Source organism: Paenibacillus sp. RU5M (assembly GCF_900221055.1).
Taxonomy (GTDB): Bacteria; Bacillota; Bacilli; order Paenibacillales; family Paenibacillaceae; genus Paenibacillus; species Paenibacillus marchantiae.
The window spans coordinates 57,672-173,014 of the sequence record NZ_OBQM01000012.1; the positions used below are offsets into that span (position 1 = coordinate 57,672).

Genomic DNA, 115,343 nt, shown 5'->3' on the forward strand with positions numbered 1-115,343 from the left:
CTGCCAACTCTTCACGAGTCATCTCCTCTTCTGGATTTAGCTTCGTTTCAGAATCAGCACCCGCTAACCAGCGCTGATCGATCAATGTCCGCACAGCTTGGTAATAAGGGCTCTCCGGGGTAATGTCAGCATATAGCTTCTCACTCCCGTTTCCACTGTAATACATATCCATATTCGGGTTAACCGCTCTTGCCAGATAGGTAAACCAATCACCCTTCGTGATGACCCGGTCTGGGAATACACGTCCCTGCTCATCTGAAAGAATTACGGCATGTTGAGTCATATTCCGAAGCGAAGCCTCCGCCACATGACCCGAAATATCACTAGGTTCAACATTCGCTGTGGCACTTCCAGTACCGTATAAAAACTTCCATTCCCCAGTGTTAGCATCAAGTACTTCATAACTGGCGGAAATCGAATTTCCATTTCGTGTAGGCTGGTAAACCAGGTTTACACCCGAGGGAACGACCTGACCTGTACTCATGGCATAACCACCGTAGCGGGAGTAAGCCAGTGTTAACTTGAATGCTTCCAGATAGGTTGCCTTTGCCTTTTCATAACTGATGGCTGGTTTGGTGTTTCCAGGCAACTGTTCAGGCGTTGCAGCAATCCTTGTATAAAATTCGTTGATGGCTCCATCCTTCAGGACTTGTACTTGTACTGTATCATCCATAACCGCAATTCCGTTCATGTAGCGCTGGAACATAAATGTACGTGCACCTTCAAATTCAAGCACGCTGGACAACCGGAATTGTTCTGCTGCACTTGGAACCAATGCAATCACCTTATTGATTGCAAGTTTCTCGGCTTGTGTCCGGGTTACAGACTTAGTCTCATTCTCATCCGCTGGTTTCTCCTGCGCAGCACCCGGCTCCACCCGTTGATACAAGCTGTAACTATAAATCTGTCCAGTAAGCGCATCTACCTGTGCTGAAATATCTCGCATGAACATGTAGGATACATTCGCATTTCGATTGCTCCAGCTCAGGCTCCATACTTGATTGTTAGGACTCGCATACTCACCTTTGCTTAACTGACTATGCTCCAACTTGTAACCTTTCGGAATATCAAAGTTCTTTTTAATGATGTTCTCAGCCTGTTGTGCATTTAATTTCTGGCCGTTCGCTGCGACAAAAGGAGCTACGCTTCCTTTTAAAGGTTTATTCTGCTGTAAAGAATCTTCATCACCAATCGCTTTTCCAGTCATCGCGTTAATCGGCTCCAGTGTATTAGCATCCAGCGGAACCATGCTGGAATTCTTCGGCATATAACCAAGATAATACTTTTGTCCTTTGAGCGAGGATAGACGATCATTCGAGATATAAGCGAGCTGTACATCAAATTGCTCCTCAAATCGTTGACTGGCCTTCTCTTCCGATGCTGCCGACTTCGATGAAGGATATTCAGCTCCGGTTGTACTTCTTGAATAGCCTGTCACCAGGCCACTTTCATCCACACTTATGTAGATCGTCTCTGCCTCAGACAGCAACCCTTCATGCTTGAGTTGGTAACCATATCGATATTCCGTTCTTCCAAACAAAGATTGCTGTGCAGTGAATTGATACACATCTCCAAGAGAAGCATAGTCATTTTCTTTCAATCCGGGAATAGCTTTGAATAGTAATGCCTCTGCATATTTCTCAGCCTCGTCTTTGGTCAATTTGACATCAGAAGCAGTAGACTGCTTATCCAGTAATTCAGAAGGCAAATGTACGCTTAGCACTTCCCCCGTGCCCGCATGTACCGTTGCGCTGAATCCCATCGTATGGTTTCCTTCGACAATTTGAAAGCCAATCTCCCACGCCTTGTAATCCGGTGGTGGGTAAGAGTTCGGTGAATCGAATCGTACGGATGAAATCGTCGCCTTTTTTAACAATGGAAATAATTTCAGTATATTCTCGCTGGCTTGCTTGGAGGAGATTTTCGCTCCTTCAGGCACCTCGTTGTCTGTTAATCCAAGTGGTTGTTCCGTTTCCCCCGCTGCGGATTCTGTTACCTGTTCCGCTGTCGCTGCCGACGCGCTGCCTGCAAACCCTGGTGTCTGTGATGCCAGAAGCAAAGTTGCCATGGCTGCTGTAGCCGCTTTGGCTGTAAACATTTTGAATCGTACATTAAAATTCCAATCAAAACTCAAATCTGGACCTCTCCCTTCAATTTCATACAAGGATGCATGCAAAATAACCTCGCATGAATATTGCCAGTCTATTCTATGATACCATAAGCTTCCTTTTTAATCGTCATTTTCCCAACAATTTTACAAATGTGAATTTCTGCATATTTTATAGAAACAGCAAAAAAACGCCAACCGGGTTGGCGTTTCGACGATCAGTCTGAGCATCAAGTGGGCTGAATTTTCTCTATATTGACGTTCGGTATAACAGATTCATTGGACTGAGCCTGCACCTTTACATGAGTTTTCAAAAATGGAATAACCGTATTCCAGAACGCGGGATCTTCTTCTGAACAGCTATGGCCTCCGCTATTGACCCATAGATGCTCCACGGGCGGATCCGCTTTGGACATAAAATATTCAAGTTCGCTTGGTGGAATAAAGTTATCACCTTTGGAATGCACCATAAGCATCGGCAGCTGCATGCCTTTGCGCCGTTCGTTCAGCAGCATAACGGGATCGCGCTGGCGATACGTTTTCAGAGATTCACCAAGCCGCCAGAACCAGATTCGCGGAATCAGCTGGGCCAGCGGAAACAGAGGCAGACGTCGCCGTCTCAGCTCGGAACTTACGATAACCTCGAATTGGGATGGCATGGAGTCCGTGATCACCGCTGATACAGGAATGCCCTCCGTCACAGCGAGGATCGTGCCTAGTCCGCCTAAGGAGTGCCCAAGCACACCGATTGCAGCAGGATCAATTTCCGGGCGTGACGACGTATATTGCAATGCTGACAGCAGATCGTCGCGGAACAGGTAAGCTGAAGCCGCTTTAACTGGATCACTGGCTCCATGGCTTCGAACATCGTACATAAAGAGCGCATAACCTGCTTCCCAAATGGGACGAGCATAACGGAGGACACGTGATCGGTTGGAGCCCCATCCATGTGCAATAATAACCAAAGGCCAAGGCTTCTGGATATGAGCTCCAGCCGGAATGAACCAGCCATGCACTCGCCCGCCTCCACTCTCAAAGGTTATATCCTCAAATGGCATGGGCGGTGTGAGCGTAATCGGAATCTTTTTGGGGGTCTGACTATTCACCGCTGCCTTCCATAAACCACCCGCAGTTACCGCGGCAACAGCAATCATCCCGCCAATCATCGTTTTAGCTTTCACTGGTGTCACTCCTCTCCGTTTTCTGGCCTAACTCCATCATACGACAGCAAGGTTAACAGGACGTTAATCCACATCACTTCTTATATTATCTAATGGTACAGAAGCTCTCCTTATATATACCCCGATGTGTCTGGTCCACTTCTGTTGGTTTCCTGGTTCAACCCTCGAGTTTCGCTATTTCCACAAATGCACGTGTGCAAGCGGCAATCTGCTCATCATTCCCTGCTGCAAGTGCTTCTCGTGGCAAAAGTGCACTTCCAAGTCCCACTGCCGCCGCACCCGCTGCATAATAATCTGCAATGTTATCCAGGGTGGCTCCTCCTGTTGCAAGCAGTGGAATATGATTCAGTGGAGCCTTAATTTCACATAAATACGGAATACCCAGACTTGCCATTGGGAACAGCTTCACCACTCTTGCCCCTGCTTCATAGGCAGCCACAATCTCCGTTGGCGTCATCGCACCGGGCCAGATCTCCACTCCATGTTCTACAGCATATTCAATAACAGACAGATCGACATTCGGAGACACGAGAAATTGAGCACCCGCTGCGACGGCTTCTTTGGCCATCTGCACATTGAGTACCGTGCCCGCCCCGATATAAGCCTTCCCCTCATGCCTTGCACGCCAGTCTGCAATAATATCGTGTGCCCCAGGTGTGTTCAGCGTCACTTCCATCAGTCGGATTCCACCATCAGTCATTCCCTGCCCTGCTGCCTGAGCAGATTCACGGCTAATACCACGAACAATAGCCACCAGTCTCGATTCCAATAATACTTCCGTCAGATTCATGCCAACTTCCCCTTGTTTCATAGATTCGGCAGCCGAAGACAAGTATTCGTTATCACCGCTTTTCCGTTAGTCACTATTGTAAAGCATATCGTCCCCTGGATGAAATCATTTGATCCAATTTCTTGTGAGAGTGAGTGCACCAATGTCTCCGGTATAAAGTTAAATAGGAACACAAAAACCTCTCCATGGAAAAAGGGATTATTCATCCACTTTATTCCATTAGAGAGGTTTGCTCTAAGCATTTTCCAGCACGTTATTATCCTTCTCCAAATCCTTAAAATACTTATCATTATACAACATGCTGGGATGTGTCGGATGGTACATCAAAGCAATGTCATTGTGCTCTTTGGCTTTTGCCCGATTGCCCATCCGGTCATAACACACACACAATTGTAGATGCGGCATCCATGTCCATGCAGCTTCATTCATTACTACCATTGGATCGGTCGGGCGTACGGCGCGGGTCGCCTGTTCATACCAGTATAAGGCTTTGCGGTAATCGGCACGGTCGGCAAAATATCCACCCAATCGGCAGCAGATCTCAGCCCTCGGCAAATCAAAGGCAAAGGATCTCAACAATGCCGAGACTTCCTTTTCCGAACGTTCAAGTGATACCTCGCAATCAGCTATTTTCTGGCATGCTGCGATCTGATCCTCCACCCATCCCAGCCCGGTGTCCAGAAATTTTCCATAGTACTGCACCGCATCTTCAAGATGCCCGTGGTCTTTCAATTCATTGCCAAAATAATATAAATCACGCGGAGAGAATGCCTCCCCTGCCTGTTCGCGTTTGCGATAAATCTTTAGATTGCGATCCGTGTATTCCTTATCTTTCTTATGCGTGACTGCCACGTCGCTATGCAGCAGATGGCCGGCCACTTCCAAATATTCATGCACGGCACCAATCCAGCGATAATTCCGATCCCTGCGCACCAGTCGGTTCCGCCTCAGACTATATGCCACCTTCCCCTCCGCCGTAAAGGACAGATGATAATCCATCGTCACACTATCCACAGCAGGGTCCAGGGAGCGCTTCAGATCAATGAGCTTCACCCGGTCATCCTGTTCAAACACATCATCTGCATCCAGCCATAATATATATTCACTTGTTGCCTGTTCAAAGGCAAAGTTCCTTGCTGCCGCAAAATCATCCACCCATTCAAAATCAATGATGCGTTCCGTATAACGAGCTGCGATCTGACGCGTCTGGTCCGTCGAACCCGTATCTACAATTACAATCTCGTCAGCGATCCCATTAACCGAGTCCAGACATCTGGCGAGGGAAGCCTCTTCATTTTTCACAATCATACACAGCGAAATACTGATCGATTCCTCTCCGCGTATGGCTCTGCGATTAAAAGCAGCTACTCCGGGCAATTCCGATAGTCGGTAGATGTGATAGGCCGGAAAATGTGTATCTACGTATAAACGGAACCCCAGTGCCTGAGCACGGATGCAAAAATGGCGATCTTCTCCCCAGAAAGATACATTCGGAATCTGGTCATAGGAAACTCCGGACTCCAATACGTTCCTGCGAATAAGGGTACATGCCCCCAGTCCACCCACTTCATAACAACCCGGGGTACGCAATTGCCTCAGGAATGCATCCGTTTGTGTACCTTCGTCCTCTGCTTCCTCCCCTGTATTGCGTTTGCCTCCCTTGCGAAACAGGGCGTACTCATCCTGCAACCAGACTTGTGGCATTTCCCTTGTGCCCGGCTGCCATCGAGTCCAGAAGATATTGGAGATGATCTCCTTCCTGTTCGATACGAGCTGTTCCAATGTCCGTGGATGCAGGACGAGATCGGAATCAATCAAGAACACGGCATCGTACTTCTGGTCACGGGCATATGCCAAAATACGATTTTTCAGTCCGGCTACCCGCCAGATCTGTTCGTCACGCCAATAGTGCCCACCCTCGTCCTTGTTGTAAATTCCTTTTCCCTGATTGGCATCTGTTTCATCTACATTCGCATCCAAAAGGTTGCCTTCATGCCGAAGTACAAACTCCTGGAGCATATTGGATGCCGCTTCTTCTTCGTTGTCGTCCACAAACAGATAGTCTGTCGTTACCGTCGTTCTCTCAAGCGATTCCAAGGACTGGAGAAATTCACGGAGTACCGCAGCCGTCTGCCGAACAGGGCTTGCGATAAGAATCTTTTCCTTTGGCTCTTCTTTACCTTTTTCTTTTTCCTTCTTCAACTCTATTGTCCTCCTTCCCTTATTCCGACCATTCCAGAAGTATTGGATCTGCATCCAAAATGGATTCGTACTGTTCCTTCCAGCCATATCTCGCATCCGGGTCCAGTGCTTGATAACGCTCGTATTTACGAATCCGGTCCTCTGCACGCGCCCAACCATAGTGCTTCACTCGAGGGGAGTGACATCCATAGGCAAAATGCTGAATCGTTAGCGGAAAACGGCCGCAGTGCTGCGGGGTTTCCTTCCACTCATAGCTCCATTCCGGTCGGTATCGGACCAGAAATGGCCGATAATACGCATGAGCCTGCCAGTATTGGTCTTCCCGGTAATGTGTATCGCTCCACATATCAAACAACCTGAAATAAATGGCGTCCTCCGTTCCACCCAACAGTTGATTCCGTACAATACCAAAATCCGTTGTCAGAATTTCATCCGCGTCCAGGTTCAAGATCCATTCCGGTCCTGTAGCCACTGTTGTCTCCCACTGCTGCTTGCGTAAACTCACCTCATCTGCAAATAGGGAGGCCGGATTCACAATCAACGTAAGCGGGATTCCCTCCAGCATTTCCTGGCATAAAGCGACGGTATGGTCTGTACTTCCGTCGTCAATGATCACCGCACGATCAATCCACGGCCGGTGAGTCTCCAACGCCTGTCTGAGATACCTGTGCTCCTCATTGCGAACAATCATGGACAAGGTGACATGCGGCCTCGTGGTTGCTTCACGATCTTCCAACTCCCCACCTCCAGGCTGAGTCTGTCACGCGTAATAATTGATGTGATATGAATGATTAATTGGCTGAACCTCTATTAACCTCAATATCTAATCTATGCACGTCTGGAACAGGGTTATGTCTGGCAGGGAAACCTTTCATGACGTTTAGGAATCTTGAAATATGATATACCCTTCTTTCATGAACAACGACAAAAAAGGCACCCGCTTTCGCAGGTACCTCCTTAATGGTATATTTCATTGGTTTAATAGTTAATGACCTATTGAGATCTCAATATAAAAGAGGTCTGAATAATCAACGATATGCTGCCAGACGATCATTCAAGCTGCGTGTTTGCCCGTACACATCCTGATACAGTGCAAAGAGTCCGTCATACACCTTAACCGTTTCCGGGTTAGGCACATAGGATTTGGCAGGACGAATGAATGCTGCTGCACATTCCTGCAAGGATGGGAACCAGCCACAGCCATAAGCCGCCAGCATTGCCGCGCCCATTGCTGGGCCCTGTTCACTTTCCAATTTCACAATGATTGCATTGAAGACATCGGCCTGCATTTGCAGCCAGGCTTCATTTTTGGCGCCGCCACCAATGGAAATAACTTCATTCACTGTTTTGCCAGCGTTACGCAGAATATCAATGGACTCACGCAGTGAGAACGTAATGCCCTCCATCACAGCACGTCCAAAATGCTCCAGCTTATGTCCGGCATCCATGCCGATAAAGCTGCCACGAATGTTTGCATCCGGGTGCGGTGTACGCTCGCCGACGATATAAGGTGTGAACAGCAACCCGTTGCTTCCCGCTGGAATCATATCAATGCCCTGCAAGAGCACATCAAATGATTTGTCTGCTGCAAACGTATCCTTGAACCAGGACAGGCTGTATCCTGCCGCAAGTGTTACTCCCATAATATAGAAGGCATCTTTCTCGCCATGGTTAAAAAAGTGCACTTTGCCTTCGAAATCGAGATCTTTACGCTCTTCATAGGAAAGCACTACCCCGGACGTTCCGATGCTGCACATCGTCTGTCCTTCACTCAGAATGCCTGCGCCAATGGCTCCGCATGCATTGTCCGCACCGCCTGCATAAACTTTCGTTGCGGCTGCAAGTCCGGTTTGATCCGCAATCTCAGGCAGCAATGTGCCTACTTCTTCAAATGACTCCACAAGGCGTGGACACAAGGAGAGCGACAGCTCAAAAGCTTCCGCGATTTCCTTGCTCCACTGCTTGCCTGCAAAGTCTAGCAGCAATGTGCCTGCTGCATCCGAATAGTCCATCGCATAATCACCTGTCAGGCGATACCGCACATAGTCCTTCGGCAACAGGAACAGCGCTGCCTGTTGCAGCAATTCCGGCTCGTTTTCCTGTACCCACAGGATTTTGGGCAGGGTAAAACCTTCGAGCACACGGTTGCGGGCAATACTTAACAATTTCCCGTCCAGCACCTTCTCAATGCGGCGGCATTGCGCCGTTGTCCGTGTATCGTTCCACAGAATTGCATTGCGCAGCGGTTTACCTTCAGCATCCACCAGCACCAATCCATGCATCTGTCCGGAGAAGCTCAGTCCTTCGATTTCCGAAGGATGTACGCCGGACACCTCCAGCAATTTGCGCAGCGATACAATCGTCTGCTCTACCCAATCTTCCGGGTTCTGCTCACTGTATCCAGCTTTGGGCTGGTACAGCGGATAAGCCTCGGAAGCTTCAAACGCCACTTTCCCTTCACGGTTAACCAGCACCGTTTTAACTGCGCTGGTTCCCAGATCGACACCAATTACGTAACTCATGAGTTAACTCCTCTCGTTTATCTCAGGTTATACCCACGAAGAATCCAAGTTTACATGAGAGTCACTCCGTGATCAGAAAACCCTTAGATCGCCGTTACCCCCGGATTTCCTTCATCCCTTTTACATGGGAGAAATCCGGGGATAAATGCGACCGCTTCGCTTCCTCCGGGTCCTTTCTGCTCACTCCGTTCTGCATGCTTAATCATGGACACACATGGATATGAAACGAGTAAAACGTACTCGTTTCTGTAGCTAAAATCGTGCCTACGACCTATATCTGTCATTAGTAGTGGACACGCAAACCATAATGCACAAGAAACTCATTCGGTTCAAGGATCAAAAAACCGCCCCCCCCTTCCCAGGGGAAAGTCGGGGACGGTCCGAATGTCATGCTTGTTCAGGCGTTCCGTGGTACAAGCTTAGGCTATGCTGGCGTGCACACTTTGTTATACTCCTCCCCAAGCGTTACTACAGGCAAAACGTATGGTTGGTTCACAATCTTCCATACCAAAAGCCCAACTGATATTAGTCAGCCAGGATGTATTGGTTGAGTTTTGCTCTCAGCAATTCCTGACGTCCGGATTGGTTTTTGCGTGGGCTTTCGTTGTTCAGCGCGTACTCTGCAAGGGAAGCCAGTGTTGCTTTACCTGCAACCACATCTGCGCCGATACCTTCGCTGAAGCTGCTGTAACGTTTTTCGATGAAGTCATCGAATACACGATCTTCAATCAATTTCGCTGCTACTTTCAGACCTTTAGCATACGTATCCATACCAGCGATGTGTGCGAGGAACAGATCGTCTGCTTCGAAGGAACCACGACGGACTTTGGCGTCAAAGTTCACACCACCATGGCCGATACCGTCGTTTTTCAATACTTCGTACATTGTCAATGTAGCATCGTACATATCAACCGGGAACTCATCCGTATCCCAACCGATCAGCATGTCGCCTTGGTTGGCATCGAGGGAACCGAGCATGCCGTTTGTACGGGCAACGCGGATCTCGTGATCGAATGTGTGACCAGCCAGTGTAGCATGGTTAGCTTCCAGGTTCAGTTTGAAGTGTTTGTCCAAACCGTATTTTTGCAGGAAGGCAATAGAAGTTGCTGCATCATAGTCGTATTGGTGTTTGGTTGGCTCTTTCGGTTTAGGCTCGATCAGGAATTGTGCATCGAAGCCAATTTCCTTCGCGTAGTCTACTGCCATGTGGAACATACGGGCAATGTTGTCTTGTTCCAGTTGCATGTCTGTGTTGAGCAATGTGTCATACCCTTCACGACCGCCCCAGAACACATAGTTTTCTGCGCCCAGACGTTTACCCACTTCCAGACCTTTCTTGATTTGCGCTGCAGCATGAGCGTACACATCTGCGTTGCAAGTGGAAGCTGCACCAAACATGAAGCGTGGGTTGGAGAACATGTTTGCTGTATTCCAAAGCAGTTTTTTGCCGCTGGATTTCATGTGACCTTCAATCAGGTCAACGATCGTATCGATGTTGCTGTAGAACTCACGCAGGCTGTTGCCTTCTGGTGCGATGTCCACATCGTGGAAACAGAAGAACGGGAGATTCATTTTTTCCAAAAATTCAAATGCTGCTTCCACGCGTACTTTCGCTAGGTCCAGACCGGAGTATTTATCCCAAGAACGAACAGCAGTCTCCGCACCAAACGGGTCACTACCACCTGCTGTTAATGTATGCCAATAAGCCATGCCGAAACGGAAGTGCTCTTCCATCGATTTGCCGGCTACAACTTCTTCCGGATTATAATGTTTAAAAGCAAATGGATTCGTGGAATCTTTACCTTCGAATGAAATTTTATTAACGGATTCAAAATAGGCCATGTAAAATGCCTCCTCAATAGTTTTGAAAGTAATCGTTTACAACGTTATCCTAACACATAGGTTATACTTTGTCTATTGGTTAAACAAAGTAAAAATAAAAATGTTTTTTGCACGTTTGTTTACGCTATAATAGTCGAATAGCTTGTTTACGGATTGTGGGTCTGAACCCTTTTATAGAAGAATAGGAGTGCATATGGATATGAAAATTACCGGAGACCAGATGCTGGTCAAAAAGATAAACAAGTCGATCGTCCTCGATACGATTCGGCGTCATGCCCCCCTCTCCCGTGCGCGGGTATCCGAGATTACAGGGCTGAACAAAGCAACGGTATCCAATTTGGTTGCCGATCTGATCAATGATGAACTCTTGCAGGAAATTGGTCCTGGGGAATCCAGCGGTGGACGTAAACCTCTGATGTTGCTATTTCGCGGTACATCGGGATATGCCGTAGGTTTGGAACTTAGCGTGACCCACTTAAAGGGTGTGCTTACCGATCTTGAAGGTCATATCATCACAGAGTACGCCGTGAAGCTGGAACAACATGATGTCTCCTCTGTATTTGAACAGCTGAAACTTGCGGCAGAACATCTGATTCAGGCAGCCCCTCCCTCCCCTCACGGGGTAATTGGCATTGGAATCGGGGTGCCGGGTATGGTGGACGAGGAAGGGACGGTGCTGTTTGCACCCAACTTGGGGTGGGAGAAGGTTCCCCTGCGTGCCATGCTGGAAGAAGTATTCGAGTTACCTGTCACGATCGACAATGAAGCGAATGCAGGTGCGCATGGAGAATTGAATTTTGGTGCGGGTATCGGTGTACGTCATCTGATCTATATTAGTGCAGGCATCGGGATTGGTTCAGGCATTATGGTGGATGGCGAGCTGTACAAAGGTGCCTGGGGATATGCCGGAGAAACAGGCCATATGTCCATTGAAGCAGAGGGCAGACCTTGCTCCTGTGGCAATCGTGGCTGCTGGGAGTTATATGCTTCGGAGAAAGCTTATGAGCACCCGGATCATCAATTGCTTTTGCCAGCACATACTACACGGGAATTGATTGATTATGCACAGCAAGGCCATGAAGATGTATTGAAATTATACCAGGAAATCGGCCGCAAATTGGGGGTTGGCATCACCAATATCGTCAACAGTTTTAATCCTGAGCGCATCATTATCGGCGGCCCTCTTTCTGAAGCAGGACCATGGATTGAAACGGCGCTAAAACAAGTGGTGGAGGAGCGTACGTTGCCCTATCACCGCCGCAGTTTGCAGATTGAATGGGCTGCTCTGGGCAGTCGGTCCACACGTGTGGGTGCCGCTTACTCAGCAATTTCCCAATTTCTAGGTAAAATAAGAGTGTCCGTCTAATAACCGCTGAAAATTGACATCATTTTGCCCCATTTCCTCCCTTTTTGTTAAAGAAATCCAGAGGTATAATAGGGTTATGTGATTTTTGTCATGGCGGCATGAATGTCGCCGTGTTAATTCCGATGACGAAACGGAGTGAAAATTCGTGACCTACGTGGATACTTCAGATATCTCGGCGCAAATGTTTGTCACCGTACTCCTGTTCCTGATCGTGCTTGCGCCGCTGTTCAGCCTTGGCATACTTCGATTGTTTCAGAGCAAAAAGAAGGCTGGTTTCATGTACATGCTGTCAGGCGTACTGGTGTATGTAGTATTTCAGACCTTTATGAGTATATTTTTTTAGATAAAATATGTTTGATTTTAACGTCAAATCCCTTTTTACATCCACAAAAGAGTTCATGAAACATGTGCTCTGTTGTAGCTGTGAAAGGGGATTTTTCATATTGCAAATAAAAGAAGCCTCAGTCCTGATTCGGACTAAGGCTTCTCCAATATATATTCAAACGGCTCGCGCGAACCGGAATAGCTGCATGCGACTTGAACTTACCCTATACAGGGTAAATTAAGCGTCCAGCGCTTTGGCGAATTGAGTTTTGTTCATACCCAGAATACGGTGTTCACCAATAACAGTCAGAGGTACGGCACGTACGCCCATATCCCATACTTGTTGTGCGAACTCGTCGCTTGTCTCAATGTTGCGCTCTTCATAAGAGATGCCTTTGTCAGCCAAGAAGCTTTTTACCGATTTGCAGTTTGGGCAGTTGGTTGATGTGTATACAATTACGTTTTCCATGTTTATTCACCTCATATTGTTATTTTATAGACTAATCTATTGATTAAAACAGCTCTTCCCTTACAGAACTACTGCGCTGTGCTCCAAGCTCTCAATATATTTCTCTGTATCCATCGCAGCCATACATCCACTACCTGCAGCTGTGATCGCTTGTTTGTAACGGGTATCCTGTACATCACCACAAGCGAATACGCCTGGGATATTGGTTTCGGATGTGCCCGGTGTAGTCAGAATATAACCGTGTTCGTCGGTTGTGATCTGTCCGCCCAGGAATCCAGTGTTTGGTGTGTGACCAATTGCAACGAATACACCGCTAGCAGGAATGATTTCTTCTGTACCTGTTTCGTTGTTCAGTACTTTCAATCCAGTTACGCCGTTGTCGCCAGCCAGCACTTCAAGAGGGGTACGGTTCAATGCCATTTCCACTTTCTCATTGCTGCGTGCACGATCCTGCATGATTTTGGAACCACGCAGTTCTTCACGACGGTGTACCAAGGTTACTTTGGAACCGAAACGGGACAGGAAGCTCGCTTCCTCCAGCGCGGAGTCGCCACCGCCAATAACGATGATTTCTTTGTTGCGGAAGAAAAATCCGTCACATGTCGCACAAGTGCTGACACCACGGCCTACATTCGTTTCTTCTCCAGGAATACCGAGGTATTTAGCAGATGCGCCTGTAGACAGGATCAAAGTTTCGGATACGAGTTCACCCATACCTTCAACCTGAATTTTGAATGGACGCTCGCTCATATCGATGTTGTTTACCCAGCCTGTACGGAATTCTGCACCGAAGCGTTCTGCTTGTTTGCGCATATTGTCCATCAGTTCAGGACCCATAATGCCGTCAGGGAAACCTGGGAAGTTCTCTACTTCTGTTGTTGTTGTCAATTGACCACCAGGTTGCGGTCCTTCAATAACGAGTGGGCTCAAGTTGGCACGTGCCAAATAGATTGCTGCTGTCAGCCCTGCAGGGCCTGTTCCAATAATAATTGATTTATACATGTATAGTTCCTCCCCCGGGTTCTGCAAAAAGGTCAGGCTCTCCGGCATCAAAAGCAAAGGCTTTTGCATACACTAGAACGAAAGCCTACATCATGTCCACATGACCTGCCCGTTATGACAATTAACCTATGCAGAAACGGAATTCTAATTTATAATCATTCTAATCTGTTGTTCATTATGATCTCTTTTATGTACGGTGTCAATGCTCGGCAGCGATTATGAAGAAGTCTTCATCAGGAGGGAAAATGGAAGCATGAACGATGCACTCATTGGCAGCTTTATCTCAGCCATGTCTACCGGCCTTGGGGCCATACCTATTCTATTTATGCGCAAAGTAACCCACCGTCTGCGTGATATTTTGCTTGCCTACGCAGCAGGCATCATGACCTCTGCCTCGGTGTACAATCTCATACCGGAAGCACTCGGGCAATCCAATCTGTTTGTACTTGCCCTTGGTATCATGCTGGGCAGTATGGTTCTGCTTGTGCTAGAGATGAAGATTCCCCATGTGGATCTGGAAAATCCCGAGAAGATGCCTTTCAAAATTGAAGCCAAAGCCTTCATGATCATTGCAGCCATCACCATGCATAACCTGCCCGAAGGGCTATCGGTAGGTGTCAGCTACGCGAGCAGTGACGCAGGACTTGGCAATCTGATTGCCTTTTCCATTGGATTGCAGAATGCGCCGGAAGGATTCCTGGTCGCCCTCTTCCTCGTCAATCAGAACATCGGTCGCTTCAAGGCGCTCGGTATCGCCACGCTGACGGGTGCAGTTGAAATTGTTACAGCCATGATTGGTTACACACTCAGTAGTCTGGTCTCCGGTCTGGTCCCTTACGGTCTTGCCTTTGCAGCGGGTGCGATGATGTTCATCGTGTACAAGGAATTGATTCCCGAAAGCCACGGCGACGGCAATGCACGGGCGGCAACGGTTTCCTTTTTGCTTGGACTGATCACGATGATTGGCCTGACTGAACTCTTTTAATAGAAAGAACATAGGAAAGTCCTCACATGAACACAAGAATGGACGGCAAAAAACCTGAAAGCACAGCGGCTCGCTGAACTTCCAGGTTCTTTTTTTGTTCACAAATGAAGATTCAATGAAATAGTTTGAACGATCTGTAAAGGTCGTTGGACGATCACAATCCGGATTTGATAAATCGAATCAATTCGGCATTGAATTTTTCCAATTCATCATAGAATGCCCCGTGACCACTCTCTTCAAAAGCAATCAATTGAGAACCGGCAATGCCTTTGTGCATCTCCTCGGCGAACTCAAACGGGCATATCTCATCCTTCTTCCCGTGCAAAATGGCTGTAGGTACCTGAATCGAACTCAGGTCACCTCGCAAATCCTCATCCCGCAGGGCAATCGCACTATTAATCGTACTGTAAGACGAGGCCTCCATACCGAGTGCATGAAACCAATCCATAAACGGCTGGCTGTGCTGCTTCGCGAAAAACATGCCGCCAAACGTCTCCAGCAACTTCGGACGATCAGCGAAGATCGGCTCAATAATCTGCTCGGTAAGCTGCGCTGCAGTCAGGCCATACGGATAACCCTCACGCTGCGTGAACACTGGTGCCGCCGCTGACAATAGCGCCAGCTTGGATACACCATGTCCCGCATGGCGGGCCATATAATGCACGGCAATCGCTCCACCCATGGAGAAACCTGCAAGTACCACGTCACTCAACTCTAGATCATCAATCACAGCACGAACATCGTCCGCCATCCGGTCGTAGTCATAGCCTGTGGATGGTGCGTCCGACTTGCCATAACCTCTGAAATCTATTGCAATGGCACGAATGCCATGATTGGGCAGTACATTCAATTGATATTCGAACATTTTATAATTAACTGGCCAGCCGTGCAAAAAGACAACCGGTGTTCCTTGACCAATATCTTCAACAAATATACTCACATTCGGTTCCACTTGTACGTAACGTCCCATATTTCACAGCTCCCTTTATTGTCATGTCGTTGCAGCGGCAGATTGCCGCACTGCATGGTAATGTTTCAATAACAACGTTCCCTTAGTCATATTCCATGTAGAACGTTCCTCTGGAATCGTCTCTTCGATTCATTACCCGATGACCCAAGGTTCAAACGCCGTTTTTTTCAATTGGATATCGTTATCGCAGGAGTCTTAGTCCATTCAGAATAACCAGGATCGTGCTGCCTTCATGGCCTACCACACCCAATGGTAATGCAACATCTTGTAAGAAGTTACCCGCGATTAGAGCCAGAATTACCGTGATGGCAAAAAACATATTCTGCTTCACCGTCCGCTGCGCCCGACGTGCCTGCCTGATTACCCAGGCGATTTCTTCAATATTATCATTCATCAGTACAACATCCGCTACTTCCAGTGCAGTGCCACTGCCTGATACACCCATGCCCATGCCAACCGTTGCCGCTGCAAGTGCAGGCGCATCATTCACACCATCCCCAACCATCAACACTTGCCCGTACTGTTCGCGAAGCAGATGCACCTGCTTCACTTTATCTTCGGGTAACAAACCTGCGTATACCAGGCTTACACCAGTCTCACGGGCGATCACTGCTGCCGATTCGGGACGATCACCTGTCAGCATAGCCACTTTCACACCCATCGCTTCCAGCATTTTCACCGCTGCAACCGCTTGTGGGCGCACGGTGTCCCTCATCGCGATCAATCCGGCCATTTGCCCGTTCGCTGTTATGGCAGACACGGTTTTGCCTTCTCCCTCAAGTTGGGCACGTATGCCATACCACACAGCAAGATCGTCCATATTAGAAGCAATAAATTGCTTCTCTGTATCATTTGCGTTATTTACCTCAGTGATATGATGCGTATCCAACTCATCCGTTTTCCCAATTTTCCAGAGAACGCCGTCTACTTTCCCTTCAATCCCCCAGCCCGTCAGAGCTTGAACCTGTTCAGCAATCGGGAGGTTGATGTCCTCCTTGCTTGCCTGCTCCACAATAGCCCGAGCCAGTGGGTGCATCGAAAGGTTCTCAATGGCAGCTACCGCTCCCAACAACTGTGTACGGTCATATCCGTCTGCCGTTATAATATCGGTCACCTGTGGTGTACCCATCGTCAATGTTCCTGTTTTATCAAAAGCAACCACCCGGGTCTGGGCCATGTTCTCCACATGAGCGCCACCTTTGAAAAGAATACCGCGACGTGCACTGCTGGACATCGCTGATAACATGACCGGCATAATGGAAGAAACCAGGGCACAAGGTGAAGCTACAACCAGAAAGACCATTGCTTTGTAAAACGCCTCATTCCACGTCCAACCAAGCAATAGAGGTGTTCCCGCAATAACCAGTACCGTTACGGCGACAACAATACGGGCGTATATTCCCTCGAATCGCTCAATAAAGCGTTGGGAGTCCGGCACTTCCGTCTGCGCTTCTTCCACCAGTTTAATGATTTTGCCAAACAACGATCCTTCAGCGGATTTGGTCACCTCCACATATAATGCACCTTCACCGTTCACAGTACCTGCAAATACTTCGTCACCAGCAATTTTGTCTACGGGTAAGGATTCCCCTGTAATCGAGGCCTGATTGATAAAAGAGCTGCCTCGGTACACAACACCATCCGCCGGAACCAGTTCGCCCGGCTTCACCAGCAACAGATCCCCCGGCTGCAAATCATCGATGGATACACGATTCATTTTACCGTCCTCAATACGCAGCGCCGTTTCCGGTTTGAGCGCCAGCAGTGATGAAATATCCTTGTGACTGCGCTCCGTTGCATAGCTTTCCAGTGCACCACTTAACGCAAAAATAAAGATCAGCATGGCTCCTTCATTCCAGTAGCCAATGGCTGCCGCTCCCAACGATGCTGCAATCATGAGCAGATTCACATCAAGATCACGATCCTTGACCAGTGTCTCTATGCCTTCTTTGGCTTTAGTCCATCCACCTATGGCATAAGCAACAATATATAGTAGTACGGATAACGGGTTAGACCATGATGCCGTCGCCCAGGCAATAAGCATCAAAAGTCCACTGCCCAGAGCAGCTTGCATTTCCTTGTTGTGCAGCATAGCCCGAAAGTCTGGTTTGCGCCCTCGGCCTGGGCCAGGTGTATTGGCTGAACGCTGTTCAGCTTTTGCATGGGTTTGAATGGGTTGGTGTATCGCTTGCATATGAATCACAATCCTTTCTGAATGTCGGGTTGTGGAGTGCATTTTGCTGCATCCATGTCCCGTGTATTGAAGTCGTATTGAGAATGAGAGCCATTGTTAATACCCTAAAAATGACACATGCTGCTGCGGGAATCCCGCAGCAGCATGGTTATTGAATGGTTGTCGAATGATTTTCAAATCATTTTGAATGAGAATGATAATCATTTTTGTACTTATGCAATTATTTTTACCCAATACAACTTTTGATTCATTATATGCCTGTGCTTTGCATTTGTAAATGGGTTTTTCACCTTAGCCGGTGTAAAATTAAAAAAGCCGCTCGTCCATAAGGACAAGCGGCTCGTATGAATTTAATTTATTCACGTTATGAATTAAACACTAACGCTTGATTGCTGGCTAGCCTTAATGGCTTGCTCCAGATCGTAGAGGATATCCTGAATATTCTCTGTACCCACAGATAGACGAATCAGCTCAGGATTAACTCCGGCTGCAGTCTGCTCATCTTCTGTCAGCTGTTGATGCGTCGTACTTGCCGGATGAATGATCAGTGACTTGGAGTCACCTACGTTGGCAAGGTGAGAGAACAGCTTCACATTTTCAATTAGTTTGCGTCCTGCATCCACTCCGCCTTTGATACCAAAGGTCAGAATGGCTCCCTGGCCTTTCGGCAAATACTTCTGTGCCAGTTCATAGGAAGGGTGACTCGGCAAACCTGCGTAGCTTACCCATTCCACATCCTCATGTTTCTCCAGATATTGCGCCACAGCCAGTGCGTTGCTGCTATGACGTTCTACACGCAGATGCAGTGTCTCCAGCCCTTGAATGAGCAACCATGAATTGAAAGGTGAGATCGTAGCACCAAAGTCACGCAGCAATTGTACACGAGCTTTGATAATATAAGCAATCGGTCCAACCGCTTCTGTATATACGACACCATGATAGCTGGAATCCGGTTCTGTCAGTCCCGGGAACTTGCCACTCGCTTTCCAGTCGAATTTGCCGCTGTCCACAATAACTCCACCAATGGAAGTACCGTGACCGCCAATAAATTTGGTAGCCGAATGAACGACAATATCAGCTCCATGCTCGATTGGACGAAGCAGATACGGACTTGGGAATGTATTGTCTACAATCAAAGGAATGCCATGTTCATGGGCGATAGCTGCCACAGCTTCAATGTCCAGTACGTTGCCTTGCGGATTACCAATCGTTTCAGCGTACAATGCTTTGGTTTTGTCCGTAATCGCCGCCCGGAAATTTTCAGGATCACTGGAATCTACAAACTTTACATCTAAGCCAAGTTTCGGTAGTGTGGTTGAGAACAGATTGTACGTTCCTCCATACAGACTCGCTGCGGAAACAATCTCATCTCCCGCACCTGCGATGTTTAAGAGGGAGAACGTAATCGCTGCCTGACCGGAAGCGGTAGCCAGTGCACCCGCGCCTCCTTCAAGTGCAGCAATACGTTGTTCGAACACATCCGTGGTCGGATTCATCAGACGTGTATAGATATTGCCAAACTCTTTCAATCCAAACAGATTGGCTGCATGCTCCGTATCACGGAATCCGTAGGATGTTGTTTGGTACAACGGTACTGCACGTGCATGGGTGGTCGGATCAATCTCCTGGCCGGCATGAATTGCCAATGTTTCAAATGAAAGCTCACGTTCGTTTGACATAAATCTGTTTCCTCCCTTAACTTATACGTTTGGCAAATCCCTAGATGTCATGACATGGTGGCGTATGTTTTCCATATTCTCTCACAAGATGTCGCTTTTGAAAAGAAATATTTCCGATTTTTCCGATGAGAAATATTAAATATGTATCAGTAAGACTGCTACACCAAAAAAACCTTTGCTCCCGCAAAGGTTTTCCGGATTTTTTTCAACCATCACCTGCTGAACTTCTGCGTGATTTTATACCGTTTATACCCGAACGCCACTCCATATTTCACGTAAATGCTTGGCCGCCGGGACAGCTTCTTCCGCGGTTACCCCTTCTAGTGAAATATCGATGTGTGGTTTATAGGTCTTCAATAGTTCAAAAAATAACGGATAATCCAGAATGCCCTCACCCGGCACCGGATTGAACTTTTCACCCTGCGCATTGAAAGCCACATCTTTGGCATGAATGACAATGATACGCTGATATAGCGTTTCCATCACTTCACGCAGGAATGCAGACTGGTCAGCCACATGAGGTTGTTTGATCAGATTACAAGGATCGAACAGCATGCCCAGATTGGATGAAGGAATTTCTTCAAACAGACGGATCATATGTTCACATGTATGAAGCGTATGGGTAGATACTGGCTCAATCGCCGCATGAACGCCCCACTTTTCCGCCTCTTCCGCCAGTTCCTCTACCGTCTCCCGCAGCACCGTCCATGCCTTTTCTTCATATGCATCCGGATGAGTGTCGCGATACGTATCCAGGCCCCCTGTCTCCGTTGCAACCATGCTGCAACCGAAATCCCGGGCATAACGCAGATGCTCCTTGAATCGTTCAATGTCTGCACGACGAGCCACAGGATCAGGATCAATCGGGTTAATGTAGCAACCTAGTATTGCAATCTTGACTCCGCGCTGTGCAAATTGATCTCCGATCTCATTCGCCAGCCCAGGGCTCAGCTTGCCATTGGCCGAATCCACATCCGACAAAGCTTTGGCCAGTGCCAGCTGTACCGAATTGAATCCATTATCCGCGATGGTCTGTGCAAGCTGTGCTGTAGGTTGTTTGCCAAACGTATGCGCAAGAATACCAAGTTTCATGTCACTGTCTCCTTTGCAATCTGATCGCTGACAGGGTTAACGAGCCATCCAGCCGCCATCCACATTCAGTACGTGACCATTCAAATAATCCGAAGCCGCCGATGCCAGGAAAACAACCGGACCTTTCAGATCCTCAGGTGTTCCCCAGCGTCCAGCCGGAATCCGTGCCGTGATGTCACGGTACCGATTTTCATCGGCACGAATCTGAGTTGTATTGTCTGTTTCCATATAACCTGGTGCAATCCCGTTGATTTGAACACCTTTGCCTGCCCATTCATTCGCGAGTGCTTTCGTTAAACCGGCTACCCCATGTTTACTGGCCGTGTATCCCGGTACGTTAATTCCGCCCTGATAGGACAGCATGGATGCAATGTTAATGATCTTGCCACTTCCTCGCTCAATCATATGTCTGCCAGCCAACTGGCTCAGGAAAAATACCGTATTCAGGTTTAGACCTATGACATCATGCCAGTCTTGCTGACCGTGATCGGCTGCAGGTGTGCGACGAATAATTCCTGCATTGTTGACCAGAATATCAATTCTCCCTTGAAAGGCTAATGCCTTTTCAAACACCCCGGTCAATTCGTCCTCACGGCTCAAATCAGCTTCAATCACATACGCTTTACGTCCGAGAGCCTCAATGGCACGCGCTGTTTTCGATGGATTGGAGTAGGAAACCAGCACAACATCCGCGCCGGCTTCAGCAAGGCCAAACGCCATTCCTTGCCCTAGTCCTCCTGACGTACCAGTGACAATTGCAACTTGTCCGCTTAAATCAAATGGATTCATGAATGATTCCTCCGCATGGTTATTGGGTTGCAAACCGTGTCTTCAGTCTCGGCAGTCACGTATCCACCGTGGAACTGAAGGTCAGCTCTGATAATCCACTTCGATGCCATTTTGTCTGTATAGGGCTGCTGTCTCCTCATCCAAGCGACTATCGCTGATGATACAGTCCAGCTCCGAACAGTGTGCAAAGGTCCGAAGGGCAAATTGTCCGAATTTATAATGATCCACGACGCCATAGACCTGCTGAGAAGCAGAGATCATTGCTTTTTTTAGCGGCACCAGATCTCCTGTATATATGGAAAGTCCAAATTCCGGATGAAGTGCCGTCGTTGAGATAAACGCTTTATGAATGTTGAGACCGGAAATGAAGGCCGCCGTATCGTCTCCCACCAGCATATTGCGGACTCTTGCCCCACCGGGCACAACCAGTCGCACCTGCTCCTTTTTGGTCAGCTCAGCAATAATGAACAGATCATTGGTAACCACCGTAATGGGCTGATTGTCCAATCTCTTCGCCATCTCCAACGTAGTGCTCCCGCCATCCAGCGCAACAATATCTCCTGGTCGGATATACGCAAGGGCTCGCTCGGCAATCTCCGTTTTCTCCGAATGATGCTTTTCCGTAGCCCCACGACTCGTGAGGATGCCGTACTGGTCGTTCTGAGCCAGCATCGCACCCCCATGGACACGTACGAGCAATCCCATGCCTTCCAGCTTATCGAGATCCTCCCGTACGGTCTTGCCCGTCACCTGCAGCAGTTCACTCAGATCACTAACGGTGACTTCCTGCCGCTCCAGCAGAGCCTCCATAATTTTTTCATGTCTTTTCAATGGATTCATCACAGATCAACTTCCTGTTTCTTTGGAATTTACGCGCCTATTTCAGGTCTTTCATCGCCACGCCGTCCATATCCTCGAACGTCTGGTTTTCCCCAGCCATTGCCCAGCAGAAGGTATAGCTGCTCGTACCGACACCACTGTGGACAGACCAGCTAGGAGAGATGATGGCCTGACGGTCACGTACAACCAGATGCCGTGTTTCATTTGGCTCGCCCATCATATGGAATACGACGCCATCTTCCGGCAGGTTGAAATACAAGTATACTTCGGAACGGCGGTTGTGGGTATGTGCAGGCATCGTATTCCACATGTTGCCCTTGTCGAGTTCCGTAATGCCCATCACCAGCTGACAGCTCTGAATCCCGCCTTCTCCCTGATGGATATAGCGATAGATCGTCCGTTCATTCGAGCTTTCGATGCTGCCGAGGTGGTTCGGCTGAGCTTGTTCTTGCGTTGCTTTTACTGTTGGATATGTGTGGTGAGCCGGTGTGGATACAAAATAAAACTGAGCCGGCTGATCCTTGCCGCTGCTCTTGAACACGACTTCTTTTACACCTCTGCCGATGTACAGGCATTCTTTCGCACCAATCTCGTAGCCTTGACCGTCAGCTGTCACGGTTCCATGGCCTCCAACATTAATGATACCGATTTCACGACGCTCTAGGAAAAAGTTCGTTCCGATATCCTTCAGATTTACTTCAAGTGCGATATCCTTGCTTTGAGGTACAGCCGTTCCTACAATATAACGATCTACATGAGAGTAAACGGTTACCAACTCATCTGTGGCAAACAATTGCTCCATCAGAAATTCCTCGCGCAGACGGGAGGTATCATAGTTTTTCACTTCATTTGGGTGTGCAGCATAACGGTTTTGCATCATTAATCCATTCCTTTCGTTAGTCAGATAATGTTCATATAAGTTCATTTTAGTTCATTATGTATCTTTTGTGTACCTTTTTTTATAAAAAAAGAACCCGACGGGAAAATCCCCGCCAGGCTCTGGTGATCTTGCGATGTATTACAAGGAGTAAATGAGCGCCTCATAAGGACGCAAACGAAGATGGCCTTCTCTAACCTCATCGGAGGTTGACCGATCCAGATTGCCAATGATCAAGCGGGCATTCGTCGCTCGATCAGCGAATGAAGCAGGCAGACGATAGGACTGCTCCCGGTCCGAGTGATTGAGAATGACAAGCCATGTCTCTCCATCCAGACTGCGGCTATATGCATATACATGCTCTTCCCCTGCCGATTGGTCACTATAATCTCCATAGACCATAACCGCGTGTGTTTTACGCAGGGCAATCAGCTGCTGGTAATATGCAAATATGGAGTCCTGCGCAGCCAAATCCCGCTCCACATTAATCTCTTCATAGTTGGGATTCACCTTCATCCACGGCTGCCCTTCGGTAAACCCGGCGTGCTTGCTGCTGTCCCACTGCATTGGCGTGCGGGAATTATCCCGGCTCAGCGGCTGAAGACTGTGGAGCACTTCATCTGGCGCACGGCCTTTACCGATTTCTTCTTTATATTTGTTCTTCATTGCAATATCGTGATATTCATCAATGGAAGAGAACCGGACACCCGTCATGCCGATCTCCTCTCCCTGGAATACATACGGTGTTCCCGGAAGGGTATGAATCATGGTCGCCAGTTGTTTGGCGGATTGCACACGGTATTGTCCATCATTGCCGTACCTCGAAACCTGCCGGGTGTGATCGTGATTGTTCAGGAACTGGGAGTTCCAACCTTCATGTCGGAACGCTTCATACCAGCTCTCCTGAATTTCCTTGTACCGTGTCAGATCCCATGTAGGCATGTCATCCGCCACCTGGAAATGAAATAACGTATGCAGCTCTTTCCGGTTATCCCCCACATACAGAAGGCCATCTACTGGTGTGACAAACGGAATTTCTCCTACAGTCATGATGTCATAATGCTGGAGAACCTCCCGGTTCATTTCCTGCAAATATTCATGAATACCCGGATTATTGCCCAGATAATCAATGTTCTCCGGGTGCTCCGCATCCGGGAAACCTTCCAGCTTGGCGAGCAGATTAATAACATCCATGCGGAAGCCATCAATGCCCTGATCCAGCCAGAAACGCATCATCCGGTAAATTTCCTGACGCAGCTCGGGATTTTCCCAATTCAGATCAGGCTGCTCCTTGGCAAAGGAGTGGAAATAATACTCTCCCGTCCGCTCGTCATATGTCCAGGTCGACGGTTCAAAATAGGAGCGCCAGTTGTTCGGTGGGCCATCCGGTTTCCCCGGCTTCCATATATACCAGTCGCGTTTCGGATTATCGACAGATGAACGTGATTCTTCAAACCATGCATGCTGCTCTGATGTATGATTGACCACCAGATCCATAATGAGCTTCATGCCCAGTTCATGGACCTTGTCCAGCAATTGCTTGAACTGCTCCATCGTTCCGGCTTTCGCCATGATACGGTAATAATCCGCTATGTCATATCCGTTATCTTTATCCGGCGATTCATAGATGGGATTAAGCCAGATGACATCAATACCCAGACTTTTGATATAGTCCAGCTTGAGCATCAAGCCCTCCAAATCCCCGATGCCGTCTCCATTCGCATCCAGGAAGCTCCGCCAGTAGACCTGATATACCACGGCTTCTTTCCACCATGCCCGGTTCATGCTGCATCTCCCCTTTTCCGCTTAATGGCTATGCTCCTGCAACGTACGCTCCAGGAATGACAGTGTAAGCTGTTTCGTATCTTTCAGCACCACGTCCGCTCCGGAACCTTTAAGTACAGCTTCTTCACCAATACCCACGGCGATCATGCCTGCGGATTTGATGGCCTCAATACCCGCCTGCGCATCCTCGATGCCGATGCAGGCCTTAATGTGAGCACCCACTTCTTCTGCTCCACGCAGGAACAGATCAGGTGCTGGCTTACCGTTTGGTACGGAATCCGGATGTACCACATAGCGGAACAGCGAGTCCAACTCCAGCGCCTTCAGAATTTGAGGAGCATTTTTGCTGGCCGAGGCGATCACCGCAGGAATGCCGGATGCTTGCAGCTCAAGCAGCAATTCCCGAATTCCAGGATAAGTATGCTCCGGTGTCAACGAGTCCAGCAACGAGACGTAATGTTCGTTTTTACGCTGTGCGAATTCTTCCTTTTCCTCAGCCGAAAATGCCTCTTCCTTGCCACCCAGACGTAAAATGCGCGCCAGAGACTCCCCGCGGCTAATGCCCTTTAACTGCTCGTTGAACTCCCGATCAAACGGAATATCCAGCGATTCCCCCAGCTTCTTCCACGCTACATAATGGTACTCCGCCGTGTCAGTAATGACACCATCCAAATCAAAAATAACGGCTTGAAGAGCTCCGCTCCCTTTCATTTCCCCGTTCCTCCCCATGTTATTGCTCTAGTTGCCATTCAATTCGTTTCTCGTTGCTTTCCCGTTTCTCGCCCTTCCAGTCCAGAACAACCGTCCAGCCCGATGCGTTGGAAATGCTCGCATAACGTTTGCCCTCACGGGATTCAAAATGAATATCGAACTCCGCATCGCCTACCATCAGATGCTCCAGACTGCATGTTTTGTTTTCCCATGCCTGCGGCATATTAGGTGATAAGGTTACACGGCGATGCTGTGCTTCCGGTTGAACGCCGAAGAAATGTCGTACGACTGGTACAGCCAGTGCATAGATGGTCCACGCCTGCACTACACAGCCGTAGTCCGGGGACATCTCCGAGAAAGAACCTGGCACTACACGTGAGAAGCTTTTCCCCATCCGACGCAGTAAATCCAGTGCGTGATCCGGATGTCCGTACGCCGCTTCTGCAACCGCATGTGCTCCGGTAGAGATTGTCATCGTGCCTTGTTGATACATGGCCGCAAGATAAGTACCGTATTCACCAATGAAGTCACGGTTTCGCATCGCTTCCAGAGCACGCTGTGCTTTGTCCTGATCGGCAATTCCTGCTTCCATCGGGGTGACAATGACCCAGTTTTTGTTCAGCAGCCAACCGCGATCTTTCTGATCCTCACCTGCATCGGCAAGCAATCCTTCCACGTACTCCCGGTAGTCTGTGATCCCTTGCTTTTCAGCGAGAGAAACCATGTAATCCACCTTGGGCACAATATCAGAAACAGGTGCAACGGCATCCGCATAGAGGCTGTCTTTTTCAGACCAATACACATCATTCACTGCGCGTACCGCTCTTTCAGCCAGTTTTTGATATGTCTGATGCCGCTTCGTTTCACCCAAATAGAGACTCATGTGCTCCAGCGCCTGAAGAGCCTTGGCTGTATATACGGCACTATCAATCAGTTCCATATTCAATCCGGCAATCTCGATGATGCCGTAACCAGAAGGGAACAGGTCTCCGTCCGGGTCCATCTCACCCAGCAGCCAGTCGATTCCCTGAACACAATAGTCATAATGCTCGCGCAGAAGTGCATCATCTCCGGTCCACAGGAACATTTCCCATACAAAGGCGATATAGTGTGCTGTCTCCTGCGTGTTGCCGCGATTAGACACGGCTCCTATCGTGGTCACTTCATGCACAAAACGTCCATTACCGTTTGCTTCCTTGGATTTCTCCAGCAACAAATTCAGCGTATCCCGCACCAGTTGATGGTCTCCCGTAGCAAGCACACCCTGAAGCGCATACGTACTGTCACAGCCGAACCACCACGGATACGTGGGTCCACCTGCCGTCAATCCACGACCAATGCCGTCTACTTGTTGCACCAGCCACTGATTATTGCGCTTCACCCAGGCAAATTGCTCGTTCAGCTCATCCTCGCCTTCAATGGTCAGCACTGCGCGCTGATCCAACTTGTCGTAGAGTTGCTGCTTCTGCTCTTTCAAGCTGACGTAGTCACGTTCGATGACTGCATAAGTCTGCTCACAGGCTTCACGGGACGACTCCGAACCGGCAACAAATAACCGGAAGCGGAACACATCCTTCTCCTCCAGCGTGCATTCGGTTACAAAAGAAATGCCTGTGCCCTTGCCTGCCGTCAGTTCTGGTCCGTAAATCTCAGGACCAACCGTCATTACCGTTCCAGGCAGATCACTTCCAATCATGGCATACCAGTCTTGGGCATCATCTTTGACGATGACTTTGCGCGAAGAAATAGCTTCTGCCGTTTCACCCGCTCCTGGGATAATTCCGATCTCATCGGAATACCACACTGGACGGAGATCGGTACGTGACAGCAGCTCCAGCTTGAGCCGGGTTGTTCCTTTGCCGTAAGCGCTGATCTCATATTCTGCGACCATGCCTTTTTCATAATCGGGGGCAAACTGGTTGCGTTCAATGGATACCGGAATGTGGCTCAATCCGTGATCATAATCGAACCGGCTTCCGCCCCAGGATTCACTTGTGAATCCGTCTGCCCTTGCCCATACCGCAATGTTGCGATCCAGATCGGTTACCTTCAGCCAGAAGCCGTCCAGCAGCTTGATCGGATGCAGCCATACACCGCCCATTTCGTTAGCCATATGATGCCCAAAGTCGGGAAAGTATCCGTCCTGGGTACCGCAAATCTTTACATATTCACCTGCGTTATAATACAAATTAAAAGGATGTCTGCTTGTTAATGTGGCCATGATAGTCCTCCTCTGCGGTTTGGCTCACCGCTCATCCCTTCTATTCATACGGACGATTAGCCCTTGATTGCAGAAGAGATGGAAATGCCTTCAATAAAGTATTTTTGTGCAACAAAGAATACAAGGAGTGGCGGAAGCATAATCAGCATCGTTGCAGCCATTAGCATGTTCCATTCCACGTTATACAACCCTTTGAACATGGACAATCCGAGAGCCAGCGTATACTTCTCACTGGAGTTCAGATAAATGAGTGGTCCCTGGAAGTCATTCCATACGCCCATAAAGGTAAAGATCGATACGGCAATCAGTGGCGGCATGGAAAGCGGCAGCATGATTTTAGTGAAAATCTGCATTTTATTGGCTCCGTCTACAAAAGCAGACTCATCGAGATCACGCGGAATACCGCGCATGAACTGGCGAATCAGGAAGATGTTAAACGCTCCGCCCCCGAAGAATGCAGGGATAATGAGTGGTAAAAATGTATCAACCCAGCCGATTTCCTTGAACATGATGAACATCGGGATCATCGTTACCTGCGAAGGCAGCATCATCGTCGCCAATAGCACCAGGAACAGCGTGCGTTTGCCGCGGAAGTTAAACCGGGCGAAACCATACGCACATAGGGCAGACGAGAATACGGTACCGACTAATACCGGAATCAGAATAATCAGCGTATTTTTCAAAAATGTAAAAAACGGGATGGCCAAGACGGCATTTTTATAGTTAGACCACATCCATACAGCCGGGAAAAAATCATCTTTGAACACCTCGGCAGGTGTTTTAAGAGACGTTGCAAACGTCCATAACAGTGGGATCAGCACGACGGCTGCACCAGCGATAAGCATGAGCATAGAGAATAGTTTCGAGTAGACCGGTTTCCGTGTCGTTGCTTGATTCATCATTTGTCCTCCTCTCAATCCTTTTCGTTATCGCCCTGGTAATAGACCCACATCGAAGAGCTGCGGATGACCAGCAACGTAAACGCCAGAATGATGATGAACAATACCCAGGACAATGCCGAAGCATAACCCATTTCAAAATCGGTAAAAGCTTTATTGTACAGATACAAGTTATAGAACAAGGTCGAGTTAAGCGGTCCCCCGTTGGTCATAACAAATGCTTGTGTGAAATACTGGAATCCACCGATGATACCCATAATTACGTTGAAGAACACCGTTGGGGAAATCATAGGTAATGTAATGTTGAAAAACCGTTGAAACGGTCCCGCGCCATCCAGATTGGCAGCTTCATACAGCTCTTCAGGAACGCCCTGCAAGCCGGACAAATAAATGATGATCGTATTGCCGACGCCCCACAAACCCATGACAATCAGTGCGCCCAGCGCATAGCTCGGATCTTGAAGCCAAGCTGGCCCCTGTACGCCGAAAAAGGCAAGCGCCCGGTTCAGAATGCCGTATTCCGGATTGAAAATCATAATCCACATCATTGATGCCGCTACAGCTGGAATGACGGATGGCATGAAATAGATCAATCGGAAAAATTTCATGCCTCTGTTCCGCATATTCAGCAGCAAGGCGATAAGCAGTGATGCCACTTGATATAGTGGTACGGATACCAGAGCGAAGATAAAGGTAACTTTCAACGATTGATAGAAAAGCTCATCATGAAACATCGTTTTGAAGTTATCCAGACCGACCCATTCGATCGATTGTACGCCGGTGATAATATCCCATTTACTAAATGCCAGCAGCAGGGAGAATAACATTGGACCAATGGTAAAGAGCAACAAGCCTATAAGCCAGGGCAATATGAACCAATACCCGGCACGCTCGGATTTAGAATTACGCATAGCAGCCTCCTTGATGAAGAGGGTGAATCAGCATGGCCGCCGACTCACCCGCATGGTTTTTACTTGATTTTGCTGTCAACGTTCTTCGCAGCTTCATCCAGAGCGCCTTTGACATCCTGTTTGCCAAGCAGCACTTTTTCCAGCGCCTTGGTGAATTCTTCAACAAACACAGGTCCGTTTGTAGAACGCATGGTGACCGGTTTTTTAGCATAATCCATCATTTCGATGACCGGTTTGTCTGCTACTTCTTTGGCTTTGACTTCGTCCAGTTCTTTCACAGTCGCTGGCAGTACTTTACCGTTCGCAGAACGAAGCTTCTGTGCATCTGTACCCGAGAGCCATTTTACCAGTTCATAAGCCGCTTCTTTATTTTTACCGGCTGCGTTGATCGCCCAACCTGCACTTGCGATAATGCTTGAACGAGTACCGTCCGTATTTTGTGGAATCAGTGCAGAACCATATTGAACATCGGATTTGTCGAGATCACCTTTGATCCAACGACCTGTAATCATCATGGCGAGCTTGTCTGTCATGAACATCGATGAATCTCCGCCAAGTGTCTCGGAATCCAGTGGCGTCGGGGATACACGGCTATCTCCTTGAGACCAGGATACATATTTATCCATTGCCGCTATCGTTTTTTCACTGTTCATGTAGCCTTCCGCAGCTGTTCCATCCTCATTCGCGATGTCTGTACCGTTATCCCACAGGTACGTATAAATCGGATATTCCCATTTGCCTGCGTTGAATCCGAATTGAGTATATTTTTTTCCATCTTTTTTAGTCAGTTTCTGTGCAGTTGCAATCATGTCATCCCAAGTCCATTCATCTGTTGGATAAGGGATTCCCGCTTCATCAAACATACGTTTGTTGTACCACAGAGCAAGTGGGTTGAAATCTTTAGGCAAGTAGTATTGTTTGCCTTCGATTTTCATATTTTCAATGAGATCCTTTTGAAAAATATCCAGATTAAACGCAGTGTCTTTGCTCAAATAATCGTCGAGTGGCTCAATTACACCTTTATCAACGTATTTGTAGTAGTCGCCTTCACCAACCAGGAATACGTCTGGTGCCTGACCTGCTGCCAGAGATGTAGTGAGTTTTGTTCCATAACCTTCACTTGGAATAGGCTCAAACTTCACTTCGATATCCGGGTGTGCAGCATTGAACTCTTCCGCAAGCTTCACTTCATCCGCACCGGAGTTGACATCTCCCCATACGGAGAAGGTGAGTTTTACTTTTTCTCCTTTTCCGCCTTCCGCGCTGTTGCTTCCACCTGAAGAACACGCGGATAACACTAATACCAAAATCAGCATCATGACCAAACTTGCGGACCCTTTTTTCATTTGAATGACCTCCACATGGATTTATATTAAACCAAGGTTTGAAACCGTTTGCTGAAAGTAACTTGCTGACCGGACAGAAGGAGAGAAATTTCTTCCTCTGCATCACTCTCGATTAGAATACCCTCGGACGTGATTGTGATATGCAACAGCTGGTTTTGCCAGTAAAGCGGGAATTTCAGACTGCTCCAGGACTCTGGCAGCTTCGGATCGAGATGAAGCTGGCCATCCAACATGCGAACTCCGGCAAATCCCATCACGACACATTCCCATATTCCGCCCAGAGAAGCTGAGTGGATGCCTGCATCCGAAGAGTGCATATGCGGTCCCAGATCAATCTCGGACGCCCGGCGGAACAGATCATAAGCGAGCGGACGATTACCGAAGTCACTGGCAAGGATACTGTGCGTTGACAGCGACAATGAGGAATCATGCAATGTTTTTTCCTCATAGTAGTCATAGTTCGCACGTTTGATAGCGGGTTCAAATTTATTCTCAAGCAGGAAGAACAGCATCATGATGTCAGCCTGCTTCGAAATTTGCATTTCACCAACCTGATCCAGGTTGTAATCATTGAAGATGCTGGCGACTTTCGTCTGATTTTTATAAGGGGTAAGATCAATGACTTTCTTCTGCAAGTAGGTATCATCTTGTGGAATAAGTCCTTGTTCATTTGGCCCTGGCAGATACATTTGATCCAGCTTGTTCCATGTTTTCCTAGCTGATGTCAGGTCAAGCTTCGCAGACAATGCCTTGAGTAATTCAGGTTTTTCCTGCTCAAGCTTTTCATAATATTGAATGGCCAGTTCCATATTGAAGTGAGCCATATGATTGGTGAATGCATTGTTGTCCACATGTTCCTTATATTCATCCGGTCCAACAACCTCATTGATGTGATAGCGGCCCTTGGCCTCATCCCACTCCAGACGGCTGGCCCAGAACGTTGCTGTATCAAAAATGATCTCGTAGCCATATTGCTCCATGAACGCCTCATCGCCTGTAGACTGGACGTAATGCCAAACGGCATAAGCGATGTCAGAGGTAATATGCTGTTCAATGAAGCCGGACCAGATCTTCGTCTGTTCTCCGGTTACGATATCTACATCTCCCCATACCGGTGTAACTTCGCCATCTTCGATCCAGGCTGCTTCCCATGGATACATGGCTCCTTCGAATCCGTTCTCCTTGGCCTTGCTTCTAGCTCCATCCAACCCCTGATATCGATATTCCAGCAAGGATCTTGCGATCTTGGGATTGCTGTAGATGAAGAAAGGCAGGATGAAGATTTCCGTATCCCAAAAGGAATGTCCCTTGTACCCTTCACCACTTAATCCTTTCGCCCCGATTCCCATGCGATTATCATGAGCAGGTGTCATAATGACGAGATGATAGATGGCGAAACGGATAGCAAGCTGGTCATATCCGCTTGTGCTGTCCACTTCAATGTTGTACGTGGACCAGGTATCCGCCCAGGAGTTAGCGCTTTCACGAAACAGCTGATCATACCCTTTTTGCGACTCTTGCTTCAGTTCTGTCAGTGAAGATTCACGCATTTGATCCAGTGAATATCCACCGTTGCTGTACACCAGATCGCGGCTGGTATGAACATTCGAGATTTTTTCCAGTGTTACCGATTGTCCGGCTTCCACGGTCACTGTGCCTTCGATGCCAACCTTGCGGCGTCCCATCGTTTGACGCAATTCCGGCTCAACTTTTTCACCATTCAGCTGCCAGTGATGCACCGTATTGGTTACAAAATCAACCGCCGATTGTGTCGTCGTTGACGTCATTTGAATATAAGTCTTTTCAAATATCCGTTTTTCGCCTTCCGTGAAATGCTGTGCACCCGAGTTCGTCCATTGTCCGTTAATACCAGACGCAATGTGAACACGTGCCTGACCATCCAGTGGCTTGATACTTACGGATGAACCAACCAAATGACGGTTGCTCAAGGAAACAAAGCGACGGAATTGAAGTTCAAAGCTTTCTCCAGTTGGGCTCTGCCATACCACGTTACGGGTCAGCTCACCGTTCTTGAGATTCAGTTGACGACTGTAGCTGATCGTTCTTCCTTTTTCCAAGCTGAAGGTTTCCCCATTCATGGTGATTGAAAGTTCCGTTACATCCGCTGCATTAGGGAGTTCTGTTACTTCATGCTCATCAAACTTATTGAAGGTTCCTGCTACGAACCAGTTCCGCACTTGTCCAACATAATTCTCGTCCGTTGCGGAGCGAAGTCCCATGTAGCCGTTTCCAAGTGAGAGCACAGCTTCGCCTTTCCCTTGATGAGCCGGATCAAACCCGGTTTCAGTTACCAGCCAGTTACTCCATTCTCCTTGTCCTGCATCGTATTTCAGCAATTTGTATTCCCCCTATGTCTATCTTATGTTGTATCCGAAACGTTTTGGATTTGAGTGAAAATAATACCGAAACGTTTCGGATTTAATAAAACATTTCGGTGCTCTCTTCATCTCGTTCATTTTGCAACCCTCGCGAACCGTTTCTCAGCTAAACTCAGCGACCTGGTTTGGCTGTTGAGGATCTCAAAACCAATTCATTTTGCAAAATATTAAATTTGGGGCTGTCTTCCGATCTCAGCATGCCCATCAACAGGTTTGCAGCTTCATGTCCCAACTGATACATGTTCTGGCCGATGGTGGTGAGTGGTGGTTGAAAATAAGCGGCTGTTGGAATGTCGTCAAATCCTACTACAGATAATTCATCCGGTATAGAGATGCCTATTTCATTCGCAGCCTTCATTACACCCAAAGCCATCATGTCGCTTGCGCAAAAAACTGCGGTAATTTCCGGATATGTCTTCAACAATTCAGAAGCTTGTTGCTGTGCTTCCTCTTCCGTGAAATTCCCGTTTACGATCCATTCAGGCTTCAAGCTCAACCCTGCATTTCGCATTGCATCGGAATATCCTTCATAACGCTCCTTGGATACAAAAGCCTCGGGGTACCCGTTCACCATGGCAATCTGCCGATGACCCAAACCAATAAGGTGCTCTACAGCAGTCTGTGCACTTTGTTTGTGATTCGTTGATACAAAACCAACATACTCACTGTGAATGGGTATATCAATCAATACACAAGGAATGTCACTATCCAATACTTCCTGCAAATACGGATCATCCGTCTTCACACCCTGAAGAATGACACCATCCACCTTTCGTTCCCTGCACAGCTGTGTGTACGTTTTCATCTTTTGCTTCGCTGTATTTGTGCTGAACAAAATCAGATCATAATCCGAATTGGCAGCGCTATCATTAATACCGCAAAGCACTTCGAAAACAAAGTTGTTATCGATGTTTTTGTACGTCATGCCTGATACGAGCAACCCCAGCGTTTTGGTTTCCTTCATGACCAGGCCTCTCGCTAGACCATTTGGACTATAGTTCAGGGTTTCGGCGGCTTCTTTAATCAGTTTGCGCGTACTATCGCTGACGTCCGAGTACCCATTCAGAGCTCTGGATACGGTCGTAATCGAAAATCCCGTCATTTGTGATATGTCTTTGATTGTAGCCAATTGCTTTCCTCCAAAACGTTTCGGATTACTTATATTTCTGAGTATACGGATTCAAGAAAAAAAATCAAGAACTTTTTTCGACAATATTTTCGACTTTTTGTATCTCATGCGTCCCTTCCCTTATTCTGCCCGCATTCAGGATGGAAAAAGGATAAAAAAAAGATCTCCCGACTTTTAAATAAAGTCGGGAGATCCCTGAACCTATAAAACTTAATGTGCAACTGTATTGTTCAACATGATCCAGATGGAACCAATAACGATGGTCATCATGATCAACAGACCAAAGATCAAAGCCATTACATTCCAACGCGGCTTCTCCGATTCACGGATATGCATGAAGAAGAAGAGTTGAACCACAAACTGAAGTGCTGCTGTTACCAGAACGACACTCAGTGTTGCTGTTCTGCCCATCATGTCATTCAGAACCACTACCAAAGGAACAATGGTCAGGACAACGGACAGAATGAAGCCGATGACATAGGACTTGAGTGAACCATGCTGTTCGTGGCCATGGGATTCATGTGAGTTATGCTCTGCCATCTACATCACCCCCATCAGATAGACGATCGACAGGAGGAAAATCCAGACGACGTCCAAGAAGTGCCAGTACAAGCTGATTACGTTGATTTTACCGCGAGTAACATCGGTAATTCCACGTTTTTTCAGTTGAAGCATCAATCCGATCATCCAGATCAGACCGAGCGATACGTGAAGTCCGTGAGTTCCCACAAGGGTGAAGAATGCACCAGAAGCTGCACTCGTTGTATAACTGAACCCTTCATGAATCAACTCAATAAATTCCGTTACTTCCAGGGCGATAAAGCTCGCACCCAGAACAGCTGTAACTGCCAGCCAGCTGATCAATTGCTTCACCTTGCCCTGATTCATGGCAAGAACCGCAAGTCCACTTGTGAATGAACTTGTGAGCAAGATAAATGTCTCGGCAATAACGCCAGGCATTTTGATCAGTTCAGACAATACAGGTCCGCCCGCCGAATTGTCACGCAACACAATAAAGGTTGCGAACAACACGGAGAACAGGATAACGTCGGAAATCAGGAAGAACCAGAATCCGAGTATTTTCAATTCTTGCGGGTCATGGTGACCATGGTCATGATCATGTGCATGGTCATGACCGTGCTTCGCGGCTGCTTGAGCCATTTATACCGACCCCCTTAACGACGCTTCGGTACGCTTAATTTCGTCAACCGGAATATAATAATCCGTATCGTATGAGAATGAACGAGCGATCATGCAAATCCCTACGCCAGCGAGTCCAAGAATCGCCATCCACAGCCATCCGAATACAAAGCCGAAACCGGCAACGAACCAGCATATAGACATGATGAACGGAATCGCGGAATTTTTAGGCATATGAATCGGCTCAAGCGGCTGTTCAGGTGGATAGATGCCTTTGGCACGACGTTCTTTCTCTTCCCACCACTCATCAATATCATCTCCGCGCGGTGTAATGGCGAAGTTATATTCAGGAGCAGGTGAAGGAATCGACCACTCGAGCGTACGACCACCCCAAGGGTCGCCAGATGCTTTGAGTGTTTTGTATTTCCGAATGCCGTCTGCGATTTGTGCTACCTGGAACAAGAATCCGACACCCATCAGGAAAGCCCCGATTGTGGATACAAAGTTCAGTTCCCACCAGCCGGTATCCCAGCCATAGGTGCTCAGACGACGTGTCATACCCATCAAACCGACAGCGTACTGCGGCATGAAGCAGACATAGAAACCGATATTCCAAGTCCAGAAAGCCCATTTACCCAGTTTTTCTGGCAGTTGGAATCCAAACATTTTAGGCCACCAGTAGTACAGACCTGCAAAGTATCCGAATACTACACCACCGATCAATACTTGGTGGAAGTGGGCAATCAGGAAGTAACTGTTGTGGAACTGGAAGTCAGCAGGTGCAACGGATAACATAACCCCCGTCATACCTCCGACGATAAAGCATGGAATAAATGCAAGTGTCCATAGCATCGGGGTATCCATGCGTATCCTTCCCCGGAACATGGTAAACAGCCAGTTGAAGATCTTAACCCCTGTTGGTATGGCTATCAACATCGTGGTTACGGCGAAGAATGCATTAACGTCTGCTCCCGAACCCATCGTGAAGAAGTGATGCGCCCATGTAAAGAAGGACAGGAAGCTAATGATCAGCATCGCAAATACCATTGATTTGTAACCAAACAATTTTTTCTTCGAGAATGTACTTACAATCTCGGAGAACACACCGAATGCCGGCAAGACAACGATATATACCTCAGGGTGACCCCACATCCAGATCAAGTTGATATACATCATCGGATTACCGCCCAGATCAAGTGTGAAGAAATGCGCCCCCGCAAACCTGTCGAGGAAGAGCAATGCAAGTGTCACTGTCAAGATTGGGAATGCAAACAGAATGATAATACAAGTGGAGAATACCGACCATGTAAACATCGGCATTTTCATCCATTTCATGCCTGGCGCACGCATTTTAATGATGGTAACCAGGAAGTTGATACCGGTAGCCAGGGAACCGATACCCGAAATCTGAATACCCCATATATAGAAGTTTTGTCCCACCCCCGGGCTATGCGATAGCTCCGATAAAGGCGGATAACTGAGCCAACCTGCGTCCGGTGAACCACCGATAACGAAGGACAGGTTGAACAGCATTGCTCCCAGGAAGAATAACCAGAAGCTTAGTGCATTAAGGAATGGGAACGCAACGTCCCTTGCCCCTATTTGAAGCGGTACAATAACATTAAATAAACCGAACATAAACGGCATCGCCATGAACAAGATCATGATCGTACCATGAGTCGTAAAGACCTGATTATAATGCTCAGGATGTAAGAAATCCATGTTAGGCATAGCTAGCTGAAGACGCATCATCAGTGCATCCACACCACCACGGAAAAGCATGATAATGGAAGCAATAATATACATAATACCGATCTTTTTGTGATCGACGGTAGTTAACCAGTTACGCCAGAGCCAGCCCCATTTTTTGAAATAAGTCAACACCGCTACGATGGTAATCATCGTAATTCCGATCGCCACGTCCGCACCATAAATCAGCGGATCACCGGTAACGAAAAACTCCGATGCAAACTCCTTAAGTCTCTCTAACATTGGGGGCCTCCTTTCGAATCTTTAGTTAGCACTCTTGTCCACGTCTTGCGTAGTAATCTCTTTGGCACCTGAAGCTTCACCGTGCTTGCTGTGAGCGCTTTGACCGTCAATAACATACTTGGTCACGATGTCTTGGAACAGTCCTTCAGGGAAGGAAGAATAATAAGCTACATTGCTTGTTCCCGGTTCCGCCAGTGTTTTATACGTTTCTTGCGTCAGCGGTTGGGATTGTTGTTTCACTTCAGTTACCCATTTGTCGAAGTCTTCCTCCGATGTAGCATTGACGTCAAAACGCATTTGGGCGAAGTGTTCCCCGGTAAAGTTGGCACCTGAACCCCAATATTGACCTTCATGATCAGCTTGCAAGTACAAGGTCATCGCCATACCCGACATTGTATAAATCTGTCCACCAAGCTGCGGAATCCAGAACGAGTTCATCGGTGAATCCGCGGTGAGCTCAAATTTTACGGGCCGGTCTGCCGGGATATTCAACGTGTTGACCGTTGCAATACCTTGCTCCGGATACATAAACAACCATTTCCAGTCCAGTGAAGATACTTGAATGGTCACCGGTGCTTTCTCGGAAGCCAATGGCTTCGAAGGTTCCAGATCATAGGTGTAGCGGATTGTTACAACCGCCAGCAACCCAATAATAATAATCGGAACGGTCCACCAGATAGCCTCCGCTTTAGTGCTATGAGACCAGTTAGGCTCATAAGCAGATTTATTGTCCGGTTTGTCGCGGTAACGCCATACAATTACAGCAGACAAAATCAATACAGGCACAATAACGACTGCACACAGAATTGTCGAAATGACAATCAAATCTCTCTGCGAAGCGCCAACAGGCCCTTTCGGATCCAGAACAACGTACTGCCCGCCTGCCAGCATTGGCCAGACAATCAATGCAATTGTAACCAACGTCAGGACAACCGGAATGATTATCCGAATTAGCGACCTAGGTTTCTTGTTCATCTTGATCCCCTCTCCTTAAATTCGCTCATACTGAAAAAACAGTATACTACTCTCTTCCTTCTAAAGATATCAGAAATGAGCAACTTTTTTGTTCATGTTAACAAATTTGTCGATTTTACACCTTAAATGTGTGAATTTTTTCTCACAAATCACTTGCATACTTGATATTTCCTCATTGTAATCTTTACACTTCAAGTCACAAAATAAAACCCTTTGCAGTCCCGTTGAACAGTATCAACGAATCCGCAAAGGGCTTTATTGACTGGGATTCCGGGTGCTCATCCAGTCTTATTATGAACGAATTAACGCAAGATTATTTAATCGGCGCCTTCGTCTTCCCGGCGTGTATGAACAAGTCCAATCGATTTGGCAATAACGTAAATAAATACACTGCCAACCAAGAAACCGATACCCACCATTAATCCGAGGTTACGATCATTAAAATCATTCAGGTTGATCAGGCACATGACTACTCCCGTAATGAGGGCAATCCAAGCCAGAACTGTCATCGTTAGCACTGCACGCCGCATATTTTTATCTTTGCGTTCCAATTGGCTTACCATTGCTGTCTTCGATGCCATAGTAAACACTTCCTTTTCCCTTTTTGTAAGTGCTTTCCTTATACCAATATACCACATCAGTATGATTTTTAGTCAACAAATGTTCAAATTTATTTCGCAATTTGGACACTTTATTTGTATTTTAACTGTTGACAAGGACCAGATCACTTCTTCTTACTTCTTATAACCCAAAAACGCTCTCCTCATAACATGAAACAGCTTAGACCTTATGAAACCTTCATGAACATGTGAGTCCTGGCTGAAAATAAAACAATAAAAAAGACGTTGATTCGGATAATCGAATCAACGTCTTTTTTCTGATTAAACACGTATGTCCCTGCATTTAACAATTGAAATAACGTAATTACTTAGTTATGTCAGGTTCTGAGCACTTCTTCGTGGAATATTGAAATTAAAGCTTAAATTCGTGTCTCCAACCAATTATTTTTGATCACATTTTGATACCAGTAATAGCTTTCTTTAGGTGTTCTGACCAATGAACGGTAATCCACATGCACAAGACCAAAGCGCATACGGTATCCTTCCGCCCACTCAAAGTTATCCATCAAAGACCAAGCCATGTAGCCTTTCAGGTTGATTCCGTCGTTGATAATCCGATGAATTTGGGCCAAATGCTGCTCATAGTATGCAATCCGGCGATCATCATTGATTTTGCCATTTTCCAAATCATCATTGATGCATGCACCATTTTCTGTGATGTAGACATCCACATTTCCGTATTTTTGCAAGTAATGCATGAACTCATACAGTCCGCGTGATTCCACAGGCCAGCCAATATCTGTCTTAGTAAGTCCCATATCGACCTCTTCGGATTGCAATGCACCCGCCTCTGGATTGAAACGATTGATTCCCATGGTGTAATAGTTAATGCCCAACAGATCAATGGGTTGCGAGATGATTTCCATATCACCTTCCTGAATTGGTACGGTAGCTCCAGCTTCAGCGAACCAGTCCACCATAAATTGTGGATACGATCCTTTGTAGATCGGGTCTAGGAACCAATCGGTATTCAGTGCAATGGAACGGTCGCAGGCTGCCTGATCTTCTGGAGATTTGCTGTAAGGCTCAGCCCAGCATACATTGGGTGCAATACCAATCTGTCCTGTTGTACCCAAGCGACGGAACGACTGAACGGCTTTACCGTGAGCAACCAGCAGTCCGTGAGCAACATTAATGGATGTTTGCAGGTCCTTATTTCCTGGTGCATGAATGCCGAGCAAGTTGGACAGAAAAGCAATACACCATGGTTCATTGAAAGTCAGCCAGAAATTAATTTTACCGGAAAACTCCTTAAAGATGACTTCAGCATATTTTACAAATGCATCCACCGTCCTACGATTGCCCCAACCTCCGATATCCTCCAGCGTCTGAGGCAGGTCCCAATGATACAGCGTACAGAAAGGTTCGATTCCCGCTTCAAGCAACTTATCTACGAATCGATGATAGAAGTCCAATCCTTCCCGATTGATCTCGCCATCTCCATCAGGAATAATACGCGGCCAGGCGATCGAGAATCGGTAGGTGTTAATCCCAAGCTTTTTCATCAGCTCGATGTCTTCCTCATAGCGGTGGTAACTGTCACATGCGACATCACCATTATCTCCATTGAATACTTTGCCGGGTGTACGGGCAAACGTATCCCAGATGGATACCCCGCGTCCGCCTTCCTGCGCTGCACCTTCTATTTGATAGGAAGCTGTTGCTGTTCCCCAGCGGAAATCTTGTGGAAATTTAAAAATCGTCATCGTCTACTCCTCCGTCTCATGATGACACGCGGATCGTCTGTCCTGCGGTCATGGTTAAAATCACTACATAATCACCCTGAGGTGTTAACTGCGCCTTAGGCTGATCGTTTCCTTCCACACGCAGTGGGTATGCACTCCGAATGGTTATCGAACCAGCGTGATCAGCCTTAATTTCGGCGCTTGAGAGTCTGCCATCTGCCCACGCGATTGCCACCGTGTATGCACCTCGTGCCCGAAGCCCTTTCACACTGCCACTGGCCCAGTACTCAGGCAGCGCTGGCAGCAGATGTAATTCGCCTAAATGGCTTTGCAACAGCATCTCCGCAATACCGGCAGTGCCACCAAAGTTGCCATCGATCTGGAACGGCGGATGATCATCGAACAGATTAGGATGCGTGGATCGAGCCAGCAGCGTACGGACAAACTGATGTGCCAGCTTGCTATCCAGCAGCCTCGCATACAGATTGATCAACCAGGCACAGCTCCAACCTGTATGCCCGCCACCTTGTGAGATGCGACGTTCAAGTGACACTCGTGCTGCTTCCACCAGTTCCGGCGTATCCAGTCGGTTGATCTGCTCCCCTGGGTACAAACCATACAGATGGGAGACGTGACGATGCCCTGGTTCGGATTCGGCAAAATCCTTAAACCATTCCTGCAGCTGCCCCTCGCTTCCGATCTTGAATGGATAGAGCTTGCTGCGTGCTTCGCTCCACTCCTTCGCCAGCTGCTGATCCACATCCAGCTGCTCCGTTGCTTCAATGCACCGATCGAACAACTCACGAATCAATGTCATATCCATCGTCGAAGCCATGGAGATGCTGCGAGCCTCTCCTTCCTCAGTCAGGAACTTGTTCTCCGGAGAGGTCGATGGAGCCGTAACCAGATATCCGTCTGGTCCCTCCACCAACCAGTCCAGACAGAAGAGTGCCGCTTCCTTCATGATTGGATACGCGCGTTCCGCGAGAAATTGTTGATCACGGGTAAACAGATAATGCTCCCATAGATGTGAAGTCAGCCACACGCCGCCCATTGGCCAGAACGCCCAACTTGCGTCTCCGCCTGTAGGCGTGGATGTCCTCCAAATATCTACATTATGATGGGCTGTCCAGCCACGTGCTCCGTACAAAATACGTGCCGTTCTTCTCCCGGTATCGCTTAGATCCTCCAACAAGCCAAACAGCGGCTCATGGCATTCACTCAGGTTGCATACTTCTGCCGGCCAGTAATTCATCTCGGTATTGATATTAATCGTGTAATCACTGTGCCAGGGCGGCTCCACCTGATGATTCCAGATTCCCTGCAGATTGGCTGGCTGGCTACCTTCACGTGAACTACCCATTAACAAATATCTACCATATTGAAAATAGAGTGCCTCCAGGCCAGGATCATTGGCTCCAGCCTGGTAAGCTTGCAGTCGCTCATCTGTAGGCAATTCTTCATTGGCTGAAGCGCCGAGATCAATAGATACTCTTGAAAATAAAGTCCCATGATCCAGGACATGTCGCTCCCGAAGAGCCTTCATGCCATGAGCCATCGCTTTTGTGATTACTTCCCTGCACTCCTGATCCAGAAGCACACCATCTTTAACAGGCATCACATTATAGCCTTCAAAGGCGGTCGCCGCTGTCAGATAAAAAATAACCTGGTCAGCTCCCTGAATATGAAGTCTTCCGTCCATAACCGTTACTTCGGCATTCTTGCCCGTCGCAGTCGCGGCCAGTCGCATAGCATAAGCCGTTCCACGATCTTCTTCGTAGATGACAGACTCCGGATGATCCCTGAAATAATTCGATTCAACATGACTCGGACAGCGACTGAACAGTGTAAGTGCATTGTCCGAAGTCTCAACGTTATAAGGATGTGGACTGTCCAACGTAACGCTTACGTTTACAGATCCCATACGATCAGCAGTGATGGTACAGATCATGAGATCATCTGTTGCACTGGCGTATACTTCACGTACATAACGAATGCCTTGATATGAATACTTCGTCGTTGCAATGCCGCTATGGAGATCAAGCTCCCGCTCAAATTCATCGTACGGGATCCCATCCAGTTCATCGTGCTGCAACTTAAAGTGGCCCATCGGCTGATAAGCTTCCACATCACGTCCCAGCATTTCGCGGTTCAGCAATTGTTCAGCTTCGCTATATTGCCCGGACATAATCAGTTCACGGGTCTGTTTCAGATACCGCTGACTGCTGTACTGAATGGTGTCGCGTGGAAATCCGGACCACAATGTATCTTCATTTAGCTGGATTTGTTCACCCGATGCTCCGCCGTATACCATACCGCCAAGGCGACCATTACCGATAGGCAACGCCTCTTCCCAGCGAGTAGCAGGCTGACGATACCACAGACGATTTTCTTTTGTTCTCTCATTAAATGGGGTCATAGATAACTCCTGTTCCTAATCAGCTATTTTTCATTCAGTACTAAAACGTTTTCGGTATAGCTAAATAACCAATATAAATACTGTTTTACTTGATCGTAATCCGCTTACCTACAAGGCTAAATTGTCGTTTATCTGAAAGTGCTTACAGTAAGAAAATTATATTTGATTTCGAAATTTGCGTCAATGTTAAACATCACATGGACAGCAAAAAAAGCCCCTTGCTCAGGGCCTTTTTTGTATATCTGCCTATTCAATTAAAACATAAGTTATTTAACGTCTTTACCTGTCCACAGGGAAACACGATCCTTAACCCAAATAGTGTACTGTTTCTCCATTTCAACTGCGCCGGCTTTGTCCAACTCGGCGAGGAAATCATCGTATACTTTATCAAAGTTCGCAGCTGTAGTCAGAACAGCTTCAGGAATACGTTTGCGCACGATATCCTGTGTTTTTCGGAACGTTACCTCATAATCTGTACCTGATGGTACAGGCATGTTGTATGCTGCGCCCCAGTCTTTCAGTTGCAAATCATCTTCAGAAGGATAGAATTCTTTCCATGTTGTAATGCCATATGCTTTCAAAGTTTCTTTCTCTGCGGCAGTATAACCAGCCTGGATCTGCTCTGGGAAGTTCGTTGTGTAAAAGTTATCCGTGGAATCTTTCACGCCATCACCGTATCTCGCACTAAACACGCTATACATACCGATTCCTGTTTCTTTGGTGAAGTTAGAGTTGTCATTGGTTTTACGATCCTGAATATCTTGAGGAATCACCCGTTGACCATCCTCTACATTGTAGTGTTGGCCTTCAATGCCCCAGTTTCTCAAAACTTGACCTTCGTCCGAAGCGAGCCAGTCCATGAATTTGATAATACGAACCGGATCTTTGGCAGAAGTTGTAATCCCGATGCCATATCCGTCAAATCCGGTTGGCTGGAATGTATGGTCCACAATGTCCTTGTTCAGGGATACAGAGAAGTGAGCATATGTGCTGTCATCTTTGCCCGCTGATTTGAGTGCATTTTCTGCTTCTTGATAATTCCACTCCTGGTCAATCAGACCGAGTACGCGACCACTTGCGATTTTGGATTTATATTGGTCATCCTTTTGGACAAATGTATCTTTGTCCAGCAGTCCTTCATTGTACATTTTGTTCAACCAGCGGAAGTATTCTTTCTCCTCTGGACGTTTGTAGTGCAACATCGCTTCATATGTTTCAGGGTTGATATAATATTCTCCATCATCGGGTGCTCCAGTTGCTTGGAAGGCCGGGTTCGTTACTGTAATCATAATCTTCCAATCATCTGCATTCAGCGTCAATGGAATGGTCGGCTGACCGTCAATCGTTGGGTGTTTTTTCACATATTCTTTCAATACATTCTCGTAATCCTCAAGTGTTTTCACTTCAGGGTATCCGAGCTCTTTAAGTACTTTTTGCTGAATTTCAAATCCGCCTGTTGCGTCAAACGCAACATTATCAACACCCATATTCGTTGGGATTGTATAAATGGCCTGATCTTCCGAACTGTATTTCAGCCGGTTCATCTGGTCCCCATATATTTTTTTCAGGTTTGGAGCATGCTCCTCAATCAGATCCGTCAGGTCAAGCATTGCCCCTGCATCTACTAGTTTAGACAAGTTACCTTTTGGAAAAACAATATCAGGGTACTCACCGCTAGCCGCCATAAGTGCAATTTTCTGGTCTCCACCATTGTTTACATCATACTCAGCTTCAATCGTAACGCCTGTTTGCTTGGTAATCTCTTTACCGACTGCATCCTGCATCTTGTTCCAGGTTGGACTCGCATCCGCACCAAAGAATGTGAAAGTAACCGGTTCGGTTCCACTGGACTCTGAGGCTTCTTTATTTCCCGAATTTCCGCAGCCAGCTGTAACCAGCATTGCACTTGCGAGCATCAACATTGCAAACGTCTTGGGTGTATTGCCTTTCATTTTGCCTCTCATTGTCTAGTCCCCCTATTATTTATGAAGGTTTTATCTGTATAACAGGCTTTAAGCCTGAGGATACCGTTGTAAGACGCATTTCTGTATGCGCTTACTAAAAAATTAAATTCGCACTCTTTTTTAACAAAACCTAAACCCATGAAAACTCTTTTAGCAACATACATAAAACGTTTTCGGAAAATAATTTAAAATGCTTGCTGAAAGTGCTTACATTAAGGATTATATGCTATCCTACCCCTTTCGTCAACAACAAAAAAGGCCCCTTTTAGGGGACCCATTTTGCTTTGAAAATGATCGTTTATCATGCCTTATTTTCAGTATTATTTCACGTCTTTACCTGTCCAGAGAGATACACGTTCCTTGATCCAAACGGTATATTGTTTCTCCATGTCTACCGCCCCTGCTTTATCAAGTTCAGCCAGGAGATCATCATACACTTGGTCGAATTTCTCAGGTTTGGCAAGGATGGCTTCAGGAATACGTTTACGGATGATGTCCTGCGTTTTCTGGAACGTTACATTATAATCCGTATCCGAAGGTACAGGCATGTTATATGCTGCGCCCCAATCTTTCAGCTTCAAGTCGTCTTCAGAAGGATAGAAATCTTTCCACGTTGTAATGCCATAGGCTTTCAATGTTTCCTTCTCTGCCGCAGTATAACCTGCTTGGATCTGCTCAGGGAAGTTCGTTGTGTAGTAGTTACCTGTGGAATCTTTGACACCATCGCCATATCTTGCGCTGAAGATGTTATACATACCGACTCCTGTTTCTTTGGTAAACGCCGAGTTGTCATTGGTCTTGCGGTCCTGTACATCCTCAGGAATGATACGTTGGCCATTTTCCACTTTGTATTGTTCGCCTTCAATCCCCCAGTTTCTCAGCACCTGGCCTTCATCCGAAGCGAGCCAATCCATGAATTTGATAATACGTACAGGGTCTTTTGCAGTTTTGGAAATTCCGATGCCATATCCATCGAATCCGGTAGGTTGGAACGTATGATCCACAATATCCTTGTTGAGGGATACAGAGAAGTGAGCGTAAGTATTCTCGCCATTTTTAACTGATTTCAAAGCATTCTCAGCTTCACCATAGTTCCATTCCTGGTCAATCAGCCCCAGTACCCGACCGCTTGCGATTTTGGATTTGTATTGATCGTCCTTCTGCACAAATGTATCTTTGTCGAGAATGCCTTCATTGTACATTTTGTTCAACCAGCGGAAGTATTCTTTCTCCTCTGGACGTTTATAGTGCAACACCGCTTCATACGTTTCAGGGTTAATATAATATTCACCGTCATCCGGTCCACCTGTTGCCTGGAAGGCTGGATTCGTTACCGTAATCATAATCTTCCAGTCATCTGCATTCAGCGTCAGCGGAATGGTTGGCTGTCCGTCAAGTGTTGGATGTTTTGCATAATATTCTTTCAGAACTTTCTCGTAATCCTCAAGCGTTTTCACTTCTGGGTAGCCGAGTTCTTTCAATACCTTTTGCTGAATCTCGAATCCGCCTGTAGCATCAAACGCAACATTATCTACACCCATGTTCGTTGGGATCGTGTAAATGGACTGATCTTCCAAACTGTATTTCAGACGGTTCATCTGGTCCCCATAGATTTTCTTCAGGTTAGGTGCGTATTTGTCAATCAGATCTGTCAGGTCAAGCATCGCGTCTGCATCCACAAGTTTAGACAAGTTACCTTTAGGATAGATAATATCAGGGTATTCACCGCTGGCAGCCATCAAAGGTATCTTTTGGTCGCCACCATTATTCACATCATACTCAGCTTCAATTGTAACACCTGTTTGTTTCGTAATTTCTTGGCCGACTGCGTCCTTCATGTTGTTCCAGTTTGGACTTGCGTCAGCACCAAAGAACGTGAAGGTGATTGGACTGGTCGTATCCCCTGTGTCCGTTGGTGTTTCTGAAGCCGTAGTTCCTCCTCCGCTACCACTGCACCCTGCTGTAATGGCAAGAGCGCTGGCTAACAGAAGCATTGCGAATGTTTTTGGTGTTTTGCCCTTCATGTGTAATCCCCCTTATGGATAAAATGAAGCTATCTATTGTAGAACAGGCTGACCTGCACATACCGTAATTGGGTGATTCTCATTGTAAAACGTTTGATTTTATAACATAAAAAGCGTTTTCTAAAATGAAGTGAAAAACACTCACTCTATCCAGTAATTTGAGGAACCAATCCTTACTCCTTTTGACTGAAGAGATTCGTGTACATGCCTTGATAAATCACTAATGAAAGTGCTTTCATATTTGAATAATAATCCCTCTAAAAGTCCTTGTCAATAGTGAATTTACAAAATTGAAAACGTTTTTCGGAAAACGTTTTAGGTATAAAAAGAACCCAGTTTCCTGGGCCCTTTTTTCGAAAAACTATTCTGCTGAAAAGCATTACTTGCTCTCTTCACCGCTCCACAATTGAACACGGCTTTGTACCAGCTCAGTGTATTGTTTTTCCATGTCCTCTGCTCCGGCTTTATTCAGCTCGGCAATCATCCCATCATAAATGGCATCGAATTGTTCAGGGGAACTGAGGATCGCTTCAGGAATCCGTTTACGGATAATATCCTGTGTTTTTTGGAAAATAACGTTGTAATCCGAGTCACCTGGAGTTGGCATATTGTACGCTGCTCCCCATGGTTTAACCGGGAACTCATCTTCACTTGGGAATAGATCTTTCCACGTTGTTGCGCCGTATGCTTTGAGTGTCTCTTTCTCTGCATCGGAATACGCCGCTACAATCTGTTCAGGGAAATTCGTTGTGTAATAGTTATCCGTTGAATCCTTGACACCATCTCCATAGTGACCAGACATATTGGTATAGAGGCCAATACCTGTTTCTTTCTGGAATACGGCAGCATTATTCGTTTTTTGGTCCTGAATATCGGCCGGAATCACACGTTTGCCATCTTTCACTTCGTACTGCTCACCTTCAATGCCCCAGTTCATCAACACTTGGCCTTCCTCAGAAGCTAGGTAATCAAAGAATTTAATTGTACGAACTGGGTCCGGATTCGATGTTGTAATCCCTACACCCCATCCAGATACAAAACCAGGGTCCTGGAAGGAATGATCCTTGATATCTTTAGACAGAGTTACCGGGAAGTGTGAATAGGTCGCTTCATCTTTGCCCGCTGCTTTCAATGCGTTTTCCGCATCGGAATAACCCCAATCCTGGTCTATGACGCCCAGAACACGTCCACTTGCAATTTTGGATTTGTATTGATCCGTTTTCTGTACAAAGCTGTCCTGATCAAGCAGTCCTTCTGCGTACATATGGTTCAACCAACGGAAATACTCTTTCTCTTCAGGACGTTTGTAATGCAGACTTGCCTCATATGTCTCAGGATCAATATAGTACTCGCCGTCATCCGGAGCACCTGTTGCCTGGAAGGCCGGATTCGTTACCGTAATCATGATTCTCCAGTCATCTGCGTCCAGGGATAACGGAATCGTTGGTTGACCGTCAATCGTTGGATGTTTCTCCTTATATGCCTTCAATACATTTTCATAATCCTGCAGTGTACGCACTTCAGGGTATCCCAGCTCTTTCAATACACGCTGCTGAATCCCAAATCCGCCGCCTGCATCAAAATACTTCTGGTCTACCGCATAATACGTAGGTAGTACATAAATTCCTTGATCTTCGTTGCTATATTTCAGCCGGTCCATGTAATTACCATACAGCTTCTTCAGATTGGGAGCATATTGCTCGATCAGATCGGTCAGATCGACCATTGCCCCAGCATCCACGAGCTTGCTTAGCTCTCCTTTGGGTGACACGATATCCGGATAGTCTCCGCTTGCTGCCATTAAGGATACTTTATCCTGACCACCACTGACGGCAAACTCACCGTTAAGGGTTACTCCTGTTTTCTCTGTAAGGACCTTCCCCACTTCATCCTTCATACCGTTCCAGTTCGGACTGGGATCGACGCTAAAAAAGTCAAAAGTAATCGGAGACGTATCACCGCTAGTGTCCTTAAACGACGTTTCGCCGCTGTTTCCTCCACCGCAACCTGCGAGCAAAGACATCGCAAGCACTGGAGCCAGTGCAATCTTCATTTTGTTTCTTGCCATAATGGTAATCCTCCCGTTTCATATGTCTGTCTATCCGGGACTTTTTTGTCCCTGTCTATAGCTTCATGAATGCCACTCCGCAGCCCTATACGGTGAAGCGCAGGCCAAATGGCTGCGCTTCGGGCATTCTGATGCTTCTTTTATTATACGGCCACTCTATCTATGTGGCGGCCTGTACAAACTTACTTAAGCTTTTACTGCACCCAATGTCATACCACCTACAAAATACTTTTGCAGGAATGGATACACAATCAGGATTGGAACCGTAACAACGATCGTGATCGCCATTTTGATGGATTCCGGTGAAATCTGTGTCATCTGCTGTGCCATGTCATTGGCGTTACGTCCGGCTCCCGAGCCTTGCTGTGTACTTTGCAGTACTTTCATCAGCTCGTACTGGAGCGTGGTCAGATGCGCCTTCGAACCATTATACAGGTACGTATCGAACCAAGCATTCCACTGGCCTACAGCCAGGAACAACGCGATAGTTGCAAGTACCGGTTTACAGAGTGGCAAAATGATTTTGTAATAGATCTTAAAGTCATTCGCACCATCCAGCTTGGCTGATTCCTGCAATGCATACGGCAGGCCATCAATGAAGGAACGGATAATGAACACGTTAAACGCACTGATCATACCTGGCAATACATACACCCAGAATGTACCGATCAGGTTCAGGTCACGCATCAGGATGTACACCGGAATCAGACCACCGGAGAAATACATCGTGAGTGCAAGTGCAGTAGAAACAAACTTTCTCAACTTAAAGTCAGGACGACTCAGTGTAAATGCGATCATTGAGGAACTGATCAAACCGAGCACGGTACCTACAATTGTACGTAGAATGGATACCTGCAAACCTTGCAGCAATCCATCGTATTGGAAAATCGTTTTGTAGTTTTGCAATGTGAAATCACGAGGCCACAAGTAAATTCCACCACGTACGGTATCTGTCGAGTTATTGAGTGAGATAGCCAGTACGTTCAGGAATGGATACAGTGTTACAATCAGCACCAGGGTCATCGCGAGGATGTTGAATATATCGAACAGCTTATCGCCCCGAGTAGCATTGAATGCTTTGTTCGCCATAATGTCGTCCCCTCCCTACATGATGCTTTCTTTGGTGAATTTTTTGAACAATCCGTTCGCTGTAAACAGAAGGATGATACTGACAACGGAATTGAATATGCCTATGGCTGTACCATACGAGAATCGTCCCATATTCAAACCATAGTTGAGCGCGTATAGATCAAGCACTTCCGAGTAGTCTAGCACCAGACTGTTTTGCAGCAAAAATTGCTTCTCGAAACCGATACTGATCAGATGCCCGATGGACATGATGAACAGTACAGAGATCGTAGTCCGAATGCCTGGCAACGTGATATGCCACATTTGTCTCCAGCGGTTCGCTCCGTCTACACGGGAAGCTTCGTAAAGTTCTTGGTCAATACCGGTAATGGCCGCCAGATAGATGATCGCATTCCAGCCGGTTTCCTTCCACATATCTGAAGCGGTTACAATGTACCAGAACAGGTTCCCCTTAGCCATGAATTGGATCGGCTGATCGATAATGTTTAGGTTTACCAAAAGGTCATTGATAATCCCGCCATCGGTGGAGAGCATCTTGGTAATAATCCCTGCCACTACGACCCAGGATACAAAGTGAGGCAGATATGATACCGTTTGCACGGCGCGCTTGAAGAACATGCCTTTCATCTCATTCAAGAGAATCGCAAAGAAAATCGGCACGATAAAACCGATAACCAGTCCCATCAAGCTCATTGCAAGCGTATTTCGAAGTACCAGATAGAAGCGATCATCGCTGAATAGCTCTGCAAAGTGTTTAAAACCAACCCACTGTTGATCACCGAACGATCTGGCCGGTTTATAGTTTTGGAAAGCCATCGTCCATCCCCATAGTGGCAGATAGTTAAATACAAAAACCCAAGCTACGAATGGCAATGACATGAGATAGAGATACTTTTGCTGTTTCATACTGTCCCAAACTCTGTTCCGCCGTTTTTGTGTTGGCGGATTGGGGTCACTGCTTTTTTTCGCGGAAGCGGATTTTTCTGTTAGCGTTTCCATCTCCGTTCCCCCTCCTCTGATTTATAAAATAATCATACCTGATAGAGCGTTTTCAAAATACCATCTGGATTTTAGAGAAAATCATATGAAAATTAGATATCCCCTTATAAAATCCGATATTATATCTATAAAATTAGTGATAATGACGCTATCTATTAATAATTATTGAAATTACAAGGGAATTTAATTTGAAATTGGTAATGATCGAAAACGTTTTATAGAAATCGTTTACTTCATGTAAAACTAAAAAGAAAAAGGACCTCCAGGGTCCTTCAAATAGACTATTAGTTCGAAAACGTTTTTTACCTAATCAGGAGAAATACCAAACTCCAGAAGTACCATCCTCTGAAACATGGGCTACTCCCGTTCTGGCTCTCCTGAAGAATCTTTGGGCTGTGATCTAGCAAGCTCTCTAGCATGTTTGTATGCGGAAGGCGATTCCCCTACATACTTCTTGAATTTGCCGTGGAAGTAATCCACGTTGGCATACCCCACCCTCGCGGCAACCTGGTGCACCTTTAAGCCTTCATCGAGAAGTTCCTTCGCCTTCTCCATTCGGACCTTATCGAGAAATGCATTGAAATATTCCCCGGTATGGTTTTTGAACAGCTTGCCCAAATAACTGCTATTGTAGTTAAATACCTCAGCGAGTACCTCCAGCTTGAGATTTTCGCCGGGATTACGACGGATAAATTCAATCATTTGTTTCAGTACCGTATCCTTGCTTCCTCCACCCATGCGCTGAATAAGCCGGTTCAGGTGTTGAGCAGCCATTACTTTGAGATCCAGTAACGTTAATTGATGGTAGACCTCCGTAATTAGAACGGAATGCTCCTGCATAATAGATTGCATATGCTGATTCGTTGCCGCAAGTTTGTTAATAGCCAATGAAAACACTTGGGAGAACGCCGTCTTAATCGCCTGTTCTGTCTGATGATGGGGGATCAGACGTTCCTCGATTTCGGTCAGCACACGCATCACGGACTCGCTACTCCGAATGTCGAGCGCATAATACAGCTTGTCCGCCAATTCTGCTTCATCCGGTTCACCACTAACTTCATCCAGCGCAATAACCGGCCCAGAAGCACTTTTGCTCTTCTCGCCTTCGTTCCATAACATAATACGTTGTTCCGCGAACAGGAAACGTCCGCCCAATACGCCGTTGGCCTGATTATAGGAATGTGCGATGTCTGCTGTGGAGTTTACAGGTTGACCTGCTGCCGCGTACATGTGAATATTCCACTCTCCCAGCAGCCCTTCCAACTCATCATATAAACTCTGGGCAGATTGGACAGTCAAAATAGGCTCTTTACATAACAGTCCCAGTCCGGAATGGAACGAAAACACAATGCCCCGATCTTTCTGGTCAAAAGCTTCCGCCAGTCTGCGTTTCACTACACTACCACGCTGTAAATCAGGTTCGGCATGCATCTCCAGCAGCACAACCTGATACTGCGACCAATTCAATCCTAGAGCATTTGCTTCCATCGTTTCTGTACCTTCCAGGCTATCAAAAAGCAATGCTTCAATCTGGTGCTCCCGGTAGGCTGTATCCTCACCAGCATGGCGGGCCAGTGTCAGACGCTCCCTTGTTAGCATCACAGAGATCCGCTCCAGCTCACTAATAATCTCCTCTTCATCCACCGGCTTGAGCAGATACCCATCTACGCCAAAACTGATGGCTTTCTTGGCATAATCAAAATCCGCGTACCCACTCAGGATCAGAAAGTGCGACCCCGGATGGTGCTGCCGCACTTCTTCAATCACATCCAGTCCGGTCATGCCGGGCATGCGAATATCGATGATTGTCAGGTCCGGTTCCAGCTCTTCGAAGCGGGTGATGGCCTCACGCCCGCTGGCAGCTGTACCAATCACCTGAAAGCCGTATTTTTCCCAATCAATGATCGTTGTCAGTCCTTCACGTATGCTCGGTTCATCATCTACCAATAACACTTTATACATGCTGGTCTCCTCCTACTGGCAAGGTGAAAGAAACCTCTGTTCCTTCCCCGTACACACTCTTAATCTGTAATCCGTATGGCTCACCGTAGGTCAACGTTAAACGTTGATGTACGTTACGCATGCCAATCCGGCTCTTCTCCTGTTCTTCCGGTCCACAGATGAACTGCATCACTTCAGCCAGACGCTCCGGCGTAATGCCTGCCCCATCATCATCGACACGCACCTGAACGACATCCTCCACCAAACGAATATTTATATTCACACGGACCGTGCCCTCTTTATTTTCCAAACCATGCACAATCGCATTCTCAACCAGAGGCTGAATGATCAAAGGAGGAATGTACATCTTCTCCACCTCCGGATCGATATGGATCTGGAAAGCAAGCCGGTCGCCGTAACGGAATTTCTGAATTTCCAGATAAGAACGTACCATCTCCAGTTCGGCTCTGAACGTCGTTTTGCCGCTGCCAATCTCAAGACTCTTGCGCATCAGTTTGCCTAGCAGCCTGACAATATTGGCAATCTCCGCCTCGCCTTTGATATGGGCTTTCATGCGGATCGACTCCAGTGCATTAAACAAAAAATGAGGATTGATCTGGCTGGCCATCATTTTCAGTTTAATCTCTTTCTGTGCGATTTCCAATTGATTGTTCTGTTCCGTTGCCTCCACTACCTGAGTCATCAGTTCATTAATGCTCTTCACCATGTAATTGAACTGCCTCGACAGTTGCCCAATCTCATCATTCCCATCAATGCGGGAGGTGACGTTCAGATCACCCAGTGCGAGCTTATTCAAATGTTTGCTAAGGCGTAACAATCGGTTTGACGTGAGAAACGAAATGATATAAACAAGCAACAATGCAATGACCAGCACAAGCGTAATGAAGAGCATACCGATCATGCTAATGGTATTCGCGTCTTTGACAATATTTTTGGTGGCAAAAACGGAAATGATCTTCAGGCTGTTCATGCTCGATCCAGGGCGCAGCTCATCAATTACAATATTGGATGGCTCCCCCCGAAAATCTGCTTCAATTGTGCCTTTGGTCTGATTTTGTAGATCTACACCAAAATCAAGCTCGTCCAGCGTCTTGCCCACTAGTTCGGTATTTTTGGCCGCAACCACATAACCCTGTTCGTCCGTAATCAACGTCTCGAACGGTTCCTGACGTAATAATCCATTCAGCTCATCCTGATTGATTACAATCATCAGCACACCCTCGGTCCGATATTCGGCAAAAGGCACTTTGCGCACCAGACTTAGCTTGTGCACCGGATTATCTCCCTTGTCAGGAATATAAAACCAGCCGATGCTCGTCGTTTTCAGTGCCTTCTGGTACCAGTAGCTCTCCTCGGTCTGCTTGTCCACAGGAATGAACTCCAGATTGTTGATCAGCGTCGGATTGGTGGAGTAAAACCGGATGCCCGCAACCTCGCGGTACAGACGCTTGTATTCCTGAAAATCTTTGTATGCGAGGTAAGCCGAGGTCAGCTCCACAACACTTTGGTATTGTTTGTTCACAATTTCTTTCAAATCATTATTGAACATCAGAATGTTGGAAATATCCGTAGGCACACGCAGCAATGTGGTGGTCTGACTTTTGACTTTGTCCACGTTGTTAATCGTCTGTCCAATGGCATTGTCCAGCGCCTGCTTGCGAAAGTATCCGGTTACAGCAAGTCCAATAATTAGTACCGGAATCATGACGACAAGTACATAGGATATGAGCAATTTATGCTTTAATTTAAGATTGTTGGATGTTCTTATGAGCCTTTTAAACATATCTGCACCTTCCGTCGCTTATAAGCGCTTACATATAAAGGTCAGTACATATTACGCCTGCCCTTCCAATTCATCATACCACATAACAGCAAAAGCCCTGCAAGAGGGCTTCAAAAAAAGGCTGTATGCTGAGTGAAAAACAAACATGAAGTTTGTATAACTATTTCTAATATAGGAAGTAAAACAGATGGCTTAGCGGCTGCGTGCTGAGCGGAAACCGTGTCCTTTGGCACGCAGCGCAACAATTAAAGCTATAAGTGATAGGAACAGGATGGCCCAGGTAAAGGACGAGGCTCCCCATTGATTCAGAAGCACACCTCCCGCCAATCCACCAATAGCAATAGCGAGATTCCAAACGGTCGTATTAATCGGCATAACGATATCCACACCCTGCTCCCCGGCAGCTTGGGCAAGGGCGGTCTGCAACAGTGTAGCCGCACCGCCAAATGTTAGACCCCAGAGCGCAACTGAACTAAATACAACGGCAATGTGCTCGCTCCAAAGACCCAATACCAGAGAGATCAGGGCAAAGCCCGCAAGGCTGATGAGAACCAGCATACGCAACCAACGATCAATAAGAATACCTGTAATCCAGATGCCCACCAATGCCATCAGGCCAAATACAAGTAACATAAGTCCAACCTTTGATTCCAGACCGACATCGGCGAGGAAAGGAGCAATATAGGTGTACAAAATATTATGAGCAAGCATCCAGGCCAGAACGACAGCCAGAATGGGGATTACGCCAGGAGTCAGCAGTACCTTTATTGAAGAAATGCGCTGATCAGCAGACTGCCCCGGATAATCGGGTACTTTCCAGAGCACCCAGAAGATCAATACAAACGCCAGCAGCGACATCAGCCAGAATACCGAGCGCCAGCCCATAAAGGAACCCAGCAATGTACCTGCAGGAACACCGAATGATAAGGCAATCGGTGTACCGATCATCGCAACAGCCATGCCCCTGCCTTTGAGATGATCAGGCACCATCCGTAGTGCATAACTGCCAATCAGGCCCCAGGAGACACCGGCTGCAACACCGGCAAAAAACCGAGCGACAAGGGTCAATACATAGTTTGAAGAGAGGGCTGTAATCGTGTTGAAAATCAGAAAACCGATAATCGCTAGAAGTAAAAGCGGACGGCGTCGCCAGCCCCTTGTCAGCACGGCCACAGGTATGGCGGCAATCAGAGAACCTACTGCATAAAATGTGACAAGCTGCCCTGCCCCTGCCTCAGAGACCTGCAGCCCTTCCTTGATTTGCGGCAGCAACCCCGCGGGAAGAGTTTCAGTCATAATAGCTATAAAACCAGCCATCGCTAAGGCCAGCAGCCCAAACCATGGGAAACGTTGAGAAGATTTATCGGACATCTATGCAGCTCCTTTTTAGATAATATAGGACATAGAATCGAATTATGGATCGATCATTCTTTATATTATCCACCCTCTCCTACCTTGTCAACGACTTTTGGATCGATTAGTATATAATTAAGAAAAACGAGGGGGAATCTCTAATGGCAAGAACCGGACGTCCGCGCATTTTTGATCGGGATGAAGCCCTGTTGCAGGCAATGATGCTCTTTTGGGAACAAGGATTCGAAGCCACCTCATTGCTTCAACTTCGAGCGGTCATGGGGGATATTTCAGCAGCCAGCTTCTATGCAGCCTTTGAATCCAAAGAAGCTCTTTATAAAGAAGCGGTAGAACGATATATGGGTTCATTTGGACGCGTTACGGAAAGCTTCTCAGATCTTACGCTATCTCCAAGAGAAGCGATTGAAACAACTTTAAGAAGTACCGCCAAAATGCAAACAGACAGCGCACATCCATCTGGCTGTTTAATTGTGCTGTCAGCCAGCACATGTTCTTCCAAAAACAATCATATCCGTGACATAACCGCCGAGAAAAGAAAGCTGACTCGCAACCGCCTGCAGGCTTGCATCCAGCGCGCTGTGGAAATCGGCCAACTGCCTGCCTCCACGAATGTGGCAATGCTGACCACCGTATTTGATACCTTTATGCAAGGCATTTCTACACAAGCCCGGGACGGTATCCCTTTTGCAACGCTTGATCAGGCTATCACCGAAATTATGGGCATCTGGGACCTTGCTCAACATCCAGCGTGACCTTACTTCCTAATGGTCGAAATGTTAGAACAATCAAAAAGGCACTCCCATGATTGGAAGTGCCTCTTCATTGTATACTTTAACCATGTCCGTCCCGTTATGGACGGGGTGTGTCTACCCCATTAAGAATCAGCTTGGGATGAATATCAGCGCTAAGCGAAGCGGAAACTGCACAATACTTCTCTTCAGCCATTTGGATGGCTTTCCAGATCCGATAATCCGGGATATCGCCGTCCACCTTGAAGATCAGGTCAATGGAAGTAAATCCTTTCGGCATACCTTCACTACGTGTACCCTGTGCTTCAATCTCAATGCCAGTAATTTTGTCCAGGAAAGCGTCCAGAATCATCGTGATATCGATCCCCATACAACCTCCGAGACCTGCCAGTAACAATTCCATGGGTGTAGCACCCTTGCTGTCACCACCATAGGCTGCTGTGGCATCCATGCCAACCGCGTAGCCAGAGGGTCCTTCGGAAGTAAATGCGCGTTTGCCTTTCCATACCGTTGTTACATTCATGATGTTTATCCTTCTTTCTTAGAATTCAGTAATTTGCTGCAAAAATCTTCGTGTCCGCTCCTGGGTCGGGTGTTCAAAAAAGGCCTGTGGACTCGCTTCTTCCACAATTGATCCATCCGCCATAAAGACGATTTTGTTAGCCACATTCCGGGCGAACTTCAACTCATGCGTAACGACCAGCATCGTCATGCCTTCCTGTGCCAACTCCTTCATAACGGAGAGCACTTCTCCCACCAGTTCGGGATCAAGGGCTGAGGTAGGCTCGTCAAACAGCATCACCTCAGGCTCCATGGCAAGTGCGCGGGCAATCGCTACGCGCTGCTGCTGTCCACCGGACAAACGGGATGGATATGCATCCTGCTTGTCCGACAGACCGACCCGATCCAGCAGAATCCGGCCGCGTTCGGCCGCTTCGTCCCGCTTGATTTTTTTCACAGTCACGAGACCTTCCATCACATTGCCAAGCACCGTCTTGTGCGGATACAGATTGAACTGCTGGAATACCATGCCTGTCTGCCGACGGATTTCAAGTACCCGTGCCCGCTGGATTCGCTGCGAGTCTGAACTGTCTACCACTACACCATTCACTTCAATCTTGCCGCCAGAGAGCTCTTCCAGACCGTTCAGACAGCGCAGAAGCGTACTTTTGCCCGATCCACTGGGTCCCAGCAGAACAACAATATCTTTCGCATCGACATGCAGATCTATATTTGTGAGAACTTCATTTTTTCCAAAACGTTTGGTCAATCCTGTTGTTGTAATCACCGGTTCTCCCCTCCTATCAGTAAGCCCGGGCAAGCCGGCGCTCCACTTGTTCCAGAATGGCCGAGAAGCCGATACTCATAATCCAATAGATCACGCCAATCGCCAGATAAAACGGCATATTCACCGCATATTGTGATACAAGCAATTGTGCTGACCGCAATAACTCGGTAACACCGATCGCCGCCACAAGTGATGTTTCCTTCAGCATGCCAATAAAGGTGTTACCCATCGGCGGGATGGCAATGCGCACAGCCTGCGGGAAGATAATCCGTCTCATCGCTTGAGCCGGGGTCATCCCCGTTGCGTATGCAGCTTCCGTCTGCCCTTTCGGTACCGCCTGAATGGCTCCGCGAAACGTCTCCGACAGAAATGCACCCGCATTCAGACTAAGCCCGAGACAGGCTGCGGTGAGCGAGCCCAAGGTTACGCCATAATCGACCAGCCCATAATAAATAACGAATAATTGCACCAACAGCGGGGTTCCCCGCATGATGGATACGTAGAAACGGGCGATCATTCTAAGCCACATCGGTCCTTTCAGACGCGCGATAGCGACGAGCAACCCGATGATAAAAGCAAAAAACATTGAAATCACAGTTACATACAGCGTGTAATATGCCCCCTTCAGAAAGAAGGGGATATTCTCAAATACCAATTCCATGGATCAAACTTCCCTTCGCCCTGCCGGTTCATTATTGCGCAGGCTCTTCACCGAACCATTTTTTGAAGATGGTATTGTACGTACCGTCATCCTTCATGCCTTTCAGTGCATCATTCAGTGCTGCTACGAGTTCCGGATTGTCTTTGCGCACAGCAATACCTGCCTGGTCACTCTTAATCGGTTCACCTACGGCTTTGATTTTCAGTCCGTTGGCATCCACAATGGGTTTCAGCGCATACATGTTGTTGATTGTGGCATCAATCCGTCCAGCATTCAGGTCTTTGAGTGAAGAGATAACATCGTCATAGGTTTTAATCGTGAAGTCGCCCACTTTCGGCAGCACTTCATTACGCAGATACGTTTCATCATTCGTACCCAGACCTACCCCAATCGTTTTTCCTTTGAAATCTTCCAGCTTGGTAATATCGTTATTGTCTTCTTTGACAATGATTTTGACTTGGTTCGTAATATACGGATCACTGTAATCCAGTACTTTCTTCCGATCATCGGTAATCGTCATCTGGCTGATGATGGCATCCAGCTTTTTGGCTTGCAGACTTGGTGTCAGGCCGGAGAACTCCTGAGATACAAATTCCACCTTAACCCCAAGACGCTTCGCAACCTCACGTGCGATATCTGCATCGTAGCCGTCCATTTCTTTCTTATCGTTCAGGAAGTTGTATGGAGCGTACGTGCCCATCATTCCCACTTTGATGACGCCAGCAGACTTGATCTGCTCCAGTTCATTGTTCGCCTGTGCTCCATTGCTGCTTCCATTGTCCGTAGTTTTACTGCCACAAGCGCTGAGTACCAGCACGGTCATTAGCAGCAGGGCTGTTAAAGTCCAGCCTTTGCGAGATTTCATTCCATATGTTTTATTCATGTCATTAACTTCCTCTCATCCATGTAGTCATGTCTTGTTGAAACTTCTGTTTCCTGTCTTCCTAAACTGCAGTTGTACCTATTATTCCCTGCTGCTGGCTTAATCATGTGAATATTTAATCCAGTTGTTGAAAATAAAGCTCCAGGGCCAGCACACTTTTATGTGCCGAGCAGTCCATAAAATTCAAAGCTTGCCGCCTCAGCTGCGAGCTTTGTTGCTGTCATTGATGAAAACTTGCTGTGCAACTCCTCCGAGCCAAACAGCCAGCGCGTAATCATGCCTTCAATCATGCTAACCAGCAGCGCAGCGCGAAGCGGTACATCCATGGATTCCGGCAGCATGCAAAGCTCAATGGCCCGTTGCATGTTGTGGCGAAATGCTTGTTCCACTGCATTACGTGTCTCCTCGACCAGACGGCGTACCGAATCCTCCGACACGATGCCTTTAAGCAACAACTCCATAAAATAACGATTGTCCGCTGCAAAGGAGAATAAGTCGGTAAACAGCCGTTCCGAAGCTCTCACCATATCCTCAACCGATCCGGCATCCTTGCGGTAGCCTTGTCCGATCGCTTCAAGCAGCTTCTCCCTGCCGGTCAGTACAATTTCCGACGCAATGGCCTCCTTACTTTTAAAGTGCCAGTAAAAAGTGCCTTGCGCGACGCCGGCTTCCCGGACAATATCGGAAATTTTCGTCTGATGGTAGCCCTGGGTCGCAAAACGCTCCATCGCTATGCGTATAATTTGGTCCCGGCGTTCTTCTCCGGGTTCCAAATGATTGTTTTTAGACATTTGCCTATCCTCCCGATTGATCAGTCAGTCAGTTAATGTATATCCTATTGGATAACTAGGTTTTTGTCAATATGGTTTTAAACAATTCATTACGAGCATAAGTTGAAGTTGGGCGCATTTGTGATCATAATAGATGATAGCCTTGTTCTAATGAGCAGGCATTGTCACGCAGGACAGCCTATAAGCTGTCATCTGCATTTCAAGGAGGAAGAGAATTGGACTTTATATCATCGATTATTATGGGCATCATCGAAGGTTTGACTGAGTTTTTGCCCGTGTCCTCAACCGGACACATGATTCTGACTGCCCACTTGCTGGGATTATCGGAGGACAACGAGTCAGTCAAAACGTTTGAGGTGGTTGTGCAACTCGGAGCTGTACTAGCTGTCGTTGTGCTGTACTGGAACAAATTCATTGATATGTTCCGCTTCACCGGAGGCAAAAGGAGCTACACCTCCCGCCTGAACCTCATACATATCTTTTTGGCGATGGTTCCTGCCGTAGTCATTGGACTTGTATTCCGAGACTGGATCAAGGCGCATCTGTTTGGAGCACAAACGGTGCTGTACAGTCTTGTTATTGGTGGTATTCTGATGATTATCGCTGAACGTTGGAGCCACCGCAGCGAGCGCATTACAACCCATGATGTAGACGATATTACGTATAAACAGGCATTTGTAGTGGGTCTTTTTCAGATTCTCGCATTATGGCCAGGCTTCTCCCGTTCCGGTTCGACGATCTCCGGTGGACTGTTCGCAGGGGTAAGCCGAGTTGCCGCAGCAGAATTTACATTCCTGGTCTCTGTGCCGATTATGATTGGAGCCACAGGATATGATCTATACAAAAGTATCGATCATCTGAATACCAGCGATTTCCCGATCTTCGCGATTGGATTCATTGCCGCATTTATCGTAGCCATGCTTGCCATTAAGACGTTTTTGTCTATTTTGAAAAAACTGAGTCTGACCGTCTTTGCAGTGTATCGCTTCGTGCTGGCAGCCGTATTCTTTATCATTTTAATGATGTAACCCTATCTTCAAGTCATGTAACAAAAAAGCCAATGGGGACCTGTTCCTTTCGGAACCAGGTTGCCATTTTTAATTTGCACAACCTCATCAACAAGCCGATTTTCTCTTCTACCTTTACACCCCTCCCCACAGCAAAAACACCCCCTATCAGCGATAGGAGGCGTTTCATATAACTACTGCGAACTAAACGAACTGATTATGGTTATACCTTGGACTCCAAAGTTTGCAGGTACTCCGAGATTTGAGCAGGCGTTTTTGCCCATTTGCTGTGCAGATGTGCAATTTTCTTGCCGTTCTGGAATACGAGCAGGCTTGGAATGCCGCGTACACCGTTCTCTTCAGCAAACGGCAGGAACTCTTCTGCATCGAGGGCATAGAAGGTTTTATCCGCATGCTGGTCGATAACGTCCCCGATAAAGCGATCCAGGTTTTTGCAATCCGGACACCAGGTTGTATCAAATTTAATGACGGTCATTCCGTCAGAATTAATTGTATCGCGATATTGTTGTTCACTTTGAATTCTTTCCATATGTCTTCTCTCCCTTATTTGATTCTTTATGGTTGACCTTCATTGTACCTCGTATAGTTACAATTGAAAATAGGCTACCAACGTTTAACGGTGCTGCTTGTAGAGATTGGCGGGACTTAGCTCCCGTATTTCGTTAATCTCCGCAGCCGTAAGTGGTGCAGATTCCGAAGCAGCGATATTATGCAACAACTGCTCTCTCGAACTGGCACCTGGCACGACAGCGGCAACAGCCGGATGCGCCAAAGCATAACGAATGGCCGTTTGAGCCATGCTGCGATTGTCTGTAACCAAACGGCTCAGGCCTTCTCGTATGATGTGCAACTCCTCAGGAGTATAATCCAAATAACCCTTATCTGCCTTGGCAGCACCAGAATCAGCGAGAACCCCACTTGCCACAGGTCCACGAGCGATAACGCTAATGCCCTTTTGCTCCAATAAAGGCAATACTTCCTCTTCGGCCCGGCGATCCGCAACGCTGTATTGATTCATCACGCTGACAATGGAAGCTCTCTGCACATATTCACGAATCACATTAGGCCGGATGGAGGATATGCCGTAATACCGGATAAGACCTTCCTGCTTCAGTTCCTCAAAGGCTTCGATCGTCTCTTCAATTGGATCATCCAGAGTGCCACCATGCAGTTGATACAGATCGATATAATCTGTCTGCAACCGTTTCAGGCTGTCTCGTACAGCCTGTTTGATATAGGCTTTAGACGGGTCCCATGACCAGCCTTCTTTTCCCGGTATGCGACGATTACCAACCTTGGTTGCCACAATGACCTGCTCCCGGCGTCCCTGGATAGCCTGGCCCACGATTTCTTCGTTTAATCCTGCATCATACAGGTCAGCGGTATCCAGAAGATTAACGCCACGATCCAATGCTTCATGAATCAAGGCTACGGCAGGTTTCACTTCGGTTCCAAGCGACATACAGCCTAACCCAATTTCACCAACCATGAGTTCGGATGAACCCAGACGATTTTTCTTCATATGTTGTACATCCCCTTCCATACATTCTGCAAGTTTCCATTGTATCATTCTTGCTGGCAAAAATCGCATATGACATATGAGCGCACACAAAAACCCGGGACCATACCAGCTCCGGGCTTCTCATGCTAATTGACTCTATGCCAAAATCTATTTTAAATCACACGTGAACCTTTTTTGCTTCCATAAGACGGTTTTGAAGATGGACTAGAGTTTTTTATCAGTCCTGATACCGTACTGAACAGCTTATCCCTTGCTTCTTTATTCCTCATCAAATAAGTCACGCCTGCTCCAATGGCTGTTACAATAATTCCACTTTTTTTAGACATATGTTGTTCCTCCTTCAGGATTAATGTACATCGTCTCTTGCTTGAGATTACCCTGTGGGAGAAAAACGAAACGTCAGATGCGATCGCTAAAATTAGAGAATGGCCTATTACAGCGTAAAAAAGATGGCCCCTGAAAATGAAAATTCAGGAGCCATCTTCTAACATGATGTATAAGTCGAGATCATTGTTACTACTGTATAACCTGCTTAGTCATAACAATCGTCCTGTCAATCGGACGGTGGTGCGACATGAGTCATTTCCTCATGTTTGTAGGTGGAGCCATCCGCAGTCAGGTAGAAATGCCCGATCGGATGTAGATCTTCATCCAGTTCATAGACCAGCGGAATGCCTGTCGGGATATTAAGCGCCATTACGTCTGCTTCGGACATTTGGTCCAGATGCATGACGAGTGAACGGAGCGTATTCCCGTGCGCGGAGATAAGTACCCTTTTGCCCGCTGACACTACCGGTTTGATCTCTGCATTCCAATACTCCAGCACCCGCTTTGATGTATCCATCAAATTCTCGGTACGAGGGATGGTGCAGCCCAGCCGTTGATACTTGTCCTGTTCCTGAACATACCGCTCATCAGTTTCGTCCAGTGCTGGGGGAGATACGCTAACGGAGCGTCTCCACTCCTTCACCTGATCCTCACCGTACTTCAGCGCAGTCTGCTGTTTATTCAGTCCTTGCAGTGCACCATAGTGACGTTCGTTCAGTTTCCACGTCTTCGTGATCGGAATCCACATCCGGTCCATCTCATCAAGTGCAATATCCAGTGTTCGAATGGAGCGTTTGAGGACTGAAGCATAAGCGTAGTCAAAATCAAAACCCTGTTCTTTCAGGATCTTTCCCGCTTTACGCGCTTCTCCGTATCCATCGGTCGTCAGATCCACATCCGTCCAACCGGTAAAACGGTTCTCCACGTTCCACATACTCTGTCCATGGCGAATCAATACGACTCTGTACATAAGCGTGAATCCTCCTTCCATGAAACCATTACCCGCAAGGCGAGCCGGATATGCCCATGATATGTGAAATTATTAATAGTACGGTGCCATCATCAGATATACAACTACACCCGTGGAACTAACATACAGCCAGATTGGCATCGTCCAGCGAGCAATTTTACGGTGTTTCTTCAACTGATTTGTCCAACCCCATACCAGAGTGAACAGAGCCAGCGGCACAATAATGGCTGCCAGAATGCTGTGTGTGATCAGAATGAAGAAATAGATGGAACGAATGATGCCTTCCCCGCCGTATTTGGACGTTTCCGGAGACAAATAGTGGAACGACAGATACGTAACGAGAAATAAAAGGGTCGTTGAAAATGCAGCAAGGATGAAACGTTTGTGCAATTTCACATTCCGCTTGATAATGGCAATCAGGGCCGCAAGCAGGAAGATAAAGGTGAAGCTGTTGAACACGGCGTTAAACCGCGGCAACACTGTAATGTCAAAGGCTACATCGCCTTTGTATCCGATCGACGGTGCAAAGAACAACAATAAAATAATGACATTGGCGATAATGGAAATGGTAATAATGAGACCTGCAAAATTTTTATTACTGGTCGGGGCAATCTGATTGGATTGAATGTTCGGGTCCCCTTTGTCCTGTTTGCCCAATGAAAAATCCTCCTCATATCCTAACTTCTATGTTCTATCTCATTATATCTTGCCATTTCTCGACTGTTAAGTGACAACACTCTGAACAAAAAGCCTTCTCAGATACCTTTAAAGTGCCCCCTTAAGGCCATTTTCATTAAAAGCCCACCATCACTGGTTTACCCCACCCTGTATTCATGGTATAATTAATGTAATTAATCACATACGCGTTGAACTGGAGGAGCCTGTCACCAAGGGCCCTCCTTGTCTTTTTTTAAGGCATAAAGCGGCACACTAACATACGCCGTTTTATGCCTTTTTCTGTTTTAAGGCTGGAATGATCTTCCCTTGGGCTGGTTACCCTATAAACGCTATTACTGGAAGGGAGAACAACTATGGAATTTATTTTGGTACTCGCACTCATTCTTATTTTCACCAAGTTGGCTGGAGATTTATCGGTAAGACTCGGTCAACCATCGGTATTGGGCAAATTGATCGTCGGTGTTATTCTTGGACCTGCCCTGCTCGGCTGGGTACAACCGGATGATTTCATCCACTATATGTCCGAAATTGGGGTATTACTGCTCATGTTCATTGCTGGTCTCGAAACGGATCTGGAGCAATTGAAGAAAAATTGGAAGGCAGCCTTTGCGGTTGCCGTGGGTGGTATCATTTTACCATTCATCGGAGGTTATGGAGCTGCCGCTGCGTTCGGCATGTCGCAGACACACGCTTTGTTCTTTGGACTTCTGTTCTGTGCCACTTCGGTCAGCATTTCGGTTCAAACGTTAAAAGACATGAATCAGCTCAGCTCTCGTGAGGGTACAACGATTCTTGGAGCCGCTGTCGTCGATGATGTACTGGTTGTTGTCATCCTCGCTGTCATGATGAGTTTGCTCGGAACAGGGGCAACCGATACTTCAATCCCTCTGCTCATTGGCAAAAAGCTGTTATTCTTTGTTGTCATTATCGCTGCCAGCTGGTTCCTTGTTCCACGGATCATGAAGTGGATGGCACCGCTGAAGGTCACGGAGACCGTTATTACAGCCGGACTAATCATCTGTTTTGGCTTTTCGTACTTTGCGGAATGGATGGGTGTTGCAGGCATTATCGGGGCTTTTGCGGCAGGTATCGCCATCTCTCAAACGAACTTCAAACATGAGGTCGAAACGAAACTTGAACCGATCGCGTACGGGATTTTTGTTCCGGTATTCTTTGTAAGCATCGGTTTGAACGTGACTTTTGACGGCGTGGGTTCACAGATCTGGTTCATTATCGTCATCAGTCTCATCGCCATTGTAACCAAGCTGCTGGGCGGAGGAGCAGGTGCGCGTCTGACCGGATTTGATCGCTCGTCCTCCCTCGCCATCGGTGCAGGCATGATTTCCCGAGGGGAAGTTGCTCTCATTATTGCTTCCACTGGACTTGCTTCCGGATTACTCGACCCTGAGTACTTCACCAGTGTAGTCATCATGGTTATCGTTACAACCCTGGTTACGCCACCTTTACTCAAAATCACCTTTGCACGCAAAAAAGGGGAGCCACAGGTTGAAAAAGGCATTGAGGAATCCCATTTGAATGGGTGAAGCCAAATTTATTATCAGCTCACCGTGCATATTGCGGTGGGCTTTTCATTTTTCAAGGGATTTTATTAAATACAAACAAAAAAAGACCACTCCATTAACAAGAGGTCTTTATCCTCGCCAGTTCATAACAGGCTGTCCCATTTTAAGTTAACACACCTACATAAAAGCCGATCGATATAAACACAACACACCATATAAATGCCCCAATGCTGGAGAAAAGGACGTATCGTCCTATAGCCATACGGCTGATCCCGGAGAAGCAGCACATCAGATGACGAATGCCTGGAATGAAGTAGCCCAGTATGATGGACCAGTACCCGTATTTCAAAAACCAGGACTCCACCCTGCCCAGCCGTTTGGCGTTGACTCCGACCCATTTACCATACTTCTCAACCAGTGGCCGCCCGGCCTTCTTACCAATCGTGTAACTCAGAAGTCCTCCAGTAAACGCTCCACCAAAACTGACAACGATGGACACCGAATAATTCAGCACCGAGATGGAGGCGAGATAACCGACAAAGGTCATCATCACCTCATCCGGAATAGGCATGCCAATCACGCCAAGAGCCAGCAGTCCGTAAATTGCGAAATAACCATATTGACCAATAAATTCTCTTGCAAATTCCATACTGACTCGCTCCTTATTTCGGTTCCACAATATCCTTCTCATGGGGGGCTAGCACTTGTTTTAGAGACGGGAATCGGATTTGGCTAACCATTAGACCGGATAATACGATAATGACAAGATAGGCTACACCATGAGTAAAATAAGGACTCCAGAGCGCGAAAAAGGACATAAGACCGCCTGCAAACGTAATCGGCATGCCCACAAAACCATGGCTTGCTGTCTTCTGGCAATTGTAACGGGCAAGACGCAATGCACCACAAACCGGGAATAATGCTGTCAGCGCCATACCCAGTGTACTTACCTCATTCATGGAGTTCAAATATAGGATCAACACAGGTGCGGTCCCGAACGAAACAACATCAGCCAATGAATCCAGCGCTTTGCCGAATTCCCCCTCGCAATGCAGCTTGCGGGCTGCAAACCCATCGAACAGATCAAAGAACATGGCTACCCAGATCATCGTCACGGCCAGCGCAAACTCACCATGAATAGCCATAATGACAGCTAGCATGCCTGAAGTTAAGTTGCCCAACGTTAGAATGGACGGTAAAGATTTCATAGACTTGACTCCCCTTCGTACTAAGCATTAGGAAAAATAATATAAAAACGGACTCCGTCCGGCGTGTTCTCCACGCCATAACTGCATCCATGCAAATCGAGAATCTGCTTCGCGATGGCCAGGCCGAGCCCGGTCCCCCCCATTTTGCGATTACGCGAGCGTTCCACGCGGTAGAATCTTTCCCAGATGTACTGCCGCTCCGCTTCCGAAATCTGCTCACCCTGATTCTCGATGGAGATTCGAACCTGCCCTTCCGGCCTGCTGATCTCAATCATAATATCGGTCTTAGGAACGGCATGACGTATAGCATTCATCATCATATTGTAGAAGACTTGCTCCAACTTGCTGCGGTCTCCCTCAACGGTCTGCTCTGTGGTGGAGACCAGTACAACCTCCAGTTCCTTTTCCTTCAGTTGTGGACCCAGACGTCCGGCAATATCTTCAATCATATCTCCAAGAGCCACTGCATCAGTGTTCAGCTTAATCGCTTGGGATTCCAACCGTACCAGATCCAGCATCTCTTCGACCATCGTTTCCATTTTGACCGCTTCATCGGCAATGATCTCGATGTAACGCTCACGTTTGCTCTCACTGACTCCATCTTTCAACCCTTCGGAGTACCCTTTGATAATGCTGATAGGCGTTTTGAGCTCATGGGATGCATCGGCAAAAAACTCCCGTTGACGCTGTTCAATCCGCTGCTTCATCTCCATATCGGTACGCATCTGACTGTTCGCCTGCCTTAGTTCTTCCAAAGTCTGACCCAATGTCGTCGACAGCGCGTTGAGACTGTTGGACAGACTGCCAATCTCGTCATTGCGGCGGATGGGCGATTTCACTGTGAAATCAAGGGTGGACATCTTTTTGGCAACATGGTTCAGGGCAAGCAATGGCTTGGTGACAATTCGGGACAGAAGCAGTGAAAGGAAAACAATCAGCACAAATGCAGCAATACCAAAATACGCATAAAATAGTTGTGTAGCTTCACTCGCCTCCCTCATCTCCTGCAGGGACGTCAGGGAAAAAATGAGCTGTTGCTGGGGTCCCGAGCTGTGCACCGGAGCAATCGTAAGCACATTTCGTACACCACTCCAGCTATCGGTCCATTCCTCATTAATCATTTTTCCGTTGGCGAGACTGAGCTGATCTTCCGTAGATAGTGGGAAGCGGCTATCCAGCGCCTGCACGAGCAGACCCTGTCTCTGGCTCCAAGTCCCCAGGTTGGGAAGAACAACGTCCTTCAATGTTCCTGACCATTCTTCTACCGGCTCTGTTAACTCCTGAAAATCTTCCGTTCCACTGACCACGGAGCTCTGATCCTTTATCCTGAGTGGATAAACCATAGGATCATTCATTCCACTTGCTGAGCCTGTAACGGTCAATTGCTGACCATACTTCAAGTGTGAAGCAAGCCATCCTGCGTTCTCGCTGTTGATAAACAACGACAGCGATATATTTACCTGCTTGCCATCCTCTTGCAGAAGCACGATGTGAAATGGGTCATTGACCAGCTTACCTGTATTCGTCAGGATGACTAGATGCGACTGATTCTGCCGCATGAACTTCCCGGTTTCCTTGGCCAGCTGCACATCGTTCCAATGTCCCGTGGAATATTGTTGTTCAAATTTCGTCAATTTTTTCTTAATGCTGCTGATCTTCTGATGCTGGTAAAAGTCCGGGAACCAGACGAGTTGGGCAATCACCGTTGTTCCATATAGAAGAAGCAGAAACCCGGCCATGACCAGAAACAGTTTCATCGTTACACCGTTACGTCTCATGCCTCGGCCTCGAATCGATAACCCGTACCGATAACGGTTCGGATACACTTGGCTTCATCCCCAAGTTTGCTGCGAAGCTTTTTGATATGGGTATCCACCACACGCGAATCGCCCTCAAAATCATATCCCCATACCCGATTAAGTATGGCATCACGGGACAGTACAATTCCCTGATTGCGAGTTAAATACAGCAGCAGGTCATATTCTTTGGGAGCAAGCTCCACTTCGATTCCATCCTTCTCAAGCCGCCGCGCCCAGGGATCAATTGTGGCACATCCAAACCGGATCACACTCTGCTCCTTGCTAACGGCACCCTCTACTCGCTTCATTAATGTCTCTGCACGTGCCACCAGTACACGAGGACTGAATGGCTTCGTAACATAATCATCCACGCCGAGCTGGAAGCCATGAATCTTGTCATCATCTTCGGATCGGGCAGTCAGCATTATAATAGGTACGGTCGACTGGGAACGAATATGCCCACAGAGGGTCCATCCATCCATTTCCGGCATCAGCACATCTAGAATGACTAGATCGACTTCATGCAGTGCCAGCAATTCCAGCGCCTCTACCCCATGTTCTGCTTCAATAACGTTCCATTGTTCTTTTATGAAATAATCGGCCACAATCTCACGAATGCGGCTTTCGTCTTCCACCAGAAGCACTGTTCTGACCATGGCCGACTCTCCTTTTAGCATTCTGTTGTTAACATAACGATTCCGTGTGTCGTCCGTGTGTCCAGCCATGTTCTGGAATGAACTCCATCTTATATACGATTAATATATACCAAAAGTTACTAAATCCCATACGTTTTTGCACAAAAAAGAAGCCGTCAACGAGCAAACCCCTGCTCATTGACAGCTACTTCCGGCTGAGACCACGTTTTTTCTCCGCGATTACACACTACATGTGAGCACCGCTTAGCGTTGATTCTCCAGTCGGTGTGCTACATGTAACGTTGGGCCAACAAAGCGGTTTAGCGGGAATCCGCCAGCAATCGCTTTGGTCACGAAGGCTTTACCTTCACGAACAGCCTCTTTCACAGTAAGACCGCGCGCCAAACCTGCGGTAATTGCCGCAGATGTGGTGCAGCCTGCACCATGTGTATATCCGGAGCCAACAACATCGGCTTCAAACCATTCGTAGTTCGTTCCGTCATAGAGAAGATCCATTGCTTTACCCGGGTTAATAACGCCTCTGTCCTTGATCAGGACATGTTTCGCCCCATGATCGTGAATGACAGCTGCTGCAGCTTCCATCTGCTCCTTGGAGCGGATCAGTCCACTTTTCGCGAGCTGCGATGCTTCAAACAGATTCGGGGTAACCAGATCAGCACCCGGCAACAGGAATTCGATCATTGCTTCTGTATTCTCAGGTTGCAGCACTTCGTCCGTACCTTTGCAGACCATTACCGGATCGATAACGATCTGTGGCAGTCCGCTCCGGCGGATGTGCTTCGCAACCAATTCAATGATGTCTACAGAACCCAGCATGCCCGTCTTCATTGCATCAAAGCCGATGCCATCCAGAACGGTGCGCAGTTGAGCTTCGACTACATTTAATTCCACAGGAAAGACCTGGTGATCCCACGTATCAGGCTCCATAGCCACAACAGTAGTCAGCACAGTCATGCCATACACACCAAGCTCCTGAAAAGTTTTCAAATCTGCTTGAATCCCAGCACCGCCGCTCGTATCCGAACCAGCGATTGTTAATGTTTTTGGAATCGTCATGGTAGTTGCATTCTCCTTCGTCCTTCAGTTGACATTATCCTATCCCTTGTACGAGCAGATGTCAATGGCATGTGAAGCCATACGGAGTATGGTTTCCAAAGGAATCAGTTCACATCTTTTGTCTCCAGACGAATCATGGACAGCGAAGCAATCCACAGTCCGATCGCCCCCAGTGTTAATGGAATGAAGACGATAGAGTTAATTGACACAGAAGGTCCATTAAATCCGGAACACACCACAAGTACAAGCAGAATGGATGATACCAGTGTGGTCGTGACCGAATGTTTGCGCATTCCGAAGAATAGAGGGATCAGAGCCATGGCCGCAGCGGACAAGGAACTAATCGTGTACTTCAGCAGCAGTACCAGTGCATCACTCATCGTCAACGTGTCGGGAATGAAGGAGTAGAATTGGTTTGTGATAACCAGCAAGGCTCCCATCAGCAGATCGGTAAACAAAATCATCATAAAGGTAAAAATAAAGATGATAATCAACTTGGCAGCAATGATTTTCTGGCGCTTGATCGGATAGGTAAACATGACGTTCATCGTTTTATTTCGATACTCACTAATAATCAGTTTCGCTATCAGCGCACCGCCCAAGATGATAAATACGGCTCTGGCGAACGTATCTATTAACATGAAGGAGACATGGTAATCAGCAAAAGTATAATCTTCTGCCCCTTGGTCGGTGAATCCTATCATGATGAGAAACAGGATAAGGACGAGATTGGCGATTCCTGCCGTTCTGAAATTTCGAGCAAACCGATGTTTGCGCAGTTCCAGCTGGATCAGTTTAAGCAACGTCCCCATCCCCTTTCATTAAGCTCATGAAGTGTTCTTCCAATGAATGAGCACGTTTGAAAATGGATTCAATCTCAACGCCATGCCCGATCAGCTTGCCTGTCAATTCCGATGGAGCAATGCCCGGATCATAGATACGTACGGTATGGTCATCGATCATTTTATAATTTTTCAACCCTAGCTGATGTTCCATCACATAGGTCGCTTTACGTGGGTCCAACGTTTGCAGCTCAATGTACTCGCTGTGGCTCCCACGAATGCTGTCCATCGATACTTCTTCAACCAGACGCCCATTTCGAATGACTCCAACGGTGTCTGCAACCTGCTCGATTTCCCCAAGGATATGGCTGGAGATCAACAAGGTAATGCGATACTGGGAGCTGAGACGTTTGAACAAATCGCGCATCTCCTTGATGCCTACGGGATCAAGCCCGTTGATCGGTTCATCCAGAATGAGCAGTTCCGGTGTTGTGATCAGCGCACGAGCGATGCCCAGACGCTGTTTCATTCCTAGAGAGAAGTCACGAACAGGCTTCTTGCCTGTGTCCTTGAGACCTACACTTTCCATCATGTCGTTAATGACCTTCTTGTTATGAAACCCCATGTATTCACAATGGAGATCCAGATTTTCCTTGGCGGACAAATTATCGTAGAAAAAAGGATATTCAATGATGCTGCCCATTCGTTTCAGCAATTCATAGGAAGTAGGCGTGAGCTTTTCTCCGAACAATTCAATCTCACCTACAGTCGGCTTCACCAGGTTGGTCAGCATCTTCATCATCGTCGTTTTCCCCGCTCCATTCGGACCAAGAAACCCGTAAATCTCCCCTTGCTTGATACTCATATTGACGTTCGATACAACCTCTGCCCCTGCATACGTCTTAGTCACACCTATGGTCCGCGCAATATAGGTCATGTTCTTTATTCTCCTTTACGTTCGTCCCTGACGAGTTCTTATATCTGTATTGTAAAGAGAAAAGTCTTCTTTTTTATTAATCAAATCTTACAAAAACCTTAAGCTTATCGTGAAAGGTATAAATTGCGCCTAACAAGGTTTCAAAGAAACCGAAAATACAGTTCGTACAAAAGGTACGCTATGCAGCTCAATACTTCCACCCATCCGCTCCACCAGCCGCTTCGTAATGGTCAGACCCAGACCACTTCCCTGATAGAGACGATTACGGGAATCCTCCAGCGTATACATACGTTCAAATACACGGCTGTGCTCCTGTTCAGGAATGCCCTTGCCTCGATCCCAGATGCTAAGTGTTACTTGTTCGCCTATTGAATACTCCAGTGAAAGGCCAAATACCTTGCCATCTGCTCCATATTTCATGGCATTGGTGATCAGATTATCCAGCACACGGTCCAGTGCTTCCTCATTACCTTTCACGAAGACATCGCTTTCCGGAATGGACAGCTCCACTTGCAGACCCAGATTCGTTAACATGTCATAAAAAGAGATCATCTTCAAGCGACACAATTCGCTTATATTGACCCTGGTCAGAGTAAGCTCGTTATCCCCCGACTCCAGCTTCGCCAGGTCAAAAAAGGAATGAATCAGACGCAGCACCTCCTGCGCTTTATCCTGGATTTTTCCAGTCATGATTACGCGTTCCTGATCGGTTAGGGAAGTGCTATGCAGCAGCGTTTCACTATAACCAAGCACAACCGTAAGCGGCGTCTTCAGATCATGTGAGATATTGGAGAGCATGTTGCGCATCTCCTTCTCCTGATTGGCATAACCCGCCTCAGCCCGATGTGCATGATCCAGTAACTGATTCATGTCCTTAAGGAGCTGGCTTATCTGGGGGTCACTGTTAAAGACGAGCAGGCGTTCAAATGTATTCTTATCTATAATAGAGGTCAATTTCTCATGTATGTAAGTTAGATGGGTACTACGTTTATGCAGCCTTACGCTTAATAGAATGACGATAAGAGCCAATATCCCGGTAGAAAAGGCAAAGATCAACGTCACGCCGGGTCCACCTCCAGCTTATAGCCGATACCCCACAATGTTTTAATATACCGGGGGTTGGAGGGGTCAACTTCCAGCTTCTCGCGCAGACGACGCATATGAACATTAATGATATTTTCGTCGCCATAATAATGATCATTCCAGACAGAAGCGTAGATTTGAGCCTTGGTAAATACTTTGCCAGGGTGGGTGATAAACATTTTGAGAATACCAAATTCCTTGGATGTAAGCTTTACAGGTATGCCATCACGCTCTACCTCATACGTTTCCGTATCGACCACAAGTCCGCCAATGTGAATGCGCTGTACCTTCGGAGCGACCACAGTTGCAGGCTGTGCGGTATAGTTGGCACGACGAATAGCCGCCTTGATCCGAGCTGTCAGCTCGATCAGCGAGAATGGTTTGCTCAAGTAATCATCAGCTCCGAATCCCAGGCCGAGGGCTTTGTCCACCTCTCCGTCCTTTGCAGACAGGATGAGCACAGGCACCAGACTGGTGGCACGGATGGTCTGAAGCACTTCCATACCATTTTTATGTGGCAGCATCAGATCGAGAATGACCAAGTCATAGCCTGACGGTGATTGGCTGAATTGACGTTCCGCCTCCAGTCCGTCATATGCATAAGAGACGTCATAGCCCTCTTTTTCCAAATAAGGACCGACCATTTCACTAATTGAGCGATCATCTTCAACAAGCAGCAAGCGATAACTTGACACGAGATTCCCTCCAACTTGAACGTTTTCCTTTATTACCTCACAGTTTGCATCAATTGGCAATGAAATACGAAAAACCCGGCAGGTTCGCCACTTCATGTTTCAAAGTGAACCTCCTGCCAGGTCTCATTTACAACCTTATACCTTCTCGCTTCGTATCCAGCACAGTCCAATCGTGCCCGCACCTGCATGAATTCCGACCACAGGGATAAAAGGCATAATTTCCGTCTTCAAGCGGGGAAGCAAATCTGCAATCTGCTGTTTGATTGTAACGGCTTCTTCCTGATTGTTCGCATGCATGATACATACATGCTTCACTTTCCCCATATCCACCTTGAGCACATTCAGCATACGCTGTTTGGCCCGTTTGAACGTACGAATTTTCTCATTCACAACCACTTTGCCCTCTTCGAATCGAAGCAGCAGATGAATTTTCAACAATTGGCTAAGAATAAGCTGGGTCCCCGACACACGCCCACTGCGGTGTAGATGCTGAAGACTGGCCGGAATGAGGTAAAAGGACATGTTATTAATCATCTGTTCGATGTGAAGTTTGATTTCGGATGCTGTCTGGCCTTGCTTCTGCCATTCCAATCCTTGCAAAATCATCTCCCGCAGCGGATAAGCCCCTGCTCTGGAATCAATGGCGGTAACCGTCACACCTGCGATTTCGGCAGCCTGCATCGATGTGTGCAGCGTACCGCTAAGCGCAGTGGAGCAATGAATGGTAATGATCTCATCGTACTTACCTTTCAACGACTCATACAGTTCAATAAATTCACCAATCGGCGGCTGTGAGCTGCTTGCGCGTGAAGCCCCATCAAGTTTCTCATAGAATAATTCCGACGAGATGTCTTCTGTCTCCCGATAACATTCCTCTCCAAAAACGATCCGAAGAGGTACGATGTACACATGATTCTGCTCAGCAAATAGCGGATCGAGTGTGCTCGTACTGTCCGTGACCCATGCAATTTTACTCATTCCAACCTTCTCTCTTGCCGGATTGTTGAAGCTGTATCCTCAATCGTCAGGCACATGCCCGGCGGATTATTTAAAATTTGAATAGTTCATATTGTAAACGTTTGCGTCGTTGCCCCCCAATTATAAAGGAACGGACAAACCACTGTCTTGTGGCGCATTGTTGAACAGCCTCATTTCTTCCGGTATATGCCAAAAAAATGTCTTGCCTGTGAAGGAATATATTGGTATGCTGTTGTCCTTCTCTCTTTTTCGCCTTGACTGAAGTGAACGGAACCGCCGTTCAACCAACTTATCGGAGGTGTCACATGCTTTATTTCACTCTGGCTTCCAAAGCCTACTCCCGGAACCTGCAATACCGCGGGGCCCACATGGTACATAACCTGGCAAGCGCCATGTTCGGTTACATGTATGCCTGTCTCTGGATTGGCATCGGGGCCGATCATTCTCTCGGAGAATACGGGACACAGGGGATGATCAGTTACATTGCGTTTACGCAATCCTCTCTCTGGATCTCGGGTTTTCTCACCAATGGACTTGGTATTCCACTCACGGTCAGGACAGGGCAGATCGCGCTTGATCTCATGAGGCCGGTTCATCTGTTCACCCACCTGATGGCACGTGAATGGGGGCAGATTGCCTACCAGTTCGTGTACAAAAGCATTCCAATTTACCTACTCTTCTCCATCGTATTTTCTCTGCAATGGCCCTCAGAAGCTTCAACCCTGTTATTTGCCGCAATTGGTCTTGCCGGCGCATCCTATTTATCCATCTGTATGAATTACATTATTGGCGCCACCGCGATGTGGACTACGGAGTCCTCCTGGCTGCATTGGGGCAATCACGCCATGATGAATCTGCTTGCTGGTTTCTTCATTCCGCTGGAATGGCTGCCAGACTGGCTTGAACGAATTGCCTGGTTATCTCCCTATCCTTTCCTGCTCTATGTCCCGACCCGAATCTATCTGGGTTATGAAAATGGCTCCTTGTTATGGGGAACCTTGATTTGGTGCGTCCTCATGACATTCGTCTGTCTGGCGATCACCCAGGTATTGCGCCGTAAAGTGGAGGTGCAGGGCGGATGAAAACAACTTCCTGGCTCACTTTATATAAAATGCTCATTCGAACAAGCATCCGCAGTCGGATGCAATACAAGTTCAATTTTGTCATGGCCTCCGTTCTGGCCGCATTGATTCAAATCTCCGAGTTTCTGATGGTTGCTCTGGTGCTGCACAAATTCGGAGCCATTAAAGGCTGGTCCCTTCATGAAATTGGTTACCTCTTCGCGATCATGACCCTATCCAAGACACTGTATCGAACGTTTGGCAACGAAGTGCATCATCTGGAAAAGTATCTGGTCGGCGGCGAACTCGATCAACTGTTAACCCGTCCGATGCCAGTGTTGCTGGCCTTACTGCCACAAAATTTCCGGATCATGGCTGGTGAAGTGTTACAAGGCGGTTTTATTCTCTGTTGGTCTCTGGCAGGCATGATGCATAGCGGACAGATCAGCTGGACTGTCATCCCCTTCTCACTGCTCGTCATCTTGACCGGTGCCATCATTCTTTTTTCGATTGGGCTTGCCACGGCAACGCTTGGATTCTGGACCACACGCATTGAGGAATTGCAGACGATCACCGAGGATGCGGCGCGTACGGCTGCCCAATATCCGCTGACGTTGTATCCCAAATGGATGTCTGGCATTCTGCTGACCGTAATCCCGGTGGGTTTCGTTAACTATGTTCCGTCACTTTATTTGCTTCGCGGCGAACTAGGTGCGTGGGTTCTTGGTGCCATTATTGTTGTAGCCTTCCTGAGTCTGGCCGCAAGTCTGCGTTTCTGGAAATTCGGTTTAACCAAATATCAAAGTACAGGTAGCTAAGGAGGAGAATATCGTCATGACTATGATTACAGCGCGGCATCTGCAAAAGGAATTCAAAACCCCTGTGGTTCGCGAGGGCCGGTTCTCCGGGCTTCGCACCTTGTTTTCACGTGAGTATCTGTCCAAGGAAGCGGTTCGAGACATTAGCTTTGATATTGGCAAAGGAGAATTTGTTGGATATATCGGCCCCAATGGGGCTGGAAAATCCACCACGATCAAAATGCTGACGGGTATCCTTCATCCGACCTCGGGTGAGGTGTTGCTCGGTGGTATGAATCCACACCAGGAAAGACGTCGCACGGTTGGACGCCTCGGTGTTGTGTTCGGACAGCGCAGCCAGCTCTGGTGGGATCTGCCCGTGAAGGATTCGTATGATATTTTGGCCGAAATGTACGGAGTCCATGCCGAGGACAAAACGAAACGATTAGCCCAGTTCGCCGAGCTGCTGGATCTGGAATCGTTCTGGGCTACGCCTGTCCGCAAGCTCTCGCTTGGACAGCGGATGCGTGCCGATCTGGCAGCTTCCATGCTGCATGACCCGGAACTGCTTTTTCTCGATGAACCGACGATTGGACTGGATGTGAACGCAAAGCGGAACATTCGTCAATTTCTTCGTACATTAAATGAGGAGTTTGGCAAAACGATTTTGCTGACCACCCATGATATGGACGACATTGAACAGCTATGCAGTCGGGTGATGGTGATCAATCACGGTCAACTTACGTATGACGGCTCGATTCCCTCTCTGCGCGACACCATCGGTCTGCCAACGATTATTCGAGTGACGTATCGCGGTTCGTATCATATCCCGGATGCTATATCAACCGCCATTCAGATCACAGGGGCAGAGGGCAAGATCGTCACTGTCGAGGTAAATCGAAAAGAGTGGAGCACGATGGACATTCTGAAGCAGCTCGAACAATGGGGCGAGATTGAGGATGTCGAGATGAAAGAACCGGATTTCGAGGATATTATTCATCGAGTGTACTGACTGGCCTATTTTATTCAGAACTGGATGAGGGCCTGTTCAAATGCCGTTACATGCGGGAAGGACATGACGTACTGTAATAGCGGAGGTGAAGTGTCATGCTTGTTACCAAACACACACTTGCTGCATCCAGTGCACACGCCACTCCCTATTACCTCGTTCGAGGCACGAAGCCCGGACCCGTCATCATGATTACATCGGGCATTCACGGAAATGAAACCGCGAGCATGGCCGCTGCGCAGAAGCTGGCTAATGATTGCATGGCAGGGCGGCGACACGTGGCTCGTGGACTCCTCATTATTATTCCACGAGTGAATCAAAAGGCTTATCGAAACAACAGCCGAGGAAAACCTGATTTAAATCGCACCTTCCCACGGCATATTTCTGGCAAAGCCAAACATCCGCTTGCTTCCGCTGTTTTTCGGCTTGCCCGTCAATATGGACCTGCCTGGTGGCTGGACCTACATGAAGCCAATGGATTATCCCAACGCAGCTCACGGGTACTGGGACAAACCTTGATTACCAATCCGGGCAGCAAGGCTGTTCCGGTATGCAAACGAATTATAGGGCGAATGAATCGTTCGATCCCCATTCGTGACAGGTACTTCAATTTGAAGCAGCACGAGTTGCCCGGTTCAGCACGAACAGCCGCAGCTCGCCTGCTTCAAGCTCGCTCGGTTACCGTAGAGACTTGCTGGAGTCTGAACCGATCAGACCGGATCAAATACCAGACAGAAATTGTGCACCATTTCCTGCGCGAAGCAGGCCTGTTTTGAATTGCTTGAATCGTTATGCAGAGCCGGAAACATAAAAGACACCTTCAAAGATATCTCTCACGCCAAACGCGTCAGGGATGATCTATGAAGGTGTTTATTGATTAAAGGGTTATCTTATGAATTGCCATCTTCCTTGTTGATCCGGAAAGATTCAATGTAATTGTGAATATCATGCTCTGGCGTCAGGAGCAACCCGGCAAGAAGTGTCTGCATCTGCTGCAGGTTATCGATATGCGACTGAATCTCTTCAATTCGGTCACGTACAAGTGTTTTAAGTGCTTCACTCTCCATGTCCTCTTGACTAAGCAGCTGTAACGTATCCTGTATTTCTTTTAAAGAATAACCCAGCGATTGAGCATCCTTAATGAATTTGACCTTAACCAGATAATCCTCGGTATACACACGATATCCGTTGGACGAACGACGGGGAGCAGGCAGAATTCCACTGTCCTCGTAGTACCGGAGCGTTGCCATGCTCACACCCGTACGTTTGGCTAACTCTCCTCTTGTCATGGTTTTCATGCTACTCCTCCATCCATCTCCGAGTTATTCCGCCTGATTGCTCCGCAGCTTGGTATACTTGTTATCATAAGTGGCCTCGGGAAAACGGTCTGACGACCCTTCCAGCAAAGGCTGCTGCTCTTCTCCCTTCAAGTAACGGTCAAAGAAGGCCAATGTATATGATCTTGTAATGTCCACATTATGCTCTGGTGTTATGCCTTTGGCAAACAGTTTAGGTGAAATTAACGGAATATCCGTGAAACTCTGATGGAAGAAATGATCCACGGTCAAGTAATACGTATCATTGAGACTGCTTGTCATCACCCGATCCAAATCCGTTTCAAACTCGGGATAAAACACTTTATCCTTGGCAGTGGCGTTCGGGTCAAAACTTTTGGCTGTTCCACCTGACATGATATACATAAACGGCTGTTTCAAGGCTGTAGTGGATACGCTCCCCCAGAATCCGCCTTCCAAACTGAGTCCTGCTTTGAAACGGCTATCCTGCGCTAGTGCTTCCGCTGTTGTCGCACCACCATAAGAGTGACCAAAGATACCGACATGATCCAGATCAAGCTTGCCTTCGAGCAGTTGATTCGGATCATGTTTATTCCACTGGGTGAGCGTATCCAGTACAAAGCTTGCGTCAGCTGCACGAATGCCAACACCTTCTATATTATGTTGATACACTTCCTCTGACGTTAGATCTTCAGGATCCGGCTCATAAGAAGCAACATGTCCATCCGGGAATGTCACTTGAGCTGAGGTATACGGATGGTCGATCCCAACAACAATGTAGCCGTGGCTTACCAGTTCCTCAATCGCGGTCATACTTTGAAAGCGTGCAGAGCGTATTCCAGGTGAAAACAGCAATACTGGATACTTGCTCTGTGCGGCAGACACCTCAGCGCCTTTGACCACATGCGTGGGAATCGTATCAAGATAACTGAACACCACCGGTGGAATGCCAAATACGAGACTGATCGCCTCTCCCAACTCGGCAGGATAATGCTCTAGCGGTAATCCTTTGGCTGTTTCCTGATCTACAGGATACCAGACATTAATCATAAGTTCTCGCTTATCACCCGCTTCAGCCGTCTTGGTCTCTTCCCGAGATTCATCCGTTAACTGCTGCGAATAGGTGCCTATGGCGAATGAACCTGTCGGTTCAGGCATCGTGAATGCAGGGAAAAGCGACGTTAGCACCATTGAACCTGCACTGAGAGCCAGCACCAGAATAGATGCCAAGATGGTTTTGAACCACGAACGACGTTTCGGTTTTTGTATGTTCTGCATATTGCGTCCGGACTTCCACAGTTGAATCGCCAATACAATCAGTAAAACAAGGGCTACGATATAGGTGGGCAACAGCTGCACACGAAAACGATCGATTACCCCATGCAATAGAATAACCAGTGCCAATGCCGACAACGTACCCACTTTCACTGCCCGACGTTTGGGAGCCATCAACATGACGACTGCGCTAATAACCGTCACAATGACCAAAATCCATTCCAAAATTCTCATCGTTCTTACCTCCAACATGTTGTAATACATCAAGGATAAACCTTGAAGTATACTTCAAGGTCAAGGTATATTTTGATCTGAATTTCGATAAGTTAAACATTTTCGTTCAAATCAAAAAGAACTGTTTGGGATCAAATACGTCCACGTTAACAGTTCTTTTTAACACAATTTAAGCAAGCATCTCTACAGAGGTCGAAAAATGCTATACCTTCAGATCCCACTTGCGAACTTCAGTCAAGGTACACTCTCCTGAGGAAAACGCTGTGATCCCTGTGGATTCCGGCCCTGGATAAATACGAGCTGTCATGACCTTCTCTCCACCTTGAATAAATACTTCAACCGACGAGACGTCCACAAAAATTCGCAGCTCCAGTCTACCGTTATGCAGCTGCACTTCAGCAGCACGTTCACCTCCGGGCCCGGCTCCTGCATGATCCCGATTAAGACGGAGTCTACACTGCTGCACATCATAGGCAATGACCGTCTCCTCTCCCTCGCCGGTACGCAGCTTCAATCCAAATTGCTCTGCCCGATCTGCTTCAAAGACGGCAAACAGTTCGTATTGATCTCCTTCCATCCCCAAGTCCCGTGTGCCGTCCAAGCGGATGTCATGTTGTTCAACCTCATTCGAACGATATTGCTCCAGCTCCGGGACTGGCAGGAAGAACAATCGCTCCCCCTTTAGAACGATCTGGCGAGGCAACGTCATCGCCCCTGCCCATTGGTGACCGTTCTGAGTTGGAATATCCATCTCCCACGTCTCCATCCATGCCACCATGATGCGACGTCCTTGCTCATCATCCGTTGTCTGCGGCGCATAAAAATCAAACCCGTAATCCAGCGGATGATATTGCTCATATTCCAGTACGCCCCGCGATTCATCCAGTGCGCCAATCATGTAAACGGTGGAGTGCAAATTGCGATAGTTGTCCATCTGGGCTGGCATTCGCTGCGGAGACATGATCAGAATATCCCGGCCGCCGAGAGAAAAGAAATCGGGACATTCCCAGTTATCCCCGAGTGTGCCGTCACTTTGAGCGAGTACATTGACATAGCTCCACTGCAGCAGATTGGTTGAACGATACAGAAGGATTAAGCCACCGCCTTCCGTATCATTGGAACCCAATACACAATAGAATGTCCCATTTCGTTCAAACACCTTTGGATCACGGAAGTCCTTCGGACTCGTGTGTTCCGGAATCTGATCCAGACGGATAACCGGGTTCAGGCCGCTTTTGACAAAATCCACCCCATTGCCCGATACAGCAATATTCTGCGTCTGTCGGTAATCGTTATCCTTATCCGGTCCCGTCACGACATGTCCCGTGTACATGAGCAGCAGCTTGCCATCCTGAACGATCGCGCTGCCAGAGAAACATCCCCCGCTGTCGTAGCTCTGATCCGGTGCGAGCGCGACCGGAAGATAAGACCACGTGATCAGATCATGACTGACGGCATGACCCCAGTGCATGGGTCCCCATACCGGGGCATAGGGATAATGCTGATAGAACATGTGGTACATTCCGCTGTAGTATACAAAACCGTTCGGATCGTTCATCCAGCCTACTTCAGGCATCAAATGATACGCCAGGCGATAGGTTGGATTCACATGTTGCCGATTTTCCCTGATGTAAGCATCAGCCCGGTCAAGTGTATAGCTTTCCTGCGTCTGATGCTGTGTATCCGGCAGTGGGTTATCTGACTTGTGTTTGAGGTCTGTTTCTGGTTCCTGTTTTACGTCCAGTTCCTGATTCATATGTCTATCACTCCTGTCTCTCTACTGCAATTTTCCTCAAGCCGATTATTTGATGGACCCTTGCATCACACCCTGAATGATATACTTTTGCGCGAACAGATACACCACCAGCACAGGCAGCAGCGTCAGCACGAGACCAGCCATCAATGGGCCGTAATCGACCGTATAGGTCCCATAGAAATAAAAGGTGGATAACGGGAGCGTACGCTGCTCGGAAGAAGTCAGTACCAGAGAAGGAAGCAAGAAATCGTTCCATATCCACAGGACGTTCAACACGGCAATCGTAACACTTGTGGGCAGCAGCACCGGCAATACGATGCGAAAGAAGGTCTGCACTCTGCCGCAGCCGTCCATTAATGCTGCTTCTTCCAACTCCAGTGGGATGCTCTTGATAAAGCCATGATAGATGAATACAGCCAGTGGACTACCAAAGCCGATGTACATATAAATGAGCGACCATTTGTTATCCAGCAGACCGAGTGAACCGTATATTTTCACCAATGGAATCATAATGGCTTGAAAAGGAATAATCATGGCCGCTACCATCAGGAAAAAAAGATATTGGTTCAGCTTGCTGTTATGCCGTACAAAATAATGAGCCGTCATCGCTGCGAGCAGGGCGATCAGCAGTACACCTGCCACTGTAATCAGCAACGAATTCCCGAATGCTGACATATATCCCATTTTATCAAAGGCGCTAACGTAGTTATCCCATTGAAAGGACGCTGGAAGACCCAGTGGGTCCGATGTAATGGCTTGATTGGCCTTGAATGAATTCGTGATTAGCAGCAGAAACGGAAAAATGAACAACACCAGCGCTACCATTAATGAAAGCAGCTTAGCCCAGCCAAAAATACGAGATTGTCCAGCCATTATGCCTCCACCTCCAGTTTTTTGCTGAAATAAACCTGGAGCAGTGTAATGGTGGCAACCAGGATAAACAGGACAAACGCCTCTGCTTGGCCAAGCCCGTAATCACGAGCCAGAAAGGCCTGTTCATACACATGCATGGACACCATTTCCGTGCTTTTGAACGGTCCGCCGCTGGTTAGGGAGACGTTGAGATCATAGACCATAAAGCCCCGCTGGAGTGACAGGAACACGCACACGATAAATGACGGCACCATCAGCGGCAATACAATCCGTGCGAGCATCTTGCGGTTGCTTGCCCCGTCAATACTGGCTGCCTCCATCACATCCTTGGGCACATTCATCAGCCCAGCAATATAGATGACCATCATATACCCGGCATATTGCCATACGGTAACGACGATCAGGGCCCAGAAGGCTTTGTCGGGGTCTGACAGCCAAGAGGCTGCGAACAACGGGATGTTCATTTTCTGTCCGGCAAATACCAGCACCTGATTAAAAATAAACTGCCATATAAAGCCGAGCACAATTCCACCGACGAGATTAGGCAGAAAGAAGCCCGCCCGGAACCATCCCTGCGCCTTTATGCCCCGTGTTACCGCGTAGGCAAGCAGGAATGCAACCGCATTCGTTAGTACTACCGTAATAAATACGTATTCCAGCGTCATCCCGAATGATGTCCAGAACACGGTGTCCTTGAACACGCCGATATAGTTGTCCCAACCCACAAGACTTTGCTCCACAGCAATGCCATCCCAGTTTGTAAACGTCAAATAGATGCCGTATAAAAACGGAATAATCATGACGGTAGCGAACGCAAAAAGCGTCGGTCCGGTAAAAATCAGTCGGGTACGCAGACGGGTCCATAATCCTTTTTCGGTCAGCATTGTCATCCTCCACTCTGTCCAACTGTATTGACTGCCGGTTGGCCGGAGAGGGGAATGGTAGTTCGAAAACCCTCGTCGCTCCACCTCTTGTCCCCAGCAACCGTCCATTCTCTGTATGCAACACCAGAAGACCGGAGGGCAGCAGGTAAGGATGTTCCTCGCCTGTGCCCTGTGCTACTCTGGTTTATTTTGACGTAGGATTTATTTTACCTTGGTCCAATAGTCTTGAATTTCCTTGGCAAGTCCTTTGCGGTCAATTACATCAGCCAAATATTTCTGCATGGAAGCACCCAGTTTGGACCAATGATCGGCTGGAAGCGTGCTCATTGATTCCTCGATTTTACCTGCCTTAATGTAATCCCCAATCGACTTGCCGAGCGGATCAGCCGGTTCAAGAGTGATATTGCTGAATGCCGGAATGATGGTCGCCTGATTCACCAGGAAATCCTGTCCTTTAGCCTCATAGACAATCCAGTCTAGGAATTTCTTCGCTGCTTCCTGCTGCGCTGGTGTGCTCTTTTCCTTGTCGATCAGAATACGTTTGGATACGGCAGCGGAAATTTGGGTGTTGCCAAAATCGTCCGGATTGTCGCTCACAGGAACCGGCAGGAAGCCGTATTTTCCATCCGCTGTATCAAAGCTGTGAATTTGCGGCCAAGCCCAGTTCCCCTGGAACCAGATGCCCACCTCTCCTTTTCCCAGCACTTCGGGTCCACGCTCATACGTCCCGGACAAAGGGGACGCTTTGTCGATGTTATAGGTCTTCATCAGATCAAACGTATCCATCAGACCATTGAAGACGGTGTTGGAAGCCAAATCAACCTTCCCTGCCTTGAGATCACTAATAAATTGATCGACCTTCGTACGATCCGGAGACTGTCCACCATATGCAAGCCCAAGGTAGTGGGCGCCGAGCGACCAGTCCATCGGAGAGACAATCAAAGGCGATTTTCCTGTGGCTGCAATCTTCTGGAATAGTTCTTCAAGCTGAGCAGTAGTCTGTACGGATTCAGGATCAAATGTGCCACCTACAGCCTGATCCAGCACCTGCTGATTGTAGATGAAACCGTATCCCTCAATGGAGAAAGGAAATGCATAATTTTTGCCATCAAATGTGGTAGCCGATGTGCTATTCTCGACGGCATCCTTCATCCACTTCTCTGAAGTGAGGTCCAGAACGCGATCCTTGAATTTCTCAACATCCCCTGTATCCAGCATCATCATCGTTGTCGGGTTACCGGACGCATACAGCGCAGACGCTTTCTCAAATGGAGATTGACCGTTGCCTACAGGCACAATCTCCAGCGTAATACCGGGATTCTCGGCCTGAAAATCCTTGGCTGCCTGTTCCAGCTGAGTGTTAATCTCCGCTTTGGAATTCAGAAGCGTGATTTTGACGTCACCGTCCGATGAGGATGATCCCGAGCCTGTTTCTGTCTTCGCACCGCCACATGCGGATAACATAACAACCATAATTAAAGATAATACCGATAATTTCATCCATTTCTGCTCTCTTTTCATCTGTCATGGCCCCCGTTCATTAATATAAAAGGAAACGCTTACAAATCAGATTATAATGTCAAAGGTTTGACATGTCAATCGTTTGACATAAAAAATAAACTAGTTTTTCTTCCCCTATTTATACCATCTTATATTACGTATTTTGGAAGAAGCACAATGATCATTACAGTGTATAGAAAAATAGAAGCATGCAAAAAACGACCTTGTTCAGGTCGTCTCTCTCTCCACCAGTGTGACTGGTAAAATATGCTCCATCCCGATTTCCTCCTCAGCGATCTGGCTTCGGATCAATTCGACGGCAAGCTCAGCCATGGCCTCCATTGGCTGTCTTATGGTTGTAATGCCTGGCATCGCATACCCCGCCGCCTGGATGTCGTCATAACCGACAATTGCGATATCCTCGGGCACTTTGCGGCCATGAAGCACGATCTGTTTCAAGGCATGAATGGCCATCAAATCACTGGTTACGAACAGTCCATCCACTTCGGGATGCTGAGCAAGCAGTTTTCCGACCAACTCGGTGTACTGATGCTGACTGAACACATTCAGATCGGTTTCATGGATTATGACCGGCTTGATTCCATGTGCCTCCAATGTATCCGTAAAGCCTGTCGTTCTGCGATTAGACAGCATCTGCAGTTCCAGATTGCCGCAGATATGCGCCACGTGCCGTCTGCCCTTCGCGAGCAGCAATTCGGCCGCCATAACTCCGCCCTGATAATTATCGGATGAAATAAATGGGATATCGGCACCAATCTGCCGGTCCAATGTAACGATGGGAGAATGCAGATTCATATACTCATCCACTTCGAGCGTATGACTCCCCATAATAATTCCGTCGACCCGGTTACCCTTGAGCATTTCCACATACTCTCGCTCTTTGGAAGGGTCCATGTGTGAGTTGCACAGCATCATTTTTAACCCGTTCCGGTATGCATGATACTCGATATAATTTGCCAGTTCACCAAAAAACGGATGTGACACATCAGGAATAATCAAGCCGATGACGTTGGACTGCTTGCGCAGCAGAGAACGGGCAATTTCATTGGGACGATAATTCAGTTCGTTCATGGTCTGATACACTTTATCCCGGGTCTTCTGACTGATGTAACCCCGATTGTTCAATACACGCGAGACGGTAGTTACGGAAACGCCTGCTTTGAGTGCAACATCATGAATTGTTGCCATAACAACCTCTTTTCCTACAACATTCTTCATATCTTAATGATTATATACGTATTTCCAGTTCGGAACCAATCCCCCCGACCGCCTACTCTTTACTCCGCCTGGATCTTCGCTCTGGGCATACTGTGCATGGCCCCATGTGTCACATGGACCTGAACCACATACGTACCTGCCTGCTCAAATGTATACTGCACCTCATACAGACCATCCTCAACCTCGCTTGCCTTCAAGGCGCCTTGTTTCTCCAGCTTATCCTCTGTCATCATTCCTAGTTCAGGCGAGACTGCTGGGGCATCCTCAAGCTCATTCCAGATCTGGAATTGAATTTGATCTGCATTGCTTACCGGTACATCACCCTGAGTGAGCTTCACCTGCAAGGTAACGGGCTTATGGAGAGGAGCATCGTCAGGGACCACAAGCTGTACTTTGATCATCTCCGGCATCTCACCAGACTGGGACTGCTCCTCATAGGAGCATCCCGCAGTCAGGAGGATCAGAATGATGAAGGGCATGAACCAACGGACTTGTCCGCTCATCAATCATCTGTCCTTTCTTATGAAGAAGATTTTGATGTTTTGCCAATTCCCCACAGCATAACAATAATGATGATAAATGCGATCAGTGCAAGTAACGGAATTGTGATAAAACCAAACCAGTTCAAGTAATCGGTATAACACGGAATTTGTCCGCATGCCACTGAACTGCCCGTAGCCGAGTAAATACGCTGAATCGTTACATGGTATAACGAGATTCCGCCTCCAATGAAACTAAGGGGAAGAACATACTTGGTAATTCCCGCGTCATCCTTGAAGTAGGCAATGCCAAGTAAAATCGTTAACGGATACATGAAGATCCGTTGGAACCAGCACAGATCACAGGGGATGTATCCCTTAATCTCACTAAAATAAAGGCTGCCTCCAGTCGCAATGACTGATACGGCCCAGGCAATAAACAGACGGGTATCAATATGTTTTGCCCGTCGCTCAGGCTTTGAAGCTGAGTCCATCCGCTTCAACCCCCTTTTCTTGTTTGATCATACCGAATAATAATACAACATACATGACTCCAACGGGCTAGTGAATCCGATTATGTACAGTCCACCACCGTACCGTGATCAATTATACGTTAAGGCGAGGTTGCTGACTCCCTCGATTATACCAAATTTTTGAATATTTTGATGTGGCCTTTTTGCGTCCATGTGATGCAGATTGGATTGCAGGTTCACCAAGTAAGATGAAGGTAAAGGCGCTGAAATGAAAACGAAAAAAGCTGCCGTATGGGGCAGCTTTTTTCGTTCTTCTTTTTATAAATAGTGATTACATGGATTTAGTCAGTGTGATGGAGCCATCTTTTTGCGCCCATTTTACATCCCAGCCAAGAAGCTCAGCGATGAAACGCAGTGGCACTTGTGTACGTCCATCTTTGTTAACAAAGACTGTTGCGCCCACATTTTTCTTCATGCCGTTCACTTCCATAACATTGTTGTTCACCCAGAACTTCAGTGTATCATTGCCAGCCATTACAGTTACTTGTTGTGCTTTTTTATCCCATTTCACGGTTGCACCAATTCCTTCGCTCAAGAAGCGCAATGGAATGTAGGTTGTGTTTTTCCAGAGCATTGGCGTGGTGTCCATGTTGGTTGTTTTGTCATTGATTTTCAGCGTTTTGCTGTTCACCTGCATCCATACAGTTGTTGTCTCTGTTTCAGGCATTGTCGGTGTAGTGGGTTGCTCTTGGAATTTATCATTGAATTGCGTGACAATTGCATTACCCAAGGCTTGACCTACACCAAACATAACTTTGAATCCTTCACGGTTGGTCGTGTACGAACCTCCGTAGTTAGCCGCAGCGTACTGATCCAATACTTGTTGTACTTGCTTCTCATGTGTAGTCAATGCTTGCTGTCCGGCAGCTTTTGGCAAGTTACCCGTTGTTGCGGAATCCAGGAATGTCGCGAACTCCGTTGTGAATCCGTCAATACGTTTCTCGACAGCTGCACGAGCCGCTGCATCATTATTTTTAACAGCTGTTACATAGTCGCTTTGTGCATTCACGTGGTTGGTTACCCAAATTTTCTCGAACGCATTGGCACCGTCATTACCGTAAATGGAAGCGATCGCTGCTTTGAAATCCGCTGTGTTTCCAGCTTCAGCTGTAACCAGTGCATTGGATGCTGCTGTGCGGCCATCGTATTGCTCTTGCATCTGCAGAGCCGACAGAGCGAAGTGCTCGGAAGCCAAGTGGTTCAGTGCAGATCTCAGATCAGCTGCTGGTGTGTCCGCTTTGCTGTTCTCGAATTTCTCAGGCATTTGTGTTGTGATTGCTGTGGAAAGTGCTTTACTCACGTCGAACATTTCTTTGAAACCTTCACGGTAAGCTTTGTATGCATCTGTATAGTCACCTGCTACATATTCATCAAATACTTTTTGCACGAGATCTTCATGTACTTTCAAAGCATTTTTGGCTGCCGCTTTTGGCAATTTGCCTTCCGTTGCGGTGCTGAGGAATGTAGAGAATTCTTCTACAAAACCGTTAATATTATTCTGTGCCTGTTTGATTCCAGCCTGGTTACCCATCTTAGTTGCTTTCACAAGATCATCTGTATATTTGTTATGAGCGCGGAAGATACGTTCGAATTCTTTGGCTCCTGCATCACCGTAAAGGGAAGCGATTGCCGGCTGCATATCCAATGCATTTTGGTCGAGTGCTTTGTAAGCTGCGTCTGCATCTTTTGCTCCGTCATATGCCTTCGCCATTGCGATTACTGCGAGTGCAAAGTGTTCGGATAACAGGTGATCCAGGCTCGCTCTCAGGTCAGCAGCAGGTGTATTAACACTTGCCTTCATTGTAGTCATTGGTGTCTGTGGTGCTGCAGCAGCCCCGGCGATTCCTGGCATTAATAACGTCAAGCTCAGCATGGGTGCGATAAATTTCTTCATTTTCATTTTCATTACGTGTTCACTCCTCGGTTAGTTTTGTTTATCCTTTGTTTCCTCGTCGTCGTCTTCATAGGGTGTAACGCAGGGTTCTTCAATCTGGATCACCTCTCTGGGCAAAAAAAATTGCAGCCTCCGTCCAGGAAAGCCGCAAATAAGCGCCACAACAAGGTTTATCTCAAATTTAAAAATTTAAAATTATAGTGATCCGCTCCATTCAGCACTGCATACATACTGTAAGTGAAGGACTTTATTTTCCTTAATTTATCAATAAAAAGCTTACATCCAAGGTAAACTTGAAGTACAATGAACAGAACGATTGATTTCAATGAAGGAGGTTCATCGCATGACATTGCTGCCCTATATTTTAATTATTGGCATTGCCCTGTTCGGTGGAATTGCTACCATGATCATCGGGAATTCGAAAGCGAATCAGACCAGCAACCCCGAATATGATCGCAGGACCAAGCAAAATCTGAGCAAACTTACTTATGTATACGTTGGTGCCATCGTTCTCGGCATAGGCGGTTTCGTCCTGTATTTAGTGAACTGAATAGCGCTTACTCTCAGCAAAGTACATGTCTGAACTTTTCGAGTAATTTTAAAATTTCGTTGTACATATGGGATGGTTTGGCGAACCATTCCCCTCTCTCTTATGATGGCCAAGAGTCCACGTATCACCCACAAATGCTTTTGTTCATAAAGACTTTTCCTGTTAAAAGAATTACCTTCCTACGTGTATCCCTGCTCAAAGTCATCTACAATCTCTCCCACTTCTCTCTCCTTGCTTCTCCAACATCTATAATGTGAATGCTCTCCTCTGTAAATAACAAATTCCAAATGCCAAGATCCTTACACATGTTTACAAGTTGGAGATAATTCAGAATTATTCTGGATATGTTCAGCGGGTAATATAAGGCCATAAGGACAGCAAGCCATTTAAAAAAACAAAATATATAAGTTGAATCTGACTTTTACACCATAACGGAGAGGGCAGAGCCAATCTGAAGAAGCGTAGCGTTCGCCTTTATCCCCGGATTTCCCCCTTATAAAAGGATTCAAGAAAATCTGGGGATAAGAGCGATCGGAAGTTGGTACTGCACTCGGAGTGGTAAGGTGTAAATCCCCCAAATCAACTTATATAAACTAAAGGAGAGTTATACACATGAAGAAAAACTTCAAGAAATCCGCAGCAACGATGATGGTACTGGGCATGACATTAACAGGAGCAACGGGCGTATTCGCAGGAACACAACTGGAGAAAATCTCGGCATATCTCAATCATGGGATCAGCTTCAATGTAGACGGTGCGGCATACTCACCAACGGATGGCAATGGCAAGAAACTGGCTCCAATCACTTACAACAATTCAACTTATCTGCCTGTACGTGCCATTGCTGATGCGCTGCATGTACCTGTATCGTATGACGGTAAAAAAGGACAGGTGATCATCGGCGAAGCTACAAGCAATCCTTCTACATTGAGCAATGTGAGCTATAGCGCAGCGCAAAAAGAAGCCATTCAAAAGGCGTTTGCACAGTTCGACGGCTTCGAGACAGCATACGCTCCTCAACAGATGATTGCAGGTGATACGTTCAAAAGTGTAGGTGCTGGCGGCGATGGAGTAAGCTTTACTTTTAATCATATGAAAGTGGATGTGTCTCCAAGAGACTATTCGGACGGTTACAATAGCAAAGACGTAAAACTGTCCAATGGTGTCACAGCCAAATGGTACACACCCGATCAAACGGATATGCTCACGTTCAAACTGGATGATCGTTATGTCACAATAAGCTCACCTGACCATAAGCTGTCTCAGGCTCAGTTGCAGCAAGTGGCTGTATCTGTGCAAAAGGTTCAAGGCAATGATCAGGGCATTACGGGCTTCGCTGATGTGAAATATACCCAAGAACAGTCAGCCGCCATCCGCAAAGCCTTTGCGAAATTCCAAGGATTCGAGACTGCTTACGCACCACAATACATGATTGCCGGAGATTCATTCAAAAACGTAGCTGCTGGCGGCGATGGTGTAAACTTTGTCTTCAATCACATGAATGTCACTGTGTCGCCTAAAGACTATTCCTTCAGCTATGACGGCAAAAATGTTAAACTGCCCAACGGCGTTACCGCTAAGTGGTATACACCGGATCAAACCGACATGCTGACATTCAAACTGGATGATCGCTATGTAACCCTTAGCTCGGCAAATAATGCATTGACTCACACACAGCTGGAGCAAATGGCTGTATCTGTGCAAAAAGTGAACTAAAATAAACGACATATAAAACACACATCATTCTGCTCTTCCTATGAAAGCAGATTTGATGTGTGTTTTGTCTTAATATCACTAACGACTATGGATATCCTCAGCTGATCGAGGATGGTTCGTTTAAAATTGCTGTTGCCTCTTGTCTGGGATATGATCACAACGCCTACTCGTTTAAACGAATCACTCTCCGATATCTCATATAATCGATCATATCTTCCCAATCCAACTCACCTGCACTACCATCACGATAGTATACGGCCGCAGCGGGCAGAAAGCCGACCATTGGCCCCATACCACCGCAGATCATCGCGCCACCGTCGCCACCTTTGGGCATCATGTTTCCAGACGCATCAAGCGTGAGCTCATAGTTATAGGGATCTCCAGCAAACTGGACACCAAAAAAGTTGGGCAGCTCCAAGTCATACGGACGGTCATTCTCGACTACTAGATAAGGGTCCGACTCTGCCGATTCATCGACAATCCCCTCCACCTCTTCGAGGCTTCCAAAATGCTTCAATTTCATCGTGTAGTCGAAGCTGTCTCCCCATGGAAATAACGTGCGGCAGCCCCCTCCGTACAGATACTCCCACTCATCTTCAGTAAGCAAACCAAAACCCGCTTTTGCTTCTTCCTCGATGAAATACTCCAACGTCAAATCTTCATTGAACCAAAATATCTGTACTGTCTCACCTTGACGAACCAAACGAAACTCTTGATGCAGTTCATACTGACTCAGATCAGACAGCTTGAATTTCTCCAACTCTTCTGCAAAATAGGAACTCTCTTGCGCCATCGCTTCAGCTTCCGTCACTTCAATCCAGCCAAGTGAATGGTTGCTGCACTCCACCAGCATGGGAGCAATGTGCACTTCCCTGACCGGAGACATCTGGCTACTTAAAAAAGAATCCACGTCTTCCACACCATACTCACTGACCGTCTCTAATAAATCGGTTGACGTTTCTTCGTTCATTCCATCCTGCCAGCGATCCCAGCCGAGTGTCACCCGATCACCAGGCACAAACACAAATCTCTGCTCATCATACGAAAATACACCTGTCTCGATTCGCTGACCGAATCGTTCAAATGTCTCCATTTCTTCATACTTCAAACCTGTGGGAAAATAACTGACCATCCCACGCAACAGTTCCTCTTTTTCCTGAGCAGACAGCCCTTTCCATGCATCTCGATTCAATGGCCCCATATACTCATCCACCTTTACTTGTATCCTCATACATCACATCAACCTTGAAAAGCCACTCACGGGTATATCCTTATTTCCCTGCGGCCTTTAACAGCTCTAACAGCAGCTCTTTCCGTCTTCCCTCAGCCTTGCGTGCCAGCGTTGCAAGCTTCTCTACCTTGCCCCAGATCGGATACAGCACATGCTCCACTTCATAGGTTTCCATTCCTTGCAGCGATTGGACCAGAAGTTCAAGCTTCTCCTCATCCTCCAACTCTGGCTGAATCTTCAGCTTCAAGGAATCCGTAGAGCGACGCAGGCAGGTAACTAATGCAGGTATGGAACTGGCCGTTACACCATGTGTCTCAGCAAAGGTAACGGTGAATTTATCCTGTACCAACTGGTGCTCATCATCCACTTCACCCATGTAATATTCAACCAACGGGAAATACCGCTCATCTGCTAATCCAAGTCCGAAGGTTGCATAACTGCCTGGCATACAGTTCTTTTCACCCTCTGTATCCGCATAAAATTCGAACTCTTCGATCGCTGCACGTGCATACTCTTCAAGTAGCGGACGCAGCTCCGGGTACTCCAGTGCGTTTGCGAAAAATCGATGGGTATCCGACTTCGCAAGCCCTTTAATCGGCAGATACTGCTTCACGCTGGATTTGAGCTTGATCTTGTAACTTTTGGGGAAGCCCTGCTTCAGCAAACGGGTGATAAAACCAAGGGCCTGTTTGTAGGCAGCTGCTTCTTCCTTGCAAATAATGACGGTAATGATCGAGAACACATCGTTGGCTGTGCATTCCACCTGCTCATTTTTCACATGAATATCTTCCTTGACATAGGTTCCGCTACCTTCCGTCATCATACGAACCGCACGGCTACTACCCAATTGTTTGGCCAGTTCCAAGAAAGTAAGGCCTTTCGGTTTACTGTAACTAGGCTCATAACGAAGAATCATCACGGCTGCATACAGCAGCAGATCGATAGGCTGTGCCACCTGCTGCCCATGCTCAATCTTTGGCTGGTCCTCCTCCAAAGAAGCACCTGGCTTAAGTGTATATACATTGGCGCTGTATGCAGAAGGCTGTACATCAAAGTAACGTGGCAAAAAATGATTCTCCGCCCAAGACGTTATCGCACGAATAATATCACCACGATGCTCCGCCAGAGCTTCCTGACGCCCTTTATTTAACTCCTGTATGCGATCATATTGTGCTATAGTCCACGCAACGTCCGGTTCAGGGAACAATTTCGGATCAAGCAGGTGACGCGTCAAAAAAAAGGATTCCAACGGCTTTGTTGGATATGAACCTTTTAGCAGCTTATGGTCTACGTATGTATGAATGAGCTCAAGCAACTGCTGCCTTTTCCCTTCGTTGATATATTCGAGCATGGTCACTTGCAGCTTTCCTTCTGTCGTTGGAAATTTCCCGCGAAAGGTAAACCGATAGTCGATCAACGGTGTATCCGCCAGCTTGTCCAATTTCTCTTGAACCACTTCTACAAGCTTGGGCTGGATCTCATTTCGTACCTGTTCCTCGGTAAAGGGACCGGGATTCTTCGATTTCAATCCCTCATCCAATCCAAGATCCACACTGTCTACTGTAGTCCGTCCAGGTCTGTAATCCAGCAAAATATCATTAAAAATCCCCATTTGCAGCGTTGTTCGCTTCACAGCCTTTTCCAGGTCGTCCCGCTTCAACTGTTCACTAAACCATTCTTCAATGACCTCAATCATCTCTTCCATTGCCTGATCATAGAGTGTACTCATGCTTCGACCGCCTTCCCATTTATCAGATCATTCCTCAAACCATCTATGCTAAAAATTACGTATTGATGTTCGTATATTACCTATTATCTTACTCTCTCACGCATCTGCGAAACAATAAGTCTTACGCACGGTTGTACGCAGAGAAATTAATGGATAAGCTCTTTCGTACATGTCTAAGCATTCCGCATACAACACAAAAACACCGGATTCAGGCGACTTTCCGCCCAAATCCGGTGTATTCACGAAATACCTCTTCCTTCTTGTATTACTTTAGTATGATTCATCTCGTAAATCATTCACGGTATTAATTAACTGTTTTGAACCATTCATTGACTTCCGTTGTGATTTGATCGCCGCCCATGGATTTCCACTTCGTTACGAACGCGTCGAATTCATCGATGCCAACCTGACCGTAAATGATTTTGCTGAACGTATCTTTCTCCAGCTTGTCGAGCGCATCTTTCTTCATCTTCATCGTATCCGTAGGTGCACCCGTAAATTTGTTCTTGATTGCATCATCCTTATGAGCTACCACGACTTGAGCCGCAGCAAATACTTCAGGTTTGTTGGCAATTTTCGTATTTTTCTCGAAAGGTGTTTCTGCTTCCTTACCTGTAGCGAGTTCTGCCAACGTATCCATCATCAGGTTAGGAATACGGGCACCATCATAAGTAAGTGTATACTTCAGCGGGGATACGCCGTCTTTCAAATCAGCTTCACCAAGCACTTTGCCATCTACAATATCAAAGTCATATCCTTGGGCAAAGCCATGTTCGAACTCCCCACCCACTTCTGGATTAGCGAAGTTATCAAACAAATAATTTTGATACGTGAAGAATATTTCTGGGTTTGCCATATCCTTGTTGATCAACACGACCCCGTTGCTAGCACCTGAACCGTGGTGATGGCTCTCGCCAGTCGGTCCGGTTGGAAGGGCAATTGCTTTGTAGGTAGCGCCGTCCACATTTTTCTTCACATCATCGATCGGCCAGTTCGGCATCCAGTGCGGTCCCACAATGATTCCCGCTTTGCCTGCTGTAAACAATTCAGCCGCCTTAATCTCATCATATACGCCGGCTTCCTTCGGCAGATAGCCTTTGGACAACCAGTCTTTCATCGTTGCAAGTCCTTCTTTCACACCCGGTTGAACCGAGCCGTATTCCAGTGTTCCTTCTGCATTCAGATTCCACTGTCCTGGCATCGTGTTATACATTCCGAAGATCCAGCCAGATTCAGTCATCCAGGTATTGAGGGCATTTTTCATGCCGACCGTCAGACCGTACGTATCTTTCTTACCGTTACCATCCGGATCCTGATTCGTAAATGCATCCATCACCGTAACGAGCTCATCGATCGTTTTTGGTTCTTCCAGTCCAAGCTTCTTCAGCCAGTCTTCACGGATAAACATTACCGGGTCTCCGTTGTAAGCATAGTCAAAGATCGGGACGCCATACCGTTTACCTTCATACATGTACGGGTACCACTCTTCCGGTGCGGATTCAGCAGCCCCTTTCCATGTGTCTGATGCATACTTATCGAACAGTTCACCTGCATCGGCGAATTTACCGGACTCAATCAACTCACGCACCAGATTGTAGTCACCACGGATAGAGACGATATCCGGCAGCTCTTCATTAGCCGACAGGGAGAGACGAAGCTTCGTGTAAAAAGCATCATTGGTCACGGATACAGCCCAAGGTGTGGTCAGGTCGATGCCCAAACGTTCTTTGGCCCATTTGGTGTGCACGTTGTTCTGTGCAGTTTCTCCGTTCTTAAACTTTGTATCATCATTCCAGGCTCGCAAATAGCTCATCTGAACCGCAGGTTCATACTTACCGTCTTGCAGCGCAAGTGGTGCAGCCGCTTCCTTGGATGGTTCTTCCTTTGCCCCCGAACTGCATGCCGTTACGGCAACCATCGTCAGTGCAAGCAATGCAGTCATCATTTTTCTATACATGAAACCCCTCCTCAATCACTTTGAATACCCTTACATGAAAAGGATAGTGCAGCCGGGGAAGCAAACATATATCACAATTTCAATGTTCATATTGATTTGTTAACCGTTCCGAAAATCCTGCGGGGTCAGGCCATAATGTTTACGAAATACTTGAATGAAATAAGGGGTATTGTTATATCCCACTTCCTGACCGACTTCATAAATCTTCATAGCCGTATGCTTCAACAAGTGAACAGCACGTTCCATCCGGGAACGGATAATGTAATCACTGATGCCTTCACCCGTCGATTGTTTATACATTTTGGACAAATATACCGGGTGCAGATGAACCTCCCCCGCAATAACTTGCAAGGAAAGATCTTCTCCCAGATGGTGGTCAATCCATTGCTGGACCTGTCTGATCATGTTCGATCCACTTTCCTGGCCCGTATCGGTTGTGCTTAGAGCCCATTGTTCCATCACGCTCCGGGTCCATGCTTCCAGACTCCGAAGTGACACGCCGTAGCCGTCCTTCAACAGTTGCTGATACTGCTCACCAAGGACATCGGACAACTGTCTGCCCTCCCGATGAGCCATGTAGGAGAACGCGGCTGCGAGATAGTGAAAAGCAACATAGACATGCTCCGGGAACACACTATCCGATAACTCGGCAAAAATCGCATCAATCTTGCGATTGGCGTCCTCCATCCGTCCTGCTTCCAGCAGTGCGGTCAGTCCGGGTGGCTCATAAAGTGCCGCAAGTGATTTCAATGTTGATCCATGGGAGCCGGCAGCCGCATTGAGATGCAGACCTTTGCCTGCTTCCGCCTGCTTGCGCAAGGCACTTACAGCTTGATGGTAAAGCTGCGGAACTTGCTCTGGAAAACGGCCTATCCGGCTGACTGATAGTGAAATCGTCGCGTTTAAATACTGCTTCACACTGTGAAGCAGCCGTTCTCCGAGCCGCCCCATCAGCAGTTCCGGTTCAGACTGTGCCTGTTTCGGACTTGCCATGAAAACGAGATCATCATACGCATCGTCCGTATGGCAGAGATGATAGCTGCTGCCAAAGATTTCTTCCACGACGTTAGAGATGGCGTATTTCATTAAACGGAATGCCTTGTTTGTTGGCTGTGGGTCATCATAGCGGATAAGCAGCAGCTGCATTTTGTCCTGGGGACGGAATCCAATCTCGAATTGCTCCAGCTTCTCCACAAGTTCGCTCTCTACAAATTTATGTCCAAGCAGCACATCCTTCATTAATCCCGCCCGCTTCTCCGGTAAATGTTCTCTCACCGAATACATGGCGCGCTGGTGCATCAACTGTTTCTCTCCCTCCAGCCGAATCTGGACGGAGGCCTGCTGCACGGCTTCAATCAACTCCTCATCCCGCACTGGTTTCAGCAGATAACTCACTGTTCCATGACGGAGTGCCTGCTTCGCATAATCAAAGGATGCATGTCCAGATAAAATGATACATTTGGTCCGCTCCCACTTTTGACGAATATGACTCACCAAATCCAGACCAGACAAGCCCGGCATACGAATATCGGTGATGATAATATGGACCTGATGTGCGGACATTTGCTGCAATGCCTCTTTCACCGAGTACGCCTTATATACGTGCCCAATCCCATGTTCTCTCCACGGTATGGAGGCTGCAATCGATTCCACCGCTGAATGTTCATCATCCACGACCATTAGATTCATCATTAGGATATTCCTCCTCAAACCATCGTATTTCCACACTGAGACCCCCATAAGGGATCACTCCAAAATGAAGCCCTGAAGAATGACCATATCGTGTAACGAGCCGCTGGTGTACATTCCAGGTACCCGTGCCTATTTCTTCACCCATCGGTTCATTGATTTCTCGCTCAAGACTAGCAATCTCTTCCGACGTCAAAGTAACACCGTCGTTATCGACAAACAGACTGTATCGTGTGTATTCCCTTCCATCGATTTGCTCTTGTGCTGCCATACCTGTAACTACGATGTGACCGCTACCCTCCATCGGTTCAATGCCGTGAATGACTGCATTCTCCACAATAGGCTGGATCAGCAGCCTCGGAATGTGCTGCTGCATCAGTTCTTGCGGTACAGCGATCTCATACGACAAACGGTTGGTGCGCATCTGTTGGATGGACAAATAATTGTCCAACAACCGGATTTCCTCTTCCACGGTCGTCATATCGTTCTCATCACGTGTGATGTAGCGATAGTAATCTCCCAGGCTGAGCGACATGGCAATAACCGCTTCGCGGTTGCCCAGCTGCGTCATATTTTTAATATAAAACAGACAATTATACAGGAAATGAGGATTGATCTGTGATTGCAGATGCTTCAACGTCGCTTCCCGCGAGCGAATGCGTTCCTCGTATACCTTTTCGATCAGCTCCTGAATCTGCTCGGCCATGTGATTGAAGCTCTGCGTCAGATAAGCGAATTCATCCCGGGAGTGATCGACCGGAATTCGTGTGGACAGCTGTCCTTTGCGAATCTGCTGCAATCCTCTCATCAGACGTTGTATCGGCACCTGTACCTTTCGGTATAACAACAGGGCAGCGCCAATACTGAGCACGAGCAGCAGCAAAATCGAGGTTATAAACATATTTCGGCTCTTGTCCATCGGCGTAAGCAAATCATCCAGTACAACCGGGTTAACATAGATTCCGTTTAGTTGTTTGGAGAGCACATAACTGACCAAGTACTGCTTGCCCCCCACCTCCAGCTGATGGTTGCCTTCACTATCCAATTCGGTTAATGGCATGTCCCGCATCACCGCTTCCACGAGCTCGGGGTCCGCACTCCGATTTAACAGAGGCTCGTTGCCAGGGACGAGAAGAAAGGGATCTCCTCCCTGGGCCTCCTTGAAATCATCCAGCATGGCAACAATGTTCATCGGGTCAAAATCAATCTCCATCACCGTTCGTACATCCGTGGTCACAGGTTTTTCATTCCACTCGTAGTTATCCGTAAAGAAATAAGTGAAGCTGCCTTCGTTCAACTGCCATCGGCCTGGCTGTGGAAAGTTTAACATCTTCTCATTGAAGACCGTCCGGTTGGACATGGTGGATAGGACCAGCTCTGCCTGAGGCAGAACAATGGTAATATCGTTCTTCCAGCGGCTGGTGGACTGGTATAGTGACAATTTGTCGAGAATATCGAGATAGATGCTGTTTTTCTCATATTGGCTGGTCGATTCTGTCATGTAACGATAGTGTAGAATGCTTGGATCACGCAGTAAAGTCAGCCCATAAAGCGAGAGCTGTTCAATATTTTTATCCACCTGAGAGCTAAAATAGTTGAACTGGTTCAAGCTGGACTGTTGCTTCTCCTCGACGATCATGTCCACGTTCGCCTGATTCGCGTAGGTATAGAGCAGCAAGATGGGTACCAGCAAGCAGACCAGCAGCATGACTGTTTTTGAGAATACTGTAAATTTCATTGCTTCACCCTGTCCCGGATTAAAGTAAAGATACACATTGAAGTCCTATTTTATATTGAAACCCCTTACATATCTATACTGAATTTCAAATGAGTCACTATTCGGTATACGTTTTTAACAAGTTAATAAATCAACATCCGCCTTGAAATGTTGTTCTATAGCCCGCTCGTTTCCATTGCTATAATTCAGTTGCTCCACTATTTGCAGAGGCTTACTAGCCTCATTATGCAGAGGCTGGACGATATAAAGGAGGGACCTGATGGCTATGGAACAACCACTAACGACCAATACGCCGGTGCGGCAGGCAACACACAATCCACGCAAACGTACCCGCTGGAATTTCAAACGCAATTGGCCGCTGCATCTGATGCTGCTGCCTTCGGTATTGCTCACATTGCTGTTCGCCTATGTGCCTATGGGCGGCATTATTATTGCGTTTCAGGATTTCAAACCATGGCTGGGATTCACCGGCTCCAAATGGGTAGGATGGGATAACTTCCGATTCATGTTCGAATATCCGGATAGTGTTCAGGTCATCTGGAACACCGTACTGATTGCCGCCATGAAGATTGTGGCCGGACTCGTGGCCCCGGTCGTGTTTGCCATTTTGCTGAATGAAGTACGTAATTCCACGTTCAAACGGTTCTCACAGACGCTGGTATACCTACCCCATTTCTTGTCTTGGGTTGTACTGGGCGGCATACTGCTGGACATGCTTTCCCCCGAAGGCGGTCTGATTAACCAGGTGCTGGCGGCTGTTGGCGTTGAACCGATCTTCTTTCTGGGAGATGGCGACTGGTTCCGTGTAACCGTGGTCATCAGTGATGTATGGAAGGAATTCGGATTTGGTACCATTGTCTTTCTTGCAGCCCTTGCGGGCATTAACCCTGCTCTGTACGAAGCTTCCGAAGTTGACGGGGCAACACGGCTTAAGCAGACCCTACACATTACGCTGCCTGCACTCGTGCCGATGATCATTGTGGTGGGAACGCTATCACTGGGGAATATTCTTAATGCTGGATTTGACCAGATTTTCAACCTGTACAATCCACTTGTATATGATAAAGGCGATATTATTGACACGTTTGTTTATCGGATGGGTATTTTGAATGGCAAAATGAGCTTTGCGACTGCGGTTGGTTTGTTTAAATCCTTTGTCGCCATGTTCCTCGTTATTACTGCCTACCGGATGGCTTACAAAATCGCTAATTACCGCATTTTCTAAGGAGGAATTAAGGTGTATCACAAAACGACCGGATACCGTATATTTAACGGCTTCAACCTGTTCTTCATCGCGGCCGTCTCGCTGCTGTGTGTGCTGCCGCTTGTCCACATTCTGGCGGTTTCCTTCAGCGGTAAAGCAGCAGCTTCCGCCAATCTGGTAACGCTCTGGCCGATTGATTTTACAGTCGACGCTTATACCAAAACGTTTGGTAACAGTAACTTTCTTAGCGCGCTCTGGATCTCAGTGCAACGTACCGTGTTCGGTACGCTGCTCAGTATGGTGCTGGTCACCCTGACGGCATATCCTTTATCCAAGGAAAGTCTGAACTTTAAGGGACGTTCACTGTACGCGTGGTTTTTCATCTTCACGATGCTGTTCAGTGGCGGACTGATCCCTTCCTATATCCTGATTCAAAAGCTGGGACTGATCAACACCATGTGGGCTCTGATTTTGCCGGGCGCTGTGGCGGTCTGGAACCTGATTCTCATGATGAACTTCTTCCGTAACGTGCCCAAAGAGCTAGAAGAAGCGGCGTTCATCGATGGTGCCAACCATATCACCACATTGTTCCGCATCTATCTGCCTGTGTCCATGCCGGCCATTGCAACGATCTCCCTATTCACCATGGTGGGGCAGTGGAATTCCTGGTTCGACGGGTTGATCTATATGAATGACGCAGCCAAATATCCGCTCGCTACGTTAATGCAAACCATTATCGTGCAACAGGATTTCTCCAATATGAATGTCGATGCGACGCAGCTTCAGAACATGTCGCAGCGTACCGTTAACGCAGCCCAGATCTTTATTGGGGCACTGCCAATCCTCCTCGTGTATCCATTCTTGCAGCGTTTCTTTGTAAAAGGAATTGTGCTTGGGGCCGTAAAAGAATAAGGTTCGTATACTAAAACTGAATGCATTCGCATCATTTCATCCCGAGGTTTATAACGCGCCGTTATTTACTTCGGGATGTCTTTCCGCGAATGGCATTGTTATATTGATTAATGAGTTCATCCAGAACCATCGATTGACGAATGACCTCCGGATGCCACAGTTCTTTATGAGCGTTTGCAATCTGGTAGAGCCTCTGTCGTGCCTTTTCGATACATTCCTGAATGGTTTCCGGATTATGCACCATACTCCCGCCCCCTGTTGTCCTTCAATATCCTCCATCCAAAAAAGACCATCTATTATAATATTCGGAACAAAGGGAGCTTCACATTACCCCAAAATCGAATTTATGGTTATTTTTTCTTGTACAGGTTGAAATAAGGATGAGCAATGGACTCAGATGTGGCAAAATACGAAAAAATACCGGATAGGCCTATCAGCCTTATCCGGTATTTTGCTATTGCTACATTTATTGTTCGCAGAAACCTGCACACCATTTCCTTATGAAATATTATGTGGCTAGTCCTCATAGTCTACAAAAAAAACATCATTTAATATGGTTTTTGCTTTCTTCAAATTACGGGAATCCAACTTGTTGAGCATAGACATGATTTCGCTCATTTCATCGGTCATCGATGTAGAACTATTGGCCCTATGAGCTTCTGAATCCTTGCTTGTAGGCGCCTCTCTTGGGACGAGTTCAGTGGCCTCCTCCTCTGTCTGCGAATGAATCCATGATGTATGCAATGTCTTCTGGAGGGTGTTGACGAGAAACTGTAACTCATCCTCGTTATACCGTTGCAAGAAATGATGAACCCCAAGATCAATCTGATGATGCAGGCCCTGATGCAAACGATAAATCTCTTTTCCGAGCGATGTGGTACGGAATAGAACTTCTTTTTTGTTATCCGGAAGTGACTCGGTTACGATGATGTTTTGAGACACGAGTCTTCTCGTGATTTTGGAGACAGTCCCTTTGGAGAAGCCGAATTGTTTTGAAATGGTTATGCCGTTTACTGGCTCGAGTGTACCAATAGCATCCAGCACATGCAGCATCGTCACCGTCATTTCTTTGATTAGCTCTTCAACAGCCGGATTAGGACTATTTTGAAGCAACCACTGTTTTTCTTCGTCATCTTCTGATTGTAATCTGATCTGTATATCTTTCACTGCTTCCAATACTTCTTGAATTAAGTGATCTCTATTTTGATTTTCCGATGGGTTGATCATTCAATTTTCCTCCAACGATTGTTAGCTTCATACCAGTATATCAGGGTATGTCCGACAATTAAAGTTTCCTGGAAACAATATTGACAGCAGTAAAGGATTAAACTATGATTGTTTCATCGGAAATTAAAAAGTTTCTCAGAAACAATAAACAAAGCATGATATCTCATCCATTGCGATATGGGTGATCAGGAGGAGATTCAACTGACCCAACATTACGATATTGACGTACTCATCGCTGGAGCTGGACCGACTGGCTCCGCTCTTGCAGTCGACCTGCTTCGACGCGGCCTTCGTGTCCGACTCGTTGACAAAGCCCCTCACGCCTTTCAAGGTTCCCGTGCCAAGGGAGTTCAACCAAGAACCCAGGAGGTTTTGGAGGACTTCGGCGTGCTGGAAGAGGCTCAGTCAGAGGGAAGTTCTTACCCGCTTGCCGGTTTTCATATTGGACCGCTAACTGTGCCTTGGCGCATGCAGCAGCAAAATAAACCAACACCGAGCGATCCGTATCCAAACATTCTCCTGTTGGCGCAACACCGAACGGATGCCATCTTACACCGCCTACTGAAACGTCTCGGCTTAACCATTGAATTTAACAACGGGTTGGAGCAATTCGAACAGGATGCCGATGGAGTAACGGCGACTCTCTCTTCCGGGGAGAAGGTTCGCAGCAGATATCTCGTCGGAGCAGATGGCGGTTCGAGCAGCGTTCGCAAAGGGGCAGGTATCCGATTTATCGGAGAGACTACCGACTCTGACCGTACGCTCATCATTGACGGCTCGATCGACAAACTGTCTCGCAATAGGTGGCATATGTGGCCACGCACACGTGGCACGTTTGTCGGTGCCTGCCCGCTGCCACACTCCGATCAGTTCCAAGTCATGATTAGGCTGGCACCAGATGAAAAGCCTAACCTTGACGAAGCCGCACTGGCCACTCAATTCCACAAACTCACAGGTTTGCGTCTCTACAACATTACCTGGAGCTCGGTGTTTCGCCCCAACGTTCGACTGGCTGAACACTATCGGTCGGGACGTGTCTTCATTGCAGGCGATGCTGCTCATGTCCATACCCCGGCCGGTGCACAGGGTCTCAACACGGGTATACAGGACGCCTATAACCTCGGCTGGAAAATAGGGCAGGTCACTGCTGGGGCACCCGATAGTCTGCTTCACAGCTACGAGGCCGAACGTCAACCCATTGCCGCTCGAGTCCTCAGCAAATCCAGCGAGCTGTACGCCAATCTAGACAAAAATCGCCTGGCTAGCCTGAAGCGCGGAGATGAGGAGCGACAGCTTAGACTTTCGTACCATGGTGGGCCGCTCGCGTCTAGCGAAGAATCGGCCACAAAGACCCTTCATGTCGGTGACCGGGCGCCAGATGCTCCCTGCAACGGACCTGGTGGGGAACGGCGTCTGTTAGACATCTATCAAGGGCCTCACTTCACTTTGCTTGCCTTTGGTCCTAACGCTGCCAAGATACTTCCCAAGTTGAACTGGCCGACCAGCGGTGCCGAATTACACTGCTACGTCGTTGATACCGCACACGATTCAGAACAAAACGTCCTCCATGACTCCAGCGGCAAATTGACTCGTATCTACGGCATCACCAGCGACACGCTGGTCATGATACGGCCAGATGGTTATATCGCGAACATCATTACGACCGACTGGCAGGCAACCTTCGACAATGTAGCCAGAATGTTGGCCCCGCCATGTTCCATCGGATCCAACTCGAATTGAAGCTCATGCGAGACTATGAATGCTAGTGCAGTTAATGTATGAGGGTTCTTTCAACCCGCCCATATATGTGGCTTACTTAAACTCAAATAAGACCGAAAACGACCGCACTCAGCGGTCATTTCCGGTCTATTTGTCAATAATCTTTCCATTTTGAAGTATGTGCACTGTTCCATTCATCTTAATCCAATATCCTCAAAACGATTGCCAATCGTCTCTGGGAAGGCCTGCTTAATGGCATCAATGGCACGCTGTTCCGTTTCCCCTGCTTGCTCAATCAGATGGATCACCCTTAGCACATGCCCTGGTTCCTTCGCATCCCACGCTGTTGAATCCTCAACCTTCTCCATCATCTGAGCATATAGGTCTGCGAGTAACGCGTACGCCTGCACAACATGATTCATCTGATTGGATAAATGCTCAAGCTCTGCAACATAGGAGGCCATATCCTTTCTTGAATCAGCATAATAGCGCAAAACAATGGCAGCTTGATCGGTTTCATATACACCAGATTGTAGGGCATCAGCAATGGCTGCATAAGCAGCAGGTCCACATGCGTAATCCTGAGGTGGTAGCATGTAATCATGGGTCTCCCATTTGTATACGGCCTGAATTAATGATTCCTTACATACTTCCCATATGTCTACAGTTGAATGGGATTCAAGCACCTGATAGTACCAGTATGGTGTACTGTTCCGACCAAAAGAATCATAGGGCAGACAAATGACTTCATTTTCTTGACTCTCACAAATGAACAGCATCTGCTCCCCATCATCATATCCAGTGCAAATGACAAACTGGTCATGCCATAGAATGGCCCCTACACCCCGGTCAATGGAAGCTTTAATATCCAACAGGGCCTGCTTCTGATAGAGCGGAAAGGTCGGCTCGAACGAAAATCCCCCGTGTTGTCCGGTCGTGACGCCTATGAAATCAGCAGCTACAAAGTTCTCGGCCATCCAGTTGTACGCTGAGATTGATTCTGTCGTTAGACGCCGATCCACTACTAATCGAAACACACTTGCGGTCATTCCCGCAATCATGTGACGCGGTAAATCCGTCCACTGTTTATGCACCAGAATTCTGTACATCGCATCTATATAAGAGCCCGCTCCGTTCCATGATATGTGTTCACGTGAAGAATTCCTGCTTTGTGTAGAATCAATCCAATCCGGCAGTATTTTGCTTCCCATCCTCTACTCCTCTCTATCTCGCCGAGTGCGCTCCCCAACGTGGCACGGTGGACCGTTTGCGGTCAGGATACTTTAGGGATATCACACGAAAATAATCAACAGCCTGCTCTTCCAGTGCTTTTGCTTCCAATAAAGCCTGTGCCAGCTTCTCTGTGGCGTCTGCTTGCATGATCCATCTGTTATGTTCCTGAATCATGCATCCCTTCATCTGTATAATCAATGCTCCAAGCTGTTCATAACATGCATAGGCTTGGTCCAGTTCGGTCCATATGCCCCGCACATCCTGCAAATACATCTGAATTTCAGTTCGGGACTGGCAATAGGATTCCAAAATATACGTAGCACCCGAATGATCGTAATCTCCACTCCGTAGGGCTTGCACCCACACATCATACGCCAGTCTGCCCGAAGCGATATTTCGATCAGGCAGCAGTCGATAAGGAATATCCCAATCCTCAATCGCCAATCTCAATGATTCCAACAGCATCTCTTGTTCGGGCATATGTACCTGGTCACCAAAGACCTGACAATACCAGAACCCGGTGAAGTTCAATCCGAAATTGTCATACAGCAAAATCTGTGGTTCCTTACTCCAGCCATCTTGCACATAAAAGATGCGATCACCGTCATCATACCCATGAATGACACCAAATTCCGGAATCCAGTAAATCACCCCGATGCCTCCATCCAAACTGCGTTTTACCCAACTCACCGCATCCCGCTGGTAATACCCGAATGTGGGATGACGTGTCCGTCCCCCATCCCAGATCGTCAATATCCCCAAGTTATCGATTCCAGGGCGATGGGATTCTCCCCATTGACCATAGGCTGTAACCGACATGGGCAGTAGTCTGCGATGCACTGAAAGTTTGAATGCCATACCCGTATATCCAGCGAGCACATACTTGGAAGCCTGAAACAGACCCGCATGGGTCAATACAGCGTGTAGGCTATCCACATACGATTTGGACTCTCGCTTCATGATCAGGTTGTCTAACACAACTTCAGTCAAAAAAAATCTCCTCTCCGTGGTTGCTCTAATTCACATTTGCCTTGTGCTGTACGGCGAGCCTATCGATTATGCTTTCAGCACTTTGCTGAAGCTTTCGTCTAAGCCACGTTGGGGACAACATTTCCTCCCACTCGCTAATGAACAAATGCTGTAAGAAAGCATCCGTGTCATAAAATTCAATCCAGTGAACCTGATCTTGCTTCTCCCGAATCCGATATCCTTGCCACAGTTCTGTTTGCTGCACTTCTTTCAGCCTTATCTCAGCGACAAACGGTTTACGGACAGGCAGCGCCTCTTCCCATGCACCCAGCAACCTATCTGTCTGACACTGAAACGTCTCGTTCGTCATCTGCACATGAATCATGCCCTCAAGTCGGATGGCCGTTTGCTGTAAAGGGTCTATTTCATAGCCGACCACATAATCGGCGTTGAACTGGGACAGCATCTTCAATGGACACCAGGTAAATAGCCGTTCTCCGGCATGATCTCTGTAATGGATATGTACTTTGCGGGATTCGGCAATCGCATGGGACAAAATCTCAAAGAACTGAAGCTGCTGCGGATCTGCTTTAAACACAGGAAGCTGACTGCTTCCCGTCTGCTGTTCCTCGAGCGTAAAACGCTCCAGCAAATGCGCCACACGCTTCACCGCATCTGATTGATCATAATTGTAATGCCGATAACGATGCGCCAGATACTTAAGCACCCGCTGTTCTTCTTCCGTCATATATAAATGGGGCAGCCGGTAGGTCTGATCCTCGTAACAATACCCCCGATATTTTGCGATATACACCAGGGGGGCACGTAGAGAAATCGCCATATATTCGATATCACGCTGGGCCTGGCGCCGGGATATTTCAAATTCACGTGCAAGCCAGCTGCTGTTCGGAAAACGTCCACTCCGAATCTGCTCGTCAAACCAGTGAATACGATGCATATTGCTCATTTCCCCGCCCCCCTGGCTTATTCCGTATTTCGTAATTGTATTATACCAAAAGACATGGCCCGTTCCGAAGAACAGGCCTGTTATATTATACGGTTACCTTGTCCACTCTGGACTGCACAGCTTTGGAGCATTTCTTGCATACTTTCAAACTTGTACCATCAGTTTTCGTTTGCGAATACAACAATTTAATCCGGGTGCTGCTGCACACCGGGCATGTTCCTCTTCCTCGGGATGGTAGATTCCACAGGACGCGTCCTCTTTTTGTTTTTGCCAACGTTTGTGAACCTCTTTTCGATATGGTTTGTGTGTTCACCGTTATTATAGAGGGCATGGTACGACATAGAATGTCGCAGCAGTATGGAATATACCCAACATAAAAAAATGTCCCCTCTTCAACTTGAAGAAAGGACATTTTTTAGGAATCATGTATTTCAGACTGAGCTGCCGCTTGTAATAAAGGCTGCAACAGACCAGGAAAACGCACTTCCAGATCCTCGGATCTTAGCGTCAGGAAATGCTGTGTACCTTGTACTCTTACCCGAATGACTCCGGCTTCCCGCAGGGTCCGAACATGGTGTGACATCGTAGATTTTACAACAGGTACACGAAAATGACTGCATGGCTGCTCACCATTTCTGGCTGCTTCGGTTACTATCCCAAGACGGATCGGATCACTTAATGCGTACAATACGGAAGAAAGTTCGATATCCTGCACTTGAGGATGGTGCAAAATTTTCATCGTTGTAGTCTCCTTTTTTTTCAGACTATCCATTGTATTTTAGCATAGTTCCATGATATATTTCTAATGTTCGATACCAATCGAACTTACAAACATATTTCGTTTATGTATCCCTGCTGTCAGGCATGGGATTCACTCTATACCACATTTTGCAAATGTTACACACCGTTTCTGAAATGTTGCGAAATACACATCAATCTAGGAGGTTTTTATGAACAACACCGCAACTGCATCATCTGGGGAACGGACAGCAGGAATACAGGAAGGGTTAATCGTAAGTCTACTTGGCTTCACGGTTGTGCTTGTCGTTATGAATACGATGATGTTCAATCTGGCCCTACCCAAAATTGCAGCTGAATTTATGCTCTCATCTGTCTCTTCTTCCTGGATTGTCACCGGTTATTCCATCGTTTTTGCTATTTCCTCGATCACGTTCTCACGTCTATCGGATTTTATTCCGATTCGCACCCTGTTTACGACCGGTCTTACACTGCTTGGTGCGGCATCCGTTCTTGGTTTCTTCAGTAACCATTTTATCCTTCTGCTCATTGCACGTCTGATTCAGGCTGCGGGTGCAGCTTCTGTACCAGGGCTAGCTATCGTTCTTATTACTCGTTACATTCCAAGTGACCGCCGGGGGAAATCCATGGCTGTTGTCATGTCGGCCAGCTCACTGGGTCTTGGACTTGGACCTGTGATCGGCGGCAGTATTACACAGTTCCTCGGATGGCATGATCTGTTTATCGTTACTGGACTAACCTTGTTTCTGATCCCTGTATTTTTCAGACTGCTTCCAAGTGAGATGCCGCAAAAGGGGTCATTCGACTTGCTCGGCGCGCTGTTACTGGCGATTGGAACAACCGGTGTCCTGCTATTCCTGACTTCACGTGAATGGGTAACCCTCGTTATTGGTGCGGCTGCACTGGTCCTGTTCTGGCTACGAATTCGCCGTGCGGCTGATCCCTTTGTGCAACCGGCTCTGTTCAAAAACAAAAAATATATGATGCTCAGCTCACTGGGGATTGTCTCGTATATTAACAACTTCTCAACGCTGTTCCTGCTACCGCAAATTCTGGCACATCTGTATGGCCTGACTCCGGCCCAGTCTGGGCTTGTCATCTTCCCGGGTGCAATCGTGTCCATGCTGTTATCCAATCGGATTGGCCGCATGATTGACCGACACGGCAATACACAACTGCTCAAGTTCGCACCATGGTTGCTGCTAGCTGCTGCCGGATTGTTTGCTCTATTTGCAGACGACAGCATCTATGCCATTATGGCCGTATACATTCTGCTTAGCGTAGGATTCTCTGCACTGACAACAAGCGTATCTAATGAATTGTCGGGCAATCTGACGATCGATCAAGTAGGTGCAGGCATGGGACTGTTCCAACTCAGCCAGTTTTTCAGTGGTGCATTTAGTGTTGCCGTAACTGGCGTGGCATTGACAGCCATGCAGCAATTGCCGTTAGCCTCGGCGTACACCAACATTTTCTGGGGCATGACCGCAGTAGCTCTGGCATCCATTGTTTTCTCACAGGTGTATCTGAGAATGCAGTCACGGAAGAAAACCGTCGTCGTTTCACACTAAGCAGGTTTTATAGGATCTTACTTATAATAGATTCTTCATATAAGAAAGCCAGGGATTGGACCGATAGGGTCTGATCTCTGGCTTTTTGTTTGTTATTAGACTATAAGATATCAATACGTATTACTTGATCTCTGTTATTCTTATATTATAACCAGATCGTATAGATATTTTGAAAATGATAAAACCAAGGGGATGTCTTTCGCACATGAAGCTTCAACAGTTTAATTCACTATTTCGTATCCCTACATACCGGCTGTTTCTCGTTTGTATGTTATTGCAAGGTATGGCTATTTCAATCAGCGCGCCCTTTCTTGCGGTCTACTTTACAACCCGCCTTGAAGTATCCATCGCAACATTCGGATTATTCACTGCCGTAACTCTTATGGCGGGTGTGCTGTTCAGTTCCTGGATCGCCAGACGATCAGATCAACCCGGAGCTCGTAAAATAATTCTGGTGACTGCCATGATTTGCAATGCTCTGGCTTTTGCCGGATATCTGTGGATTCACGACTTCACATTATTATTTATCTATATGACGGTGCTGACTGCGCTCGGATCTCCCGCCATGCCACAATTGTTCGCAGCTGCAAGAGAAGCGGTCAATACCGCAACGGACGTCGATCATGCTGTGGCCAATTCAACCCTGCGCTCCGCGTTTTCACTGGGATTTATTACAGGACCTTTACTCGGAACTTTACTGATTGCGTATATTGGATACACCGGTATTTTTAGTTCAACGTGTTTTATTTTTTTGATCAATGCGTTATTATTTTTCTTTCTCTTAAAAAAGGCTCCCGAGCCTTCTACCCTCCGTGCATCTACAGGCGGAATACAAATGAAATTGCATCAGGATGCAAGAATCTATATGCCTTTTCTCATTACTACACTCCTGTATATGGCACATTGGATGAATAATCTGAATGCATCACTGTTCATTATTCACCATCTGGGTGGGGGAACCCGGGAAGTTGGCTGGATCTCCAGTCTTTGCGCTGGGCTCGAGATTCCGATTATGTTAGGCTTGGGTCTGCTCGCCTCTAAATATCCCAACCGCTCACTCATGTTATGGGGCTCCTTGATGGGTGCCGCTTATTATGTCATTGTTTTGTTCTCCACGGAACTGTGGCACTTGCTGGCCGGACAGCTATTGCTCGCATTCTTTGTCGCCGTCATCTCTGCTATCGGAATCAGTTACATGCAGGATCTGCTTCCGTCCATGCCCGGCTATGCGTCTACACTCTATTCCAATGCCTCCACGTTGGGAAGATTATTTGGTAGTCTGGTCGGGGGATGGACAGCCGGAGCGTGGGGATATCGAAATTCCTATTGGGTATGTCTACTGCTCGTTCTGATTTCATTAGGCATGCTTGTTATCACACAACAATTATCAAAAGAGAAACGTCAGACCCTTTCACTCTAAGCAGATCCTCGGATGCAAGCCTGAGTGAACGAAAAAGCTTGAACAAAACAAAGCCCCAAGGACGCAGCTATAGCGCTCTTGGGGCTTTCGTTATTATCGTTTTAATATTCTTATATGAATATAAACACTATTCAAACAGATCCAGACGAAGACGCTTCAGGCTAGTATGCTGGATGAGCCATTGGCCATCGATTTTGACAAACGTTTCATGGTAATGTCCAAATCCGTGAAAGGATTTATTGTCATTGCCTTCAGGGAACGTCACCCAATCTTCCATTGGAGAGATGACTTTGGCTTCATTCTCGGATACAAATTCAACTTCGGCGCTATGTACATGATGCACAGTTACGGCAACATCCACCAAATCCCGGAATACTTGAACGATGGTGTCCCGACCTGTTAATACCGGGATTGGATTGCCTTCTGTGCTGAAATCAGCTACGGCATCCGGAGCGAACACTTCACCTAATGTATCCCACTGCTTCGTATCAATATAACGGCAATAGCGCGCTTTGGTATTCCGAATGTTTTCCAGTGCAAGCAGTTGTTCCAGTTCTGTAATGGTTGATTGGCTCATGTGTTGTCCCTCCAGAAATCTAAGATGTAAGCAAATATATTATACGGAATGTGCAGCCTTCATCTGGGCAGCCAGCTCAGACATTTTTTTATTGTTCAAATAGCTCTCCATCTCTTCTTCCGCACGAACCATCACCTGCTGAATCAGGCAGCCTTCGTTATGGTCCTGCGAGCATTCGAACAGGGAAGCCTGTCCTTCAATGGCATGGATAATCTCCAAAAATGAAGGATCCGGATTCTTCCGGCTAAGCCGATAACCACCATTGGCACCAGAAGTCGATTCGATCATGCCGGCTTTAACCAGCTTGGTCAATATTTTAGATAAGTAGCTTGGAGATACTTTCTGCATCTCAGCTAATTGATGTACACTGACCAGTTGTTCCGGTTCGGTCGCAACCAGAAAAAGCATGGTGTGCAGGGCATAGTTTGTAGCTTTCGAATATTTCATGAGGGCACCTCATTATATACGGATTTAATTTATCTATAATAGACTTGATTGAACGCTCTGTCAAACGTCGAAGATTTCCACAGAATCAAACAAACGGACATCATTACATTTAACTATGGTAAAGCCCGCGATAATCCGTTGGAGTCATTCCCTCATGGGCTAAGAACTGGCGGTTAAAATAACTGGCATTGGGATACCCCGCCTCTTCTGCGATCTGTCCAATGTTGGCCGTTGGCCGTTCCAGCAGCCACTGCTTCGCCATCTGCAACCGCGAACGGGTTATAAATTCCATCGGGGTCATTTCCACGGCACTCTTGAACATTTTGCAAAAGTAATACGAACTCACACCCGCCATATCCGCCCAATCTTGTAACAAAAACGGTTGGCATGCCTCCTGCTGCATCTGTGGAAGCAGTCCAAGGATACGGCTCTCAGCCTTGCTTGTGCGTGTGCTTTTCAGTGGAACCGCATGCTGCACGAATTCGGCCAGCACAGCGTAGGTCAGGGTAGATAGTTGGGCAGGACGCAGCATCCGGTTCTGCTCGGCTTCATTCAGTAG

General features: G+C 47.2%; 101 protein-coding genes and 1 pseudogene (2 of these 102 cut by a window edge). 17 read left to right on the forward strand and 85 right to left on the reverse strand.

Features of this window, described 5'->3' with window-relative positions; translation table 11 throughout:
- From CRO25_RS26985 to xylA, 8 genes and pseudogenes are all read right to left on the reverse strand, one after another.
- Positions 1 to 2,134, reverse strand: partial view of a YcdB/YcdC domain-containing protein gene (locus CRO25_RS26985; protein WP_079697102.1) — the 5' portion only. The gene continues 266 nt to the left of window position 1, outside the view; the window shows 2,134 of its 2,400 coding nt (coding positions 1–2,134); the start codon lies at positions 2,132 to 2,134; the stop codon falls past the left edge of the window.
- Positions 2,135 to 2,337: 203 nt separating this feature from the next.
- A complete protein-coding gene (locus CRO25_RS26990) occupies positions 2,338 to 3,288 on the reverse strand; it encodes an alpha/beta hydrolase (RefSeq protein ID WP_256863757.1) in 951 nt (316 codons plus the stop codon).
- 157 nt (positions 3,289 to 3,445) lie between these two features.
- Entirely contained in the window at positions 3,446 to 4,078 is a 633-nt protein-coding gene (locus tag CRO25_RS26995) for a bifunctional 4-hydroxy-2-oxoglutarate aldolase/2-dehydro-3-deoxy-phosphogluconate aldolase (protein ID WP_079697103.1), read from the reverse strand.
- 234 nt (positions 4,079 to 4,312) lie between these two features.
- A complete protein-coding gene (locus CRO25_RS34325; protein WP_179132280.1) occupies positions 4,313 to 5,386 on the reverse strand; it encodes a glycosyltransferase family 2 protein in 1,074 nt (357 codons plus the stop codon).
- A 429-nt stretch (positions 5,387 to 5,815) separates the two neighbouring features.
- Positions 5,816 to 6,376: pseudogene (locus tag CRO25_RS34330) on the reverse strand (hypothetical protein); the annotation flags it as partial.
- Complete coding sequence (locus tag CRO25_RS27005; RefSeq protein ID WP_240321507.1) at positions 6,300 to 7,016, reverse strand: glycosyltransferase family 2 protein; 717 nt, start codon at positions 7,014 to 7,016, stop codon at positions 6,300 to 6,302. The pseudogene CRO25_RS34330 and the gene CRO25_RS27005, both read right to left, overlap by 77 nt.
- Positions 7,017 to 7,308: 292 nt before the next feature.
- Positions 7,309 to 8,802, reverse strand: a complete 1,494-nt coding sequence (gene xylB, locus CRO25_RS27010) for a xylulokinase (RefSeq protein WP_079697105.1) — start codon at positions 8,800 to 8,802, stop codon at positions 7,309 to 7,311.
- A 525-nt stretch (positions 8,803 to 9,327) separates the two neighbouring features.
- Positions 9,328 to 10,644: a xylose isomerase gene (gene xylA / locus CRO25_RS27015; protein WP_079697106.1), complete on the reverse strand. Its 1,317-nt coding sequence runs from the start codon at positions 10,642 to 10,644 to the stop codon at positions 9,328 to 9,330.
- Between the two features lie 199 nt (positions 10,645 to 10,843).
- Here xylA and CRO25_RS27020 point away from each other — a divergent pair, with 199 nt between their 5' ends.
- Both CRO25_RS27020 and CRO25_RS27025 read left to right on the forward strand, forming a co-directional pair.
- Positions 10,844 to 12,010, forward strand: coding sequence for an ROK family protein (locus tag CRO25_RS27020; protein ID WP_064641135.1), 1,167 nt, complete (start codon positions 10,844 to 10,846; stop codon positions 12,008 to 12,010).
- Between the two features lie 145 nt (positions 12,011 to 12,155).
- Complete coding sequence (locus CRO25_RS27025) at positions 12,156 to 12,353, forward strand: hypothetical protein (RefSeq protein WP_053779005.1); 198 nt, start codon at positions 12,156 to 12,158, stop codon at positions 12,351 to 12,353.
- Positions 12,354 to 12,572: 219 nt separating this feature from the next.
- Here the strand turns inward: CRO25_RS27025 and CRO25_RS27030 are convergent, their stop codons facing one another.
- Positions 12,573 to 12,803 carry a glutaredoxin family protein gene (locus CRO25_RS27030; protein WP_024631391.1) on the reverse strand — a complete coding sequence of 77 codons (231 nt, stop codon included), beginning with the start codon at positions 12,801 to 12,803 and terminating at the stop codon, positions 12,573 to 12,575.
- A 60-nt stretch (positions 12,804 to 12,863) separates the two neighbouring features.
- Entirely contained in the window at positions 12,864 to 13,805 is a 942-nt protein-coding gene (gene trxB, locus CRO25_RS27035; protein WP_063566574.1) for a thioredoxin-disulfide reductase, read from the reverse strand.
- A 253-nt stretch (positions 13,806 to 14,058) separates the two neighbouring features.
- Here trxB and CRO25_RS27040 point away from each other — a divergent pair, with 253 nt between their 5' ends.
- Positions 14,059 to 14,790, forward strand: a complete 732-nt coding sequence (locus CRO25_RS27040; protein WP_053779008.1) for a ZIP family metal transporter — start codon at positions 14,059 to 14,061, stop codon at positions 14,788 to 14,790.
- Between the two features lie 154 nt (positions 14,791 to 14,944).
- Here CRO25_RS27040 and CRO25_RS27045 read toward each other — a convergent pair whose 3' ends face one another.
- The 30 genes from CRO25_RS27045 to CRO25_RS27190 all read right to left on the reverse strand — a co-directional run bounded on the left by CRO25_RS27045 (position 14,945) and on the right by CRO25_RS27190 (position 56,723).
- Positions 14,945 to 15,760, reverse strand: coding sequence for an alpha/beta fold hydrolase (locus tag CRO25_RS27045; protein ID WP_072735559.1), 816 nt, complete (start codon positions 15,758 to 15,760; stop codon positions 14,945 to 14,947).
- Positions 15,761 to 15,941: 181 nt separating this feature from the next.
- Positions 15,942 to 17,954 (reverse strand): heavy metal translocating P-type ATPase, encoded by a 2,013-nt coding sequence (locus CRO25_RS27050; RefSeq protein ID WP_079697154.1) that lies wholly within the window; start codon positions 17,952 to 17,954, stop codon positions 15,942 to 15,944.
- Positions 17,955 to 18,325: 371 nt separating this feature from the next.
- A complete protein-coding gene (locus CRO25_RS27055; protein ID WP_063566572.1) occupies positions 18,326 to 19,633 on the reverse strand; it encodes a homocysteine synthase in 1,308 nt (435 codons plus the stop codon).
- 246 nt (positions 19,634 to 19,879) lie between these two features.
- Positions 19,880 to 20,725, reverse strand: a complete 846-nt coding sequence (locus CRO25_RS27060; RefSeq protein WP_079697107.1) for a sugar phosphate isomerase/epimerase — start codon at positions 20,723 to 20,725, stop codon at positions 19,880 to 19,882.
- Between the two features lie 36 nt (positions 20,726 to 20,761).
- Complete coding sequence (gene kduD, locus CRO25_RS27065) at positions 20,762 to 21,514, reverse strand: 2-dehydro-3-deoxy-D-gluconate 5-dehydrogenase KduD (protein ID WP_079697108.1); 753 nt, start codon at positions 21,512 to 21,514, stop codon at positions 20,762 to 20,764.
- Positions 21,515 to 21,595: 81 nt separating this feature from the next.
- On the reverse strand, positions 21,596 to 22,354 hold the full coding sequence (locus CRO25_RS27070; RefSeq protein WP_063566570.1) for a DeoR/GlpR family DNA-binding transcription regulator: 759 nt from the start codon (positions 22,352 to 22,354) through the stop codon (positions 21,596 to 21,598).
- A 37-nt stretch (positions 22,355 to 22,391) separates the two neighbouring features.
- Complete coding sequence (gene kduI, locus CRO25_RS27075) at positions 22,392 to 23,231, reverse strand: 5-dehydro-4-deoxy-D-glucuronate isomerase (RefSeq protein ID WP_063566631.1); 840 nt, start codon at positions 23,229 to 23,231, stop codon at positions 22,392 to 22,394.
- A 141-nt stretch (positions 23,232 to 23,372) separates the two neighbouring features.
- Positions 23,373 to 25,016, reverse strand: a complete 1,644-nt coding sequence (locus CRO25_RS27080; protein ID WP_079697109.1) for an alpha-glucosidase — start codon at positions 25,014 to 25,016, stop codon at positions 23,373 to 23,375.
- Positions 25,017 to 25,037: 21 nt separating this feature from the next.
- Positions 25,038 to 25,727, reverse strand: a complete 690-nt coding sequence (gene pgmB / locus CRO25_RS27085) for a beta-phosphoglucomutase (protein ID WP_079697110.1) — start codon at positions 25,725 to 25,727, stop codon at positions 25,038 to 25,040.
- A 19-nt stretch (positions 25,728 to 25,746) separates the two neighbouring features.
- Positions 25,747 to 27,948, reverse strand: a complete 2,202-nt coding sequence (locus CRO25_RS27090) for a glycogen debranching protein (RefSeq protein WP_079697111.1) — start codon at positions 27,946 to 27,948, stop codon at positions 25,747 to 25,749.
- Positions 27,949 to 28,004: 56 nt separating this feature from the next.
- Positions 28,005 to 28,847, reverse strand: a complete 843-nt coding sequence (locus CRO25_RS27095; protein ID WP_063566566.1) for a carbohydrate ABC transporter permease — start codon at positions 28,845 to 28,847, stop codon at positions 28,005 to 28,007.
- A 14-nt stretch (positions 28,848 to 28,861) separates the two neighbouring features.
- Positions 28,862 to 29,758 (reverse strand): carbohydrate ABC transporter permease, encoded by an 897-nt coding sequence (locus CRO25_RS27100; protein WP_053780124.1) that lies wholly within the window; start codon positions 29,756 to 29,758, stop codon positions 28,862 to 28,864.
- Between the two features lie 59 nt (positions 29,759 to 29,817).
- The gene (locus tag CRO25_RS27105; RefSeq protein WP_064640611.1) at positions 29,818 to 31,104 is read right to left on the reverse strand and encodes a sugar ABC transporter substrate-binding protein; all 1,287 of its coding nucleotides are present in this window, start codon (positions 31,102 to 31,104) and stop codon (positions 29,818 to 29,820) included.
- Between the two features lie 26 nt (positions 31,105 to 31,130).
- Positions 31,131 to 33,461 (reverse strand): glycoside hydrolase family 65 protein, encoded by a 2,331-nt coding sequence (locus CRO25_RS27110; RefSeq protein WP_079697112.1) that lies wholly within the window; start codon positions 33,459 to 33,461, stop codon positions 31,131 to 31,133.
- A 154-nt stretch (positions 33,462 to 33,615) separates the two neighbouring features.
- The gene (locus CRO25_RS27115) at positions 33,616 to 34,632 is read right to left on the reverse strand and encodes a LacI family DNA-binding transcriptional regulator (protein ID WP_063566562.1); all 1,017 of its coding nucleotides are present in this window, start codon (positions 34,630 to 34,632) and stop codon (positions 33,616 to 33,618) included.
- 210 nt (positions 34,633 to 34,842) lie between these two features.
- Positions 34,843 to 35,172 (reverse strand): cytochrome o ubiquinol oxidase subunit IV, encoded by a 330-nt coding sequence (gene cyoD / locus CRO25_RS27120; RefSeq protein WP_063566561.1) that lies wholly within the window; start codon positions 35,170 to 35,172, stop codon positions 34,843 to 34,845.
- Positions 35,173 to 35,793, reverse strand: a complete 621-nt coding sequence (cyoC, locus tag CRO25_RS27125) for a cytochrome o ubiquinol oxidase subunit III (RefSeq protein ID WP_063566560.1) — start codon at positions 35,791 to 35,793, stop codon at positions 35,173 to 35,175.
- Entirely contained in the window at positions 35,794 to 37,764 is a 1,971-nt protein-coding gene (locus CRO25_RS27130; protein WP_063566559.1) for a cbb3-type cytochrome c oxidase subunit I, read from the reverse strand.
- A gap of 21 nt (positions 37,765 to 37,785) precedes the next feature.
- Positions 37,786 to 38,739 (reverse strand): ubiquinol oxidase subunit II, encoded by a 954-nt coding sequence (cyoA, locus tag CRO25_RS27135; RefSeq protein ID WP_063566558.1) that lies wholly within the window; start codon positions 38,737 to 38,739, stop codon positions 37,786 to 37,788.
- 317 nt (positions 38,740 to 39,056) lie between these two features.
- Positions 39,057 to 39,320 carry a hypothetical protein gene (locus CRO25_RS27140; protein ID WP_024631414.1) on the reverse strand — a complete coding sequence of 88 codons (264 nt, stop codon included), beginning with the start codon at positions 39,318 to 39,320 and terminating at the stop codon, positions 39,057 to 39,059.
- A gap of 398 nt (positions 39,321 to 39,718) precedes the next feature.
- Entirely contained in the window at positions 39,719 to 41,065 is a 1,347-nt protein-coding gene (locus CRO25_RS27145; protein ID WP_063566557.1) for a GH1 family beta-glucosidase, read from the reverse strand.
- Positions 41,066 to 41,081: 16 nt separating this feature from the next.
- A complete protein-coding gene (locus CRO25_RS27150) occupies positions 41,082 to 43,463 on the reverse strand; it encodes a glycoside hydrolase N-terminal domain-containing protein (RefSeq protein ID WP_079697113.1) in 2,382 nt (793 codons plus the stop codon).
- Positions 43,464 to 43,729: 266 nt separating this feature from the next.
- On the reverse strand, positions 43,730 to 45,415 hold the full coding sequence (locus CRO25_RS27155) for an ABC transporter substrate-binding protein (RefSeq protein WP_079697155.1): 1,686 nt from the start codon (positions 45,413 to 45,415) through the stop codon (positions 43,730 to 43,732).
- A gap of 332 nt (positions 45,416 to 45,747) precedes the next feature.
- Positions 45,748 to 47,451: an ABC transporter substrate-binding protein gene (locus CRO25_RS27160; protein ID WP_063566555.1), complete on the reverse strand. Its 1,704-nt coding sequence runs from the start codon at positions 47,449 to 47,451 to the stop codon at positions 45,748 to 45,750.
- 379 nt (positions 47,452 to 47,830) lie between these two features.
- Positions 47,831 to 49,519, reverse strand: coding sequence for an ABC transporter substrate-binding protein (locus CRO25_RS27165; protein ID WP_063566554.1), 1,689 nt, complete (start codon positions 49,517 to 49,519; stop codon positions 47,831 to 47,833).
- A gap of 186 nt (positions 49,520 to 49,705) precedes the next feature.
- A complete protein-coding gene (locus CRO25_RS27170) occupies positions 49,706 to 50,608 on the reverse strand; it encodes a carbohydrate ABC transporter permease (protein ID WP_063566553.1) in 903 nt (300 codons plus the stop codon).
- A 15-nt stretch (positions 50,609 to 50,623) separates the two neighbouring features.
- Positions 50,624 to 51,607: a sugar ABC transporter permease gene (locus CRO25_RS27175; RefSeq protein WP_063566552.1), complete on the reverse strand. Its 984-nt coding sequence runs from the start codon at positions 51,605 to 51,607 to the stop codon at positions 50,624 to 50,626.
- Positions 51,608 to 51,964: 357 nt separating this feature from the next.
- Entirely contained in the window at positions 51,965 to 53,569 is a 1,605-nt protein-coding gene (locus CRO25_RS27180; RefSeq protein WP_079697114.1) for a response regulator transcription factor, read from the reverse strand.
- Positions 53,562 to 55,352: a sensor histidine kinase gene (locus CRO25_RS27185; RefSeq protein WP_079697115.1), complete on the reverse strand. Its 1,791-nt coding sequence runs from the start codon at positions 55,350 to 55,352 to the stop codon at positions 53,562 to 53,564. Before CRO25_RS27185 ends, CRO25_RS27180 begins: the two co-directional genes overlap by 8 nt.
- A gap of 192 nt (positions 55,353 to 55,544) precedes the next feature.
- Complete coding sequence (locus CRO25_RS27190) at positions 55,545 to 56,723, reverse strand: MFS transporter (protein ID WP_063566549.1); 1,179 nt, start codon at positions 56,721 to 56,723, stop codon at positions 55,545 to 55,547.
- 143 nt (positions 56,724 to 56,866) lie between these two features.
- On the opposite strand from CRO25_RS27190, the gene CRO25_RS27195 reads away from it, so the two are divergent.
- Positions 56,867 to 57,478, forward strand: coding sequence for a TetR/AcrR family transcriptional regulator (locus CRO25_RS27195; RefSeq protein ID WP_063566548.1), 612 nt, complete (start codon positions 56,867 to 56,869; stop codon positions 57,476 to 57,478).
- A 97-nt stretch (positions 57,479 to 57,575) separates the two neighbouring features.
- On the opposite strand, the gene CRO25_RS27200 is transcribed toward CRO25_RS27195, so the two are convergent.
- The 5 genes from CRO25_RS27200 to CRO25_RS27220 all read right to left on the reverse strand — a co-directional run bounded on the left by CRO25_RS27200 (position 57,576) and on the right by CRO25_RS27220 (position 61,098).
- Positions 57,576 to 57,998: an OsmC family protein gene (locus tag CRO25_RS27200; RefSeq protein ID WP_024631426.1), complete on the reverse strand. Its 423-nt coding sequence runs from the start codon at positions 57,996 to 57,998 to the stop codon at positions 57,576 to 57,578.
- Positions 57,999 to 58,016: 18 nt separating this feature from the next.
- On the reverse strand, positions 58,017 to 58,763 hold the full coding sequence (locus tag CRO25_RS27205) for an amino acid ABC transporter ATP-binding protein (protein WP_063566547.1): 747 nt from the start codon (positions 58,761 to 58,763) through the stop codon (positions 58,017 to 58,019).
- 16 nt (positions 58,764 to 58,779) lie between these two features.
- Positions 58,780 to 59,424 (reverse strand): amino acid ABC transporter permease, encoded by a 645-nt coding sequence (locus CRO25_RS27210; protein WP_064640624.1) that lies wholly within the window; start codon positions 59,422 to 59,424, stop codon positions 58,780 to 58,782.
- Positions 59,425 to 59,455: 31 nt separating this feature from the next.
- Positions 59,456 to 60,289: an ABC transporter substrate-binding protein gene (locus CRO25_RS27215; RefSeq protein WP_079697156.1), complete on the reverse strand. Its 834-nt coding sequence runs from the start codon at positions 60,287 to 60,289 to the stop codon at positions 59,456 to 59,458.
- Positions 60,290 to 60,465: 176 nt separating this feature from the next.
- Complete coding sequence (locus CRO25_RS27220) at positions 60,466 to 61,098, reverse strand: TetR/AcrR family transcriptional regulator (protein ID WP_079697116.1); 633 nt, start codon at positions 61,096 to 61,098, stop codon at positions 60,466 to 60,468.
- Positions 61,099 to 61,337: 239 nt separating this feature from the next.
- Between CRO25_RS27220 and CRO25_RS27225 the strand changes: the two genes are divergently transcribed.
- Positions 61,338 to 62,126 (forward strand): undecaprenyl-diphosphate phosphatase, encoded by a 789-nt coding sequence (locus CRO25_RS27225; protein WP_063566628.1) that lies wholly within the window; start codon positions 61,338 to 61,340, stop codon positions 62,124 to 62,126.
- A 202-nt stretch (positions 62,127 to 62,328) separates the two neighbouring features.
- Here the strand turns inward: CRO25_RS27225 and CRO25_RS27230 are convergent, their stop codons facing one another.
- The 5 genes from CRO25_RS27230 to CRO25_RS27245 all read right to left on the reverse strand — a co-directional run bounded on the left by CRO25_RS27230 (position 62,329) and on the right by CRO25_RS27245 (position 65,602).
- On the reverse strand, positions 62,329 to 62,655 hold the full coding sequence (locus CRO25_RS27230) for a thioredoxin family protein (RefSeq protein ID WP_063566544.1): 327 nt from the start codon (positions 62,653 to 62,655) through the stop codon (positions 62,329 to 62,331).
- An 84-nt stretch (positions 62,656 to 62,739) separates the two neighbouring features.
- Entirely contained in the window at positions 62,740 to 63,648 is a 909-nt protein-coding gene (locus CRO25_RS27235; RefSeq protein WP_079697117.1) for an aldo/keto reductase, read from the reverse strand.
- Positions 63,649 to 63,800: 152 nt separating this feature from the next.
- Positions 63,801 to 63,974, reverse strand: coding sequence for a hypothetical protein (locus CRO25_RS33590; RefSeq protein ID WP_179132276.1), 174 nt, complete (start codon positions 63,972 to 63,974; stop codon positions 63,801 to 63,803).
- A gap of 227 nt (positions 63,975 to 64,201) precedes the next feature.
- Positions 64,202 to 64,945 carry a 2,3-diphosphoglycerate-dependent phosphoglycerate mutase gene (gene gpmA, locus CRO25_RS27240; RefSeq protein ID WP_079697118.1) on the reverse strand — a complete coding sequence of 248 codons (744 nt, stop codon included), beginning with the start codon at positions 64,943 to 64,945 and terminating at the stop codon, positions 64,202 to 64,204.
- 72 nt (positions 64,946 to 65,017) lie between these two features.
- A complete protein-coding gene (locus CRO25_RS27245) occupies positions 65,018 to 65,602 on the reverse strand; it encodes a DUF420 domain-containing protein (protein ID WP_170867957.1) in 585 nt (194 codons plus the stop codon).
- Positions 65,603 to 65,976: 374 nt separating this feature from the next.
- On the opposite strand from CRO25_RS27245, the gene CRO25_RS27250 reads away from it, so the two are divergent.
- Positions 65,977 to 67,167: a cation:proton antiporter gene (locus CRO25_RS27250; RefSeq protein ID WP_063566541.1), complete on the forward strand. Its 1,191-nt coding sequence runs from the start codon at positions 65,977 to 65,979 to the stop codon at positions 67,165 to 67,167.
- A 142-nt stretch (positions 67,168 to 67,309) separates the two neighbouring features.
- Here the strand turns inward: CRO25_RS27250 and CRO25_RS27255 are convergent, their stop codons facing one another.
- The 10 genes from CRO25_RS27255 to CRO25_RS27300 all read right to left on the reverse strand — a co-directional run bounded on the left by CRO25_RS27255 (position 67,310) and on the right by CRO25_RS27300 (position 76,340).
- Entirely contained in the window at positions 67,310 to 67,795 is a 486-nt protein-coding gene (locus CRO25_RS27255) for a DedA family protein (protein WP_063566540.1), read from the reverse strand.
- 13 nt (positions 67,796 to 67,808) lie between these two features.
- Positions 67,809 to 68,354, reverse strand: a complete 546-nt coding sequence (gene pssA, locus CRO25_RS27260) for a CDP-diacylglycerol--serine O-phosphatidyltransferase (RefSeq protein ID WP_064640629.1) — start codon at positions 68,352 to 68,354, stop codon at positions 67,809 to 67,811.
- 20 nt (positions 68,355 to 68,374) lie between these two features.
- On the reverse strand, positions 68,375 to 70,180 hold the full coding sequence (locus CRO25_RS27265; RefSeq protein ID WP_143038168.1) for a cell wall metabolism sensor histidine kinase WalK: 1,806 nt from the start codon (positions 70,178 to 70,180) through the stop codon (positions 68,375 to 68,377).
- Positions 70,129 to 70,809 carry a response regulator transcription factor gene (locus CRO25_RS27270; protein ID WP_064640631.1) on the reverse strand — a complete coding sequence of 227 codons (681 nt, stop codon included), beginning with the start codon at positions 70,807 to 70,809 and terminating at the stop codon, positions 70,129 to 70,131. The genes CRO25_RS27265 and CRO25_RS27270 overlap by 52 nt, the downstream gene beginning before the upstream one ends.
- Positions 70,810 to 71,052: 243 nt before the next feature.
- On the reverse strand, positions 71,053 to 71,865 hold the full coding sequence (thiD, locus tag CRO25_RS27275; RefSeq protein WP_063567104.1) for a bifunctional hydroxymethylpyrimidine kinase/phosphomethylpyrimidine kinase: 813 nt from the start codon (positions 71,863 to 71,865) through the stop codon (positions 71,053 to 71,055).
- Between the two features lie 104 nt (positions 71,866 to 71,969).
- Positions 71,970 to 72,668, reverse strand: coding sequence for an ABC transporter permease (locus CRO25_RS27280; protein ID WP_063567103.1), 699 nt, complete (start codon positions 72,666 to 72,668; stop codon positions 71,970 to 71,972).
- The gene (locus CRO25_RS27285; RefSeq protein WP_079697120.1) at positions 72,661 to 73,584 is read right to left on the reverse strand and encodes an ABC transporter ATP-binding protein; all 924 of its coding nucleotides are present in this window, start codon (positions 73,582 to 73,584) and stop codon (positions 72,661 to 72,663) included. Before CRO25_RS27285 ends, CRO25_RS27280 begins: the two co-directional genes overlap by 8 nt.
- 129 nt (positions 73,585 to 73,713) lie before the next feature.
- Entirely contained in the window at positions 73,714 to 74,646 is a 933-nt protein-coding gene (locus tag CRO25_RS27290) for a sensor histidine kinase KdpD (protein ID WP_372829450.1), read from the reverse strand.
- Positions 74,643 to 75,362, reverse strand: coding sequence for a response regulator transcription factor (locus tag CRO25_RS27295; protein WP_275078665.1), 720 nt, complete (start codon positions 75,360 to 75,362; stop codon positions 74,643 to 74,645). The genes CRO25_RS27290 and CRO25_RS27295 overlap by 4 nt, the downstream gene beginning before the upstream one ends.
- A gap of 135 nt (positions 75,363 to 75,497) precedes the next feature.
- Positions 75,498 to 76,340, reverse strand: a complete 843-nt coding sequence (locus CRO25_RS27300; RefSeq protein WP_079697122.1) for a DegV family protein — start codon at positions 76,338 to 76,340, stop codon at positions 75,498 to 75,500.
- A 305-nt stretch (positions 76,341 to 76,645) separates the two neighbouring features.
- Here CRO25_RS27300 and CRO25_RS27305 point away from each other — a divergent pair, with 305 nt between their 5' ends.
- From CRO25_RS27305 to CRO25_RS27320, 4 genes are all read left to right on the forward strand, one after another.
- Positions 76,646 to 77,422, forward strand: coding sequence for an ABC-2 family transporter protein (locus CRO25_RS27305; protein ID WP_024631448.1), 777 nt, complete (start codon positions 76,646 to 76,648; stop codon positions 77,420 to 77,422).
- Positions 77,419 to 78,219: an ABC transporter permease gene (locus CRO25_RS27310; protein WP_079697123.1), complete on the forward strand. Its 801-nt coding sequence runs from the start codon at positions 77,419 to 77,421 to the stop codon at positions 78,217 to 78,219. Before CRO25_RS27305 ends, CRO25_RS27310 begins: the two co-directional genes overlap by 4 nt.
- A gap of 22 nt (positions 78,220 to 78,241) precedes the next feature.
- Complete coding sequence (locus CRO25_RS27315; RefSeq protein WP_079697158.1) at positions 78,242 to 79,210, forward strand: ATP-binding cassette domain-containing protein; 969 nt, start codon at positions 78,242 to 78,244, stop codon at positions 79,208 to 79,210.
- Positions 79,211 to 79,305: 95 nt separating this feature from the next.
- Positions 79,306 to 79,983 (forward strand): succinylglutamate desuccinylase/aspartoacylase family protein, encoded by a 678-nt coding sequence (locus CRO25_RS27320; protein ID WP_079697124.1) that lies wholly within the window; start codon positions 79,306 to 79,308, stop codon positions 79,981 to 79,983.
- Between the two features lie 114 nt (positions 79,984 to 80,097).
- On the opposite strand, the gene CRO25_RS27325 is transcribed toward CRO25_RS27320, so the two are convergent.
- The 10 genes from CRO25_RS27325 to CRO25_RS27370 form a co-directional block, all read right to left on the reverse strand.
- Entirely contained in the window at positions 80,098 to 80,505 is a 408-nt protein-coding gene (locus tag CRO25_RS27325; RefSeq protein ID WP_063567097.1) for a MerR family transcriptional regulator, read from the reverse strand.
- Positions 80,506 to 80,529: 24 nt separating this feature from the next.
- On the reverse strand, positions 80,530 to 82,011 hold the full coding sequence (locus tag CRO25_RS27330; protein ID WP_079697125.1) for a lipase: 1,482 nt from the start codon (positions 82,009 to 82,011) through the stop codon (positions 80,530 to 80,532).
- Between the two features lie 202 nt (positions 82,012 to 82,213).
- Positions 82,214 to 83,767 (reverse strand): glycoside hydrolase family 32 protein, encoded by a 1,554-nt coding sequence (locus CRO25_RS27335; RefSeq protein ID WP_079697126.1) that lies wholly within the window; start codon positions 83,765 to 83,767, stop codon positions 82,214 to 82,216.
- A gap of 45 nt (positions 83,768 to 83,812) precedes the next feature.
- Positions 83,813 to 84,640 carry a carbohydrate ABC transporter permease gene (locus CRO25_RS27340; RefSeq protein ID WP_079697127.1) on the reverse strand — a complete coding sequence of 276 codons (828 nt, stop codon included), beginning with the start codon at positions 84,638 to 84,640 and terminating at the stop codon, positions 83,813 to 83,815.
- Positions 84,640 to 85,524 (reverse strand): carbohydrate ABC transporter permease, encoded by an 885-nt coding sequence (locus CRO25_RS27345; protein WP_079697128.1) that lies wholly within the window; start codon positions 85,522 to 85,524, stop codon positions 84,640 to 84,642. The genes CRO25_RS27340 and CRO25_RS27345 overlap by 1 nt, the downstream gene beginning before the upstream one ends.
- A 201-nt stretch (positions 85,525 to 85,725) precedes the next feature.
- Positions 85,726 to 87,045 carry an ABC transporter substrate-binding protein gene (locus tag CRO25_RS27350; protein ID WP_218670791.1) on the reverse strand — a complete coding sequence of 440 codons (1,320 nt, stop codon included), beginning with the start codon at positions 87,043 to 87,045 and terminating at the stop codon, positions 85,726 to 85,728.
- A gap of 207 nt (positions 87,046 to 87,252) precedes the next feature.
- Positions 87,253 to 88,233 carry a LacI family DNA-binding transcriptional regulator gene (locus CRO25_RS27355; RefSeq protein ID WP_079697129.1) on the reverse strand — a complete coding sequence of 327 codons (981 nt, stop codon included), beginning with the start codon at positions 88,231 to 88,233 and terminating at the stop codon, positions 87,253 to 87,255.
- Between the two features lie 89 nt (positions 88,234 to 88,322).
- Positions 88,323 to 88,766, reverse strand: a complete 444-nt coding sequence (locus CRO25_RS27360; protein WP_079697130.1) for a FixH family protein — start codon at positions 88,764 to 88,766, stop codon at positions 88,323 to 88,325.
- Between the two features lie 17 nt (positions 88,767 to 88,783).
- On the reverse strand, positions 88,784 to 89,236 hold the full coding sequence (locus CRO25_RS27365; protein WP_079697131.1) for a disulfide oxidoreductase: 453 nt from the start codon (positions 89,234 to 89,236) through the stop codon (positions 88,784 to 88,786).
- A gap of 310 nt (positions 89,237 to 89,546) precedes the next feature.
- Complete coding sequence (locus tag CRO25_RS27370) at positions 89,547 to 91,181, reverse strand: copper amine oxidase N-terminal domain-containing protein (RefSeq protein WP_306291828.1); 1,635 nt, start codon at positions 91,179 to 91,181, stop codon at positions 89,547 to 89,549.
- Between the two features lie 331 nt (positions 91,182 to 91,512).
- On the opposite strand from CRO25_RS27370, the gene CRO25_RS27375 reads away from it, so the two are divergent.
- Both CRO25_RS27375 and CRO25_RS27380 read left to right on the forward strand, forming a co-directional pair.
- Positions 91,513 to 91,719 (forward strand): hypothetical protein, encoded by a 207-nt coding sequence (locus CRO25_RS27375; RefSeq protein WP_063567093.1) that lies wholly within the window; start codon positions 91,513 to 91,515, stop codon positions 91,717 to 91,719.
- A gap of 612 nt (positions 91,720 to 92,331) precedes the next feature.
- A complete protein-coding gene (locus tag CRO25_RS27380) occupies positions 92,332 to 93,435 on the forward strand; it encodes a stalk domain-containing protein (protein WP_079697132.1) in 1,104 nt (367 codons plus the stop codon).
- A 163-nt stretch (positions 93,436 to 93,598) separates the two neighbouring features.
- Here CRO25_RS27380 and CRO25_RS27385 read toward each other — a convergent pair whose 3' ends face one another.
- The 5 genes from CRO25_RS27385 to CRO25_RS27405 form a co-directional block, all read right to left on the reverse strand.
- Complete coding sequence (locus CRO25_RS27385) at positions 93,599 to 94,666, reverse strand: hypothetical protein (protein WP_143806605.1); 1,068 nt, start codon at positions 94,664 to 94,666, stop codon at positions 93,599 to 93,601.
- A gap of 40 nt (positions 94,667 to 94,706) precedes the next feature.
- Positions 94,707 to 96,395, reverse strand: coding sequence for a DUF6138 family protein (locus CRO25_RS27390; protein ID WP_079697134.1), 1,689 nt, complete (start codon positions 96,393 to 96,395; stop codon positions 94,707 to 94,709).
- 304 nt (positions 96,396 to 96,699) lie between these two features.
- Positions 96,700 to 98,352 (reverse strand): extracellular solute-binding protein, encoded by a 1,653-nt coding sequence (locus tag CRO25_RS27395; protein WP_063567088.1) that lies wholly within the window; start codon positions 98,350 to 98,352, stop codon positions 96,700 to 96,702.
- A gap of 99 nt (positions 98,353 to 98,451) precedes the next feature.
- The gene (locus tag CRO25_RS27400) at positions 98,452 to 100,044 is read right to left on the reverse strand and encodes a response regulator (RefSeq protein WP_179132277.1); all 1,593 of its coding nucleotides are present in this window, start codon (positions 100,042 to 100,044) and stop codon (positions 98,452 to 98,454) included.
- A complete protein-coding gene (locus tag CRO25_RS27405; protein WP_063567086.1) occupies positions 100,019 to 101,779 on the reverse strand; it encodes a sensor histidine kinase in 1,761 nt (586 codons plus the stop codon). The genes CRO25_RS27400 and CRO25_RS27405 overlap by 26 nt, the downstream gene beginning before the upstream one ends.
- A 265-nt stretch (positions 101,780 to 102,044) precedes the next feature.
- Here CRO25_RS27405 and CRO25_RS27410 point away from each other — a divergent pair, with 265 nt between their 5' ends.
- Positions 102,045 to 103,004 (forward strand): ABC transporter permease, encoded by a 960-nt coding sequence (locus CRO25_RS27410; RefSeq protein WP_371129284.1) that lies wholly within the window; start codon positions 102,045 to 102,047, stop codon positions 103,002 to 103,004.
- A gap of 12 nt (positions 103,005 to 103,016) precedes the next feature.
- Positions 103,017 to 103,895 carry a carbohydrate ABC transporter permease gene (locus CRO25_RS27415; protein WP_063567085.1) on the forward strand — a complete coding sequence of 293 codons (879 nt, stop codon included), beginning with the start codon at positions 103,017 to 103,019 and terminating at the stop codon, positions 103,893 to 103,895.
- Positions 103,896 to 103,956: 61 nt separating this feature from the next.
- Here the strand turns inward: CRO25_RS27415 and CRO25_RS27420 are convergent, their stop codons facing one another.
- Positions 103,957 to 104,139 carry an aspartyl-phosphate phosphatase Spo0E family protein gene (locus tag CRO25_RS27420; RefSeq protein WP_063567084.1) on the reverse strand — a complete coding sequence of 61 codons (183 nt, stop codon included), beginning with the start codon at positions 104,137 to 104,139 and terminating at the stop codon, positions 103,957 to 103,959.
- 272 nt (positions 104,140 to 104,411) lie between these two features.
- Positions 104,412 to 105,122 carry a MarR family transcriptional regulator gene (locus CRO25_RS27425; protein ID WP_079697137.1) on the reverse strand — a complete coding sequence of 237 codons (711 nt, stop codon included), beginning with the start codon at positions 105,120 to 105,122 and terminating at the stop codon, positions 104,412 to 104,414.
- 177 nt (positions 105,123 to 105,299) lie between these two features.
- Here CRO25_RS27425 and CRO25_RS27430 point away from each other — a divergent pair, with 177 nt between their 5' ends.
- The gene (locus CRO25_RS27430; RefSeq protein WP_256863759.1) at positions 105,300 to 106,862 is read left to right on the forward strand and encodes an FAD-dependent monooxygenase; all 1,563 of its coding nucleotides are present in this window, start codon (positions 105,300 to 105,302) and stop codon (positions 106,860 to 106,862) included.
- 173 nt (positions 106,863 to 107,035) lie between these two features.
- On the opposite strand, the gene CRO25_RS27435 is transcribed toward CRO25_RS27430, so the two are convergent.
- From CRO25_RS27435 to CRO25_RS27455, 5 genes are all read right to left on the reverse strand, one after another.
- Positions 107,036 to 108,052, reverse strand: coding sequence for a hypothetical protein (locus tag CRO25_RS27435; RefSeq protein ID WP_079697138.1), 1,017 nt, complete (start codon positions 108,050 to 108,052; stop codon positions 107,036 to 107,038).
- 13 nt (positions 108,053 to 108,065) lie between these two features.
- Complete coding sequence (locus tag CRO25_RS27440) at positions 108,066 to 109,064, reverse strand: C39 family peptidase (protein WP_256338069.1); 999 nt, start codon at positions 109,062 to 109,064, stop codon at positions 108,066 to 108,068.
- A gap of 25 nt (positions 109,065 to 109,089) precedes the next feature.
- Complete coding sequence (locus tag CRO25_RS27445) at positions 109,090 to 110,010, reverse strand: YafY family protein (protein WP_079697139.1); 921 nt, start codon at positions 110,008 to 110,010, stop codon at positions 109,090 to 109,092.
- 85 nt (positions 110,011 to 110,095) lie between these two features.
- Positions 110,096 to 110,284: a hypothetical protein gene (locus CRO25_RS34040; RefSeq protein ID WP_072735590.1), complete on the reverse strand. Its 189-nt coding sequence runs from the start codon at positions 110,282 to 110,284 to the stop codon at positions 110,096 to 110,098.
- A 141-nt stretch (positions 110,285 to 110,425) separates the two neighbouring features.
- Entirely contained in the window at positions 110,426 to 110,749 is a 324-nt protein-coding gene (locus tag CRO25_RS27455) for a helix-turn-helix transcriptional regulator (RefSeq protein ID WP_063567079.1), read from the reverse strand.
- A 211-nt stretch (positions 110,750 to 110,960) separates the two neighbouring features.
- On the opposite strand from CRO25_RS27455, the gene CRO25_RS27460 reads away from it, so the two are divergent.
- Together CRO25_RS27460 and CRO25_RS27465 are read left to right on the forward strand one after the other, a co-directional pair.
- A complete protein-coding gene (locus CRO25_RS27460) occupies positions 110,961 to 112,340 on the forward strand; it encodes an MFS transporter (protein ID WP_079697140.1) in 1,380 nt (459 codons plus the stop codon).
- Positions 112,341 to 112,545: 205 nt separating this feature from the next.
- Positions 112,546 to 113,760 (forward strand): sugar efflux transporter, encoded by a 1,215-nt coding sequence (locus CRO25_RS27465; protein WP_079697141.1) that lies wholly within the window; start codon positions 112,546 to 112,548, stop codon positions 113,758 to 113,760.
- 127 nt (positions 113,761 to 113,887) lie between these two features.
- Here the strand turns inward: CRO25_RS27465 and CRO25_RS27470 are convergent, their stop codons facing one another.
- From CRO25_RS27470 to CRO25_RS27480, 3 genes are all read right to left on the reverse strand, one after another.
- On the reverse strand, positions 113,888 to 114,337 hold the full coding sequence (locus CRO25_RS27470) for a nuclear transport factor 2 family protein (RefSeq protein ID WP_079697142.1): 450 nt from the start codon (positions 114,335 to 114,337) through the stop codon (positions 113,888 to 113,890).
- Between the two features lie 39 nt (positions 114,338 to 114,376).
- On the reverse strand, positions 114,377 to 114,784 hold the full coding sequence (locus CRO25_RS27475) for an Rrf2 family transcriptional regulator (RefSeq protein ID WP_079697143.1): 408 nt from the start codon (positions 114,782 to 114,784) through the stop codon (positions 114,377 to 114,379).
- A gap of 109 nt (positions 114,785 to 114,893) precedes the next feature.
- On the reverse strand, positions 114,894 to 115,343 hold the 3' portion of the coding sequence (locus tag CRO25_RS27480) for a helix-turn-helix transcriptional regulator (RefSeq protein WP_063567074.1). The gene runs 387 nt beyond the window's last position; the window shows 450 of its 837 coding nt (coding positions 388–837); its start codon lies beyond the right edge, outside the window; its stop codon occupies positions 114,894 to 114,896.

What these genes read in the sequence shown, in the direction of transcription:
- CRO25_RS26995 (WP_079697103.1), bottom strand. Translation starts at nt 4,078, where the DNA reads ATGAATCTGACGGAAGTATTATTGGAATCGAGACTGGTGGCTATTGTT.
- CRO25_RS34325 (WP_179132280.1), bottom strand. Translation starts at nt 5,386, where the DNA reads ATGATTGTGAAAAATGAAGAGGCTTCCCTCGCCAGATGTCTGGACTCG.
- xylB (WP_079697105.1), bottom strand. Translation starts at nt 8,802, where the DNA reads ATGAGTTACGTAATTGGTGTCGATCTGGGAACCAGCGCAGTTAAAACG.
- xylA (WP_079697106.1), bottom strand. Translation starts at nt 10,644, where the DNA reads ATGGCCTATTTTGAATCCGTTAATAAAATTTCATTCGAAGGTAAAGAT.
- CRO25_RS27020 (WP_064641135.1), top strand. Translation starts at nt 10,844, where the DNA reads ATGAAAATTACCGGAGACCAGATGCTGGTCAAAAAGATAAACAAGTCG.
- CRO25_RS27030 (WP_024631391.1), bottom strand. Translation starts at nt 12,803, where the DNA reads ATGGAAAACGTAATTGTATACACATCAACCAACTGCCCAAACTGCAAA.
- trxB (WP_063566574.1), bottom strand. Translation starts at nt 13,805, where the DNA reads ATGTATAAATCAATTATTATTGGAACAGGCCCTGCAGGGCTGACAGCA.
- CRO25_RS27040 (WP_053779008.1), top strand. Translation starts at nt 14,059, where the DNA reads ATGAACGATGCACTCATTGGCAGCTTTATCTCAGCCATGTCTACCGGC.
- CRO25_RS27045 (WP_072735559.1), bottom strand. Translation starts at nt 15,760, where the DNA reads ATGGGACGTTACGTACAAGTGGAACCGAATGTGAGTATATTTGTTGAA.
- CRO25_RS27050 (WP_079697154.1), bottom strand. Translation starts at nt 17,954, where the DNA reads ATGCAAGCGATACACCAACCCATTCAAACCCATGCAAAAGCTGAACAG.
- CRO25_RS27055 (WP_063566572.1), bottom strand. Translation starts at nt 19,633, where the DNA reads ATGTCAAACGAACGTGAGCTTTCATTTGAAACATTGGCAATTCATGCC.
- CRO25_RS27060 (WP_079697107.1), bottom strand. Translation starts at nt 20,725, where the DNA reads ATGAAACTTGGTATTCTTGCGCATACGTTTGGCAAACAACCTACAGCA.
- kduD (WP_079697108.1), bottom strand. Translation starts at nt 21,514, where the DNA reads ATGAATCCATTTGATTTAAGCGGACAAGTTGCAATTGTCACTGGTACG.
- CRO25_RS27070 (WP_063566570.1), bottom strand. Translation starts at nt 22,354, where the DNA reads ATGAATCCATTGAAAAGACATGAAAAAATTATGGAGGCTCTGCTGGAG.
- kduI (WP_063566631.1), bottom strand. Translation starts at nt 23,231, where the DNA reads ATGCAAAACCGTTATGCTGCACACCCAAATGAAGTGAAAAACTATGAT.
- CRO25_RS27080 (WP_079697109.1), bottom strand. Translation starts at nt 25,016, where the DNA reads ATGAACCGGGCATGGTGGAAAGAAGCCGTGGTATATCAGGTCTACTGG.
- pgmB (WP_079697110.1), bottom strand. Translation starts at nt 25,727, where the DNA reads ATGAAAGGGAGCGGAGCTCTTCAAGCCGTTATTTTTGATTTGGATGGT.
- CRO25_RS27090 (WP_079697111.1), bottom strand. Translation starts at nt 27,948, where the DNA reads ATGGCCACATTAACAAGCAGACATCCTTTTAATTTGTATTATAACGCA.
- CRO25_RS27095 (WP_063566566.1), bottom strand. Translation starts at nt 28,847, where the DNA reads ATGAATCAAGCAACGACACGGAAACCGGTCTACTCGAAACTATTCTCT.
- CRO25_RS27100 (WP_053780124.1), bottom strand. Translation starts at nt 29,758, where the DNA reads ATGCGTAATTCTAAATCCGAGCGTGCCGGGTATTGGTTCATATTGCCC.
- CRO25_RS27105 (WP_064640611.1), bottom strand. Translation starts at nt 31,104, where the DNA reads ATGAAAAAAGGGTCCGCAAGTTTGGTCATGATGCTGATTTTGGTATTA.
- cyoD (WP_063566561.1), bottom strand. Translation starts at nt 35,172, where the DNA reads ATGGCAGAGCATAACTCACATGAATCCCATGGCCACGAACAGCATGGT.
- cyoC (WP_063566560.1), bottom strand. Translation starts at nt 35,793, where the DNA reads ATGGCTCAAGCAGCCGCGAAGCACGGTCATGACCATGCACATGATCAT.
- CRO25_RS27130 (WP_063566559.1), bottom strand. Translation starts at nt 37,764, where the DNA reads ATGTTAGAGAGACTTAAGGAGTTTGCATCGGAGTTTTTCGTTACCGGT.
- cyoA (WP_063566558.1), bottom strand. Translation starts at nt 38,739, where the DNA reads ATGAACAAGAAACCTAGGTCGCTAATTCGGATAATCATTCCGGTTGTC.
- CRO25_RS27140 (WP_024631414.1), bottom strand. Translation starts at nt 39,320, where the DNA reads ATGGCATCGAAGACAGCAATGGTAAGCCAATTGGAACGCAAAGATAAA.
- CRO25_RS27145 (WP_063566557.1), bottom strand. Translation starts at nt 41,065, where the DNA reads ATGACGATTTTTAAATTTCCACAAGATTTCCGCTGGGGAACAGCAACA.
- CRO25_RS27150 (WP_079697113.1), bottom strand. Translation starts at nt 43,463, where the DNA reads ATGACCCCATTTAATGAGAGAACAAAAGAAAATCGTCTGTGGTATCGT.
- CRO25_RS27155 (WP_079697155.1), bottom strand. Translation starts at nt 45,415, where the DNA reads ATGAAAGGCAATACACCCAAGACGTTTGCAATGTTGATGCTCGCAAGT.
- CRO25_RS27160 (WP_063566555.1), bottom strand. Translation starts at nt 47,451, where the DNA reads ATGAAGGGCAAAACACCAAAAACATTCGCAATGCTTCTGTTAGCCAGC.
- CRO25_RS27165 (WP_063566554.1), bottom strand. Translation starts at nt 49,519, where the DNA reads ATGGCAAGAAACAAAATGAAGATTGCACTGGCTCCAGTGCTTGCGATG.
- CRO25_RS27170 (WP_063566553.1), bottom strand. Translation starts at nt 50,608, where the DNA reads ATGGCGAACAAAGCATTCAATGCTACTCGGGGCGATAAGCTGTTCGAT.
- CRO25_RS27175 (WP_063566552.1), bottom strand. Translation starts at nt 51,607, where the DNA reads ATGGAAACGCTAACAGAAAAATCCGCTTCCGCGAAAAAAAGCAGTGAC.
- CRO25_RS27180 (WP_079697114.1), bottom strand. Translation starts at nt 53,569, where the DNA reads ATGTATAAAGTGTTATTGGTAGATGATGAACCGAGCATACGTGAAGGA.
- CRO25_RS27185 (WP_079697115.1), bottom strand. Translation starts at nt 55,352, where the DNA reads ATGTTTAAAAGGCTCATAAGAACATCCAACAATCTTAAATTAAAGCAT.
- CRO25_RS27190 (WP_063566549.1), bottom strand. Translation starts at nt 56,723, where the DNA reads ATGTCCGATAAATCTTCTCAACGTTTCCCATGGTTTGGGCTGCTGGCC.
- CRO25_RS27195 (WP_063566548.1), top strand. Translation starts at nt 56,867, where the DNA reads ATGGCAAGAACCGGACGTCCGCGCATTTTTGATCGGGATGAAGCCCTG.
- CRO25_RS27200 (WP_024631426.1), bottom strand. Translation starts at nt 57,998, where the DNA reads ATGAATGTAACAACGGTATGGAAAGGCAAACGCGCATTTACTTCCGAA.
- CRO25_RS27210 (WP_064640624.1), bottom strand. Translation starts at nt 59,424, where the DNA reads ATGGAATTGGTATTTGAGAATATCCCCTTCTTTCTGAAGGGGGCATAT.
- CRO25_RS27215 (WP_079697156.1), bottom strand. Translation starts at nt 60,289, where the DNA reads ATGAAATCTCGCAAAGGCTGGACTTTAACAGCCCTGCTGCTAATGACC.
- CRO25_RS27220 (WP_079697116.1), bottom strand. Translation starts at nt 61,098, where the DNA reads ATGTCTAAAAACAATCATTTGGAACCCGGAGAAGAACGCCGGGACCAA.
- CRO25_RS27225 (WP_063566628.1), top strand. Translation starts at nt 61,338, where the DNA reads ATGGGCATCATCGAAGGTTTGACTGAGTTTTTGCCCGTGTCCTCAACC.
- CRO25_RS27230 (WP_063566544.1), bottom strand. Translation starts at nt 62,655, where the DNA reads ATGGAAAGAATTCAAAGTGAACAACAATATCGCGATACAATTAATTCT.
- CRO25_RS27235 (WP_079697117.1), bottom strand. Translation starts at nt 63,648, where the DNA reads ATGAAGAAAAATCGTCTGGGTTCATCCGAACTCATGGTTGGTGAAATT.
- CRO25_RS33590 (WP_179132276.1), bottom strand. Translation starts at nt 63,974, where the DNA reads ATGTCTAAAAAAAGTGGAATTATTGTAACAGCCATTGGAGCAGGCGTG.
- gpmA (WP_079697118.1), bottom strand. Translation starts at nt 64,945, where the DNA reads ATGTACAGAGTCGTATTGATTCGCCATGGACAGAGTATGTGGAACGTG.
- CRO25_RS27250 (WP_063566541.1), top strand. Translation starts at nt 65,977, where the DNA reads ATGGAATTTATTTTGGTACTCGCACTCATTCTTATTTTCACCAAGTTG.
- CRO25_RS27255 (WP_063566540.1), bottom strand. Translation starts at nt 67,795, where the DNA reads ATGGAATTTGCAAGAGAATTTATTGGTCAATATGGTTATTTCGCAATT.
- pssA (WP_064640629.1), bottom strand. Translation starts at nt 68,354, where the DNA reads ATGAAATCTTTACCGTCCATTCTAACGTTGGGCAACTTAACTTCAGGC.
- CRO25_RS27270 (WP_064640631.1), bottom strand. Translation starts at nt 70,809, where the DNA reads ATGGTCAGAACAGTGCTTCTGGTGGAAGACGAAAGCCGCATTCGTGAG.
- thiD (WP_063567104.1), bottom strand. Translation starts at nt 71,865, where the DNA reads ATGACGATTCCAAAAACATTAACAATCGCTGGTTCGGATACGAGCGGC.
- CRO25_RS27285 (WP_079697120.1), bottom strand. Translation starts at nt 73,584, where the DNA reads ATGACCTATATTGCGCGGACCATAGGTGTGACTAAGACGTATGCAGGG.
- CRO25_RS27300 (WP_079697122.1), bottom strand. Translation starts at nt 76,340, where the DNA reads ATGAGTAAAATTGCATGGGTCACGGACAGTACGAGCACACTCGATCCG.
- CRO25_RS27305 (WP_024631448.1), top strand. Translation starts at nt 76,646, where the DNA reads ATGCTTTATTTCACTCTGGCTTCCAAAGCCTACTCCCGGAACCTGCAA.
- CRO25_RS27310 (WP_079697123.1), top strand. Translation starts at nt 77,419, where the DNA reads ATGAAAACAACTTCCTGGCTCACTTTATATAAAATGCTCATTCGAACA.
- CRO25_RS27315 (WP_079697158.1), top strand. Translation starts at nt 78,242, where the DNA reads ATGATTACAGCGCGGCATCTGCAAAAGGAATTCAAAACCCCTGTGGTT.
- CRO25_RS27320 (WP_079697124.1), top strand. Translation starts at nt 79,306, where the DNA reads ATGCTTGTTACCAAACACACACTTGCTGCATCCAGTGCACACGCCACT.
- CRO25_RS27325 (WP_063567097.1), bottom strand. Translation starts at nt 80,505, where the DNA reads ATGAAAACCATGACAAGAGGAGAGTTAGCCAAACGTACGGGTGTGAGC.
- CRO25_RS27330 (WP_079697125.1), bottom strand. Translation starts at nt 82,011, where the DNA reads ATGAGAATTTTGGAATGGATTTTGGTCATTGTGACGGTTATTAGCGCA.
- CRO25_RS27335 (WP_079697126.1), bottom strand. Translation starts at nt 83,767, where the DNA reads ATGAATCAGGAACTGGACGTAAAACAGGAACCAGAAACAGACCTCAAA.
- CRO25_RS27340 (WP_079697127.1), bottom strand. Translation starts at nt 84,640, where the DNA reads ATGGCTGGACAATCTCGTATTTTTGGCTGGGCTAAGCTGCTTTCATTA.
- CRO25_RS27345 (WP_079697128.1), bottom strand. Translation starts at nt 85,524, where the DNA reads ATGCTGACCGAAAAAGGATTATGGACCCGTCTGCGTACCCGACTGATT.
- CRO25_RS27350 (WP_218670791.1), bottom strand. Translation starts at nt 87,045, where the DNA reads ATGAAAAGAGAGCAGAAATGGATGAAATTATCGGTATTATCTTTAATT.
- CRO25_RS27355 (WP_079697129.1), bottom strand. Translation starts at nt 88,233, where the DNA reads ATGGCAACAATTCATGATGTTGCACTCAAAGCAGGCGTTTCCGTAACT.
- CRO25_RS27360 (WP_079697130.1), bottom strand. Translation starts at nt 88,766, where the DNA reads ATGAGCGGACAAGTCCGTTGGTTCATGCCCTTCATCATTCTGATCCTC.
- CRO25_RS27365 (WP_079697131.1), bottom strand. Translation starts at nt 89,236, where the DNA reads ATGGACTCAGCTTCAAAGCCTGAGCGACGGGCAAAACATATTGATACC.
- CRO25_RS27370 (WP_306291828.1), bottom strand. Translation starts at nt 91,181, where the DNA reads ATGAAAATGAAAATGAAGAAATTTATCGCACCCATGCTGAGCTTGACG.
- CRO25_RS27375 (WP_063567093.1), top strand. Translation starts at nt 91,513, where the DNA reads ATGACATTGCTGCCCTATATTTTAATTATTGGCATTGCCCTGTTCGGT.
- CRO25_RS27380 (WP_079697132.1), top strand. Translation starts at nt 92,332, where the DNA reads ATGAAGAAAAACTTCAAGAAATCCGCAGCAACGATGATGGTACTGGGC.
- CRO25_RS27385 (WP_143806605.1), bottom strand. Translation starts at nt 94,666, where the DNA reads ATGAGGATACAAGTAAAGGTGGATGAGTATATGGGGCCATTGAATCGA.
- CRO25_RS27390 (WP_079697134.1), bottom strand. Translation starts at nt 96,395, where the DNA reads ATGAGTACACTCTATGATCAGGCAATGGAAGAGATGATTGAGGTCATT.
- CRO25_RS27395 (WP_063567088.1), bottom strand. Translation starts at nt 98,352, where the DNA reads ATGTATAGAAAAATGATGACTGCATTGCTTGCACTGACGATGGTTGCC.
- CRO25_RS27400 (WP_179132277.1), bottom strand. Translation starts at nt 100,044, where the DNA reads ATGATGAATCTAATGGTCGTGGATGATGAACATTCAGCGGTGGAATCG.
- CRO25_RS27405 (WP_063567086.1), bottom strand. Translation starts at nt 101,779, where the DNA reads ATGAAATTTACAGTATTCTCAAAAACAGTCATGCTGCTGGTCTGCTTG.
- CRO25_RS27410 (WP_371129284.1), top strand. Translation starts at nt 102,045, where the DNA reads ATGGAACAACCACTAACGACCAATACGCCGGTGCGGCAGGCAACACAC.
- CRO25_RS27420 (WP_063567084.1), bottom strand. Translation starts at nt 104,139, where the DNA reads ATGGTGCATAATCCGGAAACCATTCAGGAATGTATCGAAAAGGCACGA.
- CRO25_RS27425 (WP_079697137.1), bottom strand. Translation starts at nt 105,122, where the DNA reads ATGATCAACCCATCGGAAAATCAAAATAGAGATCACTTAATTCAAGAA.
- CRO25_RS27430 (WP_256863759.1), top strand. Translation starts at nt 105,300, where the DNA reads ATGGGTGATCAGGAGGAGATTCAACTGACCCAACATTACGATATTGAC.
- CRO25_RS27435 (WP_079697138.1), bottom strand. Translation starts at nt 108,052, where the DNA reads ATGGGAAGCAAAATACTGCCGGATTGGATTGATTCTACACAAAGCAGG.
- CRO25_RS27445 (WP_079697139.1), bottom strand. Translation starts at nt 110,010, where the DNA reads ATGAGCAATATGCATCGTATTCACTGGTTTGACGAGCAGATTCGGAGT.
- CRO25_RS27455 (WP_063567079.1), bottom strand. Translation starts at nt 110,749, where the DNA reads ATGAAAATTTTGCACCATCCTCAAGTGCAGGATATCGAACTTTCTTCC.
- CRO25_RS27460 (WP_079697140.1), top strand. Translation starts at nt 110,961, where the DNA reads ATGAACAACACCGCAACTGCATCATCTGGGGAACGGACAGCAGGAATA.
- CRO25_RS27465 (WP_079697141.1), top strand. Translation starts at nt 112,546, where the DNA reads ATGAAGCTTCAACAGTTTAATTCACTATTTCGTATCCCTACATACCGG.
- CRO25_RS27470 (WP_079697142.1), bottom strand. Translation starts at nt 114,337, where the DNA reads ATGAGCCAATCAACCATTACAGAACTGGAACAACTGCTTGCACTGGAA.
- CRO25_RS27475 (WP_079697143.1), bottom strand. Translation starts at nt 114,784, where the DNA reads ATGAAATATTCGAAAGCTACAAACTATGCCCTGCACACCATGCTTTTT.